The organism is Pseudomonas sp. AC255, from assembly GCF_979258175.1.
In genome coordinates, this window is record NZ_OZ409841.1 from 3075238 (window position 1) to 3190580 (window position 115343).

General features: G+C 61.1%; 72 protein-coding genes, 9 tRNA genes and 3 pseudogenes (2 of these 84 only partly in view). 22 read left to right on the plus strand and 62 right to left on the minus strand.

Translation table 11 applies throughout. The features are described from left to right. From ACZZ0K_RS14050 to ACZZ0K_RS14060, 3 genes are all read right to left on the minus strand, one after another. Positions 1-572: the beginning of a sugar ABC transporter ATP-binding protein gene (locus ACZZ0K_RS14050; RefSeq protein WP_258707892.1), read on the minus strand. Its footprint begins 982 nt before the window's first position; the window shows 572 of its 1554 coding nt (coding positions 1-572); it begins with the start codon at positions 570-572; the stop codon falls past the left edge of the window. A gap of 55 nt (positions 573-627) precedes the next feature. Continuing rightward, positions 628-1584: a sugar ABC transporter substrate-binding protein gene (locus ACZZ0K_RS14055; RefSeq protein ID WP_024012403.1), complete on the minus strand. Its 957-nt coding sequence runs from the start codon at positions 1582-1584 to the stop codon at positions 628-630. A 198-nt stretch (positions 1585-1782) separates the two neighbouring features. Next, positions 1783-2232 (minus strand): hypothetical protein, encoded by a 450-nt coding sequence (locus ACZZ0K_RS14060; RefSeq protein ID WP_041478549.1) that lies wholly within the window; start codon positions 2230-2232, stop codon positions 1783-1785. 336 nt (positions 2233-2568) lie between these two features. Between ACZZ0K_RS14060 and ACZZ0K_RS14065 the strand changes: the two genes are divergently transcribed. From ACZZ0K_RS14065 to ACZZ0K_RS14075, 3 genes are all read left to right on the plus strand, one after another. Further along, positions 2569-3657, plus strand: coding sequence for an asparaginase (locus tag ACZZ0K_RS14065; RefSeq protein ID WP_095179504.1), 1089 nt, complete (start codon positions 2569-2571; stop codon positions 3655-3657). Positions 3658-3854: 197 nt separating this feature from the next. After that, positions 3855-4124, plus strand: coding sequence for a DUF1654 domain-containing protein (locus ACZZ0K_RS14070; protein WP_016774035.1), 270 nt, complete (start codon positions 3855-3857; stop codon positions 4122-4124). 4 nt (positions 4125-4128) lie between these two features. Beyond that, positions 4129-4818 carry an endonuclease gene (locus ACZZ0K_RS14075; protein ID WP_041478547.1) on the plus strand — a complete coding sequence of 230 codons (690 nt, stop codon included), beginning with the start codon at positions 4129-4131 and terminating at the stop codon, positions 4816-4818. 83 nt (positions 4819-4901) lie between these two features. On the opposite strand, the gene ACZZ0K_RS14080 is transcribed toward ACZZ0K_RS14075, so the two are convergent. After that, the gene (locus ACZZ0K_RS14080; RefSeq protein WP_252879803.1) at positions 4902-5267 is read right to left on the minus strand and encodes an SPOR domain-containing protein; all 366 of its coding nucleotides are present in this window, start codon (positions 5265-5267) and stop codon (positions 4902-4904) included. 250 nt (positions 5268-5517) lie between these two features. Between ACZZ0K_RS14080 and csrA the strand changes: the two genes are divergently transcribed. Beyond that, complete coding sequence (gene csrA / locus ACZZ0K_RS14085; protein ID WP_003179932.1) at positions 5518-5712, plus strand: carbon storage regulator CsrA; 195 nt, start codon at positions 5518-5520, stop codon at positions 5710-5712. Positions 5713-5931: 219 nt separating this feature from the next. Here the strand turns inward: csrA and ACZZ0K_RS14090 are convergent, their stop codons facing one another. After that, positions 5932-6387, minus strand: coding sequence for a DUF2214 family protein (locus tag ACZZ0K_RS14090; RefSeq protein WP_258707891.1), 456 nt, complete (start codon positions 6385-6387; stop codon positions 5932-5934). Positions 6388-6838: 451 nt separating this feature from the next. Between ACZZ0K_RS14090 and ACZZ0K_RS14095 the strand changes: the two genes are divergently transcribed. Further along, positions 6839-7225, plus strand: coding sequence for a hypothetical protein (locus ACZZ0K_RS14095; RefSeq protein ID WP_258707890.1), 387 nt, complete (start codon positions 6839-6841; stop codon positions 7223-7225). Positions 7226-7917: 692 nt separating this feature from the next. On the opposite strand, the gene ACZZ0K_RS14100 is transcribed toward ACZZ0K_RS14095, so the two are convergent. Then, a tRNA-Val gene (locus ACZZ0K_RS14100) sits at positions 7918-7994 on the minus strand. Positions 7995-8176: 182 nt separating this feature from the next. On the opposite strand from ACZZ0K_RS14100, the gene ACZZ0K_RS14105 reads away from it, so the two are divergent. Next, complete coding sequence (locus tag ACZZ0K_RS14105; RefSeq protein WP_041478544.1) at positions 8177-9460, plus strand: NAD(P)/FAD-dependent oxidoreductase; 1284 nt, start codon at positions 8177-8179, stop codon at positions 9458-9460. A gap of 128 nt (positions 9461-9588) precedes the next feature. Here ACZZ0K_RS14105 and ACZZ0K_RS14110 read toward each other — a convergent pair whose 3' ends face one another. The 23 genes from ACZZ0K_RS14110 to leuC all read right to left on the minus strand — a co-directional run bounded on the left by ACZZ0K_RS14110 (position 9589) and on the right by leuC (position 34735). Then, complete coding sequence (locus tag ACZZ0K_RS14110; protein ID WP_252883506.1) at positions 9589-10560, minus strand: XdhC family protein; 972 nt, start codon at positions 10558-10560, stop codon at positions 9589-9591. Position 10561: 1 nt separating this feature from the next. Continuing rightward, positions 10562-11797: a c-type cytochrome gene (locus tag ACZZ0K_RS14115; RefSeq protein ID WP_258707889.1), complete on the minus strand. Its 1236-nt coding sequence runs from the start codon at positions 11795-11797 to the stop codon at positions 10562-10564. Between the two features lie 2 nt (positions 11798-11799). Further along, positions 11800-12339, minus strand: a complete 540-nt coding sequence (locus tag ACZZ0K_RS14120) for a (2Fe-2S)-binding protein (RefSeq protein WP_016773947.1) — start codon at positions 12337-12339, stop codon at positions 11800-11802. Continuing rightward, on the minus strand, positions 12332-15163 hold the full coding sequence (locus ACZZ0K_RS14125; RefSeq protein WP_258707888.1) for a xanthine dehydrogenase family protein molybdopterin-binding subunit: 2832 nt from the start codon (positions 15161-15163) through the stop codon (positions 12332-12334). Before ACZZ0K_RS14125 ends, ACZZ0K_RS14120 begins: the two co-directional genes overlap by 8 nt. Before the next feature lie 475 nt (positions 15164-15638). Then, positions 15639-15715 (minus strand) — tRNA-Asp (locus tag ACZZ0K_RS14130). Positions 15716-15808: 93 nt separating this feature from the next. Then, a tRNA-Asp gene (locus ACZZ0K_RS14135) sits at positions 15809-15885 on the minus strand. Between the two features lie 55 nt (positions 15886-15940). Beyond that, positions 15941-16016, minus strand: a tRNA-Val gene (locus ACZZ0K_RS14140). A 174-nt stretch (positions 16017-16190) separates the two neighbouring features. Continuing rightward, positions 16191-16967 (minus strand): SDR family oxidoreductase, encoded by a 777-nt coding sequence (locus ACZZ0K_RS14145; RefSeq protein WP_217879703.1) that lies wholly within the window; start codon positions 16965-16967, stop codon positions 16191-16193. Further along, the gene (locus tag ACZZ0K_RS14150; RefSeq protein ID WP_016773944.1) at positions 16964-18175 is read right to left on the minus strand and encodes an O-succinylhomoserine sulfhydrylase; all 1212 of its coding nucleotides are present in this window, start codon (positions 18173-18175) and stop codon (positions 16964-16966) included. Before ACZZ0K_RS14150 ends, ACZZ0K_RS14145 begins: the two co-directional genes overlap by 4 nt. A gap of 71 nt (positions 18176-18246) precedes the next feature. After that, entirely contained in the window at positions 18247-19752 is a 1506-nt protein-coding gene (purF, locus tag ACZZ0K_RS14155) for an amidophosphoribosyltransferase (protein WP_016773943.1), read from the minus strand. A 41-nt stretch (positions 19753-19793) separates the two neighbouring features. Beyond that, entirely contained in the window at positions 19794-20354 is a 561-nt protein-coding gene (locus ACZZ0K_RS14160) for a CvpA family protein (RefSeq protein ID WP_016773942.1), read from the minus strand. Positions 20355-20452: 98 nt separating this feature from the next. After that, positions 20453-21112: an SPOR domain-containing protein gene (locus ACZZ0K_RS14165; RefSeq protein ID WP_041478538.1), complete on the minus strand. Its 660-nt coding sequence runs from the start codon at positions 21110-21112 to the stop codon at positions 20453-20455. Then, positions 21096-22403, minus strand: a complete 1308-nt coding sequence (folC, locus tag ACZZ0K_RS14170; protein WP_252879797.1) for a bifunctional tetrahydrofolate synthase/dihydrofolate synthase — start codon at positions 22401-22403, stop codon at positions 21096-21098. Before folC ends, ACZZ0K_RS14165 begins: the two co-directional genes overlap by 17 nt. Next, positions 22400-23320: an acetyl-CoA carboxylase, carboxyltransferase subunit beta gene (gene accD / locus ACZZ0K_RS14175; protein ID WP_016773939.1), complete on the minus strand. Its 921-nt coding sequence runs from the start codon at positions 23318-23320 to the stop codon at positions 22400-22402. The genes folC and accD overlap by 4 nt, the downstream gene beginning before the upstream one ends. Before the next feature lie 199 nt (positions 23321-23519). Further along, positions 23520-24152, minus strand: a complete 633-nt coding sequence (locus ACZZ0K_RS14180) for a phosphoribosylanthranilate isomerase (RefSeq protein ID WP_024012391.1) — start codon at positions 24150-24152, stop codon at positions 23520-23522. Between the two features lie 64 nt (positions 24153-24216). After that, complete coding sequence (gene truA / locus ACZZ0K_RS14185) at positions 24217-25041, minus strand: tRNA pseudouridine(38-40) synthase TruA (RefSeq protein ID WP_016773937.1); 825 nt, start codon at positions 25039-25041, stop codon at positions 24217-24219. Between the two features lie 266 nt (positions 25042-25307). After that, on the minus strand, positions 25308-27965 hold the full coding sequence (locus tag ACZZ0K_RS14190) for a motility hub landmark protein FimV (protein WP_095179495.1): 2658 nt from the start codon (positions 27963-27965) through the stop codon (positions 25308-25310). A gap of 208 nt (positions 27966-28173) precedes the next feature. Then, on the minus strand, positions 28174-29184 hold the full coding sequence (locus ACZZ0K_RS14195) for an aspartate-semialdehyde dehydrogenase (protein WP_258707887.1): 1011 nt from the start codon (positions 29182-29184) through the stop codon (positions 28174-28176). Between the two features lie 246 nt (positions 29185-29430). After that, complete coding sequence (asd, locus tag ACZZ0K_RS14200; protein WP_016773934.1) at positions 29431-30543, minus strand: aspartate-semialdehyde dehydrogenase; 1113 nt, start codon at positions 30541-30543, stop codon at positions 29431-29433. 66 nt (positions 30544-30609) lie between these two features. After that, positions 30610-31692 carry a 3-isopropylmalate dehydrogenase gene (gene leuB, locus ACZZ0K_RS14205; protein WP_122881552.1) on the minus strand — a complete coding sequence of 361 codons (1083 nt, stop codon included), beginning with the start codon at positions 31690-31692 and terminating at the stop codon, positions 30610-30612. Between the two features lie 54 nt (positions 31693-31746). Next, entirely contained in the window at positions 31747-32514 is a 768-nt protein-coding gene (locus ACZZ0K_RS14210; protein WP_056784380.1) for a class I SAM-dependent methyltransferase, read from the minus strand. 143 nt (positions 32515-32657) lie between these two features. Then, positions 32658-33302: a 3-isopropylmalate dehydratase small subunit gene (gene leuD, locus ACZZ0K_RS14215; protein WP_056784378.1), complete on the minus strand. Its 645-nt coding sequence runs from the start codon at positions 33300-33302 to the stop codon at positions 32658-32660. 2 nt (positions 33303-33304) lie between these two features. Continuing rightward, positions 33305-34735 (minus strand): 3-isopropylmalate dehydratase large subunit, encoded by a 1431-nt coding sequence (gene leuC / locus ACZZ0K_RS14220; protein WP_041478531.1) that lies wholly within the window; start codon positions 34733-34735, stop codon positions 33305-33307. A 139-nt stretch (positions 34736-34874) separates the two neighbouring features. Here leuC and ACZZ0K_RS14225 point away from each other — a divergent pair, with 139 nt between their 5' ends. The 3 genes from ACZZ0K_RS14225 to ACZZ0K_RS14235 all read left to right on the plus strand — a co-directional run bounded on the left by ACZZ0K_RS14225 (position 34875) and on the right by ACZZ0K_RS14235 (position 40893). Next, positions 34875-35765: a LysR family transcriptional regulator gene (locus ACZZ0K_RS14225; RefSeq protein ID WP_024012384.1), complete on the plus strand. Its 891-nt coding sequence runs from the start codon at positions 34875-34877 to the stop codon at positions 35763-35765. Between the two features lie 63 nt (positions 35766-35828). Next, positions 35829-39107 carry a PAS domain S-box protein gene (locus ACZZ0K_RS14230; protein ID WP_024012383.1) on the plus strand — a complete coding sequence of 1093 codons (3279 nt, stop codon included), beginning with the start codon at positions 35829-35831 and terminating at the stop codon, positions 39105-39107. A gap of 94 nt (positions 39108-39201) precedes the next feature. Continuing rightward, entirely contained in the window at positions 39202-40893 is a 1692-nt protein-coding gene (locus ACZZ0K_RS14235; protein ID WP_150741432.1) for a molecular chaperone HscC, read from the plus strand. Here the strand turns inward: ACZZ0K_RS14235 and ACZZ0K_RS14240 are convergent. The 13 genes from ACZZ0K_RS14240 to uvrB all read right to left on the minus strand — a co-directional run bounded on the left by ACZZ0K_RS14240 (position 40890) and on the right by uvrB (position 52719). Continuing rightward, entirely contained in the window at positions 40890-43583 is a 2694-nt protein-coding gene (locus tag ACZZ0K_RS14240; RefSeq protein ID WP_258707886.1) for a DUF805 domain-containing protein, read from the minus strand. The two genes, ACZZ0K_RS14235 and ACZZ0K_RS14240, sit on opposite strands and share 4 nt — an antisense overlap. After that, on the minus strand, positions 43580-44275 hold the full coding sequence (locus ACZZ0K_RS14245; RefSeq protein ID WP_150635757.1) for a DUF1266 domain-containing protein: 696 nt from the start codon (positions 44273-44275) through the stop codon (positions 43580-43582). The genes ACZZ0K_RS14240 and ACZZ0K_RS14245 overlap by 4 nt, the downstream gene beginning before the upstream one ends. A gap of 188 nt (positions 44276-44463) precedes the next feature. Continuing rightward, a complete protein-coding gene (locus ACZZ0K_RS14250; protein WP_016773925.1) occupies positions 44464-44910 on the minus strand; it encodes an Hsp20 family protein in 447 nt (148 codons plus the stop codon). Positions 44911-45029: 119 nt separating this feature from the next. Further along, on the minus strand, positions 45030-45989 hold the full coding sequence (locus ACZZ0K_RS14255; RefSeq protein ID WP_258707885.1) for a tRNA dihydrouridine synthase: 960 nt from the start codon (positions 45987-45989) through the stop codon (positions 45030-45032). A 175-nt stretch (positions 45990-46164) separates the two neighbouring features. After that, positions 46165-46608: an acyl-CoA thioesterase gene (locus tag ACZZ0K_RS14260; RefSeq protein WP_016773923.1), complete on the minus strand. Its 444-nt coding sequence runs from the start codon at positions 46606-46608 to the stop codon at positions 46165-46167. Between the two features lie 46 nt (positions 46609-46654). Beyond that, positions 46655-47488, minus strand: a complete 834-nt coding sequence (locus ACZZ0K_RS14265) for an alpha/beta fold hydrolase (protein WP_016773922.1) — start codon at positions 47486-47488, stop codon at positions 46655-46657. Positions 47489-47518: 30 nt separating this feature from the next. After that, positions 47519-48058: a TetR/AcrR family transcriptional regulator gene (locus ACZZ0K_RS14270; protein ID WP_041478525.1), complete on the minus strand. Its 540-nt coding sequence runs from the start codon at positions 48056-48058 to the stop codon at positions 47519-47521. Between the two features lie 182 nt (positions 48059-48240). After that, positions 48241-48316 (minus strand) — tRNA-Glu (locus ACZZ0K_RS14275). Positions 48317-48396: 80 nt separating this feature from the next. Beyond that, positions 48397-48472 (minus strand) — tRNA-Ala (locus ACZZ0K_RS14280). A gap of 53 nt (positions 48473-48525) precedes the next feature. Then, positions 48526-48601, minus strand: a tRNA-Glu gene (locus tag ACZZ0K_RS14285). 79 nt (positions 48602-48680) lie between these two features. Beyond that, positions 48681-48756, minus strand: a tRNA-Ala gene (locus tag ACZZ0K_RS14290). A gap of 188 nt (positions 48757-48944) precedes the next feature. After that, positions 48945-50426: a glutamate--tRNA ligase gene (gene gltX, locus ACZZ0K_RS14295; RefSeq protein WP_071171803.1), complete on the minus strand. Its 1482-nt coding sequence runs from the start codon at positions 50424-50426 to the stop codon at positions 48945-48947. A 277-nt stretch (positions 50427-50703) separates the two neighbouring features. Then, positions 50704-52719 carry an excinuclease ABC subunit UvrB gene (uvrB, locus tag ACZZ0K_RS14300; protein ID WP_016773919.1) on the minus strand — a complete coding sequence of 672 codons (2016 nt, stop codon included), beginning with the start codon at positions 52717-52719 and terminating at the stop codon, positions 50704-50706. 337 nt (positions 52720-53056) lie between these two features. Between uvrB and ACZZ0K_RS14305 the strand changes: the two genes are divergently transcribed. Together ACZZ0K_RS14305 and ACZZ0K_RS14310 are read left to right on the plus strand one after the other, a co-directional pair. Beyond that, positions 53057-54253, plus strand: a complete 1197-nt coding sequence (locus tag ACZZ0K_RS14305; protein ID WP_258707884.1) for an amino acid aminotransferase — start codon at positions 53057-53059, stop codon at positions 54251-54253. Between the two features lie 225 nt (positions 54254-54478). Beyond that, on the plus strand, positions 54479-54679 hold the full coding sequence (locus ACZZ0K_RS14310) for a hypothetical protein (RefSeq protein WP_041478524.1): 201 nt from the start codon (positions 54479-54481) through the stop codon (positions 54677-54679). Here the strand turns inward: ACZZ0K_RS14310 and ACZZ0K_RS14315 are convergent. Further along, entirely contained in the window at positions 54676-54906 is a 231-nt protein-coding gene (locus ACZZ0K_RS14315) for a hypothetical protein (RefSeq protein ID WP_252879791.1), read from the minus strand. The two genes, ACZZ0K_RS14310 and ACZZ0K_RS14315, sit on opposite strands and share 4 nt — an antisense overlap. Next, the gene (locus tag ACZZ0K_RS14320; RefSeq protein ID WP_252879790.1) at positions 54903-55115 is read right to left on the minus strand and encodes a hypothetical protein; all 213 of its coding nucleotides are present in this window, start codon (positions 55113-55115) and stop codon (positions 54903-54905) included. Before ACZZ0K_RS14320 ends, ACZZ0K_RS14315 begins: the two co-directional genes overlap by 4 nt. Positions 55116-55125: 10 nt before the next feature. On the opposite strand from ACZZ0K_RS14320, the gene ACZZ0K_RS14325 reads away from it, so the two are divergent. Beyond that, positions 55126-55201, plus strand: a tRNA-Asn gene (locus ACZZ0K_RS14325). A gap of 113 nt (positions 55202-55314) precedes the next feature. Here ACZZ0K_RS14325 and ACZZ0K_RS14330 read toward each other — a convergent pair. After that, positions 55315-56837 (minus strand): annotated as a pseudogene (locus tag ACZZ0K_RS14330) (nucleobase:cation symporter-2 family protein). A gap of 301 nt (positions 56838-57138) precedes the next feature. Here ACZZ0K_RS14330 and ACZZ0K_RS14335 point away from each other — a divergent pair. Further along, positions 57139-57474: a BrnA antitoxin family protein gene (locus tag ACZZ0K_RS14335; RefSeq protein ID WP_041478521.1), complete on the plus strand. Its 336-nt coding sequence runs from the start codon at positions 57139-57141 to the stop codon at positions 57472-57474. On the opposite strand, the gene ACZZ0K_RS14340 is transcribed toward ACZZ0K_RS14335, so the two are convergent. From ACZZ0K_RS14340 to ACZZ0K_RS14385, 10 genes are all read right to left on the minus strand, one after another. Then, positions 57471-58304 (minus strand): arylamine N-acetyltransferase family protein, encoded by an 834-nt coding sequence (locus ACZZ0K_RS14340; RefSeq protein ID WP_258707883.1) that lies wholly within the window; start codon positions 58302-58304, stop codon positions 57471-57473. The genes ACZZ0K_RS14335 and ACZZ0K_RS14340 overlap by 4 nt on opposite strands. Before the next feature lie 100 nt (positions 58305-58404). Then, positions 58405-59199 (minus strand): exodeoxyribonuclease III, encoded by a 795-nt coding sequence (gene xth, locus ACZZ0K_RS14345; RefSeq protein WP_258707882.1) that lies wholly within the window; start codon positions 59197-59199, stop codon positions 58405-58407. An 83-nt stretch (positions 59200-59282) separates the two neighbouring features. After that, positions 59283-60725 (minus strand): mechanosensitive ion channel family protein, encoded by a 1443-nt coding sequence (locus ACZZ0K_RS14350; RefSeq protein WP_110646436.1) that lies wholly within the window; start codon positions 60723-60725, stop codon positions 59283-59285. Positions 60726-61053: 328 nt separating this feature from the next. Continuing rightward, on the minus strand, positions 61054-61920 hold the full coding sequence (locus ACZZ0K_RS14355) for a pirin family protein (RefSeq protein WP_258707881.1): 867 nt from the start codon (positions 61918-61920) through the stop codon (positions 61054-61056). A 158-nt stretch (positions 61921-62078) separates the two neighbouring features. Then, positions 62079-65285 (minus strand): transporter substrate-binding domain-containing protein, encoded by a 3207-nt coding sequence (locus tag ACZZ0K_RS14360; RefSeq protein ID WP_463559154.1) that lies wholly within the window; start codon positions 65283-65285, stop codon positions 62079-62081. Between the two features lie 10 nt (positions 65286-65295). Further along, on the minus strand, positions 65296-65928 hold the full coding sequence (locus ACZZ0K_RS14365; protein WP_258707879.1) for a response regulator transcription factor: 633 nt from the start codon (positions 65926-65928) through the stop codon (positions 65296-65298). A 125-nt stretch (positions 65929-66053) separates the two neighbouring features. Beyond that, positions 66054-66488: an ANTAR domain-containing protein gene (locus tag ACZZ0K_RS14370; protein WP_041478514.1), complete on the minus strand. Its 435-nt coding sequence runs from the start codon at positions 66486-66488 to the stop codon at positions 66054-66056. A gap of 229 nt (positions 66489-66717) precedes the next feature. Further along, entirely contained in the window at positions 66718-69417 is a 2700-nt protein-coding gene (mgtA, locus tag ACZZ0K_RS14375; RefSeq protein WP_258707878.1) for a magnesium-translocating P-type ATPase, read from the minus strand. 675 nt (positions 69418-70092) lie between these two features. Then, positions 70093-71430, minus strand: coding sequence for a lysine N(6)-hydroxylase/L-ornithine N(5)-oxygenase family protein (locus ACZZ0K_RS14380; protein ID WP_258707877.1), 1338 nt, complete (start codon positions 71428-71430; stop codon positions 70093-70095). Positions 71431-71563: 133 nt separating this feature from the next. After that, positions 71564-72046 carry a sigma-70 family RNA polymerase sigma factor gene (locus ACZZ0K_RS14385; RefSeq protein WP_016773904.1) on the minus strand — a complete coding sequence of 161 codons (483 nt, stop codon included), beginning with the start codon at positions 72044-72046 and terminating at the stop codon, positions 71564-71566. A 280-nt stretch (positions 72047-72326) separates the two neighbouring features. Here ACZZ0K_RS14385 and ACZZ0K_RS14390 point away from each other — a divergent pair, with 280 nt between their 5' ends. From ACZZ0K_RS14390 to ACZZ0K_RS14400, 3 genes are read left to right on the plus strand one after another with little or no spacing between them, the layout of a single operon-like run. After that, entirely contained in the window at positions 72327-73490 is a 1164-nt protein-coding gene (locus ACZZ0K_RS14390) for an efflux RND transporter periplasmic adaptor subunit (protein ID WP_258707876.1), read from the plus strand. Further along, positions 73491-75461 carry a MacB family efflux pump subunit gene (locus ACZZ0K_RS14395; RefSeq protein ID WP_258707875.1) on the plus strand — a complete coding sequence of 657 codons (1971 nt, stop codon included), beginning with the start codon at positions 73491-73493 and terminating at the stop codon, positions 75459-75461. 7 nt (positions 75462-75468) lie between these two features. Beyond that, complete coding sequence (locus ACZZ0K_RS14400; protein ID WP_258707874.1) at positions 75469-76863, plus strand: efflux transporter outer membrane subunit; 1395 nt, start codon at positions 75469-75471, stop codon at positions 76861-76863. 579 nt (positions 76864-77442) lie between these two features. Here the strand turns inward: ACZZ0K_RS14400 and pvdP are convergent. Continuing rightward, positions 77443-79067, minus strand: a pseudogene (gene pvdP, locus ACZZ0K_RS14405) (pyoverdine maturation tyrosinase PvdP). 207 nt (positions 79068-79274) lie between these two features. On the opposite strand from pvdP, the gene pvdM reads away from it, so the two are divergent. The 6 genes from pvdM (at position 79275) to ACZZ0K_RS14435 (ending at position 89608) form a co-directional block, all read left to right on the plus strand. Continuing rightward, the gene (pvdM, locus tag ACZZ0K_RS14410) at positions 79275-80639 is read left to right on the plus strand and encodes a pyoverdine-tailoring dipeptidase-like protein PvdM (protein WP_041478506.1); all 1365 of its coding nucleotides are present in this window, start codon (positions 79275-79277) and stop codon (positions 80637-80639) included. Continuing rightward, complete coding sequence (gene pvdN / locus ACZZ0K_RS14415; protein WP_258707872.1) at positions 80636-81922, plus strand: pyoverdine-tailoring periplasmic protein PvdN; 1287 nt, start codon at positions 80636-80638, stop codon at positions 81920-81922. The genes pvdM and pvdN overlap by 4 nt, the downstream gene beginning before the upstream one ends. Before the next feature lie 36 nt (positions 81923-81958). Continuing rightward, the gene (gene pvdO, locus ACZZ0K_RS14420) at positions 81959-82846 is read left to right on the plus strand and encodes a dihydropyoverdine dehydrogenase (RefSeq protein ID WP_258707871.1); all 888 of its coding nucleotides are present in this window, start codon (positions 81959-81961) and stop codon (positions 82844-82846) included. 109 nt (positions 82847-82955) lie between these two features. After that, complete coding sequence (locus ACZZ0K_RS14425; protein ID WP_258707870.1) at positions 82956-84605, plus strand: cyclic peptide export ABC transporter; 1650 nt, start codon at positions 82956-82958, stop codon at positions 84603-84605. A gap of 114 nt (positions 84606-84719) precedes the next feature. Further along, a complete protein-coding gene (locus ACZZ0K_RS14430; RefSeq protein WP_258707869.1) occupies positions 84720-87203 on the plus strand; it encodes a TonB-dependent siderophore receptor in 2484 nt (827 codons plus the stop codon). Positions 87204-88088: 885 nt separating this feature from the next. Beyond that, a protein-coding gene (locus ACZZ0K_RS14435; protein WP_374046330.1) for an IS3 family transposase occupies positions 88089-89608 on the plus strand; the annotation gives its coding sequence in 2 pieces (ribosomal slippage) (positions 88089-88554 and positions 88554-89608; 1521 coding nt in all). Positions 89609-89720: 112 nt separating this feature from the next. On the opposite strand, the gene ACZZ0K_RS14440 is transcribed toward ACZZ0K_RS14435, so the two are convergent. The 6 genes and pseudogenes from ACZZ0K_RS14440 to ACZZ0K_RS14465 form a co-directional block, all read right to left on the minus strand. After that, the gene (locus ACZZ0K_RS14440) at positions 89721-90683 is read right to left on the minus strand and encodes an alpha/beta hydrolase (protein ID WP_258707868.1); all 963 of its coding nucleotides are present in this window, start codon (positions 90681-90683) and stop codon (positions 89721-89723) included. A 69-nt stretch (positions 90684-90752) separates the two neighbouring features. Further along, on the minus strand, positions 90753-98345 hold the full coding sequence (locus ACZZ0K_RS14445) for an amino acid adenylation domain-containing protein (protein WP_463559774.1): 7593 nt from the start codon (positions 98343-98345) through the stop codon (positions 90753-90755). Positions 98346-98464: 119 nt separating this feature from the next. Next, positions 98465-103065 (minus strand): annotated as a pseudogene (locus tag ACZZ0K_RS14450) (amino acid adenylation domain-containing protein); the annotation flags it as partial. Positions 103066-103078: 13 nt separating this feature from the next. Next, a complete protein-coding gene (locus tag ACZZ0K_RS14455) occupies positions 103079-110923 on the minus strand; it encodes an amino acid adenylation domain-containing protein (protein WP_463559155.1) in 7845 nt (2614 codons plus the stop codon). Continuing rightward, positions 110898-114299 carry an amino acid adenylation domain-containing protein gene (locus ACZZ0K_RS14460; protein WP_258707865.1) on the minus strand — a complete coding sequence of 1134 codons (3402 nt, stop codon included), beginning with the start codon at positions 114297-114299 and terminating at the stop codon, positions 110898-110900. The genes ACZZ0K_RS14455 and ACZZ0K_RS14460 overlap by 26 nt, the downstream gene beginning before the upstream one ends. A gap of 187 nt (positions 114300-114486) precedes the next feature. Beyond that, positions 114487-115343 carry the 3' portion of a TauD/TfdA family dioxygenase gene (locus ACZZ0K_RS14465; protein ID WP_258707864.1) on the minus strand. It continues 127 nt past the right edge of the window, so only the last 857 of its 984 coding nucleotides appear in the window; the start codon falls outside the window, past its right edge; the stop codon is at positions 114487-114489.

The window sequence follows — 115343 nt, forward strand, 5'->3', positions numbered from 1 at the left end:
AATCGGCTGATCTGCTCGAAGAGCATTTCGACTTCGCGCGCCGTGAGCATCGCGGTCGGCTCATCAAGGATCAGCACATGGCAGTCGCCGATCAGGTTGCGCGCGATTTCAACCATCTGCTGATGGCCGATACCGAGTTCGCCGACCAGCGTGTCCGGATCGATCGCATCGAGGCCGACTTGCGCCATGGCTTCGATCGCCGCCTTGCGCAACTGCTTGCGGCTGATCCAGCCCGCGCTACTCGGCAGATTATCCAGAAAGAGGTTTTCCGCCACCGACAGCGTCGGCAACAGATTGAGTTCTTGCATGACCATGCGCACGCCAAGCTCTTCGGCCTGGGTACGGCTGCCCGGACGATAATCCTTGCCGTGGAATTGCATCTGGCCGGTAGTGGGTGTGACCAGACCACCAATGATCTTCGACAGGGTACTTTTGCCGGCACCATTTTCGCCGGTCAGCGCCAGTACTTCACCGCGCATCAGCGTCAGATCGATGCCGGTGAGCACCGGTTGCGCATAGGTCTTGCCGATACCGCTGACCGAGAGGACAGCGTTCGGGGCGGAAACTGACATAGAAATCTCCATGCGCTCGCCCGGACGGACGAGCGCCGTTGTGTCGCCAGATGACTTACTGGGTGACCAGCTCGACCGGTGTTTCGATCACACCGTTGGCACCGCTGTCGACTTTCTCGCCTTTGATGATCTTCAGCGCGGTTTCGATGCCGAACACGGCCTGCTTGGCTGCAAACTGATCAGCCGTCGCCAGCACGCGGCCGTCCTTGAGCATTGGCTTGATGGCATTGATATTGTCGTAACCGACGACTTTCACCTGCCCAGCCTTACCAGCGGCACGGACTGCGGAAACGGCACCGACCGCCATGCTGTCGTTACCGGCCAGCAGCGCTTTGACATCCGGGTATTCACTGAGGATCGAAGCCGCAACCTTGTTGCCCTTGTCGATTTCCCAGTCACCGGACTGCAGCGAGACCACTTTGATCTGCGCGGCTTCCATCGCGTCCTTGAAACCGGCCGTGCGCGCCTGCGCGTTGGTGGTGGTGGACACGCCTTCGATGATGCCGACCTCGTCGCCCGCCTTCAGCTGCTTGGCCAGGTATTCGCCAACCAGACGTGCACCCTTGCGGTTGTCCGGACCTACGAACGGCACGTTGATGTTCTTGCTTTTGACCACGGCGGGATCAAGCTGGTTGTCGATGTTGATCACCGTGATACCGGCGTCTACGGCCTTCTTGATCACCGGCACCATAGCCTTGGAGTCAGAAGGCGCGATCACCAGTGCATTCACCTTGGCCAGGATCATCTGTTCGACGATGCGAGTCTGGCCGGCAGTGTCGGTTTCGTCCTTGATACCGTTGGAGATCAGATCGAAATCGGCGGAGTGTTCTTTCTGGTAGGCCTTGGCGCCGTCTTCCATGGTCAGGAAGAATTCGTTGGCCAAAGATTTCATGACCAGGGCGACTTTGGGCTTTTCTGCAGATTCGGCGAACGCCGACGAGACAGGTAGTGCGGCGGCTGTGGCAGCCAGCATAGCGACAGCAAGAAGACGTGCGGCGAATGGCAGCTTCATGGGTTCACTCCGATCTTATGATTATTGTGAGCAACGTTTGCGCTGACGTAACCTACGTCACGGCTCCGGGAGCAGATGCCCTTCCAAGCCGCGCAAACGTTTGCGTAGACCGAACTATGAGAATCCCGCTGACATTTGTCAACAATCAGAAATCGTCTTTTGTTGTAGGCCGAATCGCTGAGTCGGCCATCTGACGCTTCAGGCGGTCGTGTTGACCAGGCCACCGCTGGTAGCGCTTTTCGACATCTCCTTGACCAACGCACCCGCCACTTCTGCCAGTGCGGCGCTGGTTTGCGCGATCTGGCCCTGAATCGACATCACTGCCTGGGACTTCGCTTCGGGAGTCGGATAGCTTGCGGCCTGAGCCGCAGCCAGTTGCTGTTGCTGCTCCTGAAGTTGCTTCTGCAATTCCTTCATTCGCTTGAGCAACGTCTTGACGGTGATGCTGAGATTGCTGTCAGCCTCGGTTTCACTGTTTTCCTGCACAGGCCCGCCACCGGTTCTGACCTGATTCTTCTCAGTCTTTTCGGTACCCAGCGCCTGCGCCGAAGTCTCATTGGTCGCGTCGTTCAGGCTGTTGATCGTCGCTGCAGTTTTACCGCCAATGGTGACTGCAGCGGGATTGGCAAAACCGACCGTCAGTGACATGTGAACTCCTAAGATTTGGTTTCCTTGAGGACGCATCGGCCTGAGAGCACATTTCTTTAGCGGGGATTTGTCACCCGCCTGGCTTTTCAGAGATTGCCTATCGGCGAGCCGAACACGAATCCGCCTGTCGTTCGGAATCCCGGATGGATGGATCCTCAACGATGCTCTAGCCCTCGACAAATATTGATTTAAATCATTGGGTTAAACATTTTCCGCCAGCACATTACGCATGGTATGAATCCTGCTCCCGTCCTTGCACCTCGAGCATTCAGATCGGCTTGGGGCGCATCTAGATGAACCTGCATCAGCACCGTCTCACGACTAGAGAGAAAAATAATGAAATCTGCTTTCAATACCTTGATTCCGGGCGCATTGGCCCTACTCCTGCTCCTGCCTGCTGCCCTTCAGGCAAAAGAAGCCGAAACCCAGACGAAACTGGCCAACGTCGTCGTCCTCGCCACAGGCGGCACCATCGCTGGCGCCGGCGCCAGTGCGGCCAACAGCGCCACGTATCAGGCAGCAAAAGTCGGTATCGAACAACTGATTGCCGGCATTCCCGAGTTGAGCAAACTGGCTAACGTGCGTGGCGAACAAGTCATGCAGATCGCTTCGGAAAGCATCACCAACGACAACCTGCTGCAATTGGGTCGTCGCGTTTCCGAACTGGCCGACAGCAAGGACGTGGACGGCATCGTTATCACCCACGGCACCGACACTCTGGAAGAAACCGCGTACTTCCTGAACCTGGTCGAGAAAACCGACAAGCCGATCATCGTCGTTGGCTCGATGCGTCCGGGCACTGCCATGTCGGCAGACGGCATGCTCAACCTGTACAACGCCGTCGCCGTGGCGAGCAGCAAAGAAGCACGCGGCAAAGGTGTGCTGGTAACCATGAACGACGAGATCCAGTCCGGTCGCGACGTCAGCAAAATGATCAACATCAAGACCGAAGCATTCAAAAGCGCCTGGGGTCCGCTGGGCATGGTGGTCGAAGGCAAATCCTACTGGTTCCGCCTGCCGGCCAAGCGTCACACCATGGATTCGGAATTCGACATCAAGGACATCAAGAGCCTGCCTGACGTAGAAATTGCCTACTCCTACGGCAACGTCAGCGATACCGCCTACAAGGCACTGGCTCAAGCCGGCGCCAAAGCCATCATCCACGCCGGCACTGGCAACGGTTCGGTATCTTCCCGCGTGGTTCCATCCCTGCAAGCGCTGCGCAAGGATGGCGTGCAGATCATTCGCTCGTCCCACGTCAACGCCGGCGGCTTTGTCCTGCGTAACGCCGAACAGCCCGACGACAAATACGACTGGGTTGTCGCTCACGACCTGAACCCGCAGAAAGCCCGCATCCTGGCGATGGTTGCACTGACCAAGACCAACGACAGCAAAGAGCTGCAACGGATGTTCTGGGAATACTGATTGAACATCGCCTGATCACTTCTCGATCGGGCAATTGCGCATCACCTGTCAGCTTGGCAGGTGGTGCCCCGCTTACACCCTTCCAATACTTTTCCCACAAAAATCTCGACAAGTCCTACACCAAAATCGGAAACCCGCTGTCAGAGGATTTTCTTGAATTTTAAGCAGTTGCGAAATCGCTTACAGTTAAATACTGTATGCACGTACAGCTTAATAAGGATAACCTCGTGGCCACCTCTCCTGCTGCTCCTGACGCTTATGAACGCATGGGTATGCGCGTTCAGAAAATCATCAATTCCCCCACCGCACAAAAAGCCAAAGCCGCACTGATTTTCCGTCTGCCGGATGAGCCGATGGACGACTGGGAGCGCTTGCTCGAGGAAATCGACGAGAACGATAACGTCACCCTCGCCTATCGCGATGACGGTGGCGTGCAGATTTTTTGGGTTGTGCCGAAGGAAGATTGATTCAATGAGTGTCCGCTGTGTTGCTTTGCTGTTGTTGTTTTTCGCCGTGGGCGCCCAGGCTGGCGCCCCACGTACATTTTCCGAAGCCAAGAAAGCTGCATGGAAACTTTATGCGCCGCAGTCCACGGAGTTTTACTGCGGCTGCAAGTACACCGGCAACCGCGTCGATCTCAAGGCTTGCGGCTATGTGCCGCGCAAGAACGCCAAGCGTGCATCGAGGATCGAGTGGGAGCACATCGTGCCAGCGTGGCAGATCGGGCATCAGCGGCAGTGCTGGCAGCAAGGCGGACGCAAGAATTGCACGCGTTACGATCCGGTTTATCAAAAGGCCGAAGCTGACCTGCACAACCTGGTACCGAGCATCGGTGAGGTCAACGGTGATCGCAGCAACTTCAGCTACGGCTGGTTGCCGGTGCAGTCCGGTCAGTATGGATCCTGCCTGACGCAGGTCGACTTCAAGGCCAAGAAGGTCATGCCCCGCCCTTCGATCCGCGGCATGATCGCCCGCACGTATTTTTACATGAGCAAACAATACGGACTGCGGCTGTCGAAGCAAGATCGGCAGTTGTACGAAGCGTGGGACAAGACCTATCCAGTGCAGGACTGGGAACGTCAGCGCAACCAGAGCGTGGCGTGCGTGATGGGGCGTGGCAACGAGTTTGTCGGCTCGGTAAATCTGAAAGCCTGCGGCTGATCGCAGCACAAAAAAAGGCCTCGAGCGTTATGCTCGAGGCCTTTTTCATGTCTGGCGTTCAATCTGTGTTGAAGGCGCTTCGCTTATGGCGTGAGCGGATGCTCAATCACCACCGACCCGATATTTTGTTTCTTGGCTTTTACCAACGCCGCATCCACCTGCACCTTGCGCGCCTCAGCCTCGGCCTGGGAGTTGAACGGACCGATCAGAATTCGTGTTTTACCGTTGCCGTCCTTCACGACTGTCGGAACGAAAGCATGCTCGATCAACCAGCCGCTCAGATCACTGACGGCCTGGGGAGTCTCGCCACGCACTTCCAGATCCCACTGAGGCGCAGCCGCCGCCGGCGCTGCCACGACCTTTGTCTCAGGCTTTGGCGCATCTACATTCTTGCCTTCACCGCAGCCTGCCAATGCCAGTGCCGCTACCAGCCAAACCAATTTGCGCACAACGCTTTCCTCGGAATTCACAAAGCGGCGATCTTATCATTCATAAATACTTCGCGAGCCCCGCAAAATGGGCACAAAACAACGAGAATGATGATTGCAGCCTCTGTATAGTTACGCCCTGGGAATTAATGCCGCATCTGCGCGTCAGAAAGAGGCACCCAAACCGTGAGACTTCGCACTAATCTATAGATACCACCGACCTCTGCACTGTCTGAATCAGGTGCCCTACAAAGCAATCAAGGAGAAGACCATGCTGATACTCACCCGCAAAGTCGGTGAAAGCATAAACATTGGTGATGACATCACGATCACCATCCTCGGAGTCAGCGGCCAACAGGTCCGCATCGGCATCAACGCTCCGAAAAACGTGGCAGTGCACCGTGAAGAAATTTACCAACGCATTCAGGCCGGCCTGACCGCTCCGGACAAGCCGCAAACACCCTGAGCCACTTTGCATTACGTAGCCAGTCCTATTGCCGTCGCGCAAGACTGGCTAAAGATTCACGCGCCGTTTAGCCATCCGCATTTCACCCCGCTGGGCACGGCGCCTGAAGCACACTGACTCCTTTCACTTGTCACTCCCTCCTTTCTTGCGCCGATATTACCTTTCACTCCTGGAGCTGGCTGTCGGACGTTTCCGATAGAGCACGGAGAATTACGCCTTCTAAGCGAATATCACCCCACGCGCCATGCCTGTCGCCGCGACCATCATCAGGATCAGCAGCAGCGCTTCAACATGACTGATGCGCGCGTACAACTTCGCACGCCCGGCATCAGGCGCTACCCCGCGCGACGATGCGATGCGCCATTTGATCAGCGTGATCATGGGTGCAAGCTCTACCAGCAGGATCAGCACTAACAACGTCATCTTCAGATGAAACAGCGGCTGATGCAGGTAATAGTCAGAGCCTTTCTCGTAACCACCAAATGCGCGCATCGCTCCGGTAATAAGCAGCGTCAAAGCTGAAAGCCCCCACAAGTTATCCGCGAGCAGCACGCGCTTGACCTCTCCCGTACCCGCCGAGAGCTGGCTGAACGCTGTGCCGCGCGTCAGCACCGCCCAGAAAGCCAAGGCAAACGCGAATAGATGAACAGCCGCAAGGATCCACTGACTCAGCATCGACGCACTCCCTTACAAAGAGTTGAAAATCGGCCAGTCAGTAGTAGACGAAAAAGCGGGGCCTCGCTTGGAGGTGACGGCGAGACAGATGCCAAACGCCAAATCGCAGGCAAAAAAATCCCAAGCAGCTGATGGAAGCTTGGGATTTAAAAATGCATAAACCGTGGTGGTGAACGCGGAACGAATGTTACTTAAATTCCCATTACACAACAAGGCTTTTTCGATAACCGGCTAGAGAACAAAACACCTAAGCCTTTCAATATCAACATGTTTTTTACGCCAAACAATCGATAGGAGCAGTCTACTGACAGCTCGAAGCCAAAATGGAATGCGCTCGCCCCCGCGCACGACAACAGAAAATTGTTTCAGTTTTATGCTTCGGAAAATATTTTTGCCGTACAATGACGAGCTGAACAGAAACAGATCGAAAATCAGGTCAAGGAAGAATTCCGTGGGACGCATTACTGCTGCTGTTTGGCCTCTACTTTCCATCTTCGCTTTCTCCACCAATGCAAATGCTGCACCGGACGATTACTACGCGGCCTACTCCATCGTGAGTGTTAATGGCGACCTGCCGATCCGCACCGTGATAGTGAAGCGAGTCAGCGAGGATTTTGTTTCCTACCGCGGATTTCAATTCGATTGCTCAAATCAGACGCTGAGCCAGAGCGGATTCTATAACGCCCCCGAGTTGGCTATTGGCGAATTGGCCAAGGTTATTCCTTCGCCAGGCAACTACACATTCATGACTGACCGCGCCCGCGCTAAAGCTTGCGACATCGAAAGCGCACAAACTGTAGGGGGACTGAATCAGCCCCAGCCTCAAGGCCCTTCATGATCTGCTCGCAAATCACTCCGCCGGCGCAACATGAATCAACACAGTTTCCCCGAGCGGCTTCAGCCACTATTGAAGAATGCAACCTTTGCCGTAGGGGTGGCGCACCTGCCGAGCGATCAATATCGCTCGGCGCAGTTGGTGATGAGCTTTGAACGAGCTTCATCCCCTGGCTGAATCCGCGACGATAGCTGCCGGAGTTCCTCACCGCTGATCATGCGGGCGACCAAGATCACATTGTGTTTTACTCAATCGCTGCATGGGGTTGCGCACTGACTGCCAACTAACGCTGAGCTCCAGATGCCTCGCAGCCTTTCGCACAATAGGGCCGAGCGACGCCATTTAGTTACCCTGGCTGATCAGGCCACGATCCGAGCAGGCGTTCGCTAATCAACAGCCGGACGAAACCGGAGCCGTTGCGCAGTTCCGCACCATGGGCTTCGCCAAATACGCCACCACTATCGAAGCCCCCCGGCAAACCGATCGAGCAATCATTTCAGACAGTCGACAATCTGCCGGCATATCAAGGGCTGCTCTATGCCGCGTGCAGATGAAAAAGGGATGCGCCAACCCGAAGCAGCGCTCGGCCACCACCACCAGCCCAAAGCGCTCCAAAAGCTCGCCCAAACACACAACAAAAAAGGGCCCACCTTTCGGTGAGCCCTTCTAGACCGCCCAGCAGAGCGGATTTTGTTTGGTAGGCGCGATTGGACTCGAACCAACGACCCCCACCATGTCAAGGTGGTGCTCTAACCAACTGAGCTACGTGCCTGCTGTGAGGCGGCATTCTACGGAATTCCGGAGGGGTGTCAACACCTTTTTTCACCTAACCCTATGAATATGCAAAATATTTAATTTCGGCTCAGCGACGAAGATTTTCCGGTGGCTGGCGGAGGTTTTTCAACTCGGGTAGGATCGGCACACTCGTAAAATATATTAAACAGAGGCGGCAGGATGGCGAACACCCAATACCCAGAGTCTTATTACGCTGCGTCGGCCAATGCCGTACCACCACGCCCTGTGCTGCAGGATGATGTGGAGACGGACGTCTGTGTGATCGGCGCCGGGTATACCGGGCTGTCGTCTGCCCTGTTCCTGTTGGAGAACGGTTTTCGCGTAACCGTGCTTGAAGCGGCGAAAGTCGGTTTTGGCGCCTCGGGCCGAAACGGCGGGCAGATCGTCAACAGCTATAGCCGCGACATCGACGTCATTGAACGCACGGTCGGCCCCAAGCAGGCGCAACTGCTCGGCGAAATGGCCTTTGAAGGCGGCCGGATCATTCGCGAGCGCGTGGCCAGATACAACATCCAGTGCGACCTGAAAGACGGTGGCGTATTCGCCGCCCTTTCCGCCAAACAAATGGGCCACCTTGAATCGCAGAAACGGTTGTGGGAGCGCTTCGGCCACACCCAGCTGGAATTGATGGATCAACGCCGCATCCGTGAGGTGGTGGGTTGCGATCAGTACGTCGGTGGCATGCTCGATATGAGCGGCGGCCACATCCATCCGCTGAATCTGGCGCTCGGTGAAGCGGCGGCAGTCGAGTCTCTCGGCGGCACCATCTATGAGCAATCACCTGCCGTGCGCATCGAGCGCGGCGCCAATCCGGTTGTGCATACGCCGCAGGGCAAGGTCAGGGCCAGGTTCATCATCGTTGCCGGCAACGCCTACCTCGGCAATCTGGTGCCGGAACTGGCGGCCAAATCGATGCCGTGTGGCACTCAGGTGATCACCACCGAGCCGCTGGGTGATGAGCTGGCGAAAGCGCTTTTGCCGCAGGACTACTGCGTGGAAGACTGCAACTATCTGCTCGACTACTATCGCCTGACCGCCGACAAGCGCTTGATCTTCGGTGGCGGCGTGGTCTACGGCGCTCGCGATCCGGCGAACATCGAAGCGATCATCCGCCCGAAGATGCTCAAGGCTTTCCCGCAACTCAAGGACGTGAAGATCGACTACGCCTGGACCGGCAACTTCCTGCTGACCCTTTCGCGCTTACCGCAGGTCGGGCGCCTGGGCGACAACATCTATTACTCGCAGGGCTGCAGCGGCCACGGCGTCACCTACACGCACCTGGCTGGCAAAGTCCTCGCCGAAGCGTTGCGCGGTCAGGCCGAGCGTTTCGATGCCTTTGCCGACCTGCCCCACTACCCCTTCCCCGGCGGGCAACTGCTACGCACACCGTTTGCCGCGCTGGGCGCCTGGTATTACGGGCTGCGCGATAAGTACGGCCTATAAACACCATTGTGGCGAGGGGATTTATCCCCGCTGGGGGTGCGAAGCGCCCCTCTTGAGCAGGAGGGGACTGCTACGCAGTCCAACGGGGATAAATCCCCTCGCCACAGTAGATTCAGCAAGGCTTAGGATCAGAGCTGATCCCGAGCGATCCCGCTGCGAATCCGCAGGATATCCGCCAGCACCGCCAGCGCAATTTCCGCCGGTGTCTTGCTGCCGAGGTTGAGGCCGATCGGCGCATGAATCCGCGCCAGCTGCGCCTCGCTCAAACCACCAATGCGACGTAAGCGCTCAAAGCGTTTTTGCGACGTCTGCAGCGATCCCATCACACCGATGTAAAACGCCTTGGTGCGCACCGCCTCCATCATCGCCAGATCATCGATACGCGGATCGTGGGTCAACGCCACTACCGCCGTATCGCGATGACAACCACCGTCGGCAATAAACACCGAAGGCAACTGCCGACGGATTTCCACGCCATTGAGCACCACACCTTCCAGCACCTCCTCGCGCGGATCGCAGAGAATCACTTCGAAGCCAAGTCCTACCGCGAACTCGGCACAGACCTGCGCCACACTGGAGTAGCCGGCGAGCAACAAGCGCTGTGCTGCACCGATACGGATGCGCACCCGATCAATCTCACGCTCGATCCGTGCACCCTGCTCGCGATCAGCCAACAGAACGCGAGCACCGCTGGCCAGATCGACTTCGCGAAGCAGACGACGCTGACCCAGCAGCGCTGATTCCAGTTCACGCAGATGCGCCTGCACCGCGCAGTCGGCGTCAAGTTTTTCCACCAACACATCGAGAATGCCACCGCAAGGCAGACTGACCCGCGAGCGCGGATCATCGCCTTCGCCGTAACGCACGACGCTTACTGCTTCGAGAAACGCACCTTCGGCAACGCGCTGAAGAAAATCCTCCTCAACGCAACCGCCCGACAGCGAACCGATCCACTGCCCGCCTTCGTTCACCGCGAGCAGCGAACCCGGCGCGCGCGGTGCCGAGCCGTAAGTGGTCAGCACCGTGCACAGCCAGATTCGCTGCCCGGCCACCGACCATTCCAGCGCCCGACGCACCACTTGCAGATCGAGATGCTGCATATCAGTGGGCCTTGTGCTCGACGCTCGGCGCGTCGGCTTGCAGCTTCTGCACTTCACTTACTGCCAGCTCAGCGCTCTGGCCGCCCCAACCCTGACGCAGGTAGTTGAGCAGATCAGTCAATTGCTCAGGACTGAGCTTTTCAGCAAAACCCGGCATCGGCTGCATGTGCTCGAACCCGGAGAACTTCTGTTCGCCGATGCCGTCATCGATCACTCGCAACAGGTTGCGCGGATCTTCCAGACGCAACGTGGTGTTGCCGCGCATGGCCACTGCGATGTGCGGTTTGCCTTCACCGCCAGCCGCGTGACAACCGGCGCAGACGTTCAGATATTCCTGACGGCCGTGCTGAGCACTCGCGCTGAGCTTGTCCAGCGGTACTTCGACGAGCTCTTTGGCTGGTGGCGGTTGCTCGCCAAGCAGGAACGTCGCCATTGCCGCCAGATCAGCATCGCTCAGACCTTGAGTGCTGTTGTGAAACACCGGGAACATTTCGTTGAACATCGTTCCTTGCGCGCTCATGCCATGCTTCAGAAACGTGCTCAGATCCTGCTGATTCCAGCCGCGCGCGGCCAGGTCGGTGGCCAGCAGGCTCGGCGCGAGATAACCATTGAGAATGCCGCCGGTCATGCGCTTGTCCATTTGCATCGCGCCCGGCAGGCCACGTGGCGTGTGGCATTCACCGCAGTGGCCGAGGACATCGACCATATACTGGCCGCGCTTCCACGCCGCACTTTTGCCTTCGGCCGGCTCCAGCTTGACGTCTTTACCGTAGAGCATGTTCCAGCCGGTCAGGCCCAGACGCACGTTGAACGGAAAGCTCAGGCTGGTCACCGGCGCGGCGCGTTCGATCGGCTCGATGGTTTTCAGATACGCGTGAATCGCATCGGAATCGGCGCGCGGCATCAGGTGATACGAAGTGTACGGCATCGCCGGATACAGATTCGCACCGTCGCGCCGTTTGCCTTCGGTCAGCGCAGCGAAGAACTCGTCATCGTTGTACAGACCGATGCCGTGCTCTTTGCTCGGGGTGATGTTGGTGCCGTAGATCGTGCCGAACGGCGACACGATCGGCAGGCCGCCGGCATAGGGCGCGCCACCCGGTGCGGTGTGGCAGGCCATGCAGTCAGCGGCGCGGGCGAGGTATTCGCCGCGCTTGACCTGATCATCGGCGTGGACCGCCAAAAACGGCGCAGCCAGTCCGACCGCAAAAGTCAGGCGGGTCAGTAAACGCTTCATGCTCACCCCTCCTTGACCAGACCAAGATCGGTCAGCACGTTGCGCGTGGCGTTGTAATAACGCACGTACCCGGTGCAGCGGCAGACGTGATGGCCGAGGCTGTCCTCGATCACCTGTTCCAGCTGACTTTTGACGATCGGCTGGCGCTGCAGCTTCTCGACCAACACCGTCGCGGCGTTGACGAAGCCTGGCGCGCAGTAGCTGCACTGGAAGGCAAACTCGTCGACAAAGCGCTGCTGGATCGGATTGAGCTCGGTGACCTGGCCCTGCTCGTCGCGAGTGGCGTGGCCTTCGATGGTGCGGACTTTCTTGCCCTCGAAGTAGTGCGCGCCGGTGATGCAGGTGCGCACTTCTTCGCTGGTACCGTCGGGGTTATCGACGATCACCACGCAGGCGTGGCAGATCCCCTGACCGCAGCCCAGCCGCGAGCCGGTGAGGTTTTTGTATTCGTGCAGATAGTCGATCATCGGCAGGTCATCAGGGATGTCCACCGGGCCGACGGATTGACCATTGAGGGTCAGTTGAAGCGGACGGTTAGCCATTGAGGGCCTCCTTGATGCGCGCAGCAGTGATGGGCAGGTCGCGAACACGTTTGCCGATGGCATGCGCCACGGCGTTACCGATGGCACCGACAATCGGGATCATCACCACTTCGGCGATGCCCTTGGACGGATCGCTCGGCGACAGCGGCGGCAGGATCTCCGCAGTCTGCTTCCACACCGCTACGTGACGGGCCATCGGCAGACGGTATCGGTTGAAGTTCCAGTCACCCTCCCCCGGCCCGCCTTCGTACAGCGGCATCTCTTCCATCAAGGCGTGGCCGATGCCCATGGCGATACCGCCTTCGAGCTGGCCCTTGACCAACTCTTCAACCAACACGCGCCCGCACTCGATCCAAGAATGGTGGTTGAGCACCTGAACCTCCGCCGAGCCTTTGTTGACCTTCAGCTCGACCAACGTGGCGACCGGGCTGTAATAGGTCACGGCAGCGTTGTTCAACTGCACTACCGGGTAGTTGACGTTCTGCCGATCAAGCAAGTGGAAGCCGGCGCTGTTCATCTGCGCTTTCTTCGCTTGTGGCGCGCCATCGCCGTATTTCACCGCCAGACCGTCGAGCGGCAAGCGCTCGCGCACGCCGTCGATGCTGTATTCGGCTTCGGCCCAGCTCCAACGGTTGAAACCGTGCACCGTGGCGCCCGTCACCAGCCCGCGTTCGTGGGCGCGCTTGGCCAGCTCTTCGAAACTCAGCGGCTGCATGCCGTTGGCGGTCAGCTTGCCGTCGATCCAATGCGCATCTTCGCGACGCACCACGTAAGGGTTGGCCTGGCCGCCGTACGGCCCCTGACGCCATATCTCCAGCGCCGCGGGCCACAAACCATGGTTGAACAGCACGCGCGCTGCCTCACGGGTTGCATGGCTGAAGTAATAGGCGGAGTTGGTCGCCGAGGACGCCGACGCCAGCTTGCCGACCCAGCGCGGATTGCGCAGCAGATTGTCCTGTTCGGCCTGACTCATGATGTACGGGTTGCCGCTGGTGATCAGCTGCATTTCCTGCCACTCGGTTTCTCCGGTCTTCACATCATGCGCCGGGCTGCCGAGGAAATCGGCGACGACCAAGGCTTGCGAAGTGGACATGCCGGTGCCGATTTCGATACCGATATGGCGCAGGGTGATGCGCCCGTCAGCGGTGAATTCGATGCTGGCCATCGGTGCTTCGGAGCCGGTACCGAAGTCTTTCTGGCAAATGGCGAAACCGACGCCGTACCAGTTATCCGGGTCTGCCGCTTCACGTTGTTGCTTGATCGTGTCGCGGTTTTTCCAGACTTCGTGCACCGAGGCCTTGTCGAGAATTTCGTGCAGGCGCAATGCACCGGCCGGGATTGCGCCCTGGGTGTTTTTCATGCCGGAACGCAGGGCATTCCTGCGGCGCAAATCGATGGCGTCGACACCCAGACGATTGGCGATCTCGTCGACCATCATTTCGGTCGCCGCCATGCTTTGCAGGGTGCCGTAACCGCGCATCGAACCCGCTTCGACTGCGCGCGAGTGATAGGCGGTGACCTGCAGATCGTTCTGCGGCATGTAGTAGATCGACTGCGCAGCCGTGGCGCCAACCGCTGCCACCGATGGGCTGTAGTTGACCCGACCGCCGCCGTCGACGCTCATTTCCGCGCGGAAAATCTTGAAGGTGTAGTCATTCTTGTCCACGGCCAACTGGTAGCGGATGTCGAACGGGTGACGCTTGATGCCGCTCTGGAATTGCTCATAGCGGTCGTTGGCCAGACGCACCGGCACACCGGCGCCGTACAGCGCGGCCAGGGCTGCATAGTAGACAAAAATGTTGTGGTCTTTGGAGCCATACCCGACGGTATAGCCCGGATGCATGTTCAGGTTGGCCAGGCCGAAACGCGACGGCCCGATCATCTTCGCTGTCTCGGTCGCGACTTCCAGCGGGCACTGCGTCGCCACGACGAAATGCAGGGTTTTGGTTTTCGGGTCGTACCAGCCGTTGCCGTTGTCCGGCTCAAGGGCGGCCGGTTCGATCGACGGCGTCTTGTAGCGCTCATCGAACACCAGCCAGTTGTCTGGCGGCGTGTCGATCTCCTGCTTCATGCGGTCGGCGTAGAACAGACCGCGCTCGGTGAGGTTGCCATGCAGGTTCGGCGATGCATTCCACACTGGACGGCGGTTCTTCAGCATCGGGAACAGAATCGAATCCTTGAGGCTGGCGAACTCGTCTTCATCCGCCGAGGTCGCGCCACCGACGCGCACATAGCGGAAGCTGCCGTAGGGATCACCTTCGTAGAACGGCACTTTGGCGCCGTAACGAATCGCTTTGTCATTGAATTTGAGTTGGTTCTTGGCCCGACGGAAACGCTCGAAATCGTTCCAGATCAGGATCGCCACCGGGTGACCGATGAACATCGGCACCTTGCCTTCGGGCAGCAATGGATCAGGCGCGTGCTCTTCGGGGAAGTGGATACCGTCCTTGTCCAGATCGGCAGCGGTGACGATGCGGTCCGGCTGCAGATCGGCGCCGAGCCACGACAGGTCGTAACCTGCGTAGATATGGTCGGCCTTGATGGTTTTCAGCAGCATCGCGTGGCCCTGTTGCTCAGGCCAGCCAGGCATGTCCTTGGCGCGGATGTCGCGGGCAAACACCTTGCTGCCGCAGACCTTGGACAAGGCATCGTTGCGTTGACGGGCCTTGCCGTTATTGCCGAGCCATTTCTCGGACGGCACGGTGACGCTGTTTTCCATCAAGGCAGCCAGCGCCTGACTGCTGAGCGGCGTAAGCGTAACGCTCACACCCGCCACCAGCCCGCCCTGGAGGAACGAGCGCCGGGATATTTCACGGTTGGACATGGATCATCCTCTGGGCGGTTATAGGTCCGCCCTTGTGGTTATCTACTGGGGATCTCGAGTCGTGCAGAAGCTCTTTCTGGCGAAGCAAAGAGCTGTGTTGACAGTGCAAAGCTGACCGAAAGGTTAACTTTAAAGGTTTCTGCGCCCACAGCAAACAACCAGTTACAAAAACCTGACTAAATAATCAAAAAATCAATGCGACGTAGCACCGCAGAAGGCTTGCAGAGATTCTTGCAGGAGCTGTCGAGTGAAACGAGGCCGCGATCTTTTGATCTTGCTTTTTAAAATCAAGATCAAAAGATCGCAGCGTGCCGCAGCTCCTACAGGACGATTTGCGTAGGAGTTCGAGAGAGGAATAGCTAAATTTCAGACACAAAAAACCCCGGTCTTTCGACCAGGGTCTTTGCTATCGATCCGATTCAGCCAATGGCTTATCTCGGCGCTTCAAGGCGTTCAGTGGTCCTTGAAACAGATATGGCGCAGCGGACGGGACTCGAACCCGCGACCCCCGGCGTGACAGGCCGGTATTCTAACCGACTGAACTACCGCTGCGTATCGCTTTGAGCTTGCGCTCAAGTAACTCGTTTTGATTGCCAGCTTCGGTGCCTTGCAATCGCGAATCAGATGAATCTGACTCGTAAAATATGGCGCAGCGGACGGGACTCGAACCCGCGACCCCCGGCGTGACAGGCCGGTATTCTAACCGACTGAACTACCGCTGCGCGTCGGTGCAGGCACTTTCAGCCTACTCTCTTGCTTGCGCAAGCTTCTCGGGAGTGGTGGGTGATGACGGGATCGAACCGCCGACATTCTGCTTGTAAGGCAGACGCTCTCCCAGCTGAGCTAATCACCCGTTTGCATCTCCGAGGCCGCGAAATTTACGCAGGTGGCGAAGCTAAGTCAATAGCAGGATTGGAGTTTTTTAAAAACGGGTTTTAGCTGCAAGCTGCAAGAAAAAGCAGGATCACCTAAAGCAGGCACACCAGCGTCTTGCTTTAACTTGCAGCTTGAAGCTTGAAGCTGCCTTTCACTGCTCGTAGATCATCTTCTTGGTCATGCCGCCATCGACGACGAATTCCTGCCCGGTGACAAATCCCGCATTGCGCGACAGCAACCACGCCACCATCGCCGCCACGTCTTCCACCGTCCCCACCCTGCCCGCCGGATGCTGGGCGTGATCGGCATCGGCCAACGGTTCGGCGCGACGCACCGAGGGATCACGCGCATCGATCCAGCCAGGACTGACTGCGTTCACGCGGATTTCCGGCCCAAGGCTGATTGCCAGCGCATGGGTCAGCGCCAACAGCCCACCCTTGCTCGCCGCATACGCCTCGGAGTCCGCCTCCGACTGTCGCGCACGGGTCGAGGCCAGATTGACGATCGAACCGTTGTGCGCACGCAGATAAGGCGCACAGTGCTTGGCCAGCAACATCGGCCCGCTCAGATTCACCGCCAGCACCCGATTCCAATACGCCAGATCGAGGCTTTCCAGGGTGATGTTGTGCGGATCGGCCACCGCCGCGTTGCAGACCAACGCATCGAGGCGACCAAACTGCCCCAGCACCTCGGCCACGCCCAGTGCGACCTGATTTTCCTCGGCGACGTCCATGGCGATGAACCAGGCGTTTTCGCCGAGCACCTTCGCCACTTTCGAACCACGCACCCGATCAAGATCGGTCAGCACCACTTGCCAGCCTTCGCTGATCAGCCAGGCGGCAATTCCGAGGCCGATACCGCGTGCAGCGCCAGTGACCAGCGCCACGCGGCCATGGGTATTGGCCGCCGGTGTGGACAACTCGATCACAATGCCGCCAGACCGCGCGCCAGGTCAGCCTGCAGGTCAGCCACATCTTCCAGACCAACCGCGACGCGGATAAGGCTGTCGCGAATCCCCGCCGCTTCACGCTCCTGCGGCGCCAGACGGCCGTGGGAGGTGGTGCTAGGATGGGTGATCGTGGTTTTGCTGTCGCCGAGGTTGGCGGTGATCGAAATCAACCGCGTGGCATCGATAAAGCGCCAGGCGCCTTCTTTGCCGCCCTTGACCTCGAAGCTGACCACCGCACCAAAACCCTTCTGCTGGCGCTGAGCCAACTCGTGCTGCGGATGGCTCTTGAGGCCGGCGTAATGGACTTTCTCGATGCCGTCCTGCTGCTCCAGCCATTCGGCCAGCGCCTGAGCGTTGGCGCAATGCGCTTTCATGCGCAGATTGAGGGTCTCGAGGCCTTTGAGGAAGATCCACGCGTTGAACGGGCTGAGGGTCGGCCCGGCGGTCCGCAGGAAACCCACCACTTCTTTCATCTGTTCACCGCGACCGGCGACAACGCCGCCCATGCAGCGACCCTGACCGTCGATGAACTTGGTCGCCGAGTGCACGACAATGTCCGCGCCGAGCTTCAGCGGCTGCTGCAACGCCGGGGTGCAGAAGCAGTTGTCGACCACCAGCTGCGCGCCCTTGGCATGCGCGATTTCTGCCAGCGCGGCGATATCCACCAGCTCGGCCAACGGGTTGGACGGCGATTCGACAAAAAGCAGTTTGGTGTTGGACTTGATCGCCGCGTCCCAGGCTGACAGATCGGCCAGCGGGACGTAATCGACTTCGACGCCGAAGCGTTTAAAGTATTTCTCGAAGAGGCTGATGGTCGAGCCGAACACGCTGCGCGACACCAGCACATGATCGCCAGCACTGCACAGGCTCATCACCACAGCCATGATCGCGGCCATGCCGGTTGCCGTGGCGACGGCTTGCTCGGCGCCCTCCAGCGCGGCAATGCGCTCTTCAAACGCCCGCACGGTCGGGTTGGTGTAGCGCGAATAGACGTTGCCAGGCACTTCGCCGGCAAAGCGCGCCGCTGCATCGGCAGCGGTGCGGAACACGTAACTGGAGGTGAAGAACATCGGGTCACCGTGTTCGCCTTCCGGCGTGCGGTGCTGACCGGCACGGACGGCCAGGGTATCGAACGCTACGCCTTCGAGGTCGCTGTCCAGCCGACCGGCATCCCATTCCTGACTCATGCTGTCTCTCCTTGCTGTTCTCGAACAATAAATATCAGATACAAAACCGGCCCCTCAGGGCCGGTGGAAACTCAGTTGTTGTACAGATCGATGATCGCACTGACTGCCTGGGTCTTGACCTTCGAGGCATCGTTGCGCGCCTGCTCGATCTTGTTCAGGTAAGCCTCGTCGACGTCACCGGTCACGTACTTGCCGTCAAACACTGCGCAATCGAAGTGCTCGATCTTGATCTTGCCGCCGCCGACCGCTTCGATCAAGTCAGGCAGATCCTGATAGATCAGCCAGTCTGCACCGATCAGGTCGGCCACGTCCTGAGTCGAACGGTTGTGCGCGATCAGTTCGTGGGCGCTCGGCATGTCGATACCGTACACGTTCGGGAAGCGCACCGCAGGTGCCGCCGAGCAGAAGTAGACGTTTTTCGCGCCGGCTTCGCGGGCCATCTGAATGATCTGCTTGCAGGTGGTGCCGCGCACGATCGAGTCATCGACCAGCATGACGTTCTTGCCACGGAATTCCAGCTCGATGGCATTGAGCTTCTGGCGTACCGACTTCTTGCGCGCAGCCTGGCCCGGCATGATGAAGGTGCGACCGATGTAACGGTTCTTGACGAAACCTTCGCGGAATTTCACGCCCAGGTGATTGGCCAGTTCCAGCGCAGCGGTACGGCTGGTGTCGGGAATCGGGATGACCACGTCGATGTCGTGCTCAGGACGCTCGCGCAGGATCTTCTCGGCAAGCTTCTCGCCCATGCGCAGACGTGCTTTGTACACCGACACGCCGTCGATGATCGAGTCCGGACGCGCGAGGTAGACGTGTTCGAAAATGCACGGCGTCAGCGACGGGTTGGTTGCGCACTGACGGGTGTGCAGCTTGCCGTCTTCAGTGATGTAGACCGCTTCACCCGGCGCGAGGTCGCGAATCAGGGTAAAACCGAGCACGTCCAGCGAAACGCTTTCCGAGGCGATCATGTACTCGACGCCTTCGTCGGTGTGACGCTGGCCAAACACGATCGGGCGGATGCCGTGCGGATCGCGGAAACCGACGATGCCGTAACCGGTGACCATCGCCACCACGGCGTAACCACCAACGCAACGGTTGTGCACGTCGGTCACGGCGGCGAACACGTCTTCTTCGGTCGGCTGCAGCTTGCCGCGCTGGGCCAGCTCGTGGGCGAACACGTTGAGCAGCACTTCCGAGTCGGAGCTGGTGTTGACGTGACGCAGATCGGATTCGTAGATCTCTTTGGCCAACTGTTCAACGTTGGTCAGGTTACCGTTGTGCGCCAGAGTGATGCCGTACGGCGAGTTGACGTAGAACGGCTGGGCTTCGGCCGACGTCGAGCTGCCGGCAGTCGGGTAACGGACGTGGCCGATACCCATGTGGCCGACCAGACGCTGCATGTGACGCTGCTGGAACACGTCACGCACCAGGCCATTATCCTTGCGCAGGAACAACCGGCCATCATGGCTGGTCACGATACCGGCAGCGTCCTGGCCGCGGTGCTGGAGCACGGTTAGCGCGTCATACAGCGCCTGATTGACGTTCGACTTACCGACGATACCGACGATGCCACACATGCGACGCAACCCCTACTTAATGGATCTGAACTGAACAACACTCACTGAGGCGTTTTCGCCGTCGGCAAGAGCTGCTCCTTGAACGGAATCTCAGCGGGTACGCTGATTCCGCTGGCAAGCCACTGACTGCTCCACCCCAGTATCAGGTTTTTGGACCAGTCGGCGACCAATAGAAACTTGGGCACGAGCTGTGATTCTTTCCACCACCCGTCCTGCTGTACCGGCCCCAGGCTCAACAGCCCGACCGCCACGACCACCAGCAACACGCCACGCGCTGCGCCGAAGGCCATGCCGAGGAATCGATCGGTCCCGGACAACCCGGTGACGCGAACCAACTCGCCGATAAGATAATTGATCATTGCGCCCACGATCAGTGTGGCGACAAACATGATGGCACAGCCCGCGATCACGCGAGCCGATGGGGTTTCGATGTATCCGGCGAGGTACTCGGACAGTGAGCCACCAAACATCCAGGCAACCGCTCCTGCGATGATCCAGGTCAGCAGCGATAAAGCTTCCTTTACGAAGCCGCGGCTCAGACTGATCAAAGCGGAGATGGCGATGATTGCAACGATCGCCCAGTCAACCCAGGTAAATGGCACAGTGCAGCCTACAGACGGATAAGGCGGCGCATTTTAGCAGAGCGCATGGCTGTCGGTAAGCTGCGATTGTCAGTGCTTTTCAATCGAAGTGATAGATTTCAGCCACGTTCAGGCTGAAAACGGACAACGAAGCCCTTGAGGTTCTGCTGACGACTCAGCAGATCACGCAAACGATCGGCCTCGGCACGCTCGATCAGCGGACCGACGAACACCCGATTCTTGCCATCGGCAGAACGAATGTAGGCGTTATAGCCCTGGCTGCGCAGGTTCTTCTGCAGGCTTTCGGCGCTGGCGCGGCTCGACAGACTGGCCAGTTGCACCGACCAGCTCACCGACAGACCGTTGGCATCGACGCGGCTCTGCGTGGTATCCGGCTTGCTCGTTGCGGATGTGATCGGCTGAGCCGGCGCCGGAATCGGCTTGGCCACCGGTGGCGGCGTTGCCGGACGGGCTATCTGCGCAGGGATGGTCGGTGCTGGCGCAGCCGGTGCAGCCGGGGCCGCAGGCACCGCTTCTTCAGCGACCTCTTCGTCCGTTGGCACAGGCTCTTGCGGCAAGGCTTGCGGCTCGGGCACAGCCACCGGGTCAATTTGCACCTGCGGCATGGCCGAAGGCTGAGGCGCAGCCGGGGCCTCGACGGTCACCTGACGCTGCTCGTCCTGGCGGGAAAACAGCATCGGCAGGAAGATCACCGCCAGCGCCACCAGCACCAGCGCGCCAACCATGCGCTGCTTGTACGCTTTATCCAGCAAAGCCATTTGCCGCTTCCTCCGTGGAGCGCCGGGCCAGCCATTCAAGGGCCTCGGCGACACAATAAAATGATCCGAACAAGAGAATCTCGTCGTCGCTGGTTGCTATAGCGCACTGCCCTTCCAGAGCGGCCGCAACGCTGGCATAGGACGTTACTGAAGCACCAAGGTTCTGCAGCGCTGCCTCAAGTTCAGCCACCGGACGCGCGCGCGGCGAATCCAGCGGCGCGACAGCCCAATGCGCGACACTAGCATTCAATTCGCCAACAACACCATCCAGATCCTTGTCCGCCAGCAGGCCGAATACCGCCAGGCGCTTGCCCGCCGGGGGCCGCGCAGCCAGACGCCGAGCGAGATATTCAGCGGCATGAGGATTGTGACCAACATCCAGCAATATGTTCAGGCGCTTGCCGTTCCATTCGAACGAACGACGATCGAGGCGTCCGACCACGCGCGTCGCCTGCAACGCCGCGACAATCTGTTCGGCATTCCACGGCAAACCTGTCAGCAGATAGGCTTGCAGCGCCAGCGCGGCGTTTTCCATCGGCAGATCGAGGAGCGGCAAGTCGCGCAACTCGACCACTTGGCCCAGGGCATCGGTGCCGCGCCATTGCCAGTGCTGGTCAGTGATGCCGAGATCGAAATCGCGTCCACGCAGGAAGAACGGGCAGGCCAGTTCGTGCGCCTTGTCGAGCAGTGGTTGCGGAGGATTCAGGTCGCCACACAGAGCTGGCTTGCCCTGGCGGAAAATTCCGGCCTTCTCGAAGGCCACGGATTCGCGGGTATCGCCCAGATAATCGGCGTGATCGACGCCAATGCTGGTGACCAGCGCAATATCGGCATCCACCACATTGACGGTATCCAGACGCCCGCCCAACCCGACCTCAAGCACCACAGCGTCAAGCGCCGCCTGCTGGAACAGCCAGAACGCTGCCAGAGTGCCCATTTCGAAGTAAGTCAGGGAAGTCTCGCCGCGGCCCGCCTCGACCGCAGCAAAGGCTTCGCAGAGCTGCGCGTCAGTGGCTTCGACGCCGTTGAGCTGCACCCGCTCGTTGTAACGCAGCAGGTGCGGAGAATTGTAGACACCAACGCTCAGGCCCTGCGCACGCAGCAATGAAGCCACGAACGCGCAGGTCGAACCCTTGCCGTTGGTGCCGGTGACCGTGATCACCCGAGGCGCCGGCTGGCCCAGCCCCATGCGGGACGCTACCTGTTGCGAACGCTCCAGGCCCATGTCGATGGCCGACGGATGCAACTGCTCAAGGTAGGCGAGCCATTCACCAAGGGTGCGCTGGGTCATACGTTGGCAGGCACCGGCGGCACCACGATCGGTTCGATCGGCGCGGCGACGAACTTCGGCGTCGGCTTGCCGGTCATCTGTGCCAGCAGGTTACCCAGACGCGGACGCAATTCCTGACGGTGAATGATCATGTCGATCGCGCCGTGCTCCAGCAGGAACTCGCTGCGCTGGAAGCCTTCCGGCAGTTTCTCGCGCACGGTCTGCTCGATTACCCGCGGACCGGCGAAGCCGATCAGGGCTTTCGGTTCGCCAACAATGACGTCGCCAAGCATCGCCAGACTGGCGGAAACGCCGCCGTAGACCGGGTCGGTCAGTACGGAGATGAACGGAATGCCTTCTTCACGCAGACGCGCCAGTACGGCCGAAGTCTTGGCCATCTGCATCAGCGAGATCAGCGCTTCCTGCATGCGTGCACCACCGGAGGCGGCGAAGCAGATCATCGGGCAGCGGTTTTCCAGTGCGTAGTTGGCAGCGCGAACGAAGCGCTCACCGACGATGGCGCCCATGGAACCGCCCATGAAGTTGAATTCGAATGCCGAAACCACTACCGGCATGCCCAGCAAGGTACCGCTGACCGAGATCAGCGCATCTTTCTCGCCGGTCTGCTTCTGCGCAGCGACCAAGCGGTCCTTGTACTTCTTGCCGTCGCGGAATTTCAGACGGTCAACCGGCTCCAGGTCAGCACCCAGTTCGTTGCGGCCTTCCGGGTCGAGGAAAATGTCGATGCGCGCACGTGCGCCGATGCGCATGTGATGGTTGCACTTGGGGCAAACGTCCAGGGTCTTTTCCAGCTCCGGACGGTACAACACCGCCTCGCAGGACGGGCATTTGTGCCACAGACCTTCAGGCACCGAGCTCTTCTTGACCTCCGAGCGCATGATCGAAGGGATCAGTTTGTCTACTAACCAGTTGCTCATGCTTTCTTTCTCCAGTACCGGCGGCCCGAACGCTCTGGTTCGCAGCCCCGCGTATGCCCTTGAGCTAAATTCATGTGTGTGGCGATGGTTGCCGAACAGTGGCGGTCAGCGCGGAACATGACCTGCGTACGATCCAGCAACCCTCAGCCGCGCCTGCTTTGTGCAAGTGCATTGATGGACGGCGGCAGACTGCCAGCCGTCACATCGACGATGTATTGCCGCGCACCGCGTTGATGAATGCGCGAATCTTGTGGTGATCCTTGATGCCTTTGCTCGCTTCTACCCCGCCGCTGACATCCACCGCGTAGGGCTTGACCCGTGCTACCGCGTCGGCAACGTTCTCCGGCGTCAGGCCGCCGGCCAGAATCAGCGGCTTGCTCAAGTGTTGCGGAATCAGTGACCAGTCAAACGCCTCGCCGGTTCCACCGGGCACCCCTTCGACATAGGTGTCGAGCAGTACGCCACTGGCGCCGGGGAAGGCATCGCAGGCAGCGGCAATGTCATCGCCAGCCTTGACCCGCAGCGCTTTGATGTACGGACGATGCCAGCCTTCGCACTCCTGCGCACTTTCGTCGCCATGGAACTGCAGCAGATCAAGCGGCACCGCATCGAGGATTTCTCCCAGCTCGCAACGACTGGCGTTGACGAACAGCCCCACGGTGGTGACGAACGGCGGCAACGCCTTGATGATCGCCCTTGCCTGCTGCACATTCACTGCACGCGGGCTCTTGGCGTAAAACACCAGACCGATCGCATCGGCACCGGCTTCGACGGCGGCCAGTGCATCTTCGATGCGGGTAATGCCACAGATCTTGCTGCGAACAGCTGACATGTCAGGAAAACCTCAAGGCAAAATCCGAAAACGTCCCGGATGGTAACAAAAGCGTCCGAGGGCGTCAGCCGTCAAGTTCGGAGAAACCCGTAAGGAAATGTGGCCCGATAAAGCGCTCGGGCAACGGGAATTCGTCGTGATACTCGACCTGCACCAGATAGAGCCCATATGGATGCGCCGTCACCCCGCCGGAGCGACGCTCGCGACTCTCCAGCACTTCTTTCATCCACTCCACCGGGCGCTCCCCGGCACCGATGGTCATCAGCACACCGGCAATATTGCGCACCATGTGATGCAGGAACGCGTTGGCACGAATGTCGAGCACGATCATCTTGCCGTGACGGGTCACGCGCAGGTGATGCATCTTCTTGATCGGCGACTTGGCCTGGCACTGACCGGCCCGGAACGCGCTGAAATCGTGGGTACCGATCAGGTACTGCGCGGCCTCGGCCATACGCTCGGCGTCGAGCGGACGGTGATTCCAGGTGATTTCTTCATTGAGGTGCGCCGGGCGGATCTGATCGTTGTAGATCACATAGCGATAACGCCGGGCAATGGCTTTGAAGCGCGCATGAAAATGCGCCGGCATGACCCTGGCCCAACTGACGCTGATGTCGTGGGGCAGATTGATGTTGGCGCCCATGACCCAGGCTTTCAGCGAGCGATCAACCTGGGTGTCAAAGTGCACCACTTGGCCGCAGGCATGCACGCCGGCATCGGTACGCCCGGCGCATTGCAGGGAAACCGGCGAATTGGCGACTTTCGACAGGGCTTTTTCAAGCTCTTCCTGCACAGTCGCCACTCCGGTCAGCTGCCGTTGCCAGCCGCTGTAGCGCGAGCCTTTGTACTCAACGCCCAGCGCGACGCGGTAAAAGCCGTCGGGCGCCATTTCGGCGACCGGGTTATCTATGTTTGCCAAGGTGGGACAGCCTGCTGATTTGCAAAGGCGGGCATTATAAGGCGGTGGGCCGGGGATGCCAGAGTTCTCTATCGGCAGTACCGCCCCCTTCGCGAGCAGGCTCGCTCCCACATTTGCAATGCGCCCCCCTGTGGGAGCGAGCCTGCTCGCGAAAGCAATCGATCAAACACCGCCGAATCCGGTACAAACAAAAACGGCAGCCCCACCGGGCTGCCGCTTGTTGTTTACCGCTGAACTTACGCCAGGTTGGAAAGCATTTCCTTGGCCTCGCCCCGCTGCTTCTCGTCACCCTCGGTCAACACTTCGTTGAGGATGTCACGCGCACCGTCAGCGTCGCCCATGTCGATGTAAGCCTGGGCCAGATCGAGTTTGGTCGCTGCTTCGTCTGTGCCGGCGAGAAAGTCGAAATCATCTTCACCCAGGTCATCACCCAACGCTGCGTCCGCTTCGGTGAAGCTCGGTTCAGCCATGCTTTGCGACAGGCGATCCAGCTCGGCATTGACGTCGTCGAGCTCGGCCGCGAAGGCGTCCGGCTCGGCGGCTGGGTTGGTGTCCATTTCGTCGGCCAGCGACAGGTCGAAATCGGCTGGGAGTTCCAGATCGTCCTGCGGCACGTCAGCAACTACCGGCGTCTCGACCGGCGGCAAGTCCTTCACGCCGTCGTCCAGATCCAGCAGGAAGTCATCTTCAGCCAACGTGGCCGGCGATGGTTCGGCGCCCAGATCCATGTCCAGATCGAAGTCCGACAGATCGTCGAGATTGTCTTTCATCTCGGTCTGCTCTTGCAGCACCGAGGCGAAACTCAGATCGTCTTCAGCCGGAAATGCGTCGAGCTCGACAGGCGCTTCTGGCTCGACCGCTGGCGCAGGATCGACCGGGGTGATGTTGTCGAGGTCGTCCAGGCTCAAATCGAACGCGGTGTCGAGATCGTCAGCGGCAGCCTCGGGCGCTTGCGGCTCGTCTTGCAGCAATTCCTTGACGTACTGCGCGTCCAGTTCGGCAGCGACGGCGGCAGCTGCCAGCCCACCGGCAGCGACCACAGCCATGGCCGGGAAGCGGCTTTTCAGCGCTTCGACCTTGGCGAAGTTATCGCCATTGGCCACCAGTTGACGCTCTTGCGCAACGAACGCATCGCGGTCGCCCTGCTGACCGTAGACTTCCATCAGCTTCAGGCGCAGATCGCTGCGTTCCGGCTCAAGGCTGACGCCCTCTTCCAGCAGCGCAGCGGCCTGATTAAGGCGGCCGGCATTGATGTGCGATTGCGCTTTGTCGAGCACATCATCAGAGCGTTCGCCGGCCGGGGCCACCAGTGGTGCGGCAATCGGCGCCGCCATCACCACCGGAGTGACGACCGGTGCAGGGGCTGGCGCAGGTGCCGGAGCTGGCGTGTTGAGCTTGACGCTGGCTGCCGGGGTTTCCAGGCCGGAGAAGCTGCTTTCCGGCAGATCCTGCTCAGCGGAGAACTCTTGCTCTTCAGCCAGAGCGCGGGCCATGCGCAGGTGCTTTTCGGCTTCCTGCTGGGCTTTGCGACGGCGCGCCAGCAGCAACAGCAGAAGCAGCAGAACCACCGCACCGCCGCCAATCAGGCCGAGCAGAATCGGATTGGTCAGCAGTTCATTGAAGGCTTTGTCGTCATCGGCGGCAGCAGGCGTGGTTTCGACCACCGGCTCGACGACCGGCTCAACCGGGGTTTCCGCTGGCGGCGCGATGGCCGACTCTGGAGTCGGTGAAGCCGCTGCGGCGTCGGCCGGGGTGGCTGGCGGTGTTGCGGCCAGTTCCGCAGTGATCGCCGGCACCGGCGGCACAGCAGCAGTGGCGCCAGGCGCAGCGCCGGCGCCGTCGGCCTGCATCTTCGCCAGTTGATTGTTCTTCAGCTCGATCAGCTTTTGCAGCTTGTCCAGCTGGCTCTGCAGATCAGCCATGCGGCTTTTCAGTTCCTCGTTGTCACGACGGGTCGTGTCGAGGTTTTCCTGAGTGATTGCCAGTTTGTTGCTCAGCGCCTTGGCGTCGCCCGCCGGGCCTTTAGCGCCGGGCTTGGCGCTTTCCGCCGAGACCAGGCTCAGATTGTCCTGGGTGTTGGCCGCTGCACCGGTATTGCCACGGCCACGATTGGTCGCATCCAGCTGCTGCTGACCGGTGCCAGGCTTGCCTACGTAACGACGGCCCTGGCGCCAGGCTTCGTTCTGCGCCGCCACTTCAGCGATGGCAGCCGACTGCGGCAGCGCTGTGCTTTGTACCGGGTCAGGCAGACGCAGCACCTGGCCGGTTTTCAGACGGTTTATGTTGCCGTCGATAAAGGCATTCGGATTGAGCGCCTGAATCGCCAGCATGGTCTGCTGCACCGAGCCACCGTTGCGCGCCTTCGCGGCGATTTCCCACAGGGTGTCGCGCGGCGTGGTGGTGTATTGATTGCGATGGGTGGCGCCAGTGGTTGGCGCGGTGATGGTCTGCGACGGCGCCGGTTGCGCGGCGGCGTCTGCGGTCTGCGGCGAGAATTTCGACGGATCGAGCAGCACGCTGTAATCACGCAACAAGCGGCCATTGGGCCACATCACCTGCACGAGGAACTTCACCATCGGTTCCGACAGCGGTTGGCTCGAGGTCACGCGCAACACGCTTTTGCCGCTGGCGTTGAGTACCGGGGTGAACGTCAGGTCATTGAGAAAAGCCTGACGATCAACGCCAGCCTTGGCGAAATCTTCAGGGGAAGCCAGGCTCGGCACCACCTCGGCAGCGGTGAGATCCTTGACGTCGAGCAGCTCGATTTCAGCCACCAACGGCTGGTTCAGGGTCGACTTCAGGGTCAGCTCCCCGAGCCCGAGGGCATGCGCCATACCGGAGGACAGCGCCGAGGCGGCCGCTATTGCTAACACCAGTTTGCGAACTTGAACCATAGCCTCATCCTTTGTTTGAACGTTCCTCGGCCAGCGAGAAGCTTTTGAATACCGCTGCCGTAAGGCATTGCGCGCGACGACGGGGTCGCCGCGCGCGATCATTTCGGTGCTGCCCCGGAAAGTCCCGGAGGGTGACTCGTCATCGACGCGCTTCGGGCAAGCATAGCGCTCACCTAGAATCAGTCGACAAATTGTTGCCAAGTATCTTTTACAGCAGGTCTTTTATCAACAACTCAGCCAGTTGCACGGCGTTGAGCGCCGCGCCTTTGCGTACGTTATCTGACGTCAGCCAAAGATTTAGTTCCGCCGGGTCGTCGACGCCCGTGCGCACGCGACCGACGTAGACCACGTCCTGCCCCACCGCATCGCCGACCGCGGTCGGATAATCGCCGGCCTCGACCAGCTCGATGCCCGGTGCAGCCTCGAGCGCGGAGTTGACCTTTTCCAGGTCAACAGCGCTGCCTGACTGCAAGGTCACGCTAAAGCTATCGCCAAAAAACACCGGGGCTTGAACGCAAGTGGCAGAAATCTTCAATAAAGGTTTCGCCAGGACCTGGCGCAGCTCTCGAACCAATCGTTTTTCCAGCAGCGTGTGGCCTTGCGCATCCGGCGTACCGACTTGTGCCAGCAGGTTGAAGGCCATCTGCCGGTCGAAGAACGTCGGTTCCAGCGGACGCATGTTGAGCAGCTCGGCGGTCTGCCGCGCGAGCTCGGTGACCGCCTCGCGGCCTTGCGCCGAAACGGCCAGATTGGCGGTGACGTTGACGTATTGCAGATCGAGCAGATCGAGCAGCGGCGCCAGCACCACCGCAAGCGTCGTAGCAGACGGGCTTGGGCTGCTGACCTGGAATGGGCTTTTCAGACTGACGAGAATATCGGCATTGGCCTCGGGCACCACTTGTGGCGCCTGATCGGCGGGCAAGGCGCCGGACAAGTCGATCAACGAGCAACCGGCAGCATGGGCGCGAGCGGCGTAGCTCAGCGACACCGCAGCGCCGGCGGCGAAGAACACCAGTCTGACCTTGCTGAAATCGAACTCGTCGACCTCGCGCACGCGGACGTTTTTGTTGCGGAACAGCACCGAGCTGCCGGCCGATTCACTGCTGGCCAGCAGGTGCAGGTTGCCGACCGGGAAGTCGCGTTCTTCGAGAATCTGTACGAGGGTTTCGCCGACAGTACCGGTGGCGCCGATAACGGCGATATCGAAAGTCTGGGTCATGGAGCTACCTCTGGCAAAACGGGGGAGCGGCACTTTACCGGGTGGGTGGCGCACAGGCAATTTCTGCCCGTACCGATCGTTCCCACGCTCTGCGTGGGAATGTCTCAACGGACGCTCCGCGTTCTGCTTTGGAAGGGACGCAGAGCGTCCCGGGATGCATTCCCACGCGGAGCATGGGAACGATCATTGCGCATAAAAAAACCCGCACCTCTTTCAAGGCACGGGCTTCTTCATTGCTTCAAGCGATCAACGCTCGAGCAGGATTCGCAGCATGCGGCGCAGCGGTTCGGCCGCACCCCACAGCAGCTGGTCGCCGACGGTGAAGGCGCCGACGAATTGCGAACCCATGTTCAGCTTGCGCAGACGACCGACCGGTACATTCAGGGTGCCGGTGACCTTGGTCGGGCTCAGCTCCTGCATGCTGATCTCGCGGTTGTTCGGTACCAGCTTGACCCAAGGGTTGTGCTGGCTGATCAGCCCTTCGATATCAGCGATCGGTACGTCCTTGTTCAGCTTGATGGTCAGCGCCTGGCTGTGGCAGCGCATGGCGCCGATGCGCACGCAGATGCCGTCGACCGGGATCGGGCTCTTGAAGCGACCGAGAATCTTGTTGGTCTCGGCCTGGGCCTTCCACTCTTCGCGGCTCTGGCCGTTCGGCAGTTCCTTGTCGATCCATGGGATCAGGCTGCCGGCCAGCGGTACGCCGAAGTTTTCGGTCGGGTACGCGTCGCTGCGCATGGCTTCGGCCACGCGACGGTCGATGTCGAGGATCGCGCTGGCCGGATCGGCCAGTTGATCGGCGACAGCGGCGTGGGTCGCGCCCATCTGCTTGATCAGTTCACGCATGTTCTGCGCGCCGGCACCGGAGGCCGCCTGATAGGTCATGGCGCTCATCCACTCGACCAGACCGGCCTCGAACAGACCGCCCAGGCCCATCAGCATCAGGCTGACGGTGCAGTTGCCGCCGATGTAGTTCTTGGTACCCGCGTCCAGCTGCTGGTCGATGACCTTGCGGTTGACCGGGTCGAGAATGATCACCGCGTCATCGTTCATGCGCAGGCTCGACGCCGCGTCGATCCAGTAACCCTGCCAGCCGGCTTCACGCAGCTTGGGGAATACTTCGCTGGTGTAGTCGCCGCCTTGGCAGGTCAGGATCACGTCGAGGGTCTTCAGCTCGTCAATGCTGTAAGCATCCTTGAGCGGAGCAATGTCCTTGCCCACGGACGGGCCTTGGCCACCGACATTGGACGTGGTGAAAAACACCGGCTCGATAAGATCGAAATCCTGCTCTTCCAGCATCCGCTGCATGAGCACGGAACCGACCATCCCGCGCCAACCGATCAGACCTACACGTTTCATCGCAACTACACCTTCTTGAAAAGTGGGCCGCTGCTTTGTATTGAATTTCGCAGCGGGCCCGAGAGATTACAGATTCCGCAGCGCGGCGACTACTGCGTCGCCCATTTCCTGCGTACCGACTTTGGTACAACCGACCGAGTGGATGTCGCCGGTGCGCAAGCCCTGATCGAGCACGACACTGACGGCTTTTTCGATGGCATCGGCAGCGTTGTGCAGATTGAAGCTGTAACGCAGCATCATCGATACCGACAGGATCGTCGCCAGCGGGTTGGCAATGCCTTTACCGGCAATGTCCGGGGCCGAACCGTGGCACGGCTCGTACATGCCCTTGTTATTGGAGTCTAGGGAGGCCGAAGGCAGCATGCCGATCGAGCCGGTGAGCATCGACGCTTCGTCGGAGAGGATGTCGCCGAACATGTTGTCGGTGACGATCACGTCGAACTGCTTGGGTGCGCGCACCAACTGCATGGCGGCGTTATCGACGTACATGTGGCTCAGTTCGACTTCCGGGTAATCCTTGGCCACTTGCTCGACCACTTCACGCCACAACTGACTGGACGCCAGGACGTTGGCCTTGTCCACCGAGCAGAGCTTCTTGCCACGAACCATGGCCATGTCGAAACCCACACGGGCGATGCGGCGAATTTCGCTTTCGCTGTACGGCAGCGTGTCGTAGGACTGACGCTCGCCGTTGTCCAGCGTACGGGTGCCACGCGGCGCGCCGAAGTAAATGCCGCCGGTCAGCTCACGGACAATGAGGATGTCCAGACCGGCAACGATTTCCGGTTTCAGGCTCGACGCGTCGGCCAGTTGCGGATAGAGGATCGCCGGGCGCAGGTTGCCGAACAGGCCCAGTTGCGCGCGGATTTTCAGCAGACCGCGCTCAGGGCGGATGTCACGCTCGATGGTGTCCCATTTCGGGCCACCGACCGCGCCCAGAAGCACGGCGTCGGCGGCGCGGGCGCGATCAAGGGTTTCGTCGGCCAGCGGCACGCCATGCTTGTCGATGGCCGCGCCGCCGATCACGTCGTGGCTCAGCTCGAAGCCCAGGCTGTACTTGTCATTGGCCAATTCCAGCACCTTGACCGCTTCGGCCATGATTTCCGGACCAATACCGTCACCCGGGAGAATCAGAATCTGCTTGCTCATGCTTTCCTCGTGTCTTCAAGCGGTGCGCCAGTGAACGGCGCGCCGGGAAAATTCCTATCGCTCGGCCATCAGTACGATCACATCGGTACTGAACGAGCCGTCGGCATCTATCTCAAAATACTCACGCACTTCGTTGCCCATCGACTGCTGCAACTGGCGGATCGCCGCGCGCATCACGTCAGGTGTGCGCATGCGCTCGACCCAGCTGCTGTACTCCAGACGCAGGCGCTGCCGGGTGGTACTGCGCACATGCAGACCGGCCTCGCTGACCTGGCGCAGCCACTCGGCGGCGGAGTAGTCGCGGACATGGCTGGTGTCGCGCAGCACTTCAACGCTTTGCAGGTAAGTGTCGAACAACGCACTGCCCGGTGACAACACATCAACGAACGCTGCCACCCCGCCCGGCTTCAGCACCCGGCGCACTTCGCGCAAGGCGAGACCGAGGTCGCTCCAGTGATGCGCCGAGTACCGGCTAAACACAAAATCGAACTCGCCATCAACGAACGGCAAGCGCTCGGCAGCGCCGTTGACAGTAATGATGTTGTTCAAGCCGCGATCAACGGCAGCGCCGGCAACCACATCAAGCATTTGCTGCGACAGGTCGTAAGCCACCACTTCCTTGACCAATGGAGCGACGTGGAAACTGACATGGCCTGCGCCGCAACCCAAGTCCAGCAAACGAGCCTCGCCCTGCCCGGCCAGCTCAGCCTGTAGCAATGCGAATTCGGTGCCTTGAGCGTGCACGGCGCTGCTCAGGTAGGCGGCGGCCTGTTCACCGAATTGCTTTTGTACGACCTGAGTGTGTTGGGCGGTGCTGGTCATGGGGACATCCTGTTCAATTTTGCGTTGCTTTGCAGGGTCCTATCGCTGGCAAGCCAGCTCCCGCAGGTTTTGTGAACTGCGCAAATCCCTGTGGGAGCTGGCTTGCCAGCGATGGGGTCAGCCCCGACTACATCAATTTCGAATCACACGTCGCGGAACAACCACGGCTGGCTAACCCGATGCTTGGCCTCGAACGTCGCAATAGCATCGCCGTCCTGCAAGGTCAGGCCGATATCGTCCAGACCATTGAGCAGGCAGTGCTTGCGGAACGCATCGATCTCGAAGCTGTACACCTTGCCATCCGGGCGGGTCACGGTCTGCGCCTGCAAGTCGATCTGCAATTGATAACCCGGCTCGGCTTCAACCTGCTTAAACAGTTCATCAACTTCTGCATCGCTGAGAATGATCGGCAGCAGGCCGTTCTTGAAACTGTTGTTGAAGAAGATGTCGGCGTAACTCGGCGCGATGATGCTGCGGAAACCGTACTCTTCCAGCGCCCACGGCGCGTGTTCACGGCTCGAGCCGCAGCCGAAGTTCTCGCGGGCGAGCAATACGCTGGCACCCTGATAACGCTCGGCGTTGAGGACGAAATCCTTGTTCAGCGGGCGCTTGGAGTTGTCCTGGTACGGCTGGCCGACATCCAGATAACGCCACTCGTCGAACAGGTTCGGACCAAAACCGGTGCGCTTGATCGACTTCAAGAACTGCTTGGGAATGATCTGATCGGTGTCGACGTTGGCACGATCCAAAGGCGCGACAAGACCAGTGTGCTGAGTAAATGCCTTCATCTTTACTGTGCTCCTTGGATCAATTCACGAACATCGATGAAACGGCCGTTCACTGCTGCTGCCGCCGCCATGGCCGGGCTGACCAGGTGGGTACGGCCACCGGCGCCCTGACGGCCTTCGAAGTTACGGTTGGAAGTCGAGGCGCAATGCTCGCCGGACTCCAAACGGTCCGGGTTCATTGCCAGGCACATCGAGCAACCCGGCTCGCGCCATTCGAAACCGGCCTCGAGGAAAATCTTGTCGAGTCCTTCAGCTTCAGCCTGCGCCTTGACCAGACCCGAGCCCGGCACGACGATCGCCTGCTTGATGGTCGAGGCGACCTTGCGGCCCTTGGCGATGACCGCAGCAGCGCGCAAGTCTTCGATGCGCGAGTTGGTGCAGGAACCGATGAATACGCGATCAAGCTGAATGTCGGTGATCGCCTGATTGGCGGTCAGACCCATGTATTTCAAGGCGCGAACGATCGAGTCGCGCTTGACCAGATCCATTTCCTTGGCCGGGTCCGGCACATTCTGATCAACAGCCAAAACCATCTCAGGCGAAGTGCCCCAGCTGACTTGCGGCTTGATCTGCGCGGCGTCCAACTCGACCACGGTGTCGAATTTGGCATCGGCGTCGGAGACCAGATCTTTCCAGGCTTCGACGGCCATGTCCCACTGCTCGCCCTTCGGCGCGAATGGACGACCTTTGACGTAGTCGATGGTCTTCTGATCTGCCGCCACCAGGCCCACGCGGGCGCCGGCTTCGATGGACATGTTGCAGATGGTCATGCGGCCTTCGACGGACAGATCGCGGATCGCGCTGCCGGCAAACTCGATGGCATGGCCGTTACCGCCGGCGGTGCCGATCTTGCCGATCACCGCAAGGACAATGTCCTTGGCGGTCACGCCGAACGGCAATTGGCCTTCGACGCGCACCAGCATGTTTTTCATTTTTTTGGCGACCAGGCACTGGGTGGCGAGCACGTGCTCGACCTCAGATGTACCGATACCGTGGGCCAATGCCCCGAATGCGCCGTGGGTCGAAGTGTGCGAGTCACCGCAGACCACGGTCATGCCCGGCAAGGTCGCGCCCTGCTCCGGGCTGATCACGTGAACGATGCCCTGACGGACGTCGTTCATCTTGAATTCGACGATGCCGTATTCATCGCAGTTGTCGTCGAGGGTCTGCACCTGCAAACGCGAAACCTGGTCGGCAATGGCTTCGATGCCGCCCTTGCGCTCCGGAGTGGTCGGTACGTTGTGGTCCGGGGTCGCAATGTTGGCATCGATGCGCCAAGGCTTGCGCCCGGCCAGACGCAAGCCTTCGAAAGCTTGCGGCGAAGTCACTTCGTGGATGATGTGACGATCGATGTAGATCAGCGCCGAGCCATCGTCGCGCTGCTTGACCAAATGCGAATCCCAGAGCTTGTCGTAGAGCGTTTTGCCGGCCATCAGACGGTTCCTCATCAGCTTGTTTCTATGCCCTGGGCTTATCAATAACCCTTTGGCTTGTGAGGCCGATCCTATGGGGTTAGATTAAATAACTCAAATTCATATTTTTTATGCTTTGGATAACCAACTGGAATGCGACATGGATCTGGCTAACCTGAATGCTTTTATTGCCATCGCCGAGACCGGCAGCTTCTCCGGCGCCGGCGAACGCCTTCATCTGACACAACCGGCGATCAGCAAGCGCATCGCCGGGCTTGAGCAGCAATTGAAGGTACGCCTGTTTGATCGACTGGGTCGCGAAGTCGGTCTGACCGAGGCGGGTCGCGCCCTGCTGCCAAGGGCTTATCAGATTCTCAATGTGCTCGACGACACCCGCCGCGCCCTGACCAACCTGACCGGCGAGGTCAGCGGCCGCCTGACGCTGGCCACCAGTCACCACATCGGCCTGCATCGCTTGCCGCCTCTATTAAGGGAGTTCACCCGCCGCTACCCACAGGTTGCGCTGGATATTCAGTTCCTTGATTCGGAAGTGGCCTACGAGGAAATTCTCCACGGCCGCGCAGAACTGGCGGTCATCACCCTCGCGCCAGAGCCGCATACCCTGGTCAAAGCCACGCCGGTGTGGGACGACCCGCTGGATTTCGTCGTCGCCCCGGAACACTCACTGATCAACAACGGCGCCGTCAGTCTGGCGGACATCGCCGGCCATCCGGCGGTTTTCCCCGGCGGCAACACGTTTACCCACCACATCGTCCAGCGTTTGTTCGAAGCTCAGGGCCTGACGCCGAACATCGCCATGAGCACCAACTATCTGGAAACCATCAAGATGATGGTCTCCATCGGCCTGGCCTGGAGCGTGCTGCCGCGCACCATGCTCGACGAACAAGTGGCAAGCATCGCATTGCCGGGCATACAGCTCACTCGCCAGCTAGGCTATATCTTGCACACCGAACGGACGCTATCGAATGCAGCACGCGCCTTCATGGCCCTGCTGGATGCACAAATCGATCGGCCAGGGATCCCGGCCTGACTTGTGCTACTCCTATAGAGCCGCTCCTGTGCCTCACGCCACTCAGCTCAAGGCCCGCTGACAATGCCGAAATCTGTTGACCGAACTCCGCCGATGCCGCGAATCCAGGCTGTCGATCCGCGCCATTCCGAGCAGAGCTGGGAAAGCGCGCCGCAATTGCTCGCCGCGCTCAACGGCGCGCGGCTCGGTGCCTGGTATTGGGACATCGAACGTGGGCAGATCAGCTGGTCACGGGGCACTCAGGCGTTATTCGGTTTCGATCCACGGCAGCCATTACCTGCCGACCTGGAATACCTCGACCTGTTGCCGCCGGAAGACCGCGCGAAAACCGTGCGCGCCTTCCACGCGGTGATCGCCGGCGCCCCGCTGGAGCAGGCGATGCATCACCGTATTCGCTGGCCCGACGGCAGCCTGCACTGGCTGGAGATCAGCGGCAGCCTGCTGCCGGACAAGAACGGCCGGCCCCGAATGATCGGGGTGATTCGCGAAATCACCCACCAACGCCAGCGCGAGCAGGCCCTGAGCAGCTCGGAGAAACGTTTCGCGACACTTTTCCACCTATGCCCGAACATGGTTCTGCTGACCCGTCAGGATGACGGTCTGATCAGCGAGGCCAACCAGTATTTCGAAAGCCTGTTCGGCTGGCCGGTGCAAAGCGCAATCGGCCGCACCACCCTGGAACTGGGCTTGTGGGTGCATCCCGAGCAACGCGCCGAACTGGTGAAGAAAACCAAAGCCAAGGGCGAGCTGATCAGCATGGAAGTGCAGTTCCGCGCCAGCAATGGCCAGGTGCACGACGGCATCCTCAGCGCGCAGAAGGTCGAGCTAGAAGGCCAGCCCTATCTGCTCAGCACCTTCCTCGACACTACCGAACGCAAAGCCGCCGAACTGGCCTTGAAGGACAGCCAGGAACGCCTCGACCTGGCGCTGGATTCGGCGCAACTCGGCACCTGGGACTGGCACATCCCCAGCGGCATGCTTTACGGCTCGGCGCGCGCTGCGCAATTGCACGGGCTGGAGCCGATTCCATTCCATGAATCATTCGAGGAGTTTTTCGAAGGCGTGCCGGGCGAGGAACGCGACAGCATGCGCGACGCCTACCGCAGCCTGCGCGAAGGCCCCGCCGGCAATTATCAACTGACCTATCGCGTGCAGTTGCCCGACGGCAGCTCGCGCTATCTGGAAAGCCGCGCGCGTCTCTATCGCGACGACAACGGCGCGCCGCTGCGCATGGCCGGCACGTTGCTGGACATCACCGATCAGGTCGAGCGCGAGCAGCGGCTGGTAGCCTCGGAAGAGAAATTCGCCACGCTGTTTCAGGTCAGCCCCGATCCGATCTGCGTGACGCGCCAGGAAACCGGGGAGTTCATCGAGATCAATTCGAGCTTCAGCCAGACTTTTGGCTGGAGTGCCGCCGATGTGATTGGCCACACCGCCGAGGAAATCGGCCTGTGGGACGCCTCGGCAAAGAGCCTGCAACGCATCGAACGAGTGATCCGCGAACAGGGCCTGAGCAACGTGGCCATTCTCGTCCAGCACAAGGACGGCCAGTCGCTGACCTGCGTGATTTCCAGCCGGCAGATCAGCGTCGGCGACCAGCCGTGCATCGTCACCACCCTGCGCGACATCACCCAGCAACAACGCTCGGAAGCGGCGCTGAAGGCTAGCGAAGAAAAGTTCGCCAAGGCGTTTCACTCCAGCCCTGACGCCATCACCATCACCGAGCGCGACACCGGGCGTTATCTGGAGGTCAACGACGGTTTCTGTCGCCTCACCGGCTACCGCGCCGACGAAGTGGTGGGCAAAACCGTTTATCAGGTGGGGATCTGGGCCGAAGAGAAACAGCGCTCGACCTTACTCGCCGAGTTGCAGATCAAGGGCCGCGTGCATCATCAGGAAATGCTCGGGCGCAACAAGCGCGGCGAGTTGCTCACGGTGGAAGTTTCGGTCGAGCCGATCACCCTCAATGAAACCGCCTGCCTGCTGCTGACCGCGCGCGACGTCAGCCTGTTGAAGAACGCCGAAGCGCAGATTCGTCACCTGGCCTATCACGACCCGCTGACCAACCTGCCCAACCGCGCCTTGCTGATGGATCGCCTGAGTCAGCAGATCGCCCTGCTCAAGCGCCACAATCTGCGCGGCGCCTTGCTGTTTCTCGACCTCGACCACTTCAAGCACATCAACGATTCCCTCGGTCACCCGGTCGGCGACACCGTGCTGAAAATCATCACCGCGCGGCTCGAAGCCAGCGTGCGCATGGAAGACACGGTAGCGCGCCTCGGTGGCGATGAGTTCGTGGTGTTGCTCAGCGGCCTCGAAGGTTCGCGCAGTGAAGTCAGCGAACAAGTGCGCGCGCTGGCCGACACCATTCGCGAATTACTTTCGGAGCCGATGTTCCTCGATGGCCAGCGCCTGCAAGTGACGCCGAGCATTGGCGTGGCGCTGATTCCCGATCACGGTTCGACCCCGACCGACCTGCTCAAACGCGCCGACATCGCCCTGTACCGGGCCAAGGATTCCGGGCGCAATACCACGCAGATGTATCACAACACCATGCAGAAAGCGGCCAGCGAACGCCTGCGCATGGAGACCGACCTACGCTTGGCGCTGTCGCGCGGCGAGTTCAACGTGCACTTCCAGCCGCAAGTCGATGCCCGCGACAACCGCATCATCGGCGCCGAAGCCCTGGTACGCTGGAACCATCCTGAACTTGGCGCGCAATCGCCTACCGAGTTCATCAAGGTGCTGGAAGATAGCGGCCTGATTCTCGAAGTCGGCACCTGGATCCTCGATGAAGCCTGCAACGCGTTCAAACAATTGATCGCACTGAAACTCGTCGACCCGCTGAATTTCAGCCTGTGCGTGAACATCAGCCCGAGGCAGTTCCGCCAGAACGATTTCGTCGAACGCATCGAACACAGCATGACCAGCCACGGCCTGCCCTGCTCGCTACTGAAACTGGAAATCACCGAAGGCATCGTCATTCAGAATCTGGAAGACACCATCAGCAAAATGCGCCGGCTGAAAAAGCTCGGCGTGAGCTTCGCCATGGACGATTTCGGCACCGGTTATTCATCGCTGACGTATTTGAAGCGGCTACCGGTAGACACCCTGAAGATCGACCAGTCGTTCATCCGCGATGCAACCACTGACTCCAATGTCGCAGAGATCATCCGCGCAATTGTTGCGATGGCGCGCAGCCTTGAGCTGGAAGTCATTGCCGAAGGCGTGGAGACGCCCGCGCAACTGGCATTTTTGCAGGGGCTGGAATGCCATCTGTATCAGGGTTATCTGCACAGCCGGCCGGTGGGGTTGGAGGATCTGAAAAAACTGCTGCCCTGAATCGGCGGTCGCACAGACTGGCAACAGAGCAACAATTGCCACGGTTTGCGTCAGCCTGTAGGGTCGCGTTTTTTGCGCCGCTTCGAGATCAACCATGCAGGATGCATCCCTTCCCCGCCCGGCCCTGCTGGGCATCGACCTTGGCACCACCAACAGCCTGATCGCCGTCTGGCGTGAAGGCCGCGCCGAACTGATTCCTAACGCCCTCGGCGATGTGCTGACACCGTCGGTGGTCAGCCTTGATGAAGACGACACGATTCTGGTCGGCAAAGCCGCCCGCGCCCGCCTGACCACGCACCCGGAACGCACTGCCGCCGCGTTCAAACGCTTCATGGGCAGCGACAGGCAAATCCAGCTCGGCTCTCGCCAGTTCAGCCCGGAAGAGTTGTCGGCGCTGGTACTTGGCTCACTCAAGCAGGACGCGGAGGCCTTTCTCGGCCAAGCGGTCACAGAAGCGGTCATTTCCGTACCGGCATATTTCAGTGACGAGCAGCGCAAGCGTACCTTGTTCGCCGCCGAACTGGCCGGGCTGTCCGTGACGCGCCTGATCAACGAACCGACCGCTGCCGCCATGGCGTACGGCCTGCACGAACAGAAGTTCGAACGCACGCTGATTTTCGATCTCGGCGGCGGCACATTCGACGTCACCGTGCTCGAATACGCATTGCCGCTGATTGAAGTGCATGCCTCCACTGGCGACAACTTTCTCGGCGGCGAAGACTTCACCGCCGCCCTGTTGCAGGCCTGCCTGAAACATTGGCAACTCACACCCTCAACGATCGATGCACAAGCCATGGCCAGCCTCGGTGATGCCCTCGAACAGCTGAAATGCAAACTCGGCGAAGGCGCACAGCAGTTGAGCTGGCGGCATGCCGAGCAGACATTCGAATGGGAACTGGATGAAGCCGCTGCAGTAAAAATATGGGAGCCGTTGCTGGCCCGCTTGCGCGCGCCAATCGAACAGGCTCTGCGCGATGCCCGACTGAAACCGCGCGACCTCGACAGCCTGGTGCTGGTCGGTGGCGCCACGCGCATGCCGGCGGTACAGCAAATGGTCGCCACGTTGTTTGGACGCCTGCCTTATCGGCATCTTGATCCAGACACTATCGTGGCGCTGGGGGCGGCGACGCAGGCGGCATGCAAGGCGCGGGATGGTGCGGTCGAGGAATTGATTCTGACCGATGTCTGCCCGTATACGCTGGGGATTTCGACCAATCGTGGCGAAGGCGTCAGTGGCGCGTTCTCGCCGATCATCGAGCGCAACACGGTGATTCCAACGTCACGGGTGCAGCGTTACTCGACGACGTTTGCGCAACAGACTGAAATCCGTATCGCGGTGTATCAAGGGGAACGCCCGTGGGTACGCGACAATATTTTCATCGATTCTTTCGACATCCAGTTCACCCCTAGTGAGCAACTGCAGAGTCTCGATGTGCGTTTCAGCTATGACATCAACGGCCTGCTGGAAGTAGACGTCACGCTTCTGGAAACCGGCGAACGTTACGGCCACAGCATCGACCGCAGCCCGACCGGACTGGATGAACAGGCGCGCAGAGACAGCCATGCCCGGCTCGCGACGCTCAAAGTCCACCCTCGCGACGCCCTGCCCAACCGCACCCTGCTCGCACGTCTGGAGCGAGCATGGATGCAAAGTCTGGGCGACGAGCGCGCGCGCATTGCCGAGTGGATGGATACCTTCAACACCGTGCTTGCCGGCCAGCAACCCGGCGCAATCGCCAGCCACCGCTCAGCGCTGAATGATGCGCTGGATCAGATGCGTCTTTAGCCGTTCAGTCGCCGCAGAGCCGCCTGCAATCCGCCGGACAACATATCTGCCCCACCGTCCGGCGGCACGCCGTAGCGATTGGGCAGTTTGTCTCCTGGAAAACCGAAGAGCACCAGCGGCAGGAATGGCAGAAACGGCGACAATCCAAGAAATATCAGCAGTGTCGGTATGCCCCGGCCCATATCGTGCAACCGCCGTAGCACTGCCGCGAACAACAGCAGTACGCCAAGCAAAAAGATGACCATCCCGCCAATCGTCGTGCCCGTTATCAGCCCGGCTATCGGTGTGACCACCACGCATCCCAGGACCTGAGCGATAAAAGCCTTGCGCCCCAGCCGTGATCCGAGGCGCCAAAAAGCTTTCGCTGGTACTGGCTGGACATCACTGTTGGCTAACAGCAACCGCTCCGACCACGACAGCAACGCGCAAAGTGCCAAGCGCAAACCGACGCTGTTCTGCACGTCATCCTTACCCTGCTGCAGTTGCCGCAATACTCGCGTTTTCGGCACACCGGCAGCGCCGTAGCGAATCAAGCTCTTGAGCGCATCCAGCGCCTCATAGGCCAATAGTTTGTCGACACCGAAATCCGTCAACACCTTGCGCGGTGGCCACACCGGTTCGCCCTTGATCAGACCGTCGCGAAAGCCTTCGAACCAGTCATCCTCGCAACTGACCGCTTCAATCGACTGCAACAACGCCTGGTGTTGCTCGACGCTCAGGCCTGGATCGTGGTAGAGCACGCCCCAGAACATCAACAAGCCCAAGAGGTCGTCACCGCACGCCGCACGGTCACTTTCGACGCAGGTGTAAAGCAGGGCATTGGCGGGCAGCCTGGCGCTATCGAGGGCCTGCTCCACGCTGAATAATTGTTGCACCAGCAAACCGTGCACAGGATCGTCACCCTGCAGCCAGCCGAGCAAACCGGCGCCATCGCCCTGCTCACGCAGCAAGCGCCGCAATAGCGGCTGCAGTCGGCTCAAAGGATGCGCAGGATTGAACGGCAAACGCTCCAGACACTGCGCATCAATCAATTGCAACCAGCGCTCGGGTTGTTCCAGCAATGCCAGCAAAAACACGGTTTGAGCGTGCCAATCCCAGATCGCCGTTCCCAACCCGATCGGCGGCAAACCTGTCGCGCGCCGATTCAACTGGAGCATGAGATCAAGCTCCGAGAGGTCATTGCCGTCTTTGACCGCACTCAGCTCGAACGCGTCGGCAATGCGTGCAAGCGCCGTGTCGCTATAGGGCCGCAAGCGCTGCAACCACAGACGACAAACCTTGTGCAGCGTACCTTCGGACAACGCGAGCGGCAATTGCGGTGAAAGTGTTTGCGAGTCAGTGAAAGCGCTCATGGCCTGCGCAACAGGCGCCTTGGCCAGCCAATGCAGATGTTGCCTGGCCTGATACTTCAGGCCGCTCAAAACCAGGCATTCCAGCGCATCCACCGGCAGCGGTTCGTCGACAATCTGCTGCAACAAGGCCGAATCACCACGATGCAGCGCCCAGGCGTGCCGGTACAGACGCAGCAAACGGCTGTCGTGGTTTTCGCCGATCAACTGCGCGAGCAATGGCAGCTCGTCGCCCGCCATGCGCCAATCAACAAAGCTTTGCGCCAGTGCATCAAGCTTGAGCCGTCCGACACCCAACCAACGCGTCAAGGTCTCGGGCCGCTGTGACGGACTGCCATACACCTGGCACTCAGCACCCAGCTCGTCCGGCCAAACGGCGCAGTCCTCCAGACGATCGAACGCCTGAATCAGCAACGGCAGAAAGGTCGGCTGACGCTTGGCACACAGCTCCAGCAAGCGACTCTCTGCCGCGGGATGGCGATGTTCGCTCCAGAGCCGAATCCAGCATGGAAACGCTTGATCGTCGTGCCCCAACAGACTGTACTGACACGCCAGCAGGTACAGCCAGTCGACGTTATCCGGCGCGGCATCGTGCTGTTCGGCACAGCACTGTAGGAACGTCGGCGCGCCCATCCCCGCTTGGGTGAACTGCACCAGCAGACGCTTGAGGTACGCGGCATCGTTGGGCAACGGCAAGCACGTGTGCCGACTGGCGAACTCGGCGAACTCGTGAAGCGGACGCTGAGTAAAGATGAAATCGAGGCTACGGGCATACCACAGCGACTCGGTCTGTGCCGGCTCTGACCAAGCGCTCATCAGATCCGTGTCGAACGGGTCGGGCGTCTTGATGCGCTGCAAAAAGCCTTCTACCGCTTGCGCATCGTCGAATGCCAGGTCCAACAATTGCTGATCCCAGGCCATGCGCTGCGCCAACAGATTCGCACAACGGTAGGACAACGGACCGCAGCCGGACAGTCGGTGGTACAAGCCCCAGTTGAGGTCATCGAAAACCTCCAGTGACAAGTCATCCAGCGTCCGGACGAATGCCTGCCACGCCGCGTGATTGAAGCGTCGCGCGGGATCATCCAGCAGCGCACAGAAATCCAGGAAAGCTTGAGGCGCCCGAACGACATTGGCTTGTGCAGCGTCAATCTCGTCTTCAGCCTCTTCCTGCTGCTCTTCACGGGCCAGACGCAGGGCACTCTCGTAGGCCATGCGCAGCGCCTGAAAACCTTCCGGGTCGGTTTCCGGATGGTGCGCCGGCAAACGGGCGCGATAGGCGCTGCGAATCAGGGTTTCGTCAGTAGTCGGTTCAATGCCCAGTCGAATCCAGCAACTCATGACCAGTCGAACTCCCCAAGCGATGCCGGACGAGACGGCGGATCAATATCCATGTGCCAAGGCAGATCGGCGAGAAAGTGTGGAATGTTTTGCGCAAGGCCTCGGGCAATCCTGGTGTTGAAAGCGCTGGTGCCCTCACGACTCATCTCGACCGCCAGTTCATCATCGCTTTTGCTCATGCAGCACCAAAAAGTTCGTCCCACCAGAAAGCCGTTGAAATAAGCCATCCAGCTGCCGTAATGAAACTGCGCCCTCAACGCCAGACGACTGTGCAACCAGTTGCTCTCGGCCAGATCGATCCATTGATTACGCACGGCGCAGCGCAAAAGAAAGCCCATCCGGCCGTAATCCCAGGACAGAATGCCGCCGGGACCACAGCTGCCGAAGGTACGGCTGGCAAATTCATGCAGGACGCGCTCGCGCGGGTTCAGCTCATTGAGCAACGACTGCCATTCACTCGGCAGGCATCGCTGCCAGGCCAGATAGGCCCCGCTGAGGTGCTTGGCATGGCCGTCGTCGGTCATCCATCCGAGCATGTCGAACAACTGTCGGCGATCATCGATACCCCAACTTTCCTTGAGGTTGATGTAACGATCGTTGCAGAACGCCGGGTCGTCATACCCGGCGCCGGTGTTGAGCGCGGCCATTGGTGCGGACAACGCGCACAGCCAGCGCTGTTGAATCTCGTCCATGAAAAAAGGCTCCAGGCCGACCGCTGGGAAATGGGGGCCGGCAAAACTGCGCAGATTGTAAAGAGCCCCGACAACAGCGGCAAACCCTGCATCGCTTTGATTGCGCGCACAAAAAAGGCCCCGACGTATCGGGGCCTTTCGTTCAGCGGCTTATCGCCGATTCGGGCGATTGTGTGTCAGCACATGAATCAATGCTGCAGCGCCGGCTGCTGCGCTCCATTGATCGGGATGCGCTTGGCTTTCGCTTCTTCCGGGATCACACGGAGCAGGTCGATGCTCAGCAGGCCGTTGCGCAGCGCAGCGTCCTTGATCTCGATGTGATCGGCCAGACGGAACGACAGCTTGAAGGCTCGCTGGGCGATGCCTTGATGCAAGAACGTGACGCTCTCGTCAGTGTCACGCTTGCCGCCACTGATGGTCAGCACACCCTTTTCGACTTGCAGGTCCAGGTCTTCTTCCTGGAAACCGGCGGCCGCGACGACGATACGGTATTGGTCATCACCGTGTTTTTCGACGTTGTAGGGTGGATAGCTGCTGCCAGGCTCGTTACGCAGGGCGGTTTCGAACAGGTCGTTGAAACGGTCGAAACCTACCGAGGAACGGAACAGTGGCGCGAGAGAAAATGCAGTACTCATGATTCAAATCTCCTGAAAACAATCAGCAAGGTTTTGTGTCTCCGCGACCCGAATTCGGCATCGCGTAACCCTTAGATAGGGACCGCTGTTTTGATTTCAAGAGAATATTTTGAGATTTTTTATGCGGCTTCGACGAGCGGCAATCCGAGCAAGCGCGAGACTTGATCCGGCTCGGTTTCGCGACGCAGAACAGTGAAAAGCTCGGCGGCTTCCGGGTAGTTGCGCGTCAACATGGCCAGCCATTGCTTGAGGCGACCGGGCGATTGGCGTGCGGTCATCTGCGCCTTGGCCTGCAGCCAGAAGTCCTGAATCAGCGGCATCAGCTCGGCCCAGGTCATCTCGACGACCTCTTCGCCAGCGCGCGCCGCAGCGATCTGCCGAGCGAGATCCGGGCGGGAGACCAGCCCCCGACCGAGCATGATGTCTTCGACACCACTGATTTCGCGGCAACGGCGCCAGTCTTCGACGCTCCAGATGTCCCCGTTGGCGAAGACCGGGACCTTGACCACATCCTGCACACGCGGGATCCACTCCCAATGAGCCGGCGGTTTGTAGCCGTCCATTTTCGTCCGCGCATGTACGACGATGTGCTCTGCCCCGCCTTCGGCCAGCGCCGTGGCGCAGACCAGCGAGCCGTCAGGACTGTCGAAACCCAGGCGCATTTTCGCGGTGACCGGGATGTGCGTCGGTACGGCGCGACGGACATGCTCGACGATCTGGTTGAGCAGCTCCGGCTCCTTGAGCAGCACGGCGCCGCCACGGGATTTGTTGACGGTCTTGGCCGGGCAGCCGAAGTTGAGGTCGATCACTTCCGAGCCAAGCTCGCAGGCCAACGCGGCGTTTTCCGCCAGGCACACCGGATCGGAACCGAGCAATTGCACGCGCAGCGGCACGCCGGACGCGGTGCGAGCGCCGTTGAGCAGCTCGGGGCCGAACTTGTGGAAATAGGCCGGCGTGAGCAACTGGTCGTTGACCCGAATGAACTCGGTCACGCACCAATCGATGCCGCCAACGCGGGTCAACACGTCGCGCAGGATGTCGTCGACCAACCCTTCCATGGGCGCCAGAGCAATTTGCATGGGGAAACACTACTTGAAGAAAAAACGTGCGGCAGTTTACTGGATATCGCACAAATCCGCAGAACTACACATATCTCTGTGGGAGCGAGCCTGCTCGCGAAGACGGTCTGTCAGTTGACGCATGCGTAACTCACGCGATGCTTTCGCGAGCAGGCTCGCTCCCACAGGGTGAGATTCACATGGCTTCTGCAATCTGGATCGCCGGGCCATAGCCTTCGATAAATTCCGCCGGCATACGCTTGGGCTTGCCGGTCGACAGTTCGATGCACACAAATGTGGTCTGCGCGCGCAACAGGGTGGCGTTGTCGCTGGGGCGTTTGAGCTGGAAATGCCGGGTCATTTTCAGGCGCTGATCCCAATCGACGATCCAGGTCGCCAGTTGCAGTTCATCGCCTTCATAGGCGGCGGCCAGATAATCGATTTCGTGGCGGACAACGGCCATTGCTCGGTCCAGACGCCGGTATTCGACCAGGTCCAGGCCGAGGCGCTGCGAATGGCGCCAGGCGCAGCGCTCGAGCCAGGTGACGTACACCGCGTTATTGGCGTGCCCGAGCCCGTCGATGTCTTCGGCGCCTACTTGCAGATCAATGGTAAACGGCGTTGCCCGATCCCAGCCCATGCCCCACTCCCGGTCAAAGTATTCAACCGAGGCAGTGTAACGGAGCTCAGGCCGATTGGCGCGCCTGGAGACTGCGACCGGCGAGCAGTGATAACACGCCATCAATCACTCGAGGGTCGGCCAGCACGCGTTGATGGCCGCCGCTTTCCAGGCGCAGCAGGCGGCTGTCGAACCAGGCTTCGTGAATCAATTGCGATTCTTTGACCGAGACAAAATTGTCGTCCTCGGCATGGACGATCAGGCCGGGCATATCCAGTTGATAGTGGGCCACGTCCAGCGTCGCGGCGCGCATGCCGACGTCCTGCTCGACCTGACGAATGAACGCCGAACGCGCGCGCGGCGGCATGCCGACCATTCGCGCGAAACCGCGCAGCACGCCGAGAATCCGCGACGGTGCGGCGATGCTGACCAGGGTTTCGGTGCGCAGCCCCAATTGCACGGCGAGCATCGCGCTGGCGCCGCCCATGGAATGGCCGATAACCGCTTGCAGCGGCGGCAATTCGGCAGCGGCTTCAAGCATGGCGCGGGCGAACAGCACTACATTGGCTTCTCGCCCAGGGGAGCGACCGTGTGCCGGGCCATCGAGCGCGACGACGGTATAGCCGGCATCAACCAAAGCGTTTATCAGCGAAGCGAATTGCGTTGGCCGCCCTTCCCAACCATGCATCAGCAACACTGTAGGACCTTGGCCCCAACGCAGCGCCGACAGACCGAAGCGCAATGTGATGCGTTCGGAGCTGGCCAACAGCGGCAGCTCCCAATCGCGCAGCGGTAGAGCGCGGGGCGTCATGAACGCCAGACGCATTTTGCTTGCCACCAGTTTCGGTGCAAACCAGCCCAAGGTACCGTTAACGCCACGAACCCACTTCAACGCGTTCATCGCACTCTCCTCAGGCTTGTTGCCTTCAGGTCAACGCACCGCCGACTTGGCAGCGCGCAGCAATCGATCGGATAAATCTCCCGGACCCAGCGCTCTGGCCAAGGCCAGACCACCGACCATCAACGCGACATCGGCCAAAGCCTTGTCGGTGTCTTCAGGGCTGGCCGCCAGTTGCGCGACCATCAATTCCAAATGCTCGTTCAGCGCAATGCGGAACGACTCCGGCAAACGCCCCAGCTCCCCAATCGAGGCCGGGATCGGGCATGCAGCCTCGCTGGAATCCCGGTGTTTGCGTGACAGGTAGAACGCAGCCACCAAAGCGCGACGCTCTTCGCCGGTCAGATCGGCGTCCATGTCGGCAATCAGGTCGCGACGGCGGCCCAGCAGCTGTTTGAACGCCTCGAGCATCATCGCGTCCTTGCTTTCGAAGTGCGCATAGAAGCCGCCGACAGTCAGCCCGGCGGCGCCCATCACTTCACCCACGCTCGGGTCTGCCGGGCCGCGTTGAATCAATGCGGCGCTGGCAGCCTTGAGGATGCGTTCGCGGGTTTGAGCTTTTTTATCGTTCATCGTTGCCTCCGAATATTACGACTAGAATATTATTCGCATAATAATATTCCGCAAGTCATGAATATGACCGCTGGTCTGAAGCACAGTGTAAGGAAAAAGGAGAGTTGGCCAAACGCCGGACAAACAAAAGGGCCATTCAATAATTGAATGACCCTTATAAAATCCCGCAGAGCGGGTAATCGTGGCGTCCCCTAGGGGACTCGAACCCCTGTTACCGCCGTGAAAGGGCGGTGTCCTAGGCCACTAGACGAAGGGGACACAAACCCTTCTATACAACTGATCAGTGCTGAGAGCTGATCGATTCAAGGCCGGTGTGGCCAGACCTTGAACTGTAAAATTGGTGGAGCTAAGCGGGATCGAACCGCTGACCTCCTGCATGCCATGCAGGCGCTCTCCCAGCTGAGCTATAGCCCCGGATTTTTCGCCTCGCGGCGGAGTGATCTCTTGCAACATCACTTCTGTAAAACTGGCGTCCCCTAGGGGACTCGAACCCCTGTTACCGCCGTGAAAGGGCGGTGTCCTAGGCCACTAGACGAAGGGGACGCAAACCCTTCTATACAACTGATCAACGCTGAGTGTTGATCGCTTCAAGGCCGGTGTGGCCAGACCTCGAAGTGTAAATTGGTGGAGCTAGACGGGATCGAACCGTCGACCTCTTGCATGCCATGCAAGCGCTCTCCCAGCTGAGCTATAGCCCCTCATCGCTGAGGACGGGGCGAATCTTAAGGGCGTATCGAAAGCCTGTCAAACTTATTTTTGAAAAATTTCAAAATTTTTTGCCGGGATAACAATCACTTACCGCCCTCCCCCGTAAATTCGGGAGAAACGCCGAAGGCAGGATCAAAAGATCGCAGCCTTCGGCAGTCCTGCAGAGAAGCAAAAGCAATCAGGCGATGGCGCCCAAGAGCTTTTCCCATTCCTTGTTTTCTTTCTTGGACACGCCGCCCAGCAGGTCAATCGCCTGGCGCAGACGGAAACGGGTCAGGTCCGGGCCGAGGATTTCCATCGCATCGAGCACCGACACCGAACTCGCCTGCCCGGTGATCGCAGCAAACATCAGCGGCATCGCGTCGCGCAGTTTCAGCTCGAGGGACTCGACCACCGCCTGGATCGTCGCGGTGATGCTGTCCTTCTCCCACTGCCGCAGGCTTTCCAGTTTCCACAGGATCAATTGCATCAACTGGCGAACCTGATCGCCGGAGAGCTTTTTCGACTCAAACAGCTTGGCATCCGGATTCACGCCGCCGGCAAAGAAGAACCCCGCCAGCGGCGCGACCTGGCTGAACGTTTCAACACGGCCCTGAACGTGCGGTGCGATCTTCATCATGTAGTCGGAATTGAACGCCCACTTCTGCACGCGCGCGGCAAATTCTTCCACCGGCAGATCGCGCAGCCACTGGCCGTTGAGCCACGACAGCTTCTCGATATCGAAGATCGGCCCGCCGAGGGATACGCGCTTGAGGTCGAAGTTGTCGACCATTTCCTGCAGCGAGAACTTCTCGCGCTCGTCCGGCATCGACCAGCCCATGCGCCCGAGGTAGTTGAGCATCGCTTCCGGCATGAAGCCCATGCGCTCGTAGAACGTCACCGAGGTCGGGTTCTTGCGCTTGGACAGCTTGCTCTTGTCCGGGTTACGCAGCAGCGGCATGTAGCACAGCTCCGGTTGTTCCCAGCCGAAGTATTCGTACAGCAAAATCAGTTTCGGTGCCGATGGCAGCCATTCTTCGCCACGCAGCACGTGGGTGATGCCCATCAGGTGATCGTCGACCACGTTGGCGAGGAAGTACGTCGGCAGGCCGTCGGTCTTCATCAGCACTTGCATGTCCATGCGATCCCACGGGATCTCGACGTCGCCACGCAGCATGTCCGGCACCACGCAGACGCCTTCGCTCGGCACCTTCATGCGAATCACGTGCGGTTCGCCAGCGGCCAGGCGCGCCGCGACTTCTTCCTTCGACAGCAGCAGCGCGCGGCCGTCGTAGCGCGGAGTTTCGCCACGAGCCATTTGCTCGGCGCGCATCTGATCGAGTTCTTCAGCGGTGCAGAAGCACGGGAACGCATGCCCCATGTCGACCAGTTGCTGGCAGTACTTCTGGTAGATGTCGCCGCGCTCGCTCTGCCGATACGGGCCGTGCGGGCCGCCGACATCCGGACCTTCGCTCCAGTCGATGCCGAGCCAGCGCAGGGCGTCGAAGATCTGCTGTTCGGACTCGCGGGTCGAACGCAACTGATCGGTGTCTTCGATGCGCAGGATGAACTCACCGCCATGCTGCTTGGCAAAGCAGTAGTTGAACAATGCGATGTAAGCGGTACCTACGTGGGGGTCCCCGGTAGGCGATGGCGCGATGCGAGTGCGGACGGTGGTCATGGCTTGTCTCGAAAAAATGAAGAGCAGAACAATCAAGCGGCGAATGGTAACAGGCGACACCCGCCCCGCTCCAGCGGGCAGGGTATTTAAGCCAGATGCCCTAAGCCCTTCGGATGGTGTGAAGGCCATTCGCGAGCAGGCTCGCTCTTACAGAGATACACAATGATCGTTCCCACGCTCTGCGTGGGAAAGCATCCTGTGACGCTCTGCGTCACGCGAGCGATGGGACGCAGAGCGTCCCGGGCGGCATTCCCACGCAGAGCGTGGGAACGATCCCTTAAACCGTAAGCAATCGTTCGCGCAGTTTGGCAATCTCGTCACGCATCTGCGCCGCCGCTTCAAACTCCAGATCCCGCGCCAATTGGTACATCTTCTCTTCCAGCGCGCGGATGCGTTTGGTGATTTCGCTTGGCGAGCGCAGTTCGGCTTCGTACTTGGCGTTCTCTTCGGCGGCCTTGGCCATGCCTTTGCGCTTCTTGCTGCGCGAGCCCGGTACGGTGGCGCCTTCCATGATGTCGGCGACGTCCTTGATCACACCTTTCGGGGTGATGCCGTTCTCAAGGTTGAAAGCGATCTGCTTCTCGCGACGGCGCTCGGTCTCACCAATCGCCCGCTCCATCGAACCGGTCATGCGATCGGCGTAGAGAATCGCCCGGCCATTGAGGTTACGCGCCGCGCGGCCGATGGTCTGGATCAGCGAGCGCTCGGAACGCAGGAAGCCTTCCTTGTCAGCATCGAGAATCGCCACCAGCGACACTTCCGGCATGTCGAGGCCTTCACGCAGCAGGTTGATCCCGACCAGCACATCGAACACGCCGAGGCGCAAATCGCGGATGATCTCGACGCGCTCGACGGTATCGATGTCCGAGTGCAGATAACGCACGCGCACGCCGTGGTCGGCGAGGTAATCGGTCAGGTCTTCGGCCATGCGCTTGGTCAGCGTGGTGACCAGCACACGTTCTTCGATCGCCACGCGCTTGGTGATTTCCGAGAGCAAGTCATCGACCTGAGTCAGTGCCGGCCGCACTTCAACCTGCGGGTCGACCAGGCCGGTCGGCCGCACCACTTGTTCGACCACGCGCCCGGCGTGCTCGGCTTCATAGTTGCCGGGGGTCGCCGAAACGAAAATGGTCTGCGGGCTGACCCCTTCCCACTCGTCGAAACGCATTGGCCGGTTGTCCAGCGCCGAAGGCAGGCGGAAGCCGTACTCAACGAGGGTTTCCTTGCGCGAACGGTCGCCCTTATACATCGCGCCGACCTGCGGCACGCTGACGTGGGATTCGTCGATCACCAGCAAGGCGTCGGCAGGAAGATAGTCGTAAAGCGTGGGTGGCGCCGCGCCGGATGGACGCCCGGAAAGGTAGCGCGAGTAGTTTTCGATGCCGTTGCAGTAACCCAGTTCGAGGATCATCTCCAGGTCGAAACGGGTGCGCTGCTCCAGGCGCTGGGCCTCCACCAGTTTGTTGTTACTGCGCAGGTATTCGAGGCGCTCCTGCAATTCGACCTTGATGCCTTCGATGGCGTCGAGCAGGGTTTCCCGAGGCGTCACGTAGTGGCTCTTCGGATAGAAAGTGAAGCGCGGCATCTTGCGGATGACTTCGCCGGTCAGCGGATCAAACGCGGAAATGCTCTCGACCTCGTCGTCGAAAAGCTCAATGCGGATCGCTTCCAGATCGGATTCCGCCGGGAAGATATCGATCACATCACCGCGCACGCGGAACGTCGCCCGGGCAAAATCCATGTCGTTGCGGGTGTATTGCAGGTCAGCCAGGCGCCGCAACAGCGCGCGCTGATCGAGCTTGTCGCCGCGATCCACGTGCAAGACCATTTTCAGATAGGTTTCCGGGCTGCCCAGACCATAGATGCACGACACCGTGGTGACGATGATCGCGTCCTTGCGCTCCAGCAACGCTTTCGTCGCGGACAGTCGCATCTGCTCGATGTGGTCGTTGATCGACGCGTCCTTCTCGATGAAGGTGTCGGACGACGGCACATAGGCTTCGGGCTGGTAGTAGTCGTAATAGGAAACGAAGTATTCAACGGCGTTGTTCGGAAAGAACGCCTTGAACTCACCGTACAACTGCGCGGCCAGGGTCTTGTTCGGCGCCAGAACCAGCGTCGGACGCTGTACCTGGGAGATGACGTTGGCGATGCTGAAGGTCTTGCCCGAGCCGGTCACACCGAGCAATGTCTGGTGCGCCAGCCCGGCGTCAATGCCCTCAACCAACTGGCGAATGGCTTCCGGCTGATCGCCGGCAGGCTCGAAGCGGGTGACTAGCTGGAATTCCGACATACACACCTCTGGATTCGCGGCGCTCCGCGTCAGACGGAGCACCACGAGGACGACCGCAAACGACCGATGTCGCGCAAGAAAAAACCTGGATTGTGCTGAATGTGGTGGCGATTGCCTGACCTTTCAAGGCAAACGTCCTACATCCGGTAAAGAGTCTGACAAAGTCAATCGACTAACGGTCCAGAAATAATCGGAAAAACTTACCCCAAAAGCCGATTCGCCTGTCGCCATTGCGCGGTGATGGCCTCTATACTAGCTCCCCGTTTGTGCACCGCTCTAGTGCATTCGGCTGGAGCGCTACACGTCCCTCCACTCTCCATTCAGAGCCACCGTAATAATGAGCCTGTTCTCCGCTGTCGAAATGGCACCCCGCGATCCAATCCTGGGCCTCAACGAAGCATTCAACGCCGATACCCGGACCACCAAGGTCAACCTGGGCGTGGGCGTGTATTGCAACGAAGAGGGGCGAATTCCACTGCTGCGCGCGGTGATCGAAGCCGAGACGATTCGCGTCGCGCAACACGCTTCGCGCGGTTACCTGCCGATCGATGGCATCGCTGCCTACGACCAGGCCGTGCAGAAACTGCTGTTCGGCAACGACTCGCCGCTGATCAGCGCCGGTCGCGTCATCACCACTCAGGCCGTCGGCGGGACCGGCGCGCTGAAGATCGGTGCCGACTTCCTCAAGCAACTGCTGCCGAACGCCGTCGTGGCGATCAGCGACCCGAGCTGGGAAAACCACCGCGCGCTGTTCGAGACCGCTGGTTTCCAGGTGCAGAACTATCGTTACTACGACGCTGCCACCCACGACGTGAACCGTGCCGGCATGCTCGACGACCTCAACGCCCTGCCGAACGGCTCGATCGTTGTCCTGCATGCTTGCTGCCACAACCCGACCGGCGTCGACCTGACCCCGGCGGACTGGAACAAGGTACTGGAAGTGGTCAAGGCCAAAGGTCACGTGCCGTTCCTCGACATGGCTTACCAGGGTTTCGGCGACGGCATCGATGAAGACGCCGCCGCTGTGCGCCTGTTCGCTGAATCCGGTCTGACCTTCTTCGTCTCGAGCTCGTTCTCCAAATCGTTCTCGCTGTACGGCGAACGCGTTGGCGCACTGTCGATCATCAGCGAATCGAAAGAAGAAAGCGCGCGCGTGCTGTCGCAGGTCAAGCGCGTGATCCGCACCAACTACTCCAACCCGCCGACCCATGGCGCCAGCATTGTTGCTGCGGTGCTGAACAGCCCGGAACTGCGCGCGCAGTGGGAAGCCGAGCTGGCCGAGATGCGTCTGCGTATTCGCGGCATGCGCGAGCAGATGGTTGCCCTGCTGGCGGAAAAAGCCCCGGGCCGCGATTTCAGCTTCGTCGGTCGTCAGCGCGGCATGTTCTCCTACTCCGGCCTGACCACTGAACAAGTGCATCGCCTGCGCAACGAGTTCGGTATCTACGCCCTGGACACCGGCCGCATCTGCGTGGCTGCGCTGAACCAGAGCAACATCAAGGCTGTGACGGACGCGATCGTTCAGGTCATCTGATTTCGGCGAGTGATGAAAAACGGGAAGCCTTTGTGCTTCCCGTTTTTATTTGTCTCTGGAAACGCCTTGCAACCTCTAGACTGCACACAACTCAAAGTGCAGGAGCTGACGAGTGCAACGAGGCTGCGATCTTTTGATCTTGTTTCCAAGATCAAGATCAAAAGATCGCAGCGTTCCGCAGCTCCTACCGGTTTTGTGTACACCCGATTTTTGAAGAGAACCCACATGAAAAACGACAACCTGCGCGCCGACCGTGACGACCTGGATGATTTCATCCCGCGCGCTCCGGCCAAGCGTGAAAAGAGCCTGGTGCTGCAAGTCGCCACCGGGGTATTCCTCGGTGGCCTGGCCCTGTGGCTGGTGCAACTGGCGGCGACAGCGGTCTATGCCAAGCTGATGCTCGGCACGATTACTTTCGGCAGTTAAGCCAGTTCAGCCGAGCGCTGGGTGGCGGCATCGTCGTAAATCACATACAGCGATTCGGCGACCTGGCTTTTGATGGCCTTGCTGCTTTCGAGACCGAGGACGAAACCTTCGGCCTTGCCGCCGGCGCGGTTCAATTCTTCGGCGGTACTGGCGCCGGTGATTGCCTCGAAGAGTTTTTCGGCGTGCGGGCCGATCCCTTTGGGCAGGCTGATCTGTGCAGTGCTCATGCGAGCACCTCGATGTTACGGGTGATTTGAGTCATGGCGCGTACCTTTGCGGCGAATGGCCGGTAGCGCGTGTGACCACTTCCGGGCTGCCATGGTAGACCTCTGAAGTCTTTCTGGTAACCGCCAATCGCTGACAAAATGCCGTCCGTCCCCATGAATCGCAAAAGTTGCCAGGCGACGCTTGACTTCTCTTTTTGAATCAGTAACATACGCACCAATTCCGCAATAGCTCAGTTGGTAGAGCAAGTGACTGTTAATCACTGGGTCCCTGGTTCGAGTCCAGGTTGTGGAGCCAAATAGCAAAGCCCCTGAATCGCAAGGTTCAGGGGCTTTTTTGTGGGCGCATTAAAAATACCAAAAGGCCGATCTGTTTGGGCAGATCGGCCTTTCCTGTTTCAGACGCAGCAGTCAGACATGTTCGCTGCTTTTCACCTGCACCTTCGGCGCGCCGTGGCCATGATCATGGTCATCCGGCTCGATCACCGGCACTTCCTTGCCATCGCAATCATGCAGCTTGCCGTCACTGAAGTAATCGCCTTCACGCAGCGCGGCGAGATCGCGATAACGCAGCGTGCGCTCTTCGGCTGCGGCGAACACCGACTGTTGATCCGAGTTGCCGGTTGTGAAGTGGTTGAAGGCCAGATTGAGCAGGATCGCCATGATTGCCGATGAACTGATGCCCGAATGGAAAATCGTCGCGAACCAGCTCGGGAAGTGATCGTAGAAGTTCGGCGCTGCGATCGGGATCATGCCGAAACCGATCGAAGTGGCGACGATGATCAGGTTGACGTTGTTGCGGTAGTCCACCTTCGACAACGTGCGAATGCCACTCGCCGCCACGGTGCCGAACAGCACGATCCCGGCGCCGCCGAGCACCGAAGTCGGCACGGCGGCAATCACCCGCCCCATGAACGGCAGCAGGCCGAGCACCACCAGGAACAGGCCGCCGGTGGCCACCACGAATCGGCTCTTGATCCCGGTCACCGCCACCAGGCCGACGTTTTGCGCGAAAGCACTTTGCGTAAACGAACCGAAGATCGGCGCAAACATGCTCGACAGCATGTCGGCGCGCAGGCCGTTGCCCAAGCGTTTGGAATCTACCTTGGTGTCAATGATTTCGCCCACGGCAAGGATGTCCGCCGAGGTTTCCACCAGCGTCACCATGACCACAATGCACATCGACAGGATCGCGGCGAAATGGAAGGTCGGCATGCCGAAGTGGAACGGTGTCGGGAAGCCGAACATGGGACCGGTGGTGACACTGGAGAAATCCGCCATGCCGAGGAACACCGCCAGCACCGTGCCGATGACCATGGCCAGCAGAATCGACAGCCGAGAAATGGTCGCGCTGCCAACCTTGCTCAACAGCAACACCAGCACCAGCGTCACCGCTGCCAGACCGATGTTCTGCATGCTGCCGAAGTCCGGCGCGTGGCTGTTGCCACCCATTGCCCAGCGTGCGGCCACTGGCATCAGCGTCAGGCCGATAGTGGTGATCACAATGCCGGTGACCAACGGCGGAAAGAACTTGGTGATGCGCGAAAACACTGGCGTGATCAGCAAGCCGATCAACGAGGCGGCAATCACCGCGCCCAGCACCGATTGGAAACCGCCCTCCCCGCCACTGCTGACGATCGCGACCATGGTCGCCACACCAGAGAACGATACGCCCTGGACCAGCGGCAGCTGACAGCCAAAAAACGGCAGACCCAGGGTTTGCAGCAACGTCGCCAGCCCCCCGCAAACAATGAAGCAGCAATCAACAGACCAATGTCCGCCGGCGACAGACCGGCCGCCTGGCCAATGATCAGTGGCACCGCAACGATACCGCCGTACATGGTCAGAACATGTTGCAGGCCGTAAGCCATATTCGCGCCGACCCCGAGGTTTTCGTCCTCGGGCCGTTGGTGTGAAACATGGGGCGTTTTCATGGTGGGGGGTTCCCTGGTTTTTGTTATGCGCACACTGTATTCAATACTCAGGACAAATGTCCATAGAGTTGTATACAACTTGTCAGTCACATAATGGTTAGGTAGCCATCCAACCTTCTAGTCTGCGCTTCTTGCCCCAACAAATTCGGCAACACATCCCCGCTGCGCTCGCGCCAGTGCCCACTAGGCTGAAGTGTCTACTGCGACCGACGGTGTAGTTGCGCTCTTTTTTATGCATATAAAGTATGCATAATGAAATTGAGGAGATTCAGTTACGACCGGAGTTAAGGAGGCTTGACCGATGAAAGACGAATATGACTTTTCCGCAGGTAAACGCGGCGCAGTAGTGCCGAACAAGGGCAAGACCCGCATCACCATCATGCTTGATGACGCGGTGATCGAAGCGGCGCGTACCGCCGCAGAAACCGAGGGCTTTGGCTACCAGACTGTGATCAACAACACCCTGCGCCATGCTCTGCTTGATGGCGCACGCCAACAGGAAAGCGCTGACGATTCAGGTCTGACGGGGCAATTCAAGAAAGGCATCACCGCCACCGATCTCAAGAGTCTCGAGAGAAAGCTGTCAGCGGCAATCGGGGAGATCCGTCGCGTATTGGAGCCTGATGTAAAGCCTTAGATGGAGGCTGGCGCGATTACCCGAGCCAGCGCTTGCCGCACACGCGGTGAATCAGGCACCTGAAGATCAAACTCACGCCGCAGCAATTTCATCAGCTCGTCGACATCCGCCACCTCGCGCCGCTCACTGTCCGCGCCCATGTGATGAATGGCAAAACTGCCGTTGTTCAGGGTTTTGCGCCAACCAGCGCCGGTGCGCGCCAGCATCAGGCGCTGGGCAAAAGGTGACTCGGGATGCGTCGAGACGTACCAGTTGCCAACGGTGTAATCGATGTCTTCCTGGCGTTGCAAATCGAACAGGTACATCGGCCGCCATTCACCTGCGACCTGGGCGCGCAGCAGGTAGCCTTCGTTCTGCTTGTCGATGCGGTAGGGTTCGTGCGGGGTTAGTTGCTCATGTTCACTGTCGAGCAGCAGCGGTGCGGTCGGCACCATGCCGCCAAAGCCGACGTCGGTGATGTAACGCACTGTGTCGATGGTCACCAGACTCAAACGATGGGTGCGCGCCGTCCAGCTGCCTTCCGGTTGATTCATCACCACGCGCCCGCTGATCGCCCGCGCGTCGAAGCCCAATTCAAGCAGCAGCGCATAAAAGAAATGATTGAGCTCATAGCAGTAGCCGCCCCGCCCCTGCTGCAGCACCTTGCTTTCGATGGAGTCCAGGTCGATCGACACCGGTTCACCCATGATCGTAGCCAGATTTTCGAAAACAAATTCGGCGGTATGGCGCAGTTGCAACTGACGCAACGTATCCAGTGTCGGTGGCGGCGGCGCATCGAAACCCAAACGTTGCAGATACAGATTGGTATTGCTCAGCCGTAGCGCACTCATTGCTCGATCCTTATGCATGGGCCGCAGAACACTGCGTGGATGTTGCCCTGTATACGGGATCAGGCACGGCTTTCGACAATTGATTTCGCCAATCGCCCGCTCAGCGCTTTTTCCGCGAAGCGATGCGAATCCATGTCGGTGCATGGTCGCTGGCGTGCGGTTCGTTGCGCACCCAGGCGTCGACGCCGGCATCGTGCAGATACGGGCTCAATGCCGGGTTGAGCAGCAGGTGGTCGATGCGCAGGCCGGAGTTGGTTTGCCAATGATTGCGGAAGTAATCCCAGAAGGTGTAGATGCGTTCTTCGGGATACACGTGGCGCAGGGAATCGGTCCAGCCCTGGCCCAGCAGGCGCTGATAGCACTCGCGGCTTTCGGGTTGCAACAAAGCGTCCTTGAGCCAGGATCGCGTGTTGTAGATGTCCATGTCGGTGGGCACGACATTGAAGTCACCGGCGAGCACCACCGGGTGATCGCTGCGTTGCAGGTCTTTGGCGTAATTGATCAGACGCTCGAACCAGGCCAGTTTGTAATCGAATTTCGGCCCCGGCTGCGGGTTGCCGTTGGGCAGATACAGGCAACCGACCAGCACACCGTGCACCGCCGCTTCGATATAGCGGCTGTGCGTGTCATCGGGATCGCCGGGCAAACCGCGTCGACTCTCCAGCGGCTGCGCATCACGCGCCAGAATCGCCACGCCATTCCATGACGCCTGGCCCTGCCAGATCGCGCCGTAACCGACGGCCTCCAGTTCGGCGGCGGGAAATGCGCTGTCCACCGACTTGAGCTCTTGCAGGCAGACGATGTCCGGTTGGTCGCGCTTGAGCCATTCCAGCAGATTCGGCAGCCGCGCGCGCATGCCATTGACGTTGAAGGTGGCGATTCGCAGGTTTTTCATCGTCTGCAACTCCTGCCCGGTGGGATTGCAAATTGTGACCCTGAAAACGCCGCGCAGGTTGCATCGAATGACAATGCGACAGCTCAGACGCGATTACGCAGCCATTGCAGGAAGCCTCTTTTCGGCGCGACCACGGGCGCGTCCTCGGTCAGCGACTGCGCCTTGTGCAGGCGGAAATCGAGCAACGCCTGCATCGCATCATGGATGTCATGGCGCGCGTCCAGGCACGGTTTCAGGTAGGACTTCTCGATGCGATACAGGGCGCAGAAAGTCTTCGCGGAAAAATCCGCCGGCAACGCGGTGTCGGAAAGAATCCCGGCCTCGCCGATCACCTCGCCCGGCCCCATGCGCCCGGATTCCAGGGGTGCACCATGGCGCTTGAGCGTCACCGACACCACGCCGGATTCAATGATGAACAAATGATCGCTGACCTCCCCGCCCGCCAGAATCGTTTCGCCGGCGCGGAAGGTTTGCAGGGTCATGTTCTGGCTGAAGGTGTCTTTTTCTTCCTCGCGTAGGGTCGAGAAGATCGGTGAGCTTTCCAGCAGCGCCCGTGGCCGCGACAACTGCGGCGCGGCGCTGGTCTCGTTGCTCGACAGCAGATTGACCCCGGACGCCTGCAAATGCCGGTAAGCGAGGTCGAACAACTGATTACGCACCACGCGCTTCTCGCCCATCGAAGCGACAAATCCACTGATTTCGTATTCCGCGCCGCCGCTGGCAGAACTCTTCAACGACACGCTCGGCGCCGGTGTGTCGAGCAATTGCCGACAACCCTGCATTGCCCGCTCCAGCGCCTCGATTACCGAACTGGGCCGGGCATGGGGGCTGACAGGCACGCTGACGGAAACGCCGAACATATTGCTCGGTCGGCTGAAGTTGATGATTTTGGCTTTCGCCGCCAGCGAGTTGGGTATCACGGCCATGCTGCCCTGACTGGTTTGCAGACGCGTGGCGCGCCAGTCGATGTCGGTGACGCGGCCCTCGGTGCCGTCGATGGAGATCCAGTCATCGAGTTGATAGGGCTTGGTGGTGTTGAGGACGATGCCGGAGAACACGTCGCTCAAGGTGCTCTGCAAGGCCAGACCGACAATGATCGCCAACGCGCCGGACGTCGCCAGCACGCCTTTGACCGGCAGATCGAGCACGTACGCCAGCGCCGCAATGATCGCGATGAGGAAAATCACCGCGCCGAGCAAGTCCTGCAACAGCCGGCCGGTGTGGCCGACCCGCTGCATCATCACCGCGCCGATCAACACCGTCAGGGTGCGTGCACCAAACAGCCACCAGCCGATCTGCAACCCGGTCGCTGCCAGATGCAGCGGCACGTTGTCGGCCCACGGCGCCGGCTCCATCGGGTTGAGGCCTTCGTTGAACAGCACAATGCTGAACAGGGCGAAAATCAGCACCCGCACCAGCAGCTTCCATTCGCTGCCGCGAGAGCTGATCAGCCGCCACAGGCCAAGATCGAGCAGGATCAGGATCAACGCGCTAAACAACGGGTGTTCGGTCAGCAGAGACAGCATCAAACAACTCCGACAAAGGCCAATCACGAGAAGATCGCACAGATTGGCACAGTGTAGGAGCAATTGATTTCGGCGGATGAACCGCCGCTTGAAAACACTGCGAAACCCTGTAGGAGCTGACGAAGGCTGCGATCTTGAGGCTGTGGGACGCGGAGCGTCCCGGCTGCATTCCCACGCAGAGCGTGGGAACGATCAGACGCTGAAAAACCTGTGGGAGCGAGCCTGCTCGCGAAGGCGTCCTGTCAGTCACTACCTCTTCGACTGAATCAGAGCATTCGCGAGCAGGCTCGCTCCCACAGGGAGTTTCAGTTGCCAGTAAAGCTCGGGGTCAGGCGTGCATCTGGCCAAAGCGCCCGGACTGGAAGTCGGCGAAGGCCTGATGAATTTCCTGCTCGGTGTTCATCACAAACGGGCCATGGCCGACGATCGGTTCGTCGATCGGCTCGCCGCTGAGCAGCAATACCACCGCGTCTTCGCTGGCCTGGAGAGTGAGTCGATCACCGTCGCGTTCGAACAGCGCCAACTGCCCGACCCCTACCGATTCCGCGCCGTTGACCTGCACCGAACCCTTCAACACCACCAGTGCGGTGTTGCGTCCTTCGTGCAGATCAAGCGTCAGCAGCTTGCCGGCAGTGAGGCGCAGATCCCAGACATCGATCGGCGTGAAGGTGCGCGAAGGTCCGGTGTGCCCGTCGAATTCACCGGCGATCAGACGCAGGCTGCCGGCGTTGTCCTTGAGCGCGATGCTGGGAATGTCGCGGTCGAGAATGGTCTGGTAACCCGGCGCGGCCATTTTGTCCTTGGCCGGCAGGTTGACCCACAGCTGGACCATTTCCAGCTTGCCGCCGGTTCTGGCGAAATTCTCCGAATGAAACTCTTCATGGAGGATGCCGGACGCTGCGGTCATCCACTGCACGTCGCCCGGGCCGATGGTGCCGCCGCTGCCGGTGGAGTCGCGGTGTTGCACTTCGCCGTCGTAAACGATGGTCACGGTTTCAAAACCACGGTGCGGATGCTGGCCGACGCCACGCTGTTCAGTGGTCGGGGTGAATTCGGCGGGACCGGCGTGATCGAGCAGCAGAAACGGGCTGATGTGCTTGCCCAGGTTGTCGTAAGAGAAAAGTGTGCGCACCGGGAAACCATCGCCGACCCAATGGCCGCGCGGGCTGGTGTAAATGCCGATGATGTTTTTCATGGGGTCTCCAATGGGTAAATGCATTGGATTAAGCCTAAAGGCATATCGAATATTCGACTAGACGGTGAAAACCGGCTTGAGTGTTCCATGTGCAGAACAATTGGGTCAGCAGCGCGCATTTCGCGAGCAGGCTCGCTCCCACAGCAGACTGCATTGGTTCAGAGGCACCGTGCGAGGCCGTGCATGGCGTCGCGCAGCTTGCCGATGGCACGCTCGATAAACGCGTTATCACCGTCTCGGCACGCCGTGTCCAGATCTGCACACGCCGCAACAACCCGCGCAGCGCCGACCATTTGCGCGCCGCCCCTGATGCGATGGGCCAGCTCACGCAGGCCGTTGCGGTCGCCGACGTGGATATGATCCAGAGCCTGGAGATCATCACGCAGGCTGTTGCCGACTTCCTTGCGCAAACGCTCGATCAACGAGTGATCGGTCCCGGCCATCTGCTCCAGGGCACTCAGGTCAATCTCGACCGACTCGGCGCCAGGCGGTTCATCTTCGTGAAGCTCGCAACGGCGGGCGCCGTTCATGGCTTCAGCCAGATCATGCAAGCGAATCGGTTTGAACAGGCAGCCGTCCATGCCGGCATCCAGACAGCGCAGGCGCTCTTCGATCTGCGCGTTGGCCGTAAAACCGAGGATCAGACAGGGCCTGCGGCCGCTGGCGGCTTCTTCGTTGCGAATCGCCTGTGCCAGTTCATAGCCATTGCGTCGCGGCATGTTGCAGTCGGTGATCACCACATCGAAGGCCTGGGTTCGCCAGCGGTCCAGCCCCTGTTCGCCATCGCCCACATCTACCGTGCGATGCCCGAGTTCGCTCAATTGCCAGCACATCAGCAAGCGATTGACCGGGTGATCGTCCACCACCAACACGCTTAATACACACGTCGCGGCTGCCGCCTCGGGCGTTGCCAGTGTGGTCGTCACCGACGTCAGCAGCGGCAACTGGATATTGATTTTTACTCGCGTGCCTTGCCCGAGATCACTATCGAGACCCAGCGTGCCGCCCATCATTTCGCAGAGGTTACGGCTGATCACCAGCCCCAGGCCGGAACCGCTGCGCGCCGCTTGGAGGCTATTGCTCGCTTGAACGAACGGGCTGAACAGGCGCTTTTGATCTTCAGCACTTATACCGATGCCGCTGTCTTCGATCAGCACTTGCACACTCACTTGCTCGTGCGATATCGCAACGATCTGCAGACGCAGGCTGACCTCGCCTGCCTCGGTGAATTTGATCGCATTGCTCAACAGGTTGGACAGCACCTGTTTGAAGCGCGTCGGATCGATCAGCACATCCACGTCGGCGCGCGGATCAAGCTCGATGCGCCACAACAAGCGTTCCTGCCGCGCCAGCCCTTCGAACACTCGACATACCGACGACACCGTCTCCCGCAGGTTGGCCCGCTCGGGCGCGAGGGACAAGTGCCCCGATTCGATACGAGCGATATCGAGAATGTCGCCAATCAACGCCAATAATTGCTGGCCGGCATTCGACGCCACCTGAATGGCGAGTCGATCGGTCACGCCCTCCTCTGCGCGCTTGAGGGCCAGTTCGAGCATGCCGATCAGGGCGTTCATCGGCGTGCGGATCTCGTGGCTCATGGTCGCCAGAAAAGTACTCTTGGCCCTACTGGCTTCGTCCGCCGCGTCCTTGGCCTGTTGCAGTTGCAGCAACCATTGCTGACGCTGGTGGATCTGCCGGCGCTGCCAGCCAATCCACAGCAGTGCCAACAGAAGCAAGGCAGCTGCGCTGGCGAAACCCAGCAGAATCTCCTGACGGTGGCGCAGCCAGTAGCTGTTCTCGACCACTACATCGTGGCTCCAGCGCTCGACCAGTTCATCCATTTGCTGCGGCGCAATGCTCAGTAACGCCTTGTTCAGGATCGAGTGCAGCAATGCCGATTGCGGCGCCGTGGCCAATGCGATGCGCGCCGGCTGATCGCCAACGGTGCCGGTAATTCGCAGGCGATCGCGGTACTGCCGGGCAATCAGAAAACGCGCCACCAGCAACGAGCTCACCGTTACGTCGACCTGTCCTCGGGCAATCAGCGCCATGCCTTCGGCGGGGCTTTTCACTTCGACCAGACGTAGTCCGGGCACGCGTTGCAGCAGGTATTCGCGCAACGGGTGGCCGCGATAGATGGCCAGGCGTTTGCCCGCCAGGTCGTCGAGCGGCAATGGATGTGGCCCGTTCGCCGCACTGACCAGCACGAACGGATTGTTCAGATAGGCGCGGGTGAATTGCAGCTGCGCTTCCCGCTCGGTGCTCGGCGTCACCACCGGCAGGACATCAAGTTCACCCGCCTGGAGCTGCTCGAACTGATCGTTCAACGAGGTGCCACGCACGATCTCGAAATTCAGCCCGCTGCGCTGGGCGATGAGGCTCAACAACTGCGCTGCCAGGCCGTTGAAGCGTCCCTCGGCATCGAAAAACGCCAACGGTGCGAAGTCTTCGACCGCGCCCACTCGCACCACCGGGTGCTGATCAAACCACTGCTGTTCAGCGGCGCTGAGCTGTACCCGCGACTGCTCGGCCATCTCGGCAAGGCCGACACTCCAGCGCTGTTCGATCAGATGCCGACGCTCCATGGGTACCGCCAGCAAGGCCTTGTCGACGATGCGTTTGAGCACCACATCGCTGCGCAATAACGCAAAGGCGAACGGATTGGCATCAAGCCCCGACGGCCCGGCCAATTGCAGGTCGTTGCGATAGTTGGTGTTGATCAGATAATTGGCGCTGATGAAGTCGCCCAGGTACACGTCGTCGGCACCGAAGGCGACCGCGCCGAGTGCATCCATGGCCGAAGCATAAAGCTGCACGTGGGCGCCGGGGTAGAACGCCTGAACATGGGCCAGTGGCAGGTAATCCTCGACCATGGCGATGCGTTTGGCCGTCAGGTCGGCGGGCAGCTTCTCGTCGTGGCGCGTGACCAGCATAGGCTGATCTTCAGCATACGGCCGCGACAGAACAAAGGCCGGATCCGCCGCTTCGAAACTGTTCGAGGTGCCCAAGAGATCAACGTCGGCGCGCTTGAGTGCGGCCATCAGTGCCGGCCGATCGGCAAAACGCCGCACTTCGATCCTGATGCCGAGCAGTTGCGCCAGCAGATCGGCGTAATCGGCGGTCAGCCCTTCCAGCTCATGCTGTTGGCGGGTTATTTCGAAGGGCGGGTAATCCGGGCCGGAGATGCCCATGCGCAAGACTGGATGCTCACGCAGCCACTGGCGTTCCCTATCATCGAGGCGGACCTGGATACCCCCCGGTTCGAGGCGCGCCAGCACCTCCAGCGTCTGCGGCTGATCATTCGCCCAGACCAAGGCCACAAGCCCCAGCCAAATCCCCAAAACCCGCAGTCCCTGCGTCATGTCGAGGTACTCAGATCAAGTGATTGCGCTTGGCGAACTCACGCAGGAGCACCAGCGAACCCAGGCCAAGTTTCGCCATCATGCGGGTCTTGTAGGTGCTGACGGTCTTGTGACTCAGGTGCATCTCCTGGGCGATGGCTTTGTTTGGTTTGCCCAACGCCAGGTTCACGAAAATGCACAACTCTCGATCGGACAGCTGAGCGATCAGCTCCTGTTCAGTGCGTTGCACCGCGTTGTACAGACAGCTGGTATTGGGCAACGCAGAGAAATAGGTGTGGCCGGACATCAGCGCCTTGATAGCATCGTGCAGCAGCGTCAGATGATTGCTCTTGGTCACGTAACCCCGCGCGCCCGCGCGCAGACAGCGCTCCTGGTAATGCGTGGGCTCATGCATGCTGAACACCAGGATCCGGCAGCGTGCCGTCGGCGCTTTGATCTGGATTCGCGCCAGCACTTCCAGCCCGTCCATGGACCCCAACCCGAGATCGAGCACGACCAGGTGCGGATCATGCGCGCAAATCAACGGCACGACTTCATTGCCATTGGACGCTTCATGAATCTGCGTGAAGCCTTGAGCCTGCAGGACAATGCGAATGGCCGCGCGCACGACTGGGTGATCATCGACGATCAGCGCTGACTTCATTGGTACTCCTGCAAAATCGAAGACACCGCAACAGTCTGTCCCGGAGTCGGTGGCTGCGCCGGCACTGTTACATGGAAGAGCAAGAGAATCACCTGTCAGGTCTGACAGTTGTGCAGAGTGGTTTTTTATGCATTGGCATGGCGCAACGACGCGTGAGAGTCGGGCGGTGCCTGGCGTTCGTCGCAAGCTTCGACTCTCGCCATCACCTGCCCGATGAGCTGTGAATTGGGCAATGGCGTCGGGCTGATCTGCGCGTTTTCCTGAGCAAACCCCGCAACCGCCAGCAAGGGCGCCGACGGTTCGTTGTAGATCAAAGCGTGGCGAACCTGTGGGTGATCGAGCAGAAAGCCCGACAGATCCAGGGAGCCTGCCGCCAGCTCGGCATTGATCACCAATACATCGAACGGCTCGCAGCCGTAGTCGACCAGGGTCAACAATTCGCCGAGATTCTGCACCGGGGCGACGCGGTAGTAGCCGAGCGAGTTGAACAGGCGCTCGATTTTCATGCGATGAAAATGCTGCGGGTCGGCGATCAGGATGCGCAACGCTTTGTTGCTCATGGTCATTCTCCCGGTGAGGTTTGGGGAGGGCAAGACTACGCAAGCGTCGGGGATAGCTCTGTAGGACTTTTCCTAAAAAGCAGGCCATTCATCCGGCGCCCCAGACGCACCAATATCCCCTGTGGGAGCGAGCCTGCTCGCGAAGGGGCTATACCAGTCAGAGACGTATTGACTGACACGGCGCCTTCGCGAGCAGGCTCGCTCCCACAGGGAGAGCATTCCATGGCTGCTATTGCCAGCCGAATCTACGGATGTAGAAGCCCTTCACTGCCTGGGTCAGGGCCATGTACGCGAGCAGAATCATTGGCAGAAACGCGAAATACAGCGACGGCAATGCCTGCAACTTGAAGTAATGCGCCAGCGGGCCCATGGGCAGGAAGATGCCGACTGCCATGATAATCGCCGTCATCACCATCAGCGGCATGGCGGCGCGGCTTTGCAGGAACGGAATCTTCGGCGTGCGGATCATGTGCACGATCAGCGTCTGGGTCAGCAACCCGACCACGAACCAGCCGGACTGGAACAGTGTCTGGTGATCCGGGGTATTGGCGTCGAACACGTACCACATCAAGGCGAATGTCGTGATGTCGAAGATCGAACTGATCGGGCCGAAGAACAGCATGAAACGCCCGACGTCAGCCGGCTGCCAGCGCTGCGGCTGTTTCAGCATCTCTTCGTCGACGTTATCGAACGGAATGGCAATCTGCGAAATGTCGTACAGCAGGTTTTGCACCAGCAGGTGCATCGGCAGCATCGGCAGGAACGGGATGAACGCGCTGGCGACCAGCACCGAGAACACATTGCCGAAGTTGGAACTGGCAGTCATCTTGATGTACTTGAGCATGTTGGCGAAGGTACGCCGCCCTTCGAGCACGCCCTCCTCCAGCACCATGAGGCTTTTTTCCAACAGGATGATGTCCGCCGCTTCCTTGGCGATGTCCACCGCGCTGTCCACGGAAATGCCGATGTCGGCGCTGCGCAGCGCCGGCGCGTCGTTGATGCCATCGCCCATGAACCCGACCACATAGCCGTTGCCCTTGAGCACACGGACGATGCGCTCCTTGTGCGACGGCGTGAGTCTGGCGAAGACGTTGGTCGTCTCGACCGTTACGGCCAGTTCGCTGTCGCTCATGCGCTCAATGTCATTGCCCAGCAGCAAACCCTGTTGCGCGAGGCCGACCTCGCGGCAGATCTTTGCTGTGACCAGTTCGTTGTCACCGGTCAACACCTTCACCGCCACGCCATGCTCGGCCAAGGCCTTGAGCGCTGGCGCGGTGCTTTCCTTGGGTGGATCGAGGAACGCCACGTAACCGATCAGCGTCAGCTCTTGTTCATCGGCCAGGCTGTAAATCTCGCGACCGTCAGGCATCGAGCGAGCCGCGACCGCCACCACGCGCAGACCTTCGGCGTTGAAAGCGCCGGTGACCTGGCGAATCCGTGCCAGCAATTCATCGCTCAAAGCCTCATCAACTTCGCCGTGACGCACCCGGCTGCACACCGCCAGCACTTCTTCCACCGCGCCTTTGCAGATCAGTTGATGGGGCTGACCGCGGCGCTCCACGACCACCGACATGCGCCGGCGATTGAAGTCGAAGGGGATCTCATCGACCTTGCGAAAGGCGCTGCCGACTTTCAATTCGCGATGGATTTCCACGTGCTCGAGCACGGCGACATCCAGCAGGTTTTTCAGGCCGGTCTGGTAGTAGCTGTTGAGGTAGGCCAGTTCCAGCACATGGTCAGAATCCTCACCCCAGACATCGACATTACGCGCCAGAAAGATCTTGTCCTGCGTCAGGGTTCCGGTCTTGTCTGTGCACAGCACGTCCATGGCGCCGAAGTTCTGGATCGCGTCGAGGCGTTTGACGATGACTTTTTTGCGCGACAGGAACACGGCGCCTTTGGCCAGGGTCGAGGTGACTATCATCGGCAGCATTTCCGGAGTCAGGCCGACGGCAATCGACAGCGCGAAGAGCAGCGCTTCGCTCCAGTCGCCCTTGGTGAAACCGTTGATGAACAGCACCAGCGGCGCCATGACGAACATGAAGCGGATCAGCAGCCAGCTGACCTTGTTGACCCCCTGCTGGAACGAGGTCACCGCCCGGTCCGTCGCGCCGACCCGTTGCGCCAGCGCACCGAAGTAGGTGCTGTTGCCGGTGGTGAGAATCAGTGCAATCGCGCTGCCGGACACGACGTTGGTGCCCATGAACAGAATGTTGTCCAGCTCCAGCGGGTTACGCGTGTCGCGATCGGTCTGCCGGGTGAATTTCTCCACCGGCATCGATTCACCGGTCATTGCTGCCTGGCTGACGAACAGATCCTTGGCGCTGAGCACGCGGCAATCGGCGGGAATCATGTCGCCGGCCGAGAGTACGATCAGATCGCCGGGCACCAGTTGTTTGATCGGCAGCTCCCGCCGTGGCACATCCCGGCGCAGCACCGTGGCGGTGTTGCTGACCATGGCTTTGAGCGCATCGGCGGCCTGATTGGATTTGCTCTCCTGCCAGAAGCGCAGCAGCGTCGACAGCACCACCATGGAGAAAATCACCACGGCCGCCTTGAGGTCTTCGGTCAGCCAGGAGATCACCGCGAGCAAGGTCAGCAGCAGGTTGAACGGATTTTTGTAGCAGTGCCACAGATGGGTCCACCACGGCAGCGGTTGCTCGTGCTCGACCTCGTTGAGGCCATGTTGCGCACGCAGTACATCGGCCTCGACCTCGGTGAGCCCCTCGCCTTGCGTGCCCAGCGCTGACAGCAACGCAGCGCTGTCTTCATGGGCGGCAGCGACCAGCGTGTTGGCCAGCGTCGGCGGCACTTCACGGTTGACCGATGTGTCATTGATCGAATCCAGCAACGCGAGTCGACGGAAGTGCCGGGCGATGTGGCGGCTGCGCAGAAAGCCTGCGAAAAATTCCTTGAGCGTGAGTTTCATGGCTGTGTCCCCTGTGGTCAGCCGGGAAACCGTCGAGCAGGTACCGCCGCGCCCTGGCACCGGGAAAACCGGCACGGCAAGGCGTGGCACGCCGGTCGGGAACGACAGGCGTGTCGATAGGCTGCGATGACGACTGAGGTCGCCATCACGCTTGGTTCAGCGTCGATGAGAAGGACGTCGAGACCCGTTCCGGAACGGGTCGTGCACGGGATGCCGCTGCTCGCTGTTACGGCGAGACAACGGCAGGGAAAGACTGCGCGTTATCTTGCCGAGAATCTGCCGGTGATCGAGACCGGCCGACAACTGTCACTCGAACAAGTACCCACTGTGGGTCTCCGCAATTGATGAAAACGCGCGCAGCTTACGCCCGCAGCGAAACGGCTGGAAGAGGTGTTTGCCGGGAATGTGGGGGGTGTTCAGCAAGGGTTCAGAATTTCCCCGCGATCGTTCCTACGCTCAGCGTAGGAACGCCTCATCGGACGCTCCGCGTTCGGCTTCTGAAAGGGACGCGGAGCGTCCGGGCTGCATTCCCACGCAGAGCGTGGGAACGATCATATGTGGGGCCATCCATGGCCCCTTCGCGAGCAGGCTCGCTCCCACATTTTGCCCTGCGTTCACAGATCCATTGTGGGAGCGAGCCTGCTCGCGAAAGCGGTGTGACAGGCGCCGCAGAACTCAGCTGGCAGTCGCCAACAGCAACTCCGCCACAGAACGGCTGTGCCCGCGCTGTTTGCCATGCTCGTACAACGAGCCAGCGATTTCGTCGGCGCGAATCGGCAGCACCGACAGCAGCGTATCGCTCAGGCCATGGCTGGCCTGGCAGAAGCCCTGCATATATATGCCGGCCTTGCAGCGCTCGTCGGTGATCAGTTTGTAGTTGCGATCGACTTCGAATTCGCCGAGGTATTCCTCCAGCGGCGCGAGCAATTTGCGGTGCATCTGGCGCTCGTAACCGGTGGCCAGCACCACGGCGTCGTAAATCCGCACTGTGACTTCGCCAGTGGCATTGTTGCGCACCGCCAGTTCGATGCCATTTGCCGTCGCATTGGCGCTTTCGACGGTGGTCAGGGTGCGGAAGGCATGGCGGGCAATCCCGGAAACCTTCTGCCGGTAGAAGATGCCGTAGATGCGTTCGATCAGGTCGATGTCGACCACCGAATAGTTGGTGTTGTGGTACTCGTTGACCAGACGCTCGCGCTCGACGCTGTTCTGCTGGAACACCAGATCAGTGAATTCCGGCGAGAACACTTCGTTGACGAACGGGCTGTCGTCCGCAGGCTTCAAGGCCGAGCCGCGCAGGATCATGTCGACCTGCACCGACGGGAATGAATCATTCAGATCGATAAAGGCTTCCGCCGCGCTCTGTCCGCCTCCGATGATGGCGATACTCATCGGTTGATTGTTCACGCACGGCTGTCTGGCCATTTGCGACAGGTATTGCGAATGGTGGAATACCCGATGATCGCCCTTCAGCGCCTTGAACGCCTCTGGAATGCGCGGTGTGCCGCCAGCGCTGACCACCACCGAACGTGTGGTACGCACGAATTGCTGGCCGTCGCTGCCCCGGGAAATCACCCGCAACGCTTCAACCTGCAGGTTGTGCAACACCGGTTCGATGAACTGCACTTCTTCACCGTAACGGCTCTGCTCGGTGAACTGCCCGGCCACCCAGCGCAGGTAGTCGTTGTACTCCATGCGGCATGGATAAAAAGTGCCGAGGTTGATGAAGTCGACCAGACGCCCGTGGTGCTTGAGGTAATTGACGAAAGAATACGGGCTGGTCGGATTGCGCAGGGTCACCAGGTCCTTGAGGAAGGAAATCTGCAACTCGCTCTGCGTCGACAATGTATTGCCGTGCCAGCTGTAGGTGGCCTGCTTGTCGAGGAACAGCACATCCAGTTCGCCCTGGATCCGGCCGCGCTCTTGCAGGGCGATGGCCAGTGCCAGGTTCGAAGGGCCGAAACCGACGCCGATCAGGTCGTGAACGATGGGCGATGCAATTGCCTGTGTCATTTCCAGTGTCCTCTGGATGAACCCCTCAACGCGGGGAAATAAAGCCTGGGTGGCCTGACCGGCCTGAATCAGGTCAGCAGGTCGTCTGTTGAGTAGGAACGAGGACGATGAAAGGAAATTTAACCGGCGCGGCTCACTGGCCATCCCATTGCTGGATGCGCAAGCGGCAATGTTTCATGGCGTTGACGATGTGTTTTTCCACCAGCGCCCGGGAGATGCCGAGGGTCTGGGCGATTTCCGGATGGGACATTCCTTCGATCTTGCGCAGCAGAAAACTGTCGCGGCACAGCGGCGGCAACTCGGCCAGTGCGCGCTGGAGCATTTCCAGGCGCTGTCCGTGATCAAGGGTGCCGTGAGGCGAGGGAGTGAAATAGCGCTCTTCGTTATCGAGCACGTCCAGCGATTCGACCTGCCGCAGCGCGTTGCGGCGGTGATCGTCAATAACCAGGTTCAACGCGGTGCGATAAAGGAAGGCCCGTGGTTGTTCGATCGGCACCTCGCTGGAGCGCTCCAGCACGCGTACGTAGGCGTCATGCACCACATCCTCGGCGACCTGACGGTTGCCCAGTCTGGCGTTGAGGAAACACACCAGCTCACGATAGTAGTTTTCCAACATGACTCCCGACCGCATCGATGCCGTTTCTGTCCTTGAGCGCACTGATCAGACCTGCGGATCACGCAGTAGCAAGATAGTGGCAACTTGAGGTGCGTAATTTATAGTAATTCTCATATAGATTTAAAGAGTTGATTCCATATCCCGGACAAATAGTCGTCGCCCGGCGTGCGGTAACTCGATGTGTCTGCGGCTAAATTCCGTCGCCCATGCCTCGTTTACAGGACAGCCCCTGTGTCTGTCGTGCCTTGCGACGGGCCGCAACCACTGGCCGGAACCCTGCATGAATCGTCCCCGCCCCGCCCGTCGCTCGCTGTTTGCCGCCCTCTGTCTGATTCCCGTGATCGCCGTTGCTGCCTGGCAGGTTTTGCCACCCGGTCGCGACGCCGTTGCCACTGTGCAGGTCAGCCGGGGCGATATCGAAAACAGCGTGACGGCGCTCGGCACCTTGCAGCCGCGCCGCTACGTGGATGTCGGCGCACAGGCTTCGGGGCAGATTCAGAAGATTCACGTCGAGGCTGGCGATACGGTCAAGGAAGGCCAGTTGCTGGTGGAAATCGACCCGTCGACACAGAAAGCCAAGCTGGATGCCGGGCGCTTTTCCATCGAAAACCTCAAGGCGCAGCTGCAGGAGCAACGCGCCCAGCACGATCTGGCGCAGCAGAAATACCAGCGCCAGCAGAAACTCGCCGCCGGTGGCGCCACCCGCGAGGAAGACGTGCAGACCGCCCGCGCCGAGGTTCGCGCAACCCAGGCGCGCATCGACATGTTCCAGGCGCAGATCCGCCAGGCCCAGGCCAGCCTGCGCAGCGACGAAGCGGAGCTCGGTTACACGCGCATCTACGCGCCGATGAGCGGCACCGTGGTCGCAGTCGGTGCGCGCGAAGGCCAGACCCTCAACGCGCAGCAACAGACCCCGCTGATCCTGCGCATCGCCCGACTGTCGCCGATGACGGTATGGGCCGAAGTTTCGGAGGCCGACATTGGCCACGTCAAACCGGGCATGACCGCTTACTTCACCACCCTCAGCGGTGGCACTCGGCGCTGGAGCAGCACGGTGCGGCAGATCCTGCCGGTGCCACCACGTCCGCTTGAACAGAATCAGGGCGGCAGCCCTACCAGTGGTCGCAGCGGCAGCGAACGCGTGGTTCTTTATACCGTGCTGCTCGACGTCGACAACGCCGATCACAGCCTGATGACCGACATGACCGCCCAGGTGTTCTTCGTCGCCGAACAGGCGCAAGACACTCTGACCGTGCCGACTGCCGCCCTGCAACCGGGCTCGCGTCCGCAGTGGCAGCGAGCGCAGATCGTCGCTGCGAACGGTGATATTCAGGCGCGCGAAGTACGCACCGGCATCAGCGATCGCCTGCGCACCCAGGTGCTCGAAGGTCTGGATGAGGGCGAGCATGTTCTCAGCGCGCCGGCCGCTGGCCATGGAGGCTGAATGCACACGCCCCTGATCGACCTGCGGCAGATCCGCAAAGCCTATGGCGGTGATGACAGCCCGCTGGTGGAAGTGCTGCGCGGGATCGATCTGTCGATCCACGCCGGCGAGTTCGTTGCCATCGTCGGCGCCTCCGGTTCGGGCAAATCGACGCTGATGAATATCCTCGGTTGCCTCGACCGTCCCACCAGCGGCGAGTATCTGTTCGCCGGGGAAAATGTCGCGCAGCTGGACAGCGATGAACTGGCCTGGCTGCGCCGCGAAGCCTTCGGGTTTGTCTTTCAGGGCTATCACCTGATCCCGTCCGGCTCGGCCCAGGAAAACGTCGAGATGCCAGCGATCTATGCCGGCACCCCGGCCGCCGAGCGGCATGCCCGAGCTCACGCACTGCTGGAACGTCTCGGCCTCGGCACTCGCACTGGCAATCGTCCGCATCAGCTTTCCGGCGGCCAGCAACAGCGGGTGTCGATCGCCCGTGCGCTGATGAACGGCGGCCACATCATCCTCGCCGACGAGCCGACTGGCGCCCTCGACAGCCACAGCGGCGCTGAAGTGATGACCCTGCTCGACGAACTCGCCGATCAGGGTCATGTGGTGATCCTCATCACCCACGACCGCGAAGTGGCGCAACGGGCCAAACGCATCATCGAAATCCGTGACGGCCTGATCATCAGCGACAGCGCCGAGCACGCGTGCGCGCCGCCTGCGGCCAATCCCGGGGCGTTGCAAGCGGTCGACCTGCGCCAGCGCCTGAGCAACGGCAGCAACCAGACCGGCGCCTGGAAAGGTGAACTGCTCGACGCTGTACAAGCGGCGTGGCGGGTGATGTGGATCAACCGCTTTCGCACGGCGCTGACCCTGCTGGGCATCGTCATTGGCGTGGCCTCGGTGGTGGTCATGCTCGCCGTCGGCGAAGGCAGCAAGCGGCAGGTCATGGCGCAAATGGGTGCGTTCGGCTCCAACATCATTTACCTCAGCGGTTCGGCGCCGAACCCGCGTACACCGGAGGGCATCATCACCCTCGACGACGTCGCCGAACTGTCCACCCTGCCCCAGGTGGAACGGATCATGCCGGTCAACGGCTCGACCGCCGGGGTGCGCTTTGGCAATGCCGACCACAGCAGTTACGTCGGTGGCAATGACACCAACTTTCCGCAGATTTTCAACTGGCCGGTGATCCAGGGCAGTTACTTCACCCAGGCCGACGAGGACAGCGCCGCCGCCGTCGCGGTGATCGGCACCAAGGTCCGCGACAAATTGCTCAAGGATGTCGCCGACCCCATCGGTCAATACATCCTCATCGAGAACGTGCCGTTCCAGATCCTCGGCGTGCTCGCTGAAAAAGGCGCCAGCTCCGGCGACTCCGATAGCGACAACCGCATCGCCGTGCCGTATTCGGCGGCGAGCACGCGCCTGTTCGGCAGCCGCAATCCGCAATACGTGGTGATTGCCGCGAAGGACGCGCGCAAGGTCAAGGACGCCGAACAGGCCATCGAACAGGCGATGTTGCGTCGGCACCACGGCAAGAAGGATTTCGAGCTGACCAACAATGCCGCGATGATCCAGGCCGAAGCGCGCACGCAAGGCACGCTGTCACTGATGCTGGGGGCGATTGCGGCGATTTCCCTGCTGGTCGGCGGTATCGGCGTGATGAACATCATGCTCATGACCGTACGCGAACGTACCCGCGAGATCGGTATTCGCATGGCCACCGGCGCCCGTCAGCGCGACATCCTCCGTCAGTTTCTCACTGAAGCCTTGATGCTCTCGGTGGTCGGCGGAATCGCCGGAATCGGCCTGGCGCTGCTGGTCGGCGGCGTGTTGTTGCTCAGCGGCGTGGCGATTGCCTTTCAAGCGCTGGCAGTGATCGGTGCGTTTGCCTGTGCGCTGGTCACCGGCGTCATCTTCGGCTTTATGCCGGCCCGCAAAGCTGCCCGGCTCGACCCGGTCACGGCCCTTACCAGTGAATGATCGACCTATGAAAGTGCGACTGACGTTCCTCGCCGCCAGCCTGTTGCTGGCAGCCTGCAGCAGCCCGGCGCCGCGCCTGGACAGCGGCGTGCAACCACCGAGCGCGTGGCAGTCCGCCGACAGCCACGGCGCGCTGCAGAGCAATCGACAATGGTGGACGCAATTCGGCAGCCCCGAACTGGAGCGGCTGGTGGAACAGGCGCGGCTGGGCAGCTACGACCTCGCCGCCGCCGTGGCACGGGTCAGACAGGCCGAGGCCAGCGCAACCATCGCCGGCGCCCCGCTGCTGCCCGAACTCAAGGCCGGGCTGAATGCCAATCGGCAGAAACTGATCCACGGCAAGGGCTACAGCCAATTGGATGTCAGTCCCGAGAATCGCTCGCTGGATTATTACGACGCCGAGCTCAGCGCCAGTTACGAAATCGATTTCTGGGGCGGCAAGCGTGCCGCGCGCGACAGTGCCGCGTTCGCTGTGCAGGCCAGCGAGTTCGACCGCGCCACCGTCGAGCTGACCTTGCTCAGCGGCGTCGCCAACAGTTACACCCAGGCCCTGGCCCTGCGTGAGCAGGCGCGCATCGCCGAACTCAATCTGGCCAATGCACAGAACGTGCTGCATCTGGTGCAGACCCGTTTCGACGCCGGCAGCGCCACCGCGCTGGAACTGGCCCAGCAGAAAAGCCTGGTGGCTGAACAACAGCGTCGCCTGCCGCTGGTGCAACAACAGGCCCGCGAAGCACTGATCAGCCTCGCCGCCCTGCTCGGCCAACCGGTGCAAGCGTTACCGTTGCCCGAGCAATCCTTCGCCCAATTGCACTGGCCGGACATCGCCAGTGGCGTGCCGAGCGACTTGCTCAGTCGGCGTCCGGACATTGCCAGCGCCGAGGCCAGACTGGCGGCGGCGCAGGCTGATGTCACCGTCGCCCGCGCCGCGATGCTGCCGAAAATCACCCTGACCGCCAGCCTCGGCAGCGGCGCCGACCTTGCCGCCGATTTGCTGCGCACGACGTTCTACAACCTGTCCTCGGGGCTGACCGCGCCGATCTTCAACAACGGCCGCCTCAGCGCCGAACGCGACAAGGCCAAGGCCCGACAGGACGAACTGCTGGAGACCTATCGCGGGGCAATCATCAACGGCTTCGCCGACGTCGAAAAAGCCCTCAACAGCATTCGTGGCCTCGACGAACAGCGGCAATGGCAAAGCGAAGAACTGAACCAGGCACAAACCGCCTTCGACATCGCCCAGAGTCGCTACCAGGCCGGCGCCGAAGACCTGCTCACCGTCCTGCAAACCCAGCGCACGCTGTATGCCGCGCAAGACCTGAACGTACAACTGCGCCTGTCGCGCTTGCAGGCGAGCATCGCCTTGTACAAAGCGCTGGGGGGTGGCTGGGAGGTGATCTGACGGAGATGCGTCGGCTGGACTGACGTCTTCGCGAGCAGGCTCGCTCCCACAGGGATCAGGGTAAATCTGCTGTTCATTCGTATCTTTGAGATAGCTATCGCGAGCAGGCTCGCTCCCACAGAAAAGCAAAGCAGCGCAGCTGCCCGCGGCGAAGCCGCCCCACTCAACAATGAGCGTTAGCTCGAGTGCTTTTGATCTTGATCTACCGGCGACGTCGGAAGGCTGAGCGGAGGGATTGATCCGGGGGTGGGAGCGCAGCGACCGTCTGGCGCAGCCAGACACAGCGGAAGGAGGTGCAGCGAAGCAAACCGTAGCCGCTGCGCCCGGATCGATCCCGCAGCGAAGGAACCCGAGCCTGCGAGGGCCGAACGCAGGAGCAAGCGTTTTTTTGCTTACTTTTTTAGGCGTTTGTAAAAAAGTGAGTCGCCGTAAGGGCGAAACCTTAGGTAGTCGTTACCGCAGCGATGGATATGTACTCACTCAAAATGCCCCCCACCGCCCCCAAAAAAGCCTCCGCGAGCAGGCTCGCTCCTACAAGGGATTGCGACCAATTCAGAGAGTGTGTGTGTTTGAACCAATCTAGAGCTGTCGGCCCTTGACCTTCAGGTGTCGCGCATACCAAGGGCGCTGTGGCACTTTGCGGAACAGCCCGGTCATGTTGTCTTCGTCGCCAAAAGTGATACGCAGCGCCAGCTTCATGGTCTCCGGGTCCATCTCCACTGAGTGTCCGACTTGCAGGCCGGGCACGGTGCTGCAGCCGTGGGTGTCGGGGCCGAGCCAGGGGTCGGCGACTTCCACCCAGCGTCCCGGCGCAAACCACGGCACGCCGTTGACTTCCAGACGGCTCACTTCGCCCGGGTGAAAACGTTCATGGGCGCGGAACCAGTCTTCCAGGCGGTCATCAATCCAGCCGTGGAAACGCCAGAACACCGGATTCACATGGGAGGAAAACGGATCACCGAGAAAGTCGTTTTCCGGCGCATACCAGCGCGCAGCGAAGTCCGCCTGATCGCGCGCCATCGGCACTGGAATGTCGTTGGATGGGTCACGCGCCACCGAAGCCCAGCGCATGTGCAGCCAGTCGTGCAGGCCCAGTTCGACTTCCGAACCGAACTGGCCAAGGGTCAATTTCGACAAATAACGCGGGTCACGGTACTGCGATTCCCAGACCAGGAAATTGCTCTGGAAAGTCTCCGCCGCTTTGATGTCGCTGACCCACTTGGTGTACTCGTCATCGCCCTCGGCCAGCCAGGTCGGCGGCAGCGAATTGCCGTCATGATTGTCGAAATAGCGGGCGAATCCCTGTCGGTCCCGCTCCAGCTCAGGCTGCGGCTGCGGGAACGCCGGCCAGGAAGGCAAATCCTGCATCGAGCGGGCGATGCCAAGCATGTGCCGGTGCATAAAGAAAAATCCACGCCCGAGCCATTGCGATCCTTGCTTGGCCCACGGGCGTCGCGCTCCTTGTCACGCGGCCCGGGCTGCCAGCCGATGCCGCGTAGCGCTTCGCGTTTTTTCTCCGAGAGCTTGTGCCACTTGTCGCGGGTGGCGTGCCAGAGCTGGTGGAACAACCGATGCTCGGGAGCCACCAGCCAAGCCAACAGTTGCGGATTAAGCCCGGTGCGTTCACGGGCCTCGGGAAAACGCCGCTTGATAGCGATGAATTGATTGTCCAGCTCGGGCAACGCCAACGGCCGGTCCAGACGCAGCACTTGCCCGGTGAACGTGGCGCTGCCGGCATTGCCGAACGCCGCCCAGACCTCATCCAGTTTGACTTTTAATTCATACACCGGCGGTGCAAGTGGCGCATCGGTGCGCAGCAGGCGCCAATACATCTCGGCGCCGTTGCCCGGTGCCAGATCGCCAACCACTTGATAACGCACAGGCCCTTCGGCACGCAGATTCGCTCCGGTGTCGAGATAACCGCGCAGGCCGCGCCCACGATGAGCGATGTCGAGAAACAGCTCCAGGCCTTGCGCCGGCAAACCATCAAGCCCGGCCGCCGCACCGGTAAAGCGAATGTCCCAGACCCCACGCAAATTGTCCGCCAGCTGTTGCCCGGCGGTGTCCGCCAGATCGACCGTGGCCTCGCCCGGGGTGATCGGAAACTCCTCGCGAGTCAGTTCACGATGTGCATAAAAAGCGGCAGGCAGCGCGGCGCCCGTGAGTGCCATGCCCGCCATGAACCAGCGTCGAGAGATCGTCATTGCCCTACCTGTGTCAGCCATGAAGCAGGCTTTATCCAAGCTAGAACGTTTGCTCGGCGGGGAAATTTACGCCGCCGGCAAAACATCCCTGCGCCGCCGCCGGGCATTTGTAACGCACACCTAAATTAGCCGTTCAGCCACTCGTTCTTCCCAGATAGCAAAGGCCCCTGCGCCTGTACCTCGACGGCGAACCTGAATGAGATGGCAATGACAAAACCGCGTTGGAAAAAGGCTCTATTCATCGGCCTGCCGCTGGCCCTGGCGATCAGTGCCGGCGCAGGATTTCTGGCCTGGGATTACTGGAACAACCCCGGCTATCCGGTGAAGGTGATGAAACAGGCGACGGAGTTGCAGGATCGCCTGCTGTCGTTCGACAGCCACATCACCGTGCCGCTGAGTTTCGGCAGCCACGACCACGAAGCTGACAAGGATGGCTCGGGCCAGTTCGACCTCATCAAGGCCAATCGCGGACGCCTGTCCGGCGCGGCGCTGACGGTGTTCGGCTGGCCGGAAATGTGGAACGGCCCGAACGCCCCGCACCGTCCCACCGAGGGCTTTGTCGAAGAGGCGCGCAACCAGCAGGAAGTGCGCTACAAGATCATTTCCGGGATCGTCCGCGACTTCCCCAATCAGGCCGGCATCGCCTACACGCCGGATGACTTCCGCCGCCTGCACGGCGAAGGCAAGTTTGCGATTTTCATCAGCATGCTCAACGCCTACCCGCTGGGCAATGATCTGAGAAAGCTCGACCTGTGGGCCGGGCGCGGCATGCGCATGTTCGGTTTCAGTTACATCGGCAACAACAGCTGGGCCGACTCGTCGCGGCCGCTGCCGTTTTTCAATGATTCGCCTGACGCCCTCGATGGTCTGTCGGACATCGGCAAACAAGCGGTGCAGCGCTTGAACGATCTGGGCGTGATCATCGACGTTTCGCAGATGTCGACCAAGGCCCTCGAGCAAGTCGCCGAACTGAGCCGTACACCGCTGGTGGCCTCGCACTCGGCGCCACGGGCGGCGGTGGATATCCCGCGCAACCTCAGCGACAAAGAACTGCAACTGATCAAAAACAGCGGCGGCGTGGTGCAAGTCGTCGCCTTCTCGCAGTACCTGAAACCGCTGACCCAGGGCACGCAGGACAAACTCAATGCGTTGCGTGCGCGCTTCGATCTGCCGCCACTGCCCAATCTGGCCATGGCACTGATGCCGGGCGATCCGATCATCACCGCCTGGTCGGAACAGAAGCTCGGCCAATACGCCAGCGGCCTCTACGCGATCCTCGAAGAAGAACCGAAAGCCACCCTAAAGGACTTCGGCGACGCCATCGATTACACAGTGCGCAAGATCGGTATCGACCACGTCGGCATCGCCTCGGACTTCAACGACGGCGGCGGCATCAAGGGCTGGGAAAACGTCGGCGAGATTCGCAACGTCACCGCCGAACTGCTGCAGCGCGGCTACTCCGAAGCGGACATCGCCAAGCTCTGGGGCGGCAACTTCATGCGCGTTTGGGATCAGGTGCAAAAAGCCGCGAAACCGGCGCTGGCGTCACGCCAGGAGGTGGCCCGGCCATGACCGATCGTCGCACTTTTCTCAAGCAGGCCAGCCTGCTCGCCGCCGCCCTGCCCCTGGGCGCCAGCCTGAGTGCTCCGGCGGCCATCGCTGCCGTGCCGACTGCGTCGCGAGACAAATGGGCGCAGTTGCGTCAGTTGTTCGAGCAGGATCCTCAGGCGATTCACTTCGCCAATTTCCTCGTCACCTCGCACCCCAAACCGGTGCGCGAAGCGATCGAACGCCATCGCGCGGCGCTGGATCTGAATCCGGGTCTGGCGATGGATTGGGATCTGGGCGTCACCGAGAAGCGCGAAGAAAACGTGCGCCACTGGGCAGGCCAGTATCTGCAAGCCAAACCGGCGCAGATCGCCCTGACCGGCAGCACCACCGAAGGCTTGGCGATGATCTACGGCAGCGTACAGGTGCGCGCGGATCAGGAAATTCTTACCACGGTTCACGAACATTATTCGACGCGCAACATTCTCGATTTCCGCAGCCGTCGTGACGGCACGCGCGTACGCAAACTCAAGCTGTTCGAAACCCCGCAGAGCATTTCTCTGGATCAGGTGCTCGACACGATCAATCGCAACATCCGCCCCGAAACCCGTGTGCTGGGCATGACCTGGGTGCATTCGGGCAGCGGCGTGAAGCTGCCGATCAGCGACATCTCGCGGCTGGTCGACGAGCACAACCGCCAGCGCGACGACAAGGATCGGCTGATTTACGTGGTCGATGGTGTGCACGGTTTCGGTGTCGACGACTTGAGTTTTCCGCAGATGAACTGCGACTTTTTCATCGCCGGCACGCACAAGTGGATGTTCGGCCCGCGCGGCACCGGCATCGTCTGCAGCCGCACCGAAGAACTGAAATACGTCAGCCCCAGCGTGCCGACGTTCTCCGAGGCCACAGCCTTCTCGACCATCATGACCCCGGGCGGCTACCACGCCTTTGAGCATCGCTGGGCACTGGACGAAGCCTTCAAGTTACACCTGCAACTGGGCAAGGCCGAGGTGCAGACGCGCATTCATCAGCTCAACAGTTACCTCAAGCAACGCTTGCAGGAGCACCGCAACATCGAGTTGGTGACCCCGCTCGCCTCGCAGTTCTCCGCCGGTTTCACCTTCTTCCGGATCAAGGGCCAGGACAGCGATGAAGTAGCTGCCTGGCTGATGCAGAACCGGGTGATCTGCGACGCGGTCAGCCGCGACGTCGGGCCGGTGATTCGCACCGCGCCGGGCTTGCTCAACAGCGAAGCCGAAGTGGATCGCTTCATGGACATCCTCGGCACCAAGCTGCGTGCCTGACCCTCGACTGCCGTTTTCCTTTCAAAGAGACGACCCATGAAAAAGCCTCACGCGTCACTCCTCTCCAAAGCCCTGCCCGCACTGGCGCTAAGCGCCCTCTGCGCTGCCCTGTTGCCCGGCACCGCGCACGCGGCGACAGCACCCGCTGCGGGCAAAGTGTTCAAGGATTGCAAGGACTGCCCGGAAATGGTCGTGTTGCCGACCGGCAGTTACACCATGGGCACGCCGGACGATGAGGTCGGCCGCCAACCCGACGAAGGCCCGCTGCACACGGTGACGTTCAGCAAACCATTCGCTATCAGCCGCTCGCAGGTGCTGGTGGGCGAATGGGACGCCTATGTGCGCGAAACCGGCAACAAGCCCTACGACTTCGATGACCGCCCCGGCCGCCGCTGCACCGCCGGCAAGCCGGAATTCAAACAGACGCCACGCGACCCGGCCGTGTGCATGAACGTCGCCGAAGCCCAGGGCTACATCGACTGGCTGTCGAAAAAGACCGGCCACGCCTATCGCCTGCAAAGCGAATCGATCCGCGAATACGCCGCCCGGGGCGGCAGCACCGGGCCTTTCCCCTTTCCGTTCGATGAGGGCAAGGATTACCAGATTTCCAGGCACGCCAACACTTACGGCGCGGCCGATGGCTACAACTTCACCTCGCCGGCCGGCACCTTCCCGGCCAATGCGTTTGGCGTGTTCGACGCCCACGGCAACGTCTACGAATGGACCGCCGACTGCTACCACCCGGACTACTCCGGCGTGCCCGCCGACGGTCGCCCATGGACCCAGGAAAACTGCGAACGCCAGGTCATGCGCGGCAATGACTGGGGCGAGGCGCCGATATTCTCGCGCTCGGGCAACCGCAACAGCAGCTGGCCGACCAGCAAGGGCGACTGGCTGGGCTTCCGCGTAGTACGCGACCTCTGATCCCGCCCTCGACGAGCGCAGCCACGTCTGCGCTCGGTTAAAGAAACTCCGCGACCATTCGTTTTCCTTAAGTACCGGCACTCCCTACGCATCGAAGCAGGAATCCTCCATGACCAAGCCTACGCGTGGGGCGATCAACGAATTGTTCGCCCTGCTCAAGCCCTTCCGCCTGATCGTCTCGGCGTCCATCGTGCTCGGCATGCTCGGCGGCCTGAGCGTCACCGTGCTGCTGGCGACCATCAACAACGCCCTGCATTCCGATGACGGCCTGACCCGCACCGTGGTGATGATCTTCGCCGGCCTCTGTGCCCTGGCCCTGCTGACCACGATCCTGTCGGACATCGGCACCAACTACGTCGGCCAGCACATCATCGCCAAACTGCGCAAAGAGCTGGGGGAGAAAGTCCTGTCGGCGCCGATCGACCAGATCGAACGCTATCGCAGCCATCGCCTGATTCCGGTGCTGACCCACGACGTCGACACCATCAGCGACTTCGCCTTCGCCTTCGCGCCCCTGGCGATCTCCATGACCGTGACCCTTGGTTGTCTCGGCTATCTGGCCATGCTGTCGTGGCCGATGTTCCTGATGATGCTGGTGGCCATCGCCATCGGCACCACCATCCAGGCCATCGCCCGGGCCAAAGGCATGCGCGGTTTCTACGCCGCCCGCGATTCCGAAGACGAACTGCAGAAGCACTACAACGCAATTGCCGAAGGCGCCAAGGAACTGCGCATTCACCGCCCGCGCCGCCAGCGCATGTTCGTCGCCGGCATTCAGAAAACCGCCGAGAAAATCTGCGATACCCAGATCAGATCGATCAACACCTTCGTCATCGCCAAGTCGTTTGGCTCGATGCTGTTCTTCGTGGTCATCGGCATGGCCCTGGCCCTGCAATCGCTGTGGCCGAGTGCCGACAAAGCGGTGATGAGCGGTTTCGTTCTGGTGCTGCTGTACATGAAGGGGCCGCTGGAGCACCTGATCAGCACCCTGCCGATCATCAGCCGCGCGCAGATTGCCTTCCGTCGCATTGCCGAACTCAACGAACAGTTCTCCTCACCGGAGCCGCACCTGTTGCTGCAGGATCAGGGCAGCAAGCCAGCCGCCGTCAACAGCCTGGAACTGCGCAACGTGCGCTACGCCTTCCCGCCCGTGGAAGGCAGCGAACCGTTCCGCCTCGGCCCGGTGAACCTGCGCATCGAACAGGGCGACATTGTGTTTATCGTCGGTGAGAACGGCTGCGGCAAGACCACGCTGATCAAATTGCTGCTGGGCCTGTACGCGCCGACCGAGGGCGAAATTCGCGTTAACGACAAGCCGATCACTGCGGTCAATCGCGATGATTACCGGCAGAACTTCACGACGATCTTCGCCGACTACTACCTGTTCGATGATCTGATTCAGGGCGATCGTGAAGTGCCGCAGGATGCCACCCGCTACCTCGAACGTCTGGAGATTGCGCACAAGGTCAGCGTGCGCGACGGCGCGTTCAGCACCACCGACCTGTCCACCGGTCAGCGCAAACGCCTGGCACTGGTCAACGCCTGGCTCGAAGAGCGCCCGGTGCTGGTGTTCGATGAATGGGCGGCGGATCAGGACCCGACCTTCCGGCGGATCTTCTATACCGAGCTGCTGCCCGACCTCAAGCGTCTGGGCAAGACCATCATTGTGATTTCCCACGACGACCGTTACTTCGACGTCGCCGATCAACTGGTGCGCATGGAGGCCGGCAAGGTCAGAAGCGAACTGCAAACCGCTTGATCGAGGCAGCCGCGACCGGGCCGGAGAAAAACTTTTCCGGTTTGCCGCGGCTTCCTCGTCTTAATGAGATGAATAAGAACCATTAACAACTATACCTGCCAAGGTCTTAACCTCATGTCCGCATCCCGTTTCATGCTTCGCCCTCTGACTCGAGCCCTGCTGATGCACGGCGCGACCCGCACACGCCTGGCCGGTAGCGGCCTGGGTCTGGCACTGACCCTCGCGGCAGCGCCGTATGTCCAGGCCCAGGAATGGACCCTGAATATCCCGGCCCAACCGCTGGCCCAGGCCCTGCAAACCCTCGGTCAGCAGACCAGCCTGCAAATCATCTACAGCCCGGAAAGCCTGCAAGGCCTGCGCTCCAGCGCCCTCAACGGCCGCTACCAGGATGACGAGTCACTGAAGGCGATGCTCAGCGGCACCGGCATTCGCTATCAGCGTGACGGCAACACCGTCACCGTGCTCGGCCCGGCCACCAGCGGCAACGCGATGGAACTGGCGCCGACCAACGTCAACGCCAACCGCCTCGGCGCCACCACCGAAGGCAGCAACTCCTACACCACCGGCGGCGTGACCATCGGCAAAGGCGTGCACTCGCTCAAGGAAACGCCGCAGTCGGTCACGGTGATGACCCGCAAGATGCTCGACGACCAGAACCTCAACACCATTGAACAGGTGATGGAGAAGACACCGGGCATCACCGTCTACGACTCGCCAATGGGCGGCAAGTATTTCTACTCGCGCGGTTTCCGCATGACCGGCCAGTACCAGTACGACGGCGTACCGCTGGACATCGGCAGCAGCTACGTGCAGGCGGACAGCTTCAACAGCGACATGGCCATCTATGACCGCGTGGAAATCCTCCGCGGCGCGGCCGGCATGATGAAGGGCGCGGGCGGCACCGCCGGCGGCGTCAACTTCGTGCGCAAGCGCGGCCAGGACACCCCGCACACACAGCTGTCGCTGTCGGCCGGCACCTGGGACAACTACCGCGGCCAGGTCGACACCGGCGGCCCGCTGAACGACGCCGGCACCGTGCGTGGCCGCGCCGTGGTGACGCAGCAGACCCGTAAGTATTTCTACGACGTGGCTGAACGCCGCGACCAGATTTACTACGGCGCCCTGGACTTCGACCTCAGCCCCGACACCACCCTAGGTCTGGGCATGGCCTATGAAGACGTCGACGCCACCCCGTGCTGGGGCGGCCTGCCGCGCTACGCCGACGGCTCCGACCTGCACCTGAAACGCTCCACCTGCCTGAACACCTCGTGGAACAACCAGCGCAGCAAACGCGCCACCTACTTCGCCGACGTCAAACACCAGTTCAACGATGACTGGTCGCTAAAAGTCGCCGGCGTGTACTCGCGCAACACTCAGGAAATGGAATATTCCTTCCCGAGCGGCACAGTGCCCTTGGGCGCGACCGCCACCAACACGCTGATGCTCGGCAGTACCTATGATTACGATCAGCGCGACTACGGTTTCGATGCTTACGTCGACGGCAAATTCGACGCCTTCGGCCAGCAGCACGAACTGATCGTCGGTGCCAACGCCAGCCGTTCGCACAAGGACGACTTCTACGCGGTGGCGGCATTGCCACAGCGCCAGAACGTGTTCAACCCGAACCACAACATCCCGCAGCCGGATGAAAGCTACTACCTGGCCAACGCCTCCCGTGGCGGCCCGGTGGACATGCACATCAAGCAATACGGCGCCTACTCGATCGCCCGCCTGAAACTCGCCGACCCGATGACGCTCGTGCTCGGCAGCCGAGTCAGCTGGTACAAATCCGATACCGATTCGGTGCAGTACTTCCGTGGCGAGGGCACCGAGGTCAACACCCAATCCACCGAAACCGGCCAGGTCACGCCGTTCGCCGGCCTGCTCTACGACCTCAACGACAACCTGACCGCCTACGCCAGCTACACCGACATCTTCACCCCGCAAGGCTCGTACAAAACCATCGACGGCAGCACGCTCAAGCCGCTGATTGGCCAGAGCTACGAGCTGGGGATCAAGGGTGAGTGGTACGACGGTCGTCTGAACACCACGTTCAACCTGTTCCGCACCATCCAGAAAGATGCGGCCCAGGATGACCTGCGGTGCGAAGACAGTTCGTGCCAGATCAACTCGGGCAAGGTCCGCGCCCAGGGCTTTGAAGCTGAAGTCAGCGGTGAAGTGATCGACCGCCTGCAACTGTTGGCCGGTTATACCTACACCCAGACCAAAGTGCTGGAAGACGCCGACGCCACTCAGGATGGCGCGGTCTACAACTCCTACGTGCCGCGTCACCTGTTGCGCGTCTGGGGTGATTACGCCCTGAGCGGACCGCTGGACCGTGTGACGATTGGTGCGGGGGTCAATGCGCAGACGGGCACCTACCGGGTTTCGCCTCTGGGCGGGGACAATGTCGATGGCGCGGGTTATGCGGTCTGGAACGGTCGCATTGGTTATCGGATTGATGACACCTGGTCGGTGGCGTTGAACGGCAACAACCTGTTCGACAAGCGTTATTACGCGACTATTGGTACCGAGGGGTTCGGTAACTTCTATGGGGATCCGCGCAATTTTGTGATGTCGGTGAAGGCTGATTTCTGATTTTTTGATTTGAGCTGTGAGAGAGCCCCGCATTGTGAGATGCGGGGCTTTTTGGTTTTTGGGATTGGGGATTGGGGGGCATATCCGTTGCTGCGGTGAAGGCTACTTAGGGTTCCGCCCTTACGGCGGGTCACTTTTTCCAAACGCCGAAAAAGTAACCAAAAAGGCTTTGCCCCGGCGTACGGCCCGCTCGCTGGGGCTCGGGGTACCTTCGTTACGGGACCGATCCGGGCGCAGCGGCTCCGGTTGGCTTCGCTGCACCTACACTCGCTGTGTACGACTGCGTCGTACGGTCGCTGCGCTCCCACCCCCGGATCGATCCCGTAACGAAGCCTGCCGAAGGGGCAAAAGATCAAGAGCCAGAGCAAAAGCCCCTCACCCTAGCCCTCTCCCCGAGGGAGAGGGGACTGACCGAGGTGTTCAGGCGAAATACGCCGACTTGCGATATCGAGTCGAATGCAGATTCTGGAAAGCCCGCAAATCGGCTCCCTCTCCCTCGGGAGAGGGCTGGGGTGAGGGGCGAATCCAACACAGATCCAAAGCAGACCACACGCTTTTCACCACTCAACAATGAGCGTTAGCTCGAGTGCTTTTGATCTTGCTTTTGATCCACCGGCGACGTCGGAAGGCTGAGTGGAGGGATTGATCCGGGCGTGGGAGCGCAGCGACCGTACGACGCAGTCGTACACAGCGAGTGTAGGTGCAGCGAAGCAAACCGGAGCCGCTGCGCCCGGATCGATCCCGCAGCGAAGGAACCCGAGCCTGCGAGGGCCGAACGCAGGAGCTAGCGTTTTTTGCTTACTTTTTTGGCGCTTCCCCCGTGTCAGCCTACCTGTCACCTCTGTTGATTGACTCAACCATTCATGGGGGCGAAGGTGTCTAGCAATGCCGAAGCGTTATGACGATGACTTCAGAGACTGGGCTGTTCTTCAAATGATGCCGCCCTTAAACCGTTCCGTAGCAGAGCTCGCCGTTGCAATCGGCGTCACCCCACAGTCACTGCGAAACTGGAGGCAAATGGCTAGAGATAAAGGATTGATTGTTCCTGGGAATAATAAAACCAGCAATCAGTGGTCCAGCGCCGACAAATTCAACGCCGTTCTGGAAACCGCGCCGTTGAGCGAGGTAGAGCTTTCACAATATTGCCGAATCAAGGGCATTTATCCTGAGCAGATTCAGCAATGGCGCCAAGCTTGCCAGAATGCCAACACTGCGATGGAGCCTCAGCCCAACAAAAAACCGACCACCGAGCAAATACGGATAAAGGAGCTGGAGCGACAACTGCTTCGATCCGATGCTGATTGCAAGGAGGCGGTCGCTTTACTGGAACTCAGAAAAAAAGCCAATGCGATCTGGGGCAAGGACAAGGAAGGCTGATCAGCGCCCCTGATCGTGTGCAGGCTTTGGGCCTGATCGCTGAGGCAGTGGCAAGTGGTGCACGTCGGTTTCGTGCATGCAAAGAGATCGGGCTGTGTTTGCGGACGGTTCAGCGTTGGCGACACTGCGAAGCCGACAAGCGCCAGATCATCAAGCGCGAAGCACCGTCCAACAAACTCAGCGTCGCAGAGCGTCAGGCTGTTTTGGATGCTGCTAATCAACCTGGCTACGCGAGTCTGACACCGCACCAGATTGTCCCGAAGTTAGCTGACGAAGGTATCTATCTGGCATCGGAATCAACATTCTATCGGGTGCTGAAAGAGGCAAATCAGAATAGCCGTCGAGGCCGAGCCAAAGCTCCGAAGCGCCGAGCTTTGACCACACATTGTGCTGATGCCCCAAATCGAGTTTGGTGTTGGGATATCACGTGGTTACCCACCACCGTTAAAGGTCGCTTTTACTACTGGTACATGGTCAAAGACATCTATAGCCGCAAATTAGTGACCAACGAAGTACACGAATCCGAACGCGCAGAACATGCATGCGTACTGCTTGAAAAAGGATGCTTACGAGAGCGTACGGCGGGTCGTCCGCTGGTACTGCACTCGGACAACGGTCACGTAATGAGAGGCTCGCTTCTTCGAGAAAGCATGATTGCATTGGGCGTCGAACCGTCGTTCAGCCGACCCCGAGTAAGCAATGACAACGCCTATGCCGAAGCGCTTTTTCGTACGGCTAAGTATTGCCCGCTGTGGCCCGAGCGGCCCTTCGACAACCTCACGGAAGCACGACTCTGGGTGCAGAAATTCGTTGAGTGGTACAACGACGAGCATCGTCATAGCGCCTTGAAATACGTGACGCCCAATGAGCGTCACGAAGGCAAGGCACCTGCGTTACTGCAGGCACGGGAGAATCTTTACAAGGCAGCCAAAGCAACTAACCCCAGCCGTTGGAGCGGCGAAGTACGTAATTGGAAACTCGCAAACGCTGTTTACCTGAATCCAGAGCGCCCTGAAACAAGGGCGTAATAGACTCCTAAAACAGCCGTGAAGCGACAGATACGTTGACACGCACCGGCTTGTAAAAAGTAAGTCGCCGTAAGGGCGAAACCGCCAGCAGCAACACCAAAAAAACGGATATTCACCCCATCCAAAAAACCCGCGCAAGCGCCCCACCAACCCGCGAATAAACCTCCAGACCCCCAGGCACCACCGCCCCCAACCGCAACAAATCATGAGTCAACCCGGCACAAACCTCGACCTCGACCTCAACCCCCTGCCCACGCAGCCTGTCGACATAAGCCTGCCCCTCATCCAGCAACGGATCAAACCCGGCCAATACGACAATGGCCGGCGCCACCCCACGCAAATCCTCCGCCAGCAACGGCGAAAAACGCCAATCCAGATAATCCTCCGGCCCTCGCGCATAGTGCTGATAAAACCACTCCAGCGTGTCGTTCTCGAGCAGGTACCCCTCGCCAAACAACAGCCGCGAATCATGCACCCGCGAAGCATCGGTCACCGGATAACACAACAACTGCGCCTTGGGCGCGATAGCCACCGTGTGCGGCTGCACCACTGCCTGAATCGCCAGCACCGTCGCCAACGTGGCGCCCGCGCTGTCGCCACCAAACGCAACGCGCGAACCATCCAGGCCGAGGCTCACAGCCTGTTCGGCCAGCCAGGCCAAAGCGTCCTCGCCATCCTCCAGCGCTGTCGGAAAGCGATGCTCCGGCGCCAGTCGATAACCGACCGAGAGCACCGCACACGGCGTGCGCTGACAAAACTCGCGGCAGACGCCGTCGTGGGAATCCAGACTGCCAACGACAAATCCGCCACCGTGGAAATACACCAGCACCGGCAGCGGCGATTCAACACCGCTGGGCCGATACAAACGTAACGCCAGCGCCGCACCGTCACGGGCATGTGTTTCGATCTCGGTGACTTCAAGATCCTGCGGCGCCGGCCAGCGCAGTTGCGCGGTGGTCTGCTCGAAGGTGGCGCGGGCCTCGCTCGGGGTCAGTTGGTGCATGGCCGGCAGGCCGGCGTCCTGGCTGTCTTGAGCGAGGTCGAGGAAAGCTTCCAGATCAGGGTGTAACGACATCGATAAAAATCCTTGTATCCGCAATAAGACGGGCGCGCCTGCGCAGCGCCCGCGCAAAAGACCGGGCGATCAACCCACCCGCGCCATGCAATGTTCGATCAACGCTTCAAGCTCGCGCTGGTAATCGCTCATCAGCGCATCCATGGTGCCGGCGCGGTAACGCTGGCTGCTGTAGATGCAGCGCAAGGCCAGTTGCCCGTCATAGACCTGGCCGACAATTTCCAGCCAGTTGCCCAGGTTCGCCTTGAGGCTGTAGTTGTCGCCGGTCTCTTCCAGTGCCGGCACCAGCAACGCCTGTTCATCGAAGCTCTGGTCGAACTGCCCGAGGTAGTTGAAGGTCACCCGTGCCTGCGGCAATGCAGCCAGTTGCGCCGAGATTTCCGGCCCGGCCAGATGACGCAGCACGCCATAGCCGATGCCTTTCTGCGGTACGCCCGCCAGTTGCGCCTGCACATCGATGATCGACTGGCCGATGTCATCGCTGTCCGGGCGCAAACGTACCGCGAACATGCTGGTGAACCAGCCGAGGCTGCGGCTCAGGTCGATCGATTCGAAGAGGTCTTCGCGACCGTGACCTTCAAGCAGAATCAGCGCCGACGGTTGCTGACTCCAGCGGCACAGGGCGCGGCTGAGCCCCGACAGAAGCAAGTCGTTGATCTGCGTGCCGTACACCGCCGGGACCTGTTTGAGCAGTTGTTCGGTGTGCTCGCGGGACAGCTTGAGCCGCGCCTGCGCCTGTTGCCGCACGAGGTTCTTGCCGCGCGGGTTGTCGCACGGCAGATCAACGCCGGGCTGATCCAGTTGCTCCAGCCAATAGCTCAATTCCTGCTCGGCAATCACCGGCGCCTGCGCCTGCAACGCCTCGGCAAACGAACGATAGCTGCTGGTGCGAATCGGCAGTTGCGGCGCCAGCCCCTGCACGCACGCCTCATAAGCGACTTTCAGATCGTCGAGCAGAATCCGCCACGACACGGTGTCGACCACCAGGTGATGAATCACCACCAGCAACCGCGCCTGACCATCCGGCAACGCCACATGCATGACCCGCCAGACCGGCCCGTCATTGAGTTTGAGACTGCGCTGCGCGAGGTTGGCCAAGGCTTCGACCTCTTCGCTGCTTTGCGCTTCACGGCGCCACAGCACAGCCTCGTCGGACACGCTGCTGCTATAGCGCTGCAACCAGCGCCCGCCGTCGTTGGAAAAACGCAGGCGCAACGAATCGTGATGTTGTTCGATCAAGCCCAGCGCCTGTTCCAGTGCATCGAGATCCAGCGGCTGGCGTGCACTGAGCAGCAACGACTGGTTGTAGTGATGCGCCTCGGCCATGCCTTCGGCGAAGAACCACTCCTGGATCGGCAGCAAATTGAACGCGCCCTCTGCGGCAACCTGAGTCAGGTCCGGCAGCGCTTGCCCGGCGCCCTCCTTCGCCACCTGCTGCTCGACGATGCCGGCGATGGTTTGATAGCGCATCAGATCACGCAGCTTCAGCTCCATCTGCAGGGTCGGGTGGTTTCTTACCCGCGAGATCACTTGCAGGCTGAGGATCGAATCGCCGCCCAGTTCAAAGAAGTTATCGCTGATACCGACCTGCTCGACCTGCAACACCTGCGCCCAGATTTCCGCCAGCAGGCGTTCCTGCTCGGTGCGCGGGGCAACATATTCGTCGCTTTTGAACTCCGGCTCCGGCAAGGCCTTGCGATCGAGCTTGCCGTTGGGCGTGACCGGGAACGCGCTGAGGCAGACGATCTGCGCCGGCACCATGTATTCCGGCAGCGAAGCGCGCAGCCCGGCCTTGAGTTCATCGCCGATGTCTTCACCGCTGGCGGTGACCACGTAGCCGATCAGTTGCTTGCCGGAGGCATTGTCGCGGGCAATCACCAGCGCATCGCTGACCGCCGGCAACTGACGCAGGCTGGCCTCGACTTCGCCTAGCTCGATGCGGAAGCCACGGACCTTGACCTGATGGTCGATGCGCCCGACGTAATCGACCACCCCGTCCGGGCGACGACGCACCAGATCGCCGCTGCGGTACAGGCGCTCGCCAGGGGCAAACGGGTTGGGCACGAAGCGCTCGCCGGTCAGATCGGGGCGGCCGTAGTAACCGCGAGCGACGCCGTAACCGCCGATGTACAACTCACCGGCGAAACCCGGCGGCAGCGGATTCAGATCGTCGTCGAGCACGTACAGCGAACGCGCACCGACCGCGCGGCCGATCGGCGCGTATGCCGCTTCGCACTGCTGGCTGATGGCGACTTTCCAGAGCATCGGCGTGACCACGGTTTCGGTCGGGCCGTAGCCGTTGGTGAAGAACTGCGGACGCAACGCCGCTTTCACCTGTTCGAAAGTCTGTTCCGGCACCGCGTCGCCACCGAAGCAGTAGATGCGTACCGGTGGCGGCGCGATGCCGCTGGCGGCCGCGTACTCGGCCAGTTGCTTGAGATAGGCCGGTGGGAAGCAGGCGATGGTCACGCCGTAATCGTGCAGGGCCTGATAGGTCTGCTCCGGCGTCCACAGGCATCCGTCACGGATCACCAGACGACCGCCGCTGTACAGCGTACTCAGCCAGCGTTCGTGAGCGCCGTCGAAAGCGAAGGACATGAAGTGCAACTCGCAACTGCTCGCGTCCATTTCGTACAGCTCAGCGATGGCCTGGCAGTGCATGCTCAGCGGTCCCTGGGTGACGGCCACGCCTTTCGGCCGTCCGGTGGAGCCGGAGGTGTAAACCAGATACGCCAGGCTCTGCTCGTGAACATCGCAGACCGGTGCGGCATCGCTGTAAAGACTGCGATCGAGTTGATCGATTTCCAGACGCAACACGCCATGCGGCGCCGGTAACGTCGCCCGCAGGCTGGTTTGCGTCAGCAGCAGGGCCATGCGCGAATCTTCGATCATGTACGCCAGACGCTCGGGCGGGTAATCGATGTCCAGCGGTACGTACGCCGCACCGCTCTTGAGCACGGCGAGGAAACTCACCAGCATTTCCAGCGAGCGCGGCAACGCCACGCCGATCACCACTTCCGGCCCGGCGCCGTGGGCGATCAGGCACTGCGCGAGTCGATTGGCCTGCCGCTCCAGTTCGGCGTAGGTCAGGCTCTCGTCGGCGCATTGCACCGCGATCGCATTCGGTTGCTGTTGCGCATGACGACTGATCAGCTCCGGCAGCAACTGCGGCGCGTGGCGGTGGGAAGGCTCGGCGCTCCAGGTCTGCGCCGCTTGCCATTGCTCGGCGGACAGACGCTGCAAGTTACCCAGCCGCTCATACGGAGCGGCCATCATCGCCGCGAGGGTGTTTTCCAGGGTCAGGCGAATGCCTTGCACCGCCTCGGCGCTGAAGTGGCTGCGCAGGTAGAGGTACTCGATCGACAATTCATCGCCGAGCATCACCGCAAGGTCCATCGGCACGTTGGTCACGCCGTGGCCGATGGATTTGCCGAAGGTCAGCGCGGTGTCGGTTTCTTCCTGCAAGCGCTCGTCGATCGGGAAGTTCTCGAACACCACGATGCTGTCGAACAGCGCCTGACCACCGAGGTTCGACCAGCGCTGCACATCGGCCAGCGGTGCCTGGGAGTAATCGCGAATGTCGAGGTTGTAGGCCTGCACTTCGCCCAGCCAGTCGGCCAGGCGCTGATCGGCCTGCGGCGTCTGAATGATCGGCAAGGTGTTGATGAACAGGCCGAGCATGTTGCCGACGTTCGGCAGACTTTCCGGACGCCCCGATACGGTGGCGCCGAAGGTCACCGTCTGCTGGCCGGTGTAGCGTTGCAACAGCAGCAGCCACGCGCCCTGAATCAGCGTGTTGGGGGTGATGCGCAGGTCGCGGCAGAACTCCAGCAGGCGCGCGGTTTGCGCTTTGTCCCAATTTGAATAGAGCGCATCGTGACCGGTAACGTCGGCACTGTGGCGCGGGTGCATCGCCTGACTCAGCGCGGTCGGTTCGTTGACCACCGCCAGACGCGCCTTCCAGAACAGCTCTTGGGCATCCTGATCCTGCGCCTGCAACCAGGCAATAAAGTCGCGATAGCGGCCGTTCTCGCCAGTCACCTGGCCCGTGGCGTAGTACTGCAAGACCTCGCCGAACAACCGCGAACTGCTCCAGCCGTCCATCAGGATGTGGTGGCTGGTCCAGATCATCTGGTACTGCTCGTCGCCCAGCTGCAGCAGGGTCACCCGTTGCAAACGCGCCTCGGACAAGTCGAAGCCCAGCGCGCGGTCGGCGCTGGCGAATTCGGCAATCGCCGCCTCGCTGCAGTCCTGCCCACGCCAATCGAGCACCTGCATCTGCAACGGCGCCTGGCGATGCACTACCTGCAGCGGCTTGGCCAGCCCATCCTGCCAATGGAAACTGGTGCGCAGGATCGCCTGACGGACAATGATGAATTCCCAGGCCTGGCGGAAACGCTCCACGTCGAGGCCCTTGATCGGCAGGCTGACCTGTTGCACATAGAGGCTGCTGCCGTTATCCGACAGCGTGTGGAAGAGCATGCCTTCCTGCATCGGCGACAGCGGATAGACGTCTTCGATCAGTTCCGCCGGCACCGGCAAGGCATCGAGTTGCGCCTGATCCAGTTGCGCCAACGGGTAGTCGCTGGCGCTGGCGGATTGCGCGTCTTCAAGCGAAACCACTGCGGCCAGTTTCTGCACCGTCTGCTGCTGGAACAGGTCTTTGGGCGTGAAGCAAATGCCCTGCTGCCGCGCGCGGCTGACCAGTTGAATCGAGATGATCGAATCACCGCCGAGGGCGAAGAAGTTGTCGGTCACGCCGACCTGCTCGATCTTCAGAATGTCCTGCCAGACCGCGGCCAATTGCTGCTCCAGCGGCGTCGAAGGCGCGACGTAATCGCGTTGCGCCTGACTGGCGTCCGGTGCCGGCAGAGCCTTGCGATCAAGTTTGCCGTTGGGTGTCAGCGGCAACTGTTCAAGGAACAGCCACTGCGCCGGCACCATGTAGTCCGGCAGATGCGCCTTCAGCGCGGCTTGCAGCGCAGTGCTCAGCGCGTCCAGTTGCGCAAGACTCTGATCAGCCTCGGCCGGCACCACATAAGCGACCAGTTGCTGGCCGCCAACGCCGTCCACCGCCAGCACCACGCCTTCGCGCACGCTGGCCTGGGCCAGCAGACGCGCTTCGATTTCCCCCAGTTCGATACGGAAGCCGCGCACCTTGACCTGATGGTCGATGCGGCCGACGTATTCGATACGGCCGTCATCCAGCCAGCGCGTCAGGTCGCCTGTGCGGTACATACGCTCGCCGTTGCTCGCCAACGGGTTGGGCACGAAACGCTCGGCGGTCAGGCCCGGGCGCAACAGATAGCCACGGGTGATGCCCTCACCGGCCAGATACAGCTCCGCTGCGATGCCGAGCGGTGCTGCCTGCAATTGCCCGTCGAGCAGGTACGCGGTGGTGTTGCGCAGTGGCCGGCCGATATTGGCCTGGCCGCCGAGTTCGCGACGGGTCCAGGTCGAATACGTGGTGTCTTCGGACGGCCCGTACAGATCGTAAACGTGGGCAACCGAAGTCTCGCGGTACAAGGTGTCGACCAGCGCCTGCTTGAGCGGCTCGCCGGCCAGATTGATGATGCGCACGCCCGGCAGGATCTGACCGATGCGTTGTAGCGCGGCAATCGCCGATGGCACGGTGTTGATCAGGCGCACCTGATCACGCTCGGGCAAGTCCGCCAGCTCCAGGGCATTGCGCGCCATGACCATGGACCCGCCGCGCGCCAGGGTGACGAAAATCTCCCACACCGACAGGTCGAAGCACACCGACGTCGAGGCCAGCACGCCTTGCAGATCGTCCTCGCTGTAGACCTCGGCGGACCAATGAATCAGCGCCTGCACGTTGCGATGGGCGATGGCCACGCCTTTCGGTTTGCCGGTGGAACCGGAGGTGTAGATCACGTAGGCCAGATTGGCCGAATCGGCGCGCGCCGGCAGGTTGTCAGGTGCCTGCGCGGCGAACGCCTCGCCGCCGGCCTCGACCAGCACCACGTGTGCTTCGCTGGATGGCAGTTGCGCCAGCAACGCTTGCTGGGTCAGCAGAACTTTCGCCTGGCTGTCGTCGAGCATGTAGGCCACGCGGTCGGCCGGGTAGTCCGGGTCCAGCGGCACGTAGGTGCCGCCGGCCTTGAGCACCGCCATCAGGGCGATCACCAGTTCCGCCGAACGCGGCAGCGCCACGCCGACGCGCACTTCGGCGGTGACACCCAGCGTCACCAAATGCCGCGCCAGCTGATTCGCCCGCAGGTTCAGTTCGCCATAGCTCAGGGCCACGCCGGCATGACTCAACGCCAGTGCCTGCGGATGTGCTGCGACCCTTGCTTCAAAGCTCTGCGAGATCAGCCGCTCGGCCGGATAAGCGGCGTGATTGTCGTTCCACTGCGCCAGCGTCTGACGCTCGGCCAGCGGCAGCAGACCGATCTCGCCGAGTGCACGCTGCGGCGCTGCGATAAATTGCTCGAGCACTTCACGCAAATGCGCCGCCAGACCAAGCACGCTGCGCTCGGCGAAGTGCTCGGTGAGGTAGTTGAAATCGAGGTTGAGCACTTCGCTGGCGCCAGCGATCAGGGTCAGGCCGTAGTTGGTCTGCTCGCGATGCTCCAGACCGGAAAAACGCAGCCCGCCCGGATTGCCCTCCAGCGCTTCGGATACCGGGTAGTTCTCGAACACCAGCAAAGTGTCGAACAACGCTTCGCCACTCAATGCGGCCAGACGTTGAATGTCCTGCAACGGCGTCTGTTCGTAATCGCGCAACAGCAGGTTCTTGTCCTGCACGCTGCGCACCCAGTCGCCGACGCTGAGGGTGGCCTGCGGGCTGGCGATCACCGGCAAGGTGTTGATGAATAGCCCCAGCTGTTCTTCGATGCCCGGCAAATCCACCGGCCGCCCGGATACCGTGGCGCCAAACGCCACGGTGGCCTGCCCGGTGTAGCGCTGCAACACCAGCAGCCACGCTGCCTGCACCAGGCTGTTGAGGGTCACCTGTTGCTGACGGGAGAAGCTGTTCAGACGCTGGGTCAACGCTTCATCGAAATGCAGCCGATGCATCTGTTTGCCCGGCCCCGGCACGGTGCGTCCGTGGCAGGCCGAGGCCAGTCGGGTCGGCTCGTCGAGTTCGGCCAGTTGCCCGCGCCAGAATTCCTGCGCGGCCGCCTTGTCCTGGCCCTGCAGCCAGACCAGAAAATCGCGATAGCGGCCCTGCGCGCTCGGCACCGGCTGGCCGGCGTAATCCTGCAGCACTTCGCCGAACATCCGCGAGTTGCTCCAGCCATCCATGAGAATGTGGTGACAGGTGAAAATCAGCCGATGGCGATCGTCAGCAGTGCGCAGCAGGCACAGGCGCAACAACGGTGGATTCTGCAGATCGAAGCCGCGTTCGCGGTCGGCCTGCGCCCGCGCCTCAAGCACCGCCGGCAGATCAGCGGCATCGCGTACATCAACTTCCGGCATTTCCAGGGTCAGTTGGCGATTGATCACCTGCAACGGCGCATCGAGGCCATCGCGGCCCCAGATGAAACCGGCGCGCAGCACTTCATGGCGATCGACCACCCGTTGCCAGGCTTGCTGGAACCGCGCGACGTCGAGGCCGTCGATGTCCAGCAGCATCTGATAGACGTAGGAGCTGGCATCCGCGTCGTACAGGCTGTGGAACAGAATGCCCTGCTGCATCGGCGCCAGCGGATAAATGTCCTCGATGCGCTGGGCGGCGATCGGCAGGCTGTCCAGATGCGCCTGGGACAAACCGGCCAGCGGCACGTCGGACGGAGTCAGCCCCCGGAATGACTGAGGCAGTGGTCGATCAATTCGCTCAGCGCCACTTCGTAGGCGCGGGCCAAACCGACAATGGTCGCCTCCTCGAAGACGTCGCTGCTGTAGGTCCAGGTCAGGCTCAACTGGCCCTGATAAACCCGGCCATCGATGGTCAGCCAATTGGCCATCGGCGCGTTTGCGTCCTGACCGGCGCCCTTGTCTTCGGTGGCCGGCCGCCACAAGGCGTCTTCGTCGAAGTTGTTATCGAACTGGCCGAGGTAGTTGAACGTTACCTGCGGTTGCGCCAGTTCATGGAGTGCCGCTTGTGCTTCGGCGGTGCCGAGATAACGCAGCAAGCCGAAGCCGATGCCCTTGTTCGGGATCGCGCGCAGTTGCTCCTTGATGCCTTTGATCGAGGTTTCCAGGCTGGCGTTTGGTGTCAGGCGCACCGGGAACATGCTGGTGAACCAGCCCACGGTGCGGCTCAAGTCGATGTCATCGAAGAGGTCTTCGCGGCCATGGCCTTCGAGCTGCACCAGCGCACTGTCGCTGGCGGTCCACTCACACAACACCCGCGCCAGTGCGGTCAGCAGCAGGTCGTTGACCTGAGTGCGGTAGGCCGCCGGGGCCTGTTGCAGCAGCTGGCGAGTGCGTTCGGCGTCCAGCCGCGTGTCGACGCTGCGTTCGAAGCGGTTGTACAACTGGCCCTGCGGATTATCCAGCGGCAAACCGAGCGGAACGTCGCGCAACTGTTCGCGCCAGTAGCTCAGTTCGCTGCCCAGCGCCGCGCTGCGCGCATGTTCTTGCAGGCGCAAACCCCAGTCCTTGAACGCGCTGGTCTTGGCCGGCAGATGCACGCTCTGTCCGCTGCTGATCTGCTGATAGGCGCTTTGCAGGTCTTCCAGCAGGATTCGCCACGACACGCCATCGACCACCAGGTGATGAATCACCAGCAACAGACGCTGACTGGCGTCCGGCATATCGACCAGCGCCGCGCGGATCAGCGGGCCGTTGTGCAGGTCGAGGCTGCGTTGCAGGTCCAGGCACAGCGCTGGCAATGCCGCGCTGTCGTCCAGCGTGAAAGTGCGCAATAACGCTTGTGGTTGATCCTCCGCGCCGTGGCTTTGCTGCCAGCCCTGCTCGGTTTGGCGATAGCGCAGACGCAAGGCGTCATGCTGTTTTTGCACCTGCGCCAGGGCCTGTTGCAGGGCTGCGGCTTGCAGGGTTTTCGCCGGGGTCAGCAGGATCGACTGGTTCCAGTGATGCCGCGCCGGGATGTCGCTGTGGAAGAAATACTGCTGGATCGGCGTCAGCGGCGCATCGCCAAGCACCTCGCCCTGCTCCGTCTGCACGGCGTCGCTCTGTTGCGCGACGGTGGCCAGACGCTGCACGGTCTGGTGCTGGAAAATATCCTTGGGCGTGAAGCGAATGCCAGCCTGCCGAGCGCGGCTGACCACTTGAATCGAAATGATCGAATCGCCGCCCAGCTCGAAGAAATTATCGTGAAGCCCGACCCGTTCGACCTTGAGCACGTCCTGCCAAATCTCCGCCAGACGCTGTTCCAGTTCGCTGCGCGGCGCGGCGTAGGCCTCTTGCACGTGCGCAACGTCCGGCTGCGGCAGTTGTTTGCGATCGAGCTTGCCGTTGGCGGTCAGCGGCAGTCGGTCGAGGAACGCCCAACTGACCGGGACCATATAATCCGGCAGGGTTTCGCGCAGGTGCAGCTTGATCGAATCACGCAGCGCGCCCTGCTCGTCCGTGTTCAATGTCTCAACCGGCACGACCCAGGTCGCCAGTTGCTGACCGCTGAGACCGTCCACCGCCAGCACCACCGCTTCGCGCACCTGTGGATGCTTGAGCAGTTGCGCTTCGATTTCGCCGAGCTCGATGCGGAAACCACGGATCTTCACTTGGTGGTCGATACGACCGATGTACTCGATCACCCCGTCGCCGCGCAGCCGTGCGAGGTCGCCGGTACGGTACAGACGCTGGCCGGCCTTGTGGTTGAACGGATCGGGCACGAAGCGGGTGGCGCTCATGCCGGCCTGATTCAGATAACCACGGGCGAGACCGGCGCCAGCGATGTACAACTCACCGATGCAGCCTTGCGGCACCAGGTTCAGCGAGCTGTCGAGCAAGTACCACGACAGGTCGACAATCGGCGCGCCAATCGGGCTGCTGTGATTGCTGTGCAGATCCGCCAGCGACAATGGCCGGTAGGTCACGTGCACGGTGGTTTCGGTGATGCCGTACATGTTGATCAGCGTCGGCGTGCGGTCGCCAAAACGTTCGAACCACGGGCGCAGATTCTGTACTTCCAGCGCCTCGCCGCCGAACACCACGTAACGCAGGGTATTACTGCGGCTCGACTCGCAGGCGACCTGCATCAACGGCTTGAACGCCGACGGTGTCTGGTTCAGCACCGTGACATTTTCATCGCACAGCAGCGTGTAGAAATCCTCTGGCGAACGGCTGACGTCGTGGGGCACGACCACCAGTTTGCCGCCGTACAGCAGCGCGCCAAAAATCTCCCACACCGAAAAGTCGAACGCGTAGGAATGGAACAGCGTCCAGCTGTCCTGCGCGCCGAAATCGAACCAGTGCGCGGTGGCGCTGAACAGGCGCATCACGTTGCCGTGCGGCAGCAACGCGCCCTTGGGTTTGCCGGTGGAACCGGAGGTGTAGATGACGTAGGCCAGATTGTCCGGCGTGGTCAGGCATGGCGGGTTGCTTGCGATGCCGTGCTCCGGCGCCTGATTCAGATCGAGGCAGATCAGCCCCGGCGGCAGCGGCAATTGCCCGAGCAAATGGCCCTGGGTCAACAGCAATTGAATACCGCTGTCGTCGATCATGTAGCGCAAGCGGTCATCCGGGTAGCTCGGGTCCAGCGGCACATAGGCGCCGCCCGCTTTCAGCACCGCGAGAATGGCGACGATCATGTCCAGCGAACGCTCCACCGCCACACCGACGCGCACGTCCGGGCCGACGCCCTGCTCGAGCAGCGTATGCGCCCACTGGTTGGCGCGGCGATTGAGTTCAGCGTAGGTCAGGCGTTGTCCTGCGAAGGTCACGGCCACCGCGTCGGCATGCCGCTCGGCCTGGGCCTCAATGGCTTGCTGGATGCACGGCGTCAGCGGTTGTTCAACCAGCGACGGATTCCATTGCGCCAACAGCTGTTGCTGCTGGCCGGCGTCGAGCATCGGCAATTGGCCGATGCACCGGGTCGGCTCGGCGACGATCGCCTGCAACAGCGCGGTCCAGTGTTGCGCCAGGCGCTCGATGGTCGCTGCGTCGAACAGGTCAGTGGCGTACTTGAGCACGGCTTCGATGCCGTGGGCCTGCTCGGTGGTGTTGAGGGTCAGGTCGAACTGCGCGGTCTGGCTCTGCCATTCCAGCGGTTCGATGTTCAGGCCGTTGAGGCGTGTGGCGACGCTTGCGCGGCGCTCGGCCTGGTGGTTGAACATCACCTGGAACAGCGGACTGTGGCTGAGGCTGCGGCCCGGCTCCAGCGCTTCGACCAGTTGCTCGAAAGGCAAGTCCTGATGCGCCTGCGCCTCCTGCGCGGTCTGTTTGACCTGACGCAGCAGTTCGACAAACGGCAGCTCTGCGTCGATGTCCGCCTTGAGCACCTGGGTGTTGACGAAGAAGCCGATCAGCCGCTCGATTTCCACCCGGCCACGGTTGGCCACCGGCACGCCGACACGGATGTCGCTTTGCCCGCTGTAGCGATGCAGCAAGGCCTGAAACGAAGCCAGCAGCAACACGAACAGGGTGACGTTTTCCTGCCGGGCAAACGCCTTGAGGGCATGGCTCAGCGCCGGATCAAGAATCAGGTTGTAGCTGGCGCCGGCGAAGCTCTGCTCCACCGCGCGCGGGCGATCAAGCGGCAGTTCCAGCACCGGTTGCTCGCCGCCGAGTTTTGCCTGCCAGTAGGCCAGTTGTCGCTCCTGCTCACCGGCCTCCATCCACTGGCGCTGCCACAAGGCGTAATCGGCGTATTGAATCGGCAGGGCCGGCAGACCGGCGTCGTGACCGAGGTTGAAACCGGCATAGAGCTGCACCAGTTCCTCGATCATCACTTGCAGCGACCAGCCATCGGAAACGATGTGGTGCAGGGTCAGCACCAGCACATGCTCAGCGGGGTCGACCTGCAGCAGCGCGGCACGCAGCAACGGGCCGTGCTGCAGGTCGAAAGTCTTCTGGCTCTGGGTCTGGACGAAAGCCTCGATCGAGTGCTCCGGGTCATTCGCCAGCTCAGCGCTCAGGTTGTGAATATCGAGGGTAAAGGTCCTGCGGGCAGGACCACTTGCAAGGGTTGCGCGCTGTCTTGAGAGAACACCGTGCGCAAGGTTTCGTGGCGCTCGATCAACGCCGCGATGCTGCGTTCCAGTGCCGGCACATCCAGCGGCCCCTGCAAGCGCAGGGCCGTCGGAATGTTGTAGGCCGCGCTGTGCGGTGCCCACTGCCAGAGGAACCACTGGCGCTGCTGAGCGTAGGACAGCAGCAACGGCTCTTCAGCCGTGCGCTTGAAAACCGGGGCAATGTCAAAGAGGTTGACGCCTTTCTGCTTGAGCAGAACCGCCAGAGCCTTTCTTTGCTTAGCCGAAAGTTGTCCTACCGACTCGATTAACTCTTGCACGCGTTTTTCCCTCTCAAGAAATCAGTTTTTCCAGATCATCGAGGGATAGACGTTTGAGGGCCTCCAGTGATTTAGCCAATTCATCCTGAACGGGCGACATTTCGACGCGCAGCGCTTCGATCCGCGCGCAGAAATCCTTGAGGGTGTCGGTTTCGAACAACGCCTTGAGCGGCACCTTGTCGCCGAGGCGCTCCTGCACCCGGGTCACCACCAGCGTCGCCAGTAACGAATGGCCGCCGAGCTGGAAGAAGTTGTCCGCCAGCCCTACCCGCTCGACTTCCAGCACTTGCTGCCAGATCGTCGCGACCTCCCACTGCAAGTCGCTTTGCGGTGCCTGGTATTGCTCCTGCGTCGGGCTCTCGCCCAACGCCATCAGCGCCTTGCGATCAAGCTTGCCGTTGGGCGTCAGCGGGATCGCATCGATCAGGTGCAGATGCCCCGGCAGCATGTGCGCCGGCAAGCGAATGGCCAACGCACTGCGCACCCGCTCGGTCAGCGTCGACCGCTCGCTGGCGAGCGCGGCGACGAGGTAGGCATGCAGGTGTTTGCCAGCGGCGCCGTCCTGCGCCAGTACCACCGCTTCGCCGATATCGTCGAGTTCCAGCAGGCGCGCTTCGATCTCGCTGAGTTCGATGCGGAAACCGCGAATCTTCACCTGATGGTCGGCGCGACCGATGTACTCGATGTTGCCATCGTCGCCCTGGCGCACCAGATCGCCGGTGCGGTACAGGCGCTCGCCGTTGCTCGCGTAAGGATTCGGCACAAAGCGTTCGGCGGTCAGCGCGGCACGACGCAGATAGCCGCGCGTCACCCCGGCACCCGCCAGGTACAGCTCGGCCGCCACGCCCTCGGGCAGCACCTGCAACTGACTGTCGAGCAGGTACGCCACGGTGTTGTCCAGTGGCCGGCCAATGTTCGCCCGGCCCTGCGGCGTGCGCAGGGTGAAGGTTGAATAAGTGGTGTCCTCCGACGGCCCGTAGAGGTCGTAGACCTGCTGCACCTGAGTGCTGGCGTAGAGGCTGTCGACCAGACTCTGCTTGAGCGGTTCGCCGGCCAGATTGATGGTGCCGACCGAAGTCGGGATCTGCCCGGCCCGTTGCAACGCGGCAATCGCCGACGGCACAGTGTTGATCAGGGTGACCTGCTCGCGCGCCGGCAAATCCGCCAGCGCCAGGGCGTTGTCGGCCAATACCAGGCAGCCACCGCAGGCCAGCGTGACGAAGATTTCCCACACCGACAGATCGAAGCAGATCGAGGTCGAGGCCAGCACACCGCGCAATTGTTCTTCGCGATAGACACCCGCTGACCACTGAATCAGCGCCGACAGATTGCCGTGGCTGATGGCTACGCCTTTCGGCTTGCCGGTGGAGCCGGAGGTGTAGATCACGTACGCCAGATTGTCTGCCGCGAGATTAACCAGTGGCGCAGTGGCCGGGTATTTGCTGGCTACGCTCTCGTCCACCAACAGCACCTGCGCATTCAAGGTTTCGGGCAGCATCGCCAAGGCCGCTGGCTCAGTGAGCAGCACCGCCGCGCGGCTGTCGTCGAGCATGTGCAGCAAGCGCTCCTGCGGGTAATCCGGGTCCAGCGGCACATAAGCGCCACCGGCCTTGAGGATCGCCAGCAAGCCGACCAGCATGTCCGGCGTGCGGCGCATGCACACGCCGACGCGCACTTCCGGCCCGACGCCCATGCCTTGCAGCTTGTGCGCCAGACGATTGGCCCGGGTATCGAGGTTTTGGTAAGCGATGGATTGCTCAGCGAACAGCACCGCGTTCGCCTGCGGCTGACGTTGCACTTGCGCGGCGATGTGCGCCAGCACCGTGCATTGATCCGGCGTGGTAACCGACGCCTTGCCCCACTCGATCGCTTGTTGCCGTTGTGGCTCGGCGAGCAGTTGCAGCGCCCCCAGCGGCTGCGTGGCGTCGGCGAGGAACTGCTCGAGCAGGCCTTGCAACTGCGCACTCAACGCATTGATCGCTTGAGCGTCGAAACTGGCCTGATCGTAACTCACGCCCAGACTCAGCTCACGGCCGGTGATCGCCACCAGGGTCAGCGGATAATTGGTCTGCTCCTGACGGCGGATCGCCGAGAATTTCAGGCCGGTCTGCGGACCCTGAGCCAAGGCTTCGGCCATCGGGTAGTTTTCGAACACCAGAATGCTGTCGAACAACGCGCCGGCACCCGCCCCGGCCCAGCGCTGAATGTCATACAGCGGCGTGTGTTCGTGCTCGCGCAAGGCCAGGTTGAGGTCTTGCACCTGTTGCAGCCATTGGCTGACGCCGATCTCCGGCGATGGCGCCGCCACCACCGGCAAGGTGTTGATGAACAGACCGATCTGCTGCTCGACACCCGGCAAATCCGTCGGCCGTCCGGCGACCGTCGCGCCGAACGTCACGTGATCCTGGCCGGTATAGCGCCGCAACAGCAGCAGCCACGCCGCTTGTACCAGCGTGTTGAGGGTGACTTTCTGCTCGCGGGCGAAGCGGTTCAGTTCCGCGGTCAGCGGTTCGCTGAACACATGCTCGTGATCGGCATAGCCGCTGGCCGCGTGCCTGACCGGCATGGTACTGGCCAGTCGCGTCGGCTCTTCGAGATCCGCCAGCGCCGTGCTCCAGAACTGCCGACTGGCTTGCTGATCGCGCTGGCCGAGCCATTTGATGTAATCGCGATAACGCCCCTGCCCTGTGCTCGGCACGATGCCGGCGTAACGTTGCAGCACTTCGCCGAACAACTGCGAAGTGCTCCAGCCGTCCATCAGGATGTGATGGCAGGTGTAGATCAGGTGATAGGAGTTTTCAGCGCTGCGCACCAGCGTCACGCGCAACAGCGGCGCGTCGAGCAAATCGAACCCACGTTGCAAATCTTCAGCGGCGAGATGATCAAGTGCTGAATCAAGGCCGGCGCGACCGCGCCAGTCCTGCACCTGCCACGGCATCTGCACACGGCTGCGGACCACCTGCACCGGCGCGGCGGCATCCTGCGGCCAGACGAACGCCGTGCGCAGAATATCGTGGGCTTCGAGGGTCTGCTGCCAGGCCTGGCGGAAGCGCTCGGCGTCGAGCTGCTCGACGTCGACGCGCAGCTGATTGGTGTAGGCCGGGCTATCCGGCTCGTTGCGGCTGTGGAACAGAATGCCTTGCTGCATCGGCGACAGCGGGTACAGATCGACGATGTCACGCGGCGCAATCGGCAATGCCGACAGCTGCGCCTGGGTCAGGTTGGCGAGGTTGAAATCCGAAGGAGTCACGCCTCCTGCGCCGCTCGCGCAGCAATGTTCGATCAGGCGTTCCAGTTCGCGGCGATAAGCCTCGGCCAGCGCCTCGATGGTCTCGGCGCGATACATGCCGCTGCCGAAGGTCCAGGTCAGCTCCAGCTCTCCGCCGAAGACCTGACCGTCAACGCTCAACCAATTGCCCAGCGGCGCTTGCCCATCCTGATTGGCGCCAGTGCTGTCGCTGCTCGGCAGGAACAACGCGCCTTGCTCGGCGCTGAACGCGCCGTCGAACTGACCGAGGTAATTGAAGGTCACCCGTGGTTGCGCCAGCGTCTGCAACTCGGCAGCACGCGTGAGGTAACGCAGCACGCCATAACCGATGCCTTTGCCCGGCACGGCGCGCAGTTGCTCCTTGATCGCGCACAGCGACGCAGCGGGATTGGCCTGCGGGGTCAGGCGCACCGGGAACAGGCTGCTGAACCAGCCGACCGTGCGGCTCAGGTCGATGTCTTCGAACAGGTCTTCACGACCATGGCCTTCGAGCTGGATCAACACCGAAGGCTGCTCGCTCCAGTCACACAACACCCGCGCCAATGCGGTCAGCAACAGGTCGTTGATTTGCGTGCGGTAGGCCGCCGGGGCGACTTTCAGCAGTTTGTCGGTCAATGTCTGGCTCAGGCGCGTACTGGCGCGGGCAGCCTGGGCGCGGTTCTGGCTGTCCTCGGCGAAATCCCGTGGCAGGGCCGCTTCGTCGGCAGCCAGGGTCTGGTGCCAATAAGCGCTTTCGGCCGCCAACGTTTCGCTCTGTGCATAACGATGCAACTGCTCGGCCCAGTTGTGCAGCGAACTGCTCTGGCCCGGCAACACCGGCGCCGTCCCCGCCGCCAATGCCTGGTAAGCCTGCTGCAAGTCCTCAAGCAGAATGCGCCACGACACGCCGTCGACCACCAGATGATGGATCACCAGCAACAAGCGCTGCTCGGCGTTCGGCAGGTTGACCAGCACCGCGCGCAGCAACTGCCCGCGCTGCAGGTCCAGGCTGCGCTGCGCTGCGTCGGCCACGACGGGCAAGGCATCGAGGTTGTCCAGCTCGCGAACCCAGAGCAATTCGGCATCACCCTGCGGCTGCGGCAGTGCCTGCCAGTGATCGCCCGACTGCACAAAGCTCAAGGCCAGCGCTTCGTGCTGTTCGACCAACGTCGCCAGCGCCTTGCGCAAATGCACGGCGTCCAGCGCCAGGGTCGGTTGCAGCATTACCGACTGGTTCCAATGCTGGCGCTGGGCAATCGGCGTCTCGAAGAAGCGCACCTGAATCGGCAGCAACGGCAACGGCCCGCGTGCCACAGGTGCGGCGACGGCAGCCGGTTTGGCTTCGATCAGTTTGGCCACGGCAGCCAGTTGGCCGATGGTCTGTTTTTCGAACAACTGCTTGGGGCTGAGCTTGATGCCCTGGCGCTTGGCCCGGGCGATGATCTGCAAGCTGAGGATCGAGTCGCCACCCAGTTCGAAGAAGTTATCGCTGCTGCCGACCCTTTCGAGCTTGAGCACCTCGGCCCAGGTCGCGGCCAGTTTCTCTTCGATCTCACCGACCGGCGCGACGAACTGCTGGCTGACCACGCCGGGCACTGGCAAGGCACGCTTGTCGAGTTTGCCGTTGGCAGTCAGCGGCAGCTTTTCCAGCAACACTAACTGCGCCGGCACCAGGTAATCCGGCAGCCGCGCCTGCAATTGCTCGCGCAGATCCTGCGCCTGCACCTTCGCGCCCACTGCCGGCACGCACCATGCCAGCAGTTGCAGGCGCGCCGGATCGTCATCCAGTGGCAGCGCGAGCACGGCGGCTTCGCTGACGCCATCAAGGCGGAGCAACACCCGCGCGACTTCCGCAGGCTCGACACGGTAGCCGCGCACTTTGACCTGATCGTCGGCACGACCGATGAATTCCAGCGCCTGCTTGCGGTTGCGCCGGACCCGGTCGCCGCTGCGGTAGACCCGCGCGCCCGCTGCGCCGAACGGGTCGGGCAGGAATCGTTCGGCGGTCAGCGCCGGCTGATTCAGGTAGCCAAGGGCAACGCTGTCGCCACCGATGTACAACTCACCAGCGACCTGATCGGCTACCGGGTTGAGCACATCGTCGAGCACATAGACATGGGCACCGGCCAGCGCTGCGCCGATCGGAACACTACGCGCCTGGGCGGGGAGTTCTTCGACCTCATGGGTCAGCACACCCACGGTGGTTTCGCTCGGCCCGTAGTGGTTGATCAGGCGGCAGCCCGGCTTAAGTTGCTGAACGCGCTCGACCAGCGCCGGCGAACAGGCTTCGCCGCCGACGATCAGTGCGTCTTCAGGCAGCACGTCGGCAGGCTTGGCCGCCTGCAACAGCGCGGCGAGATGGCCGGGAACGATCTTCAGCACGCCAACGCGATGGCAGGCCATGTATTCGGAAAAGCGATCCGGGTCGAAGCCGAGTTCTTCTGGCAGCACATGTAGCAAACGACCGGAGCACAACGCGCCGAACAGCACGGTGAAGCCAAGGTCGGCGGCGATGGTCGAGACCAGCGCCATGCTCGCCTCGGGCGCCGGAGCCAGACGTTCGAGTACGCCGCGCACATAACTGCCCAGCGCGCCGTGGCTGACCAGCACGCCCTTGGGTAGCCCGGTGGAACCGGAGGTGTGAATCACGTAGGCCGGCGACTGCGCATACAGCGTCAGCTCAGGCGCGGACGTCGGCAGCGAGCGCCACTGACCTGGCGCAAACTCCAGACCCTGACAGCCCTCACCCGCCAATTCGCTGAGCCGTGCGTCGCCTTCAGCACCGATCAGCGCACGGGCCTGCGCAGCGCCGAGCATCTGTTGCAGGCGCGCGCTTGGCGCCTTGACGTCGAGCGGCATGTACACCGCGCCAGCCTTGAGAATCGCCAGCAGGCAAGTCAGCCAGTCCAGCGAACGCTCGAGCAGCACCGCTACCGGATCGCCGACATTGACGCCCTGCGCACGCAAATAATGGGCGAGACGATTGGCTTGTTCATCCAGCGCCTGGAAAGTCACCGTTTGCTTGAGATCCCGAGCGGCCAGCGCCTGCGGCTGCCGGGCCACTTCACGCGCCCAGTGCTGCAACACCGTCAACGCCGGTTCGCGGTGAATGGCAAGCGCAGCAGGCCGCCGCGTGGCCACGGTGTGCAGTGGCGCCTGCGGCGAGTCGAGCAACTGTGCAAACAGATCCAGCAACATCGGCACAAAACCGGCGACCGTTTGCGCCCGATAGAGATCGCTGGCGTAGGTCATCTGACCGTGGATCAGTGCGCCGTCGTCGGTGATGTCCAGGGCCAGATCGAAGTGCGTGCCGTCCTTGGCCAGCGGGTATTCGCTGACGGTCAGGCCGGGCAAGGCCATCGAGCGTTGTTTCTGCATGCCGACGTTCTGGTTGAACTTGGCCTGGAACAGTGGGTTGTGGCCCAGGGTGCGTTCGGCGACCAATTCGTCGACCAGTTGCTCGAACGGCAACTCCTGATGTGCCTGTGCGCCGAATGCCGCTTCACGCACCTGCGCGAGCAAATCCGTGAAACTGCCGCGCTCATCGATCTGGCAACGCAGCACCTGGGTGTTGACGAAGAAACCGATCAGCCCTTCGACTTCGGCGCGGCCACGGTTGGCATTCGGCACGCCGACACGAATGTCGCGCTCGCCGGCCAGACGCGAAAGGAACAGCGAGAACCCGGCCAGCACCAGCATGAACAGGCTGATGCCCTGGCTGCGCGCGAAGGCATTGAGCTGCTGCGAAAGGTCAGCACCGAAATCGAAACTCAGGGTCTGTCCTGCAAAGCTTTGCGTCAGCGGTCGGGCAAAGTCCGCTGCCACTTCCAGCAGCGGATGCTCGTCGCCCAGTTGCTGACGCCAGTAGTCGAGCTGGCGTTCGCCCTCGCCGGCTTCCAGCCAGCGCCGCTGCCAGATCGCATAGTCGGCGTACTGCAATGGCAACGCCGGCAACTGCGGCTCGCGCTGCAGGCTGAACGCCTGATAGCACTGCACGAACTCCTTGACCATGACGTCCATCGACCAGCCATCGGAGACGATGTGATGCATGCTCACCACCAGCACGAACTCATCGTCGGCCAAAGCAAACAGGCTGGCGCGCAGCAACGGGCCGTGGCGCAGATCGAACGGTTGCGCGGTGACGTCTTGTACGTGTTGCGCGAGCAGTTCTTCGCGCTCTTGCGCGGCGGTGCCGGTCAGATCGAAGCGTTCCAGCGCAATACTTTGTTGCTCGAGAATCAGCTGATGCGCTTGATCACCGTCGGTGTGAAACACCGTGCGCAACACTTCATGACGCGCCAGCAGATGATCGAACGAGCGGCTCAGGGCTGACTCATTCAGCGAACCTTTGAGACGCAAGCCAGCGGCCATGTTGTACGCGGCGCTCTGCGGTTCCAGTTGCCAGAGAAACAGCAGGCGCTGCTGGGCGAACGACAGGGGAATCTGCGCGCAGTCGTGGCGGCTGACCGGCAGCGGCAACAGGCTGAAATCCTTGCCCTCCTCGCGCAATTTGGCCAGAAACAGCCGACGCTGTTCCAGCGGCAGGCCGACGAACCTTTTGCAATACGTTCCGCCATCGTGCCGCTCATACTTCTTCTCCTTGCAAAGCATTCATGAACTGATCCAGGTCGGACCAGTCGTCGTCGCCGCTCGCCTCGGCCAGTTGCCCGAGCACCTCGGCGAGATCCGCCAGCAGCGGTTTTTCGAACAGGCTGCGCAGCGGCAGCACCACGCCCATCTGCTCCTTGACCCGGGCAATCACTTGCGCGGCCAACAACGAATGGCCGCCCAGTTCAAAAAAGTGATCGTCCAGGCCCACACGCGGCACGTGCAGCACCTCGGCCCAGACCTGCGCCAGACATTGTTCGGCCGGTGATTGCGGGGCGCGGTAATCGCCCTGCAACTGCGCAGGATCCGGCGTCGGCAAGGCCTTGCGGTCGAGCTTGCCGCTCGCCGTCAGCGGCAGGTTCGCCAGCAACAACAGATGCCCCGGCACCATGTAATCCGGCAGGCTGGCTTGCAGCGCAGCGCGGGTCTGCTGACGGAACGCAGTTTGCGTTGCCGTGCTGGCGAGCACTGCCAACTCCGTCACCACGTAGGCGACCAGTTGCGCACCGCCGGCGAACGGCACCGCCAGCACCACTGCCTCGCGAACGCCCGGACATTGCTGCAGGCGCGATTCGATCTCGCCCAGTTCGATGCGAAAGCCACGAATCTTCACTTGATGATCGACCCGACCGACATATTCCAGCGCGCCATCGCCGCGCAGCCGCGCACGGTCGCCGGTGCGATACAGGCGCTGACCGTCGGCAAACGGGTCGGCAATGAAACGCTCGGCGCTGAGGCTCGGCTGACGGTGATAACCGCGCGCCAGCCCCGGCCCACCGATATACAACTCGCCCACCGCGCCTTGCGGCAGCAGGTTCAGATCATCGTCGAGCACGTACAGACGCCGCGCCGCCAGGCGCTTGCCGATCGGCATGCCGCGCCACGACACGTCCTGCGCGGTCAGCGCGGTGCAGTCATGAATCGTCGAGACCACCGTGGCCTCGGTCGGGCCGTAGGTATTGAGCAGGCGCACATGGCCGAGCCCGGCCTGTTGCCACAAGCGCAAACCGTCCACCGCCATGGCTTCACCGCCGACGTGAATCTGCCGCAGCGCGCCGAAACTTGCCGGCGGTTTCGCCGCATATTCCTGCACCAGCCAATACCAGTAGGCCGCTGGCAGATCAGCCAGGGTAATGCCCTGATCGATGATCACCTGATGCAGCGTCGCGCTGTCCCACAGCGGTGCATCGCGCATGACCACGCTGGCGCCATGGCACAGCGGCGGGAAAAACTGCTCGACGAAACCGTCGAAACTGCTGGTGGCGAATTGCAGAACCCGGTCGCCTTCGCGCAGATCGCTGTAATCGATGGCGCGGGCAATGAACTCGCTCAGCGCGCCATGACTGACCGCCACGCCTTTCGGCCGTCCGGTGGAGCCAGAGGTGTAGATCACGTAAGCGAGGTTGTCGGCTTCGACCGTGACCGGCAGGTTGTCGCTCTGCTCGCTGTCGGGCAACTGCTCCAGGCACAGGCATTCGATGTCGTCGAGCGGCGGCAGGCTGGCGAGGCTTTGCCGGTCGCCGAGCAACAGTTTCAAGCCACTGTCAGCGAGCACGTGGCGCAAGCGTTCGGCCGGCGTCTGCGGATCCAGCGGCACATAGGCACCGCCGGCCTTGAGCACGGCCAGCAGCGCTACCGCCAATTCCAGAGAGCGCCCCAGCGCGACACCGACCAGCACGTCCGGGCCGACACCCTGTGCGCGCAACTGATGGGCCAGACGATTGCTGCGGCTGTTGAGTTCGTCGTAGCTGAATGCCGGCGCAGGCGCTGTGGCCAACCGCACCGCCGGCGCTTGCCCAGTGCGCGCGACTTGCGCTTCGAACAGGCTTTGCACGCTAGTGAAACGAGGCGCTGGCGCGGTGGCCTGGATCAAGGCGTGGCGTTCGTCTTCGGCAAGCATCGCCACATCGCCGATCAACTGCTGCGGATCGCGGCACACCGACTGGAGAATCTTGCGCCAATGCCCGGCCAGCGCGGCGATGGTCGCGGCGTCGAAAATATCCGTGGCGTAAGTGAAGGCAGCAAACAGTTGCTCGCCCTCCTCGCGAGTGTCGAGCATCAGGTCACTGGTGGCCGCATGTTGCCGGCCGCTGCCGGCCAGTTGCTCCTCGCTCAAATAGCCCACGCGCAAACCCGAGGCCAGTTGCGCCTGGTGCAGATCGGTGACCAGCGGCTGGTGGTTGAACATCACCTGAAACAGCGGATTGTGGCTCTGACTGCGCGCCGGTTGCAGGGCTTCGATCAAGGCGTCGAACGGCAGATCCTGATGGGCCTGAGCACCCAGTGCAGCCTGGCGCAGGCTCTGCAGCAGCTCGGCGAATGGCGTTTGTGCAGTGACCGCGCTGCGCAGGATCTGCGTGTTGACGAAGAAGCCGATCAGCCCTTCGGTTTCACTGCGGGTGCGGTTGGCTATTAGCCCGCCGACACGAATATCGGTCTGGCCGCTGTAGCGATGCAACAAGGTCTTGAACGCCGCCAGCAACACCACAAACAATGTCACGCCCTGACGCTGGGCAAGGTTTTTCAGCTCTTCGCGCAGGGCTGCGTCGATCACCGTCTCCAGGCGTGCGCCCTGATGGCTGGACTGCGCCGGATAGGCGCGATCGGTGGGCAATTCCAGCACCGGATGTTCGTCGCCCAGTTGCGTGCGCCAGTAGTCCAGTTGCCGCTCGCGCTCACCGGCCTCCAGCCAGCTGCGCTGCCACAGTGCGTAGTCGCGGTAATGCACGCTCAACGGCGCCAGCGTCGGATCACGCCCGGCGACCAACGCGTCGTAGGTGCGCATGAATTCGTCGATCAGAATATTCATCGACCAGCCGTCGGCGATGATGTGATGCAGGGTCAGCAGCAGCACATGTTCCTGCTCGGCCAGGCGCAACAGCCGCAGGCTCAGCAGCGGGCCGTTCTGCAGGTCGAAGGCCTGCGTCGCCTCGGCCATCATGTGCTGCTGCGCCAGCGGCCAGCGCTGGGCTTCGGGCACCGTGCTCAAGTCAGTCACTGGCAGTTTCAGCGGCTGCGGTTCGGCCACGCGCTGGAAGGCCCGCTCGCCATCCTGGCCGAAGGTGGTGCGCAAACATTCGTGGCGCGCCGCCAGACGGCTGAAGGCCTGCTCCAGTGCCTCGACTTGCAACTCACCATCCAGACGCACAGCCATCGGCAGGTTGTAGGCGGCGCTGGTCGGCTCCAGTTGCCAGAGAAACCACATGCGCTGTTGCGCGTAAGACAGGCCGTCACGCTCGGCGATGCCGTCGCAGGCGGTCATGGGCAGCTGCGCAAAATCGATGCCTTCGCGGGCCATGCCGGCGAGGAACAGACGGCGTTTGTCCTGGGGCAATTCGATAAAGCGGCGGGCTAGTTTCTGTGCGTCTGCGGCATTCATGCGTGGAGTCCTTGCTGATCGGCGGCGTGACCTGGAGACCCGGTCGTATCAACAAGAACGAATGGCCGGCGCGATGATTTAGCGCGCCAGCGGCAATCACGGCCCGACGGTACGAAGGCCAGACAGACAAATGCCGAAGCCGGTACAGGCCCGGATTCGGCATTTGAGTTGAAGGGTTGCGAACAGGTCAGCGCACGTCCTGCGAATGCCCCTCGGCCATGGCCACGATGACTTTGCGCGGCCCTTCGAACGGTGAGCGCGCGTGAGCCGAGAGCATGTTGTCGAGCATCAACACATCGCCTTCCTGCCAGGGGAAACTGATCGCACAGTCGTCGAGCACCGCACGAATCTGAGCCAGCACCTCGTCTTCGATCGGCGAGCCGTCGCCGTAGTAGACGTTACGTGGCAGGTCTTCTTCGTCGACGATGTCGAGCAAGCTTTCGCGCACGTCCGCTGGCAGGTTGGAGATGTGAAACAGGTGCGCCTGATTGAACCAGACGTGGTCGCCCGTGACCGGGTGCACCGCCACCGCCTGACAGGTCTGGCGCGTGCGCAGCTCACCGTCGTCCTTCCACTCGCAGACAATGCCGTGAGCCTTGCAGTAGGCCTCGACGACTTCGCGGTCTTCGGTGTTGAACACGTCTTCCCATGCCACATCGAGGCCATTGCCGAAGTTGCGCACGTACATCAGGCCTTTACTGACGAAACGCTCGCGGATCGCCACCGGGATGCGTCGGTAGACTTCGCGGCTGTCGGCAATCGGCGTCTCGCCTCCCGACTTGGCGGCGATCATGCTGTAGAACCAGATCTTCATCGGCCAGTCGCGGGAATAGGCCTGTTCGTTGTGCAGCGGAATGCTCTGGTGCGCCGGGTATTCGGTGGAGGTGTACACGCCTTGGGTGACGTTGGTACGCGGCGTCGAGCCGAACTCGTAGTTGAGCAATGGATGGCCGAAACTCGCGGCAAACTGGCGAAACTGCTCGGCGCCGTCGAGGCGAAAACCGCGAAACAGCACGCCACCGTCGCGCAGCAGATGCTCGTCGA

What these genes read in the sequence shown, in the direction of transcription:
- ACZZ0K_RS14055 (WP_024012403.1), bottom strand. Translation starts at nt 1,584, where the DNA reads ATGAAGCTGCCATTCGCCGCACGTCTTCTTGCTGTCGCTATGCTGGCT.
- ACZZ0K_RS14060 (WP_041478549.1), bottom strand. Translation starts at nt 2,232, where the DNA reads ATGTCACTGACGGTCGGTTTTGCCAATCCCGCTGCAGTCACCATTGGC.
- ACZZ0K_RS14065 (WP_095179504.1), top strand. Translation starts at nt 2,569, where the DNA reads ATGAAATCTGCTTTCAATACCTTGATTCCGGGCGCATTGGCCCTACTC.
- ACZZ0K_RS14070 (WP_016774035.1), top strand. Translation starts at nt 3,855, where the DNA reads ATGCACGTACAGCTTAATAAGGATAACCTCGTGGCCACCTCTCCTGCT.
- ACZZ0K_RS14075 (WP_041478547.1), top strand. Translation starts at nt 4,129, where the DNA reads ATGAGTGTCCGCTGTGTTGCTTTGCTGTTGTTGTTTTTCGCCGTGGGC.
- csrA (WP_003179932.1), top strand. Translation starts at nt 5,518, where the DNA reads ATGCTGATACTCACCCGCAAAGTCGGTGAAAGCATAAACATTGGTGAT.
- ACZZ0K_RS14090 (WP_258707891.1), bottom strand. Translation starts at nt 6,387, where the DNA reads ATGCTGAGTCAGTGGATCCTTGCGGCTGTTCATCTATTCGCGTTTGCC.
- ACZZ0K_RS14105 (WP_041478544.1), top strand. Translation starts at nt 8,177, where the DNA reads ATGGCGAACACCCAATACCCAGAGTCTTATTACGCTGCGTCGGCCAAT.
- ACZZ0K_RS14110 (WP_252883506.1), bottom strand. Translation starts at nt 10,560, where the DNA reads ATGCAGCATCTCGATCTGCAAGTGGTGCGTCGGGCGCTGGAATGGTCG.
- ACZZ0K_RS14115 (WP_258707889.1), bottom strand. Translation starts at nt 11,797, where the DNA reads ATGAAGCGTTTACTGACCCGCCTGACTTTTGCGGTCGGACTGGCTGCG.
- ACZZ0K_RS14120 (WP_016773947.1), bottom strand. Translation starts at nt 12,339, where the DNA reads ATGGCTAACCGTCCGCTTCAACTGACCCTCAATGGTCAATCCGTCGGC.
- ACZZ0K_RS14125 (WP_258707888.1), bottom strand. Translation starts at nt 15,163, where the DNA reads ATGTCCAACCGTGAAATATCCCGGCGCTCGTTCCTCCAGGGCGGGCTG.
- ACZZ0K_RS14150 (WP_016773944.1), bottom strand. Translation starts at nt 18,175, where the DNA reads ATGAGTCAGGAATGGGATGCCGGTCGGCTGGACAGCGACCTCGAAGGC.
- purF (WP_016773943.1), bottom strand. Translation starts at nt 19,752, where the DNA reads ATGTGTGGCATCGTCGGTATCGTCGGTAAGTCGAACGTCAATCAGGCG.
- ACZZ0K_RS14165 (WP_041478538.1), bottom strand. Translation starts at nt 21,112, where the DNA reads ATGGCTTTGCTGGATAAAGCGTACAAGCAGCGCATGGTTGGCGCGCTG.
- folC (WP_252879797.1), bottom strand. Translation starts at nt 22,403, where the DNA reads ATGACCCAGCGCACCCTTGGTGAATGGCTCGCCTACCTTGAGCAGTTG.
- accD (WP_016773939.1), bottom strand. Translation starts at nt 23,320, where the DNA reads ATGAGCAACTGGTTAGTAGACAAACTGATCCCTTCGATCATGCGCTCG.
- ACZZ0K_RS14180 (WP_024012391.1), bottom strand. Translation starts at nt 24,152, where the DNA reads ATGTCAGCTGTTCGCAGCAAGATCTGTGGCATTACCCGCATCGAAGAT.
- truA (WP_016773937.1), bottom strand. Translation starts at nt 25,041, where the DNA reads ATGGCGCCCGACGGCTTTTACCGCGTCGCGCTGGGCGTTGAGTACAAA.
- ACZZ0K_RS14190 (WP_095179495.1), bottom strand. Translation starts at nt 27,965, where the DNA reads ATGGTTCAAGTTCGCAAACTGGTGTTAGCAATAGCGGCCGCCTCGGCG.
- ACZZ0K_RS14195 (WP_258707887.1), bottom strand. Translation starts at nt 29,184, where the DNA reads ATGACCCAGACTTTCGATATCGCCGTTATCGGCGCCACCGGTACTGTC.
- asd (WP_016773934.1), bottom strand. Translation starts at nt 30,543, where the DNA reads ATGAAACGTGTAGGTCTGATCGGTTGGCGCGGGATGGTCGGTTCCGTG.
- leuB (WP_122881552.1), bottom strand. Translation starts at nt 31,692, where the DNA reads ATGAGCAAGCAGATTCTGATTCTCCCGGGTGACGGTATTGGTCCGGAA.
- ACZZ0K_RS14210 (WP_056784380.1), bottom strand. Translation starts at nt 32,514, where the DNA reads ATGACCAGCACCGCCCAACACACTCAGGTCGTACAAAAGCAATTCGGT.
- leuD (WP_056784378.1), bottom strand. Translation starts at nt 33,302, where the DNA reads ATGAAGGCATTTACTCAGCACACTGGTCTTGTCGCGCCTTTGGATCGT.
- leuC (WP_041478531.1), bottom strand. Translation starts at nt 34,735, where the DNA reads ATGGCCGGCAAAACGCTCTACGACAAGCTCTGGGATTCGCATTTGGTC.
- ACZZ0K_RS14225 (WP_024012384.1), top strand. Translation starts at nt 34,875, where the DNA reads ATGGATCTGGCTAACCTGAATGCTTTTATTGCCATCGCCGAGACCGGC.
- ACZZ0K_RS14230 (WP_024012383.1), top strand. Translation starts at nt 35,829, where the DNA reads ATGCCGAAATCTGTTGACCGAACTCCGCCGATGCCGCGAATCCAGGCT.
- ACZZ0K_RS14235 (WP_150741432.1), top strand. Translation starts at nt 39,202, where the DNA reads ATGCAGGATGCATCCCTTCCCCGCCCGGCCCTGCTGGGCATCGACCTT.
- ACZZ0K_RS14240 (WP_258707886.1), bottom strand. Translation starts at nt 43,583, where the DNA reads ATGAGTTGCTGGATTCGACTGGGCATTGAACCGACTACTGACGAAACC.
- ACZZ0K_RS14245 (WP_150635757.1), bottom strand. Translation starts at nt 44,275, where the DNA reads ATGGACGAGATTCAACAGCGCTGGCTGTGCGCGTTGTCCGCACCAATG.
- ACZZ0K_RS14250 (WP_016773925.1), bottom strand. Translation starts at nt 44,910, where the DNA reads ATGAGTACTGCATTTTCTCTCGCGCCACTGTTCCGTTCCTCGGTAGGT.
- ACZZ0K_RS14255 (WP_258707885.1), bottom strand. Translation starts at nt 45,989, where the DNA reads ATGCAAATTGCTCTGGCGCCCATGGAAGGGTTGGTCGACGACATCCTG.
- ACZZ0K_RS14260 (WP_016773923.1), bottom strand. Translation starts at nt 46,608, where the DNA reads ATGGGCTGGGATCGGGCAACGCCGTTTACCATTGATCTGCAAGTAGGC.
- ACZZ0K_RS14265 (WP_016773922.1), bottom strand. Translation starts at nt 47,488, where the DNA reads ATGAACGCGTTGAAGTGGGTTCGTGGCGTTAACGGTACCTTGGGCTGG.
- ACZZ0K_RS14270 (WP_041478525.1), bottom strand. Translation starts at nt 48,058, where the DNA reads ATGAACGATAAAAAAGCTCAAACCCGCGAACGCATCCTCAAGGCTGCC.
- gltX (WP_071171803.1), bottom strand. Translation starts at nt 50,426, where the DNA reads ATGACCACCGTCCGCACTCGCATCGCGCCATCGCCTACCGGGGACCCC.
- uvrB (WP_016773919.1), bottom strand. Translation starts at nt 52,719, where the DNA reads ATGTCGGAATTCCAGCTAGTCACCCGCTTCGAGCCTGCCGGCGATCAG.
- ACZZ0K_RS14305 (WP_258707884.1), top strand. Translation starts at nt 53,057, where the DNA reads ATGAGCCTGTTCTCCGCTGTCGAAATGGCACCCCGCGATCCAATCCTG.
- ACZZ0K_RS14310 (WP_041478524.1), top strand. Translation starts at nt 54,479, where the DNA reads ATGAAAAACGACAACCTGCGCGCCGACCGTGACGACCTGGATGATTTC.
- ACZZ0K_RS14315 (WP_252879791.1), bottom strand. Translation starts at nt 54,906, where the DNA reads ATGAGCACTGCACAGATCAGCCTGCCCAAAGGGATCGGCCCGCACGCC.
- ACZZ0K_RS14320 (WP_252879790.1), bottom strand. Translation starts at nt 55,115, where the DNA reads ATGTTACTGATTCAAAAAGAGAAGTCAAGCGTCGCCTGGCAACTTTTG.
- ACZZ0K_RS14335 (WP_041478521.1), top strand. Translation starts at nt 57,139, where the DNA reads ATGAAAGACGAATATGACTTTTCCGCAGGTAAACGCGGCGCAGTAGTG.
- ACZZ0K_RS14340 (WP_258707883.1), bottom strand. Translation starts at nt 58,304, where the DNA reads ATGAGTGCGCTACGGCTGAGCAATACCAATCTGTATCTGCAACGTTTG.
- xth (WP_258707882.1), bottom strand. Translation starts at nt 59,199, where the DNA reads ATGAAAAACCTGCGAATCGCCACCTTCAACGTCAATGGCATGCGCGCG.
- ACZZ0K_RS14350 (WP_110646436.1), bottom strand. Translation starts at nt 60,725, where the DNA reads ATGCTGTCTCTGCTGACCGAACACCCGTTGTTTAGCGCGTTGATCCTG.
- ACZZ0K_RS14355 (WP_258707881.1), bottom strand. Translation starts at nt 61,920, where the DNA reads ATGAAAAACATCATCGGCATTTACACCAGCCCGCGCGGCCATTGGGTC.
- ACZZ0K_RS14360 (WP_463559154.1), bottom strand. Translation starts at nt 65,285, where the DNA reads ATGACGCAGGGACTGCGGGTTTTGGGGATTTGGCTGGGGCTTGTGGCC.
- ACZZ0K_RS14365 (WP_258707879.1), bottom strand. Translation starts at nt 65,928, where the DNA reads ATGAAGTCAGCGCTGATCGTCGATGATCACCCAGTCGTGCGCGCGGCC.
- ACZZ0K_RS14370 (WP_041478514.1), bottom strand. Translation starts at nt 66,488, where the DNA reads ATGAGCAACAAAGCGTTGCGCATCCTGATCGCCGACCCGCAGCATTTT.
- mgtA (WP_258707878.1), bottom strand. Translation starts at nt 69,417, where the DNA reads ATGAAACTCACGCTCAAGGAATTTTTCGCAGGCTTTCTGCGCAGCCGC.
- ACZZ0K_RS14380 (WP_258707877.1), bottom strand. Translation starts at nt 71,430, where the DNA reads ATGACACAGGCAATTGCATCGCCCATCGTTCACGACCTGATCGGCGTC.
- ACZZ0K_RS14385 (WP_016773904.1), bottom strand. Translation starts at nt 72,046, where the DNA reads ATGTTGGAAAACTACTATCGTGAGCTGGTGTGTTTCCTCAACGCCAGA.
- ACZZ0K_RS14390 (WP_258707876.1), top strand. Translation starts at nt 72,327, where the DNA reads ATGAATCGTCCCCGCCCCGCCCGTCGCTCGCTGTTTGCCGCCCTCTGT.
- ACZZ0K_RS14395 (WP_258707875.1), top strand. Translation starts at nt 73,491, where the DNA reads ATGCACACGCCCCTGATCGACCTGCGGCAGATCCGCAAAGCCTATGGC.
- ACZZ0K_RS14400 (WP_258707874.1), top strand. Translation starts at nt 75,469, where the DNA reads ATGAAAGTGCGACTGACGTTCCTCGCCGCCAGCCTGTTGCTGGCAGCC.
- pvdM (WP_041478506.1), top strand. Translation starts at nt 79,275, where the DNA reads ATGACAAAACCGCGTTGGAAAAAGGCTCTATTCATCGGCCTGCCGCTG.
- pvdN (WP_258707872.1), top strand. Translation starts at nt 80,636, where the DNA reads ATGACCGATCGTCGCACTTTTCTCAAGCAGGCCAGCCTGCTCGCCGCC.
- pvdO (WP_258707871.1), top strand. Translation starts at nt 81,959, where the DNA reads ATGAAAAAGCCTCACGCGTCACTCCTCTCCAAAGCCCTGCCCGCACTG.
- ACZZ0K_RS14425 (WP_258707870.1), top strand. Translation starts at nt 82,956, where the DNA reads ATGACCAAGCCTACGCGTGGGGCGATCAACGAATTGTTCGCCCTGCTC.
- ACZZ0K_RS14430 (WP_258707869.1), top strand. Translation starts at nt 84,720, where the DNA reads ATGTCCGCATCCCGTTTCATGCTTCGCCCTCTGACTCGAGCCCTGCTG.
- ACZZ0K_RS14440 (WP_258707868.1), bottom strand. Translation starts at nt 90,683, where the DNA reads ATGTCGTTACACCCTGATCTGGAAGCTTTCCTCGACCTCGCTCAAGAC.
- ACZZ0K_RS14445 (WP_463559774.1), bottom strand. Translation starts at nt 98,345, where the DNA reads ATGCAGCAGGGCATTCTGTTCCACAGCCTGTACGACGCGGATGCCAGC.
- ACZZ0K_RS14455 (WP_463559155.1), bottom strand. Translation starts at nt 110,923, where the DNA reads ATGCTTTGCAAGGAGAAGAAGTATGAGCGGCACGATGGCGGAACGTAT.
- ACZZ0K_RS14460 (WP_258707865.1), bottom strand. Translation starts at nt 114,299, where the DNA reads ATGAATGCCGCAGACGCACAGAAACTAGCCCGCCGCTTTATCGAATTG.